Below are 85,125 nucleotides of genomic sequence, written 5' to 3' on the forward strand. Positions count from 1 at the left end.
ATGGCGCAATCATTGCCCACTGCTGGTCATCAAGCCAGAATTCTCCTGCCATGGTCCAAAACTCCCGCTGCAGAAGCGAGTGAATCACGGAGTGCCAGTATGATCAAGAGTCTGATTGGGTTTTGGCTCTAACGTTTGCTGCGCAATGCGTTACGAATAGCGGGCAGCTACAACGCCGTGGACTACAGATGAGCCTCTTCAACTGATGTCTCTTCTCCGACCCAAGCGAGATTTGCGCCCTGTTGTGCTTATGGGGGTGAGGTTGCAGGCGTCTTTAATGAAATACGACATATGCCGCATGGCATGGTGGTGAATTTCAGCTTCTTTTGACATCGGGTTGGGCATCTATACCAGCAGCCCCCCGTTCATATTTCGACGGTCCACTTATGTGACTACAGAGCCTAACCAGAAAAATGTGAAACGGTTTTCGGGGAAGCTGCGCGTCGAAATAAACAGTCAAAGCGCGCCGATCTGGTTTAAACAGATCGAAACGCGCTCTGGAGGAGGAATGAATCGGCTTTAAGCCTTCATTGTGCTGGCGCATCGTTTTCTTGCGGTTGCGAAGCTTGGGTGGGGGCGGGAGCAGGCTGTTGAGGTGCTGGAGCAGGTTCTTCTGCAAGGACCTCATTTGTCTTGGTTTTGATGTCTTCTGCCGTCTGTTGGCTAATTAGTCCTTGCGATGCGGCGAAACCGACAACGACTGCGATAATTGCACCGACGAGGGCGGCTTTGAGCTTCGGTGACATAGTTGGCTCTCCTGCCAGATGTAATTTATGTCCCATCCAATGCATCAATATCGATTATACTGTATACGCGCCAATTGTTTCAATATTTGCTTTATCTGTTTCTCACGCTGGTTTTCATCCTGGCGTTCCTGCACACCTGCGGCTGAAAAACAGTAAACCAAAGTGGAGGATGACAAATTTTGACCGTATGATAAAAATAATACAAAAACCATAATGGGAGGGGATAATGCTTGAGAAAAATGGCGTAGAAGCACCTCATATCTCGCCAATAGATTGGATCGAAAAGCTTCCGTTGCCGAAGTTTCTAATGCTTGCTGCGATCTGCGGTGGGGGCACCTATTTGATTCTCAGTCAGTTGATATGATTATTGGTGTTGAACCGTTTGGTTGGGAATGATTCCGAACCCTCGCGGTTGACTGAAAGAGAACAGCGGTCGTGTCGACCAAACGCGACGGTATAGAAAACGCAGCGATTTGTCGGTTTCTTCTTGCGGCCAACGAACTGGCAGGCAGGTTCTTGTCCTGTCTGATCGCTGCTCCACTGTTTCTTGGGCCCGCCTGGGCGACCTGACAGGCACTTCAACAATCTAGCTTGCCAATTAATTATCTGGAGGGTGCGCTTCATTAGCGCATTGTTTTTGTTCTATTTGCTCGTTGGTTCGGTAGCGCCGGGTATACCGGTATTTTGGACTGTATTCCGGTCCGTGTCGTAAGTCACAATTAAATAGACAACCACAAGGGCGACAATGATTGGCACGAGAAGGCACAGTGCTCTCAGCGCTGTTGTTGCCGAATGTTTGGCCCGGATGAGTGTACGAGTTCTCATGCCGATTACTATCTCACGGAAAAAGTTACAGGGATAGAAAGCGCCATATTAACAATATGCAATGTCCTCTTAACAAGTGTCATGCCCGTGAGCCCATTTCTCTTCACGAGAATATGAGGCCGCAGCTTGTGAGGATGGTCAATAATAGGCGGGATGTAGGGAGGGTTGGTTCTCCCAAATTCGCCTGTCAGGTGTGGGTAGGCTACAACGATGATATTCTAAGGGCTTTCTAATGATCGGATGCATGCCACCACTTATTCTCCTGATTTTAGGAGCAGGCGTCGGTGCATTAATCGGGGGGAGTTACGGCGCAATTTATGGCGGCCTTGTCGGTTTAGCGATTGGGCTCGCCGTGATGGTCGTCCTGATTTGGATTTTGGTGAAGGCTCGCAACCGATAAGCCTCAACGTTAGGACTACGGAAGCATCCGCTTGAGAACGTTATCCTTTTTGTAGAACTGGTGCCAGAGCGCCGCAAGTGCATGTAGGCCTGCTACGACCAGAATGGCATTCGCCAGAAAACCATGAACTTCCTTGACAGAACCAGCAAGTTCTCGGTCAGGGGTTATGAATTGCGGAATCTTGAATAGTCCGAAGAATGACAACTCATTCCCCCGTAATTCAGCAAGCCAGATACCGAGCACCGGAATCAACACTAGAAGAGCGTAAAGGAGGTGATGTGCAAACTTGGCAGCGGTCATTTCTAAGTGTGTCATCGAACTTGGGAGTGGCGGCACAGTTGACGTGGCTCTGGCTAATAGCCGCCAGATCACAAAGGCGAGCAGCGATAATCCCAATGAGAAGTGTAACCACCACACGGTCATCCGCTCCGGTGAACCTCGTGAATAGAAGTCTTCGCCGAACGTAATGAGATAAGCACACAAAACCAGGACAAAAACTGTCCAATGCAAAAACTTCTGAACAGGGGTGTATTCGGAGCGTGACATAGAATTTCTCCAACTTAGAATAATTCTATGTTTGCTTGAATTAAGGCAATCTTTTGTCTCGCAGTGAGCTAGGTGAAAGCCTGGAGAGATAAGCGCTTGGGCTTCCATGTCATGGCGATAACATTGCCGGACCTGATCGCGGGCATCCACCAATGTTGTTGCCTGCAATCTGACTACAGACAACCCGCAGGGCAATACCTGCCTGATGTCATTCAACTGGGCCCTGTACTGGACGAGCAACAATGGCGCTTCCATTGGCATTGCGCTCTACAACCTGACGACAGGCGTAAAGGTTGCCTCAGCCATATCTCCAATCGTTGCAGGTGGCGCTACATTTTCAGATTACATTACCGTGATCGACACTAGCGCCGTTAGCGGTAGCAACACCTATGAATTGCGGCGCGAAGGTGGAGTCGGAATTGCCACTGTCACGGGGTTTGCTGGCACCATTCGCTCCCTCGTCTGGAAGCGCTGAACATTATCAAAATCTAATCAAAAAAAAACGCGTTCACTGCGCGGGGAGGTAATTCATGGCTGTTTTGCCCGACTACGTAACCGGGACGATCACGCTCGCCAATGGATCCACGACCGTAACCGGTACGGGGACCATGTTCGCGACGGCGGCTTTTCGGGCTGGTGATACGCTCCAAATCCAAAACCTGACGGCGGTTATTGCCAGTGTCGATAGCAATACGCAGTTGACGCTCGCGGAACCGTGGACGGGTACGAGCCTAACGGACGTACCATATCGGGCGCGATATCTTCCCGACGGCGCCCGCGTTACTGCCCAGACGACGACGCTGATTGAATTGCTGGGCAATGGTGTCCTGTCTAATATCGCCAGCCTACCAGTCGAAGACGGCAAGTTGCTTGTTGGCAATACGGCGGGGCAGTATGAGCCGATAGATAAGGATGCGATTGGCATCCAAGACCCGAACGGCAACCTCGGCAAGCTGGCGGCGCTGACGCTGGTAGCGAACAAAATCCTGAATACCGACGATTCCGGCGATCTCACTCAATCGGATATTACAGCGGCTGTGCTTGTGCTGCTGAAATTGGCCGGAACCGCAGCGGCGAATAAGTTGCCGTATTTAGATAGCGCTACCACAGCCGGTCTCGCAGATTACACCGACGCAGCCCGTGCGTTGACAAATCTGTCAGGTACTGCGGCAGCGGATATGCTTCCATACCTGACCGGCGCAAGTGGTGCAGGCCTGACGGCACTAACGTCATTCGCACGGACAGTGCTTGCAGCAAACGACGGTTACTCAATGTGGCAATCGATGGGAGGCGCAACCGTCAATGGAACGTTCAAGCTTCCAGGTGGGTGGCTTCTGCAATTCACGCGAAGTTCATATGTCACTGATTCTGGAGGCTATGCCGCGGTGACTTGGCCCACATCATTCGGAAATACCGAATATCTATGTTGGTCATTTCTCGCTTCCAACAGCGTAGGGTCTCCGGTGTGGACTGTTTGGAATACGTCACAAGGTCTTAGCCAAGCGAATTTTTACTGTGAAAACCGCTCCACCAATCAATCATTCTCTGGTCAGGCCATCCTTCTGCAGAGCTTGGCAATAGGACGAGCACCATGACTATCTATGCCGCTTTCAAAAACGATGGCTCTGTTTCAGGTTTTTGGGACACTGACTTCATTTCTGACACTTCCGTTATTCCCGCTGATGCAATCGAAGTTTCTGACGAACAGCGTCGTGAATTTCTTGAGTTCCCATCCACTCGCCGATGGCATGAAGGTGCCATCATTGAATTTGTGTGCGTTCCGCCTCTACCAACGGTCGAAACCTATAGACAAGCGGTTCAATCCAAAATCGATGCAAAAGCTCACGATAGGCAATATGACAGTGGTGCAACTCTTGCCAGTTACGTCAACTCGACCATGCCGGAATGGGCAACAGAGGCACAGGCATTCATCGGGTGGCGAGATTGTGTTTGGGCATATGCGCTGAATGAATTGGACAAGGTTCAGCAAGGTTCAGCAAGGTCTAAGAGAGCATCCAAGTGTTGAAGATTTTGTCAGAGAGTTGCCGGAACTGGATTGGTCTTCACTGGGTCGATAGGACCATCAGTTTGCTGTGCACCATTTTGAAAGGGAAGCTTGATCTGTTTAGCTTTCCTTCGCCCGAAATCTGTGATCGGGCGCTCGAACGTTGTATAAGTAATTTGGCTGACAATAAGCGTGAACGCCAAACCAAGGCTAAGCACAGCAACGGCTTCAGCATCGCCAAGCGCTTCATTGGATCCATAAATGCGATAGAATAATTCATAAACAGCGAGGAAGCAGAAGACGTGTAGCAAGTATATCCCATACGACCGGGCGCCAACCCATGCGATGGGGCGCCAAAAAGTGTCGGCATGCTTGAAGAGGTACCCTTGTTTATAGGATGCAAACCAAACCAATACGCCGGACAGTATAGCGACGATACCGACCGAATAACGGCTATGCCCTCCCGCAACTAACCAGCAGATTAGGATTATGATTGCCGGTAACAGAGTTCTACGCAGGAAGGTGTTATTCATGAATTGAGGTCGAATTCGTGAAAGAACACCGTTGTCTTCGGCTACAGCAATAATCACACCCCATAGCATGGCGTCCAATCGCGTTACCCAGAATAACGACAACAACGGCCTATCGAGCGGGAATTGCACAACGATTAGTGCGACCGCAAGCCACCAGAACTTTCGCCGGAGAAATATGATTAGTAACGGAAGGGCGATATAGAACTGCTCTTCCAGCGAAAGCGACCAAAAATGCGTATTAGCGCCACAAAAGTCGCTTTGGTTCACGGAGCACCAGTATGCGCGCCAATTCGACATATAGATAAGCTGAAAGAAAGCGTCGGTTATATTGCCGATTGGGGTTTTCAGCACTCCCCTATCATTCCAGAATGCTGACAGTAATACAGCAATGAGAAGAGTGAGCCATGCCATCGGTATAAGTCGAAAGAAGCGACGGAACCAAAAGCGGATAAGCAAGTCTGCTTGTTCTCGACGAGGTTGGGTACGTAAATTGAGTATGGTTCTCGTTACAACATAGCCGGAGATGGCGAAGAAAATATCTACTCCCGCCCAGAAATGGAATTTCTGGATTACAGGTAGCCAATAAATTTCCCTCACCGGAGCAAGAAATGGGTAGTGGGCCAGCATCACCAAAATTACAGCAACACCGCGCAGCACTTCAATTTCTTGATTTTTTTGGTTGCTCAAGTTCGATGCCAGCCCCACAAATTCAGCTTGTCTGAATTACCTCAATTTTTCCAATAAATCAAAACAGGTTTAGCCGACGTGCGTTGAATTTACCGTCGAAATTTGCCTAATCTGGGATAACCTATACTCGTACTAGTTAATACGGACGAAAATCTATAAATGATGCGAATTGAATAAGCTTACTATTCGCCGAGGGGGGCAGGTGAGAAATCGATCAGTAGATGGTCTCCGAGGTCTGGCTGCCGTTAGCGTGATGTTTGCTCATTTTCTCACGGCATCTTCACCTTTTTTGCTAACCAGATACTACGGAGACTGGTTAGCATTCGGCACCCACGATTATTCAACGCACGACAAAATATTCAGCTTCCCATTAGTCTCAGTTTTCTACAATGGACTGTTCGCGGTGCAGATTTTTTTTGTGTTGTCTGGGTTTGTATTGGTAAATCCCATTGTCATAAAAGACAGGCGTCGTATCATCGCAAGACTAATATCGCGTCCGGTTCGACTAGGTCTCCCAATTCTAATTGTATCGCTAGTAAGCTACGTGATTTTTCTTCTGGGTGGCTATTTCAATATCCCTGCGGGTGAAGTATCGGGATCTCGGTGGCTTTCTACAAGCATTGGAACAACGATCCCTATCTCCCAAGGTATTCCTCTCGTTTTGTATGAAGGAATGATTTTTGGGAAGGGAGATATCGTACCACAATTATGGACATTACGCGTTGAGTTTTGGGGGTCTATGGCTCTTCTAGGCATCGCTGTACTGTCTGGCAGTAGATATGCGCTTGTTGGCATAACGGCTCTATTCGTGGGATGCCTAAGTCTGACTGGCACCGATTGGCAGTTCTTTGTGGCTTTCCCTCTGGGGGCCGCGTTAAGTTTCTCGCCGCTCTCGGGGCAGGTTGTAGCAGCATTCTTGTTTGGGATTGGCATCTTCCTTGGTGGCTTTCAAGATGGTCATTGGCTGTATAGTCTATTGCCTGCACCATTTGAGAATAATAGGGCATTTTACAGTTTGATCGGAGCAATATTGTTGGTTCAATCTGTTCGATCTGGATTTTTATCATCGTTTTTCAACACAAAGTTGGTGCAGTTCTTAGGTAGGATGTCGTTCGGTATATATTTGATACATTTTACGGTTATTTGCACAATATGGTCATGGCTGTATTTGCGTTATGTTGGTAATACATTCAACATTGTTATCATAACTGCATCCTGCGTATCTTTAACGCTATTCATTTCGTTCATTTTTGAAAAATGCTGCGACCGACCATCAATTGATTTAGGGAACTCCTTTGCGCGTTGGGTTGTGAGAAGTCGAGATATCAACAGTAATCCTCCGGAATTTGCGACTTAGCCGACCCATACCATGATGAAACGAGCCGCCCACCGAGGCGGCTTTTTCTTTGCCAATAAAAAAACCTCGGCAGAGGACGCTGCCGAGGTTACGCTAAGTTGAAGCGGGGGCTTCAACAGAACCCATTTATCATCTCACAAAGTAAGGAAAACACAATGGCACGACGCATCAACGCGGCGGGGCTTTCGCTCGTCAAACAGTGGGAAGGCCTGAAAACAACGGCTTACCGAGACGTGGCCGGGGTCCTAACTATCGGTTATGGCCATACGAGCGCCGCAGGAGCGCCAAAGGTCAGGCCGGGAATGTCAATAGGCGACAAGGAAGCCGAACGCATCCTGAAAGCCGATCTGGCGAAATTTGAGGCGAGGGTAGAGCGGTTCGTCAAGGTGCCGCTGACCGACAATCAATTCGCCACGCTCGTTTCGTTCGACTTCAACACCGGGGCGCTCGATAATTCCACATTGTTGAAGAAGCTGAACAAGGGTGACTATGCAGCCGTTCCGGTCGAATTCATGAAGTGGGTGAATGCTGGCGGAAAGAAGGTGCAAGGCCTTGTAAACCGTCGTGCTGCGGAAGCTGGTCTGTGGGCGAAGGGCGATTTTGTATCGTCCAACTATGTGCCAGCAGAGACAGCGGCCAATAAAACAGACGTGGCCACAATTGGCAGCGCCGGTGCTGCTGGTGCGGCGGCTACGGTTGGACCTGTCATCCCAGAAATTGTCAGCACGATCTCAAACCAGCAGGACGAATTGTCTAGCGGTCAGTGGGTACGTGTGGCGATTGCCGGTGTGATTGTCGCTCTTACCCTGTGGGGCGTCTGGCGGAAGACGCGCTCATGATCTGGGCGCTCATTCCCAAGTGGTTGAAATACTCTCTCGCTGCCCTTATGGCGGCGTTTTTGTTGGCGGCAGGTGGATACGCTGCCGGAACTATCAAAGAGCGTCAGCGGTCCGCAGTGGCGGCGGCAGTGGCTTCGGCCAAGGCAATCCAGAAAAGGGCGAGCATCGATGAAAAGATTATCGGTATGGATGCTGTTGTTCTCTGCAATGAGCTTGGCGGGGTGCCAGAGCAATGCAACGAATTGCGCCGGTTGGAAGCAGATCAGCGTTAAACCGGCGACGGCTGTCTATCTAGCAGGAAACGATACACCGGCGGGTCAGGGTACGCCACCATATAGCTGGATGAACTCTTGCTGGCCTTCTTCGGTCCGGAACATTGCTACACTGAACAGCGTGATATTGTGTCGAGCGCTGCTCCATAGTCGATAACCGCCAAGCCGCTCACGATCGTCCAGCATTTGAACGAGATTCGTTCGGTGCCATTCAGTCAAGAAAAGCACAACCTGAAACGGGTATTCCTTATTGATGAGCGTCTTTGGCGGCTCACCACGCGATCTCCCGCTCATTTCACGAACACCGTCGGCTTCCAGCCTCGGGTATAGCCATGGCTGACAGCCATGCCGGCTATAGCAATCTCTTTGACGAGAAAATCCCGATCCTTGAGAAGTGATTCTATCGCGGCCCGCACATCGCCCTTGTGATAGGCGAGAACCAATTCAATTTCGTCGTCGTATTCATTTCCCTGCGCAACCGCATTCATTGTTCTGCTCCAGCGAAGCAGACACACACGCCACCAAGCATGCCTGTGAGGTTATCGGGTCGCCTTCCGATGTTCCTAAAATGTTCTCATCTGAAATGGGAGTCAACAGAGAATCTTTGGGGAGTGAAATGATGTGGAAAGTGAGGTGAAATAAGGAACGAATTGCCACACCCACAAAAGTGTGGCGGAACACCGGGTGAACACGTTGCCACACCTTAAAAATAAGGTGTGTTAATTCAATACGTTACCGATGATTCTACGATCGATTGGAGGCCTCGCCCGGAATCGAACCGGGGTGCAAGGATTTGCAGTCCTCTGCGTAACCACTCCGCCACGAGGCCTTCCGTAGGGCGGATGCCAAATCAATTGGCAACGCCTTGGCCCGTTCCAATATTGATACAGACCGGTCTCGTCAAGCCGTTAGAGGCAAATGTAGGAAATTTCTACAAAGGTTTTTTCGTGCTTTGTAAATTCAATGCTGGTCGTCTCGATCTGGCGGCATCTGCGGGCGTGCCAGATTCCCTTTGGAGAAGGTATAACCGGTTTCGACGGCACTTAATCCGAATTTGTTTCGCAATTTGTCGATGGCATTTTCGGCGACAGCACGTTTGGTAGCCTGAGTGTCTACGAGATCGGGCGGGTCAGCGCGATCACTTGAAGAAAGATCGCTAACTCCAATTCCTAACAAGCGAAATCGCGTTCCATCTAATTCTTTTTCAAGTAGCTGCAATCCGTGGCGAAAGATTCTGTCTGCAAGCTGAGTCGGATCGGAAAGCTGACGATTGCGGGTACGTGATTTGAAATCGTGTGTCTTCAGTTTTAAAACGACAGTGCGTCCGGCTATCTCACCCGCTTTTAGTCGCCGCGAGACTTTTTCGGCGAGTGCGCGAAGAACAGGAACGAGATCGTTTGCTTCCGACAGGTCGCTATTGAAAGTTGTCTCGGCTGAAACACTTTTCATGTCCTGGTCCGGCTCTACCTTCCGGCTGTCCTGACCTCGGGAGAGACGGTAAAGGCGCTGACCCATGGTGCCGTAGGCTTTCATGAGCGCTCCTTCCTCCATCGTCTGGAGCTGGCCAATCGATCTGATTCCGTCACTTTCCAGTTTGGCGGCAAAAGCCTTGCCGACCCCCCAGATGGTGCTGACGGATCGGTCGCGCAGAAACGTCAGAGCTTCTGCTTCACCGATAACGGAAAACCCGCGGGGTTTTTCGATATCAGACGCAACCTTGGCCAAAAACTTGCAATAGGACAACCCGATCGAGGCGGAGATGCCTATTTCATCCTCTACGCGCTTGGCGAAATTTGCGAGAACGATTGCGGGCGGCGCCTTATGGAGTCGCTCCGTGCCGCTCAGATCCAGAAAAGCTTCATCGATGGAAAGAGGCTCAACCAGTGGGGTCAGGTCACGCATCATCTGCCGTACCTCGCGACCCACGCGAATATATTTCTCCATGTTTGGTTTGATGACAACGGCGTCGGGACATGCTTCCAGCGCCTTGAACATGGGCATGGCAGATCGTACGCCATGAATTCGGGCGAGATAGCAGGCCGTCGACACGACGCCGCGTTTTCCGCCGCCGATGATGAGCGGTTTGTCCCGCAGTTCTGGATTGTCCCGCTTTTCAACCGATGCATAAAAAGCGTCGCAATCAATATGTGCCAGTGAGAGCTTATACAGCTCCTTATGACGGAGAAGGCGAGGACTCCCACATGCATGGCATCGCCTGCCTGTGTCCGATTTCTGCGGCGCAAGGCAATCGCGGCATACACCTTTTTCCGAACTGTTGAGAGCAGTGGTGTCAGCCATGAGGACGACCCGATTGATGAACATAAAAGGAACATCCTTTTATAGCATCGAAAGGCTGAAGTGCCATGGGGATATGTGCCCCTGGTTGGTCTTACACTTGACATTGCCGGGAATATCACCAAGTTTAGCACTATGAACAACCGTTTTGCATCCATACTTCATCGGGTTTATCCGATCACGGGATAGCTACCCTCGAGTTCTGCCTAGCGCAGGGGAACTCCGGGGGACGGTACGCCGCTTGTCCAAAAGCGGATTTCAAATAAGCGCTTTCATCAAAATCAATCTGAACAGCTTCGTGCAGAAACAGCACGGAGATTTATTACCTTTCAACAGCAGTGAGCACTCGCCATGAGCGGAAAGAATCGCAAGAAGCCCAATATCGTTGTCAGCGAAATCGACTATGAGCGTCTGATGGGGCTGGCCACCAACGTTTCGGAACGTCTCGAGGAGATCGCCGAAGAGTTGATGGTCGAACTTGATCGCGCGAAAGTCGTTCCTGCGAAGCGGTTGCCACAGAACGTGATTCACATGGGGTCTACCGTGGAGTTTCGTTCCAATGATGGGCAGGAGCGCCGGGTGACGCTGGTATATCCGGGCGAAGCGGATATTGCGCAGGGCAAGATTTCGATTCTGACACCTATCGGCACTGCGCTGATCGGCCTTGCGCCCGGCCAGTCAATTTCCTGGACGGCACGTGATGGCAAGCAACACGAGTTGAACGTGTTGTCGGTATCGGACCAAGCCGAGGTTTCTGCGGCAAATCCTGCTGCTGAATAATTACCAAGAAGCCCGGTTCAGCCGGGCTTTTAAATTGCGGATTGAGGTCTTCGCTAAAGGTGCTGGTTCAGGCCGCCGGGCAAATATGACAGGGCTTTCTCGATCGTTGCCGGATCACGGCCGGCCTCTTCGCAAAAGCGCAGCAGCGTTGGCTCATGTGTCAGAAAAAACTGTAATATACCGGCCAGAAAGCCAGGTTCACGTGCTGCCTGCCGGATCGACGCAGCCTCGATGCCTGTCAGAGCGAGGAAGCGAGGCAGCAGGTCCTTGTCCTGCGCCAGCCATGCCAACGCTTCGATAGCGATCGCTTCCGCATCCGCTTGGCTCATCAGCGTTTTCATGTGGTTTCTCCGCTTTTTCTGTTGCTTCGTCGAATGTGTAACGGTCGCTCATTCGAGGAACAATGGAATTATTTGCCTTTCATCAATGAAATGAGGTTAAACTATCCGCAGTCTAAGAAGTGGGGACTTTCTGGCGGATAAGAAAATCGAGCAAATGCCGGGTTGCTGCAGGGAATAAGACCAAGGAATTTTCGATGCCGAAAAGCGTGATGATCGTCGAAGACAACGAACTCAATATGAAGTTGTTTCGCGATCTTATCGAAGCCAGCGGATATGAGACGATCCGGACGAGAAATGGGCTCGAGGCGCTCGACCTCGCGCGTGAACACCGGCCCGATCTGATTCTCATGGACATACAGCTTCCTGAAGTGTCAGGACTGGAAGTCACGAAATGGCTGAAGGACGATGACGAGTTGCGGCACATTCCGGTCATTGCGGTAACGGCATTTGCCATGAAGGGGGATGAGGAGCGCATTCGGCAAGGTGGCTGCGAAGCGTATATTTCCAAGCCGATATCGGTGCCCCGCTTTATAGAAACAATCAAATCCTATCTGGGCGACGCTTAGCGGAAATTAGGGCGAGGGGCATCATGACTGCACGAATTCTCGTCGTGGACGATGTGGATTCCAATGTAAAGCTCCTTGAGGCAAGGCTCCTCTCCGAATATTATGAGGTCGTGACGGCTTATAGCGGTCCTGAAGCCATCGAGCTTTGTCTAGGTGGGCAGATTGACGTTATCCTCCTCGACATATTGATGCCGGAGATGGACGGTTTTGAAGTATGCCGTCGCTTGAAGGATGATCCCCGTACATCCAATATTCCCGTTGTCATGGTGACATCGCTTGACAGCGCGGAGGACAAGATTCGCGGCCTTGAAGCAGGTGCTGACGACTTTCTGTCGAAGCCGGTCAGCGATCTTCAGTTATTGTCACGTGTGAAGAGTCTGGCGCGGCTGAAGCTAGTCTCTGACGAGCTTTTCCAGCGGACGGGCACTATTGCCGATACAGAGGTGGAAACGCTGCTGGCAAGCAAAATGGGGGGGGATTATGCTGACAAGGACGAGGTGGCGCGCATTCTCGTTGTCGATGAAGACGAGCTGGCAGCTGCGCGACTTCGTCTCATTCTTGGCGAGACCTATCGTGTCGATGTGGCCAGCGACGCCAACACGGCTTTGATCCGGGCTATAGATACGGATTACGACAGTATCGTCGTTTCAGCCAATTTTACTTATTACGATCCGCTTCGTCTATGTTCGCAGTTGCGAACCATAGAGCGCACCAGGCTGGTGCCGATCATTCTCGTCGTACAGGAAGATGAGGGAGCGCTCGTGGTGCGCGCGCTGGAGCTTGGCGTAAACGACTATCTGATGCGCCCGCTTGAGAAGCTGGAGCTGTTTGCGCGCTTGCGAACCCAGATCAAACGGAAGTGCTACAACGACCTTTTGCGACAAAGCCTCAACCGCACCATCACCATGGCGGTTACGGATAGCCTCACAGGGCTGCATAACCGCCGTTATCTCGATACGCATATGCCTGTCCTGCTGACCCGCGCCATGGCGCGCGAGCGGCCATTGTCCGTCATTATGCTCGACTTCGATCACTTCAAACGGATCAATGACCAATACGGGCACGATGCCGGTGACGATGTTCTTCGCGAGTTTGCGACGCGCCTGCGCAAGAACATCCGTGGGATGGATCTCATGTGTCGCTACGGCGGAGAGGAATTTGTCGTGGTGCTGCCAGACAGCGATGCAGCGGCCGCAAGGGCTGTTGCCGAGCGAATCCGGATTGCCGTGTCAGACACGCCATTTGCGGTCGCCAATGGCAAGTACAAGGTCAACCTGACCATCAGCATGGGGATTGCAGGGCTGAGACTGGTGGGGGATAGCGCCGACGCGCTTTTCTCCAGGACGGATGCTGCGCTTTATCAGGCGAAGAAATCTGGCCGTAACCGTATCGTCTCATCAGCCGCCTGAGGATTGAACGAAGCTTCGAAATAAAAAAAGCCGTCTCATGAGAGACGGCTTTTTATTTCAATCGTCTTGTCGATGACGACCCGAAACGAATTACTTGATCTTCGTTTCCTTGAACTCGACGTGCTTGCGCGCAATCGGGTCGTACTTGGTCTTTGTCATCTTTTCCGTCATCGTGCGGCTGTTCTTCTTCGTTACGTAGAAGAAGCCGGTGTCAGCGGTCGACAAAAGCTTGATCTTGATCGTCGTAGCCTTGGCCATATCGAATTACCTGCTCTGTATCTTTGCCGGAGCATGATCTTGCCGAAAACCGGTTCCCAATCTTCGGGATCATGCTCAATGGATGGAAACCTCCAGCGATTCCGGTAATCTCATCCGGCAGCGGAAATTTGGCGCGACACTACGTATTGGCGGCGAAAAGTCAAGCCCGCTTCTTCCGCAAAAGCAGTCTTCCCGCCGCAAACAGTGCATATGCGGCAAAAAACACGCCGAGTGTCATCGGGAATCCCTTCGGTCCCAGCATGTCCATGCCGACGCCAACGGCCTGCGGTCCCGCAAGCATGCCGATGGCATAGCAGAACACAAAGGCAGCATTGGCGGATGCCAGTTCGCGCCCGGTCAACTCAGAACCGAGATGCGCGAGGCCGATTGTGTAGAGCCCGGCCACAACGCCGCCCCAAAGGAACAGGATCGCCGCCATGAGATACCAGTGCAGCATGAGATAGGGCAGGGCGATCATACCGATCAGGCCCGTTGTGGCGCAGAAAAGCAGAAGTTTGCGGCGATCCGAAATACGATCACTGACAAGGCCTAGTGGAATTTGCATCAGCACATTGCCCAGACCTATCATTGTGAGCAGAAGTGCTGCGTCTGCTTCCGGATAACCGATACGCGCACCGAAGACTGGAAAGAGAGCAAAGCCACCGGTTTCCACAGCACCAAAAACAAAGACAGCCATGGTTGCGGTTGGAACGGCAAAGATGAAGGGCAGGAAGGGAACGTGTTCGCCCTCCTCGAAATCGGGGCTGTCGCGCCATGCGAATGCAACTGGTATGAGGGCGATCATGATAATGACGAAGCCGACATAGAATGGCAGTCCGCCCGTACTGCCGATCTTCGAGAACAGCCACGGTCCGAATGCAAAGCCTAGTGAAAGCGATGTGGAATAGATTCCGAGCACCAGCCCGCGCTTTTCAGGCGGTGCCGAGGCATTGATCCAGTATTCGGACAGAACGAAAAGCACGGTCAATGCAAAATGCAGGACGATGCGTAGCGCAAACCAAGCCCAGAGCGGTTGAAAGAAGTGGAAGCCGAGAAAGGCTCCGCTTCCGATGATAAGCATGAGGAAGATCGCCTTGACCACACCCAATCGTGCGGCGATGGGAGCAGCCAGCGGAGCGGCAACGATGGATGCCAATCCTGCGACGGCCGTATTGGCGCCGATCAGGCTCGCGGAATGACCACGACTTTCCAGCAGAACGCTTAGAAGCGGAATACCCAAGCCGATCGCTGCGCCAACCGCGCTGATCGTGGCTATGGCTGCAGCAAGTGAGCGCCAGTGCATCTGGCCCACTGCCGGCCCGCCGCCTGGTTCTTGCGGGACAAGATCGGCAGGTTGGATTTCTTTATTCATAGGTTTCAGATCACTTCGCGAACAAAGCGGCCATGCCGCTTGCAATATTGCACCACTGGCAAGGTGGAAGGCAGTTCAAGTTTGGTATCCGACAGAAGCACGCGGGCTTCTTTCAGGATGGCCTGAGTTATATGAGCGACGTCGAGTTTATCGATTTGATCGATGGAAACCCAGTCCAGATCCTCCAGTTCGCCACTGGGAACGAGTGATTGCCCGTCCAGCTCCGGTATATGATCGCGAAATGCGATAAAAAAGCGGGTATCGAACCGTCGAACATTGTCCGGCGGCGTTACCGCACGGGCAAAATAGCGCAGGCTGTTCAAGGCTGGCATCACGCCGTTGTCGAGGAAGGCTGACCAGTCGCGGTGTGTGGGTAAAGCGATTGGAGCCGAGGTAGCTTGCCCTATACGGAGGCCGGTCTCTTCAAAAGTTTCGCGAATAGCGCATAGGCCGAGAGCACGGGCGCGACGCAGCGATGCACGAGCCCCCATGCCTGCGAGCAGCTTGGCAACATCATTATTATTGAGTTCAGCCGCAGCAGCGATAGCGCCATCTACAGGGTCGGCACGACCGCCTGGAAAAACAAACTTGCCGGGCATGAACACAAGGCTGGCGTGGCGTCTGCCCATGAGAATTCGCGGCTCGCTGCCAGATCTGTCGACAAGCAACAGGGATGCGGCGTCGCGCGGTCGCAAAGCTTTCGCGGCTTTGACTGAAGAGGAGGGAGGCTGAACCATGGCGGTCATGGTGACCTTCAGGTCACGTCGCCATATTCGCCTTCGCCCTTACCCCCAAAACCATGCATGTAGAGCGCCCATTGTAGGCCAATGGTCGCACCTTTCATGGGTTGGAGAAGCAACAGCGACATAATCACCGTCAGCGGTCCCCATATCGCCATATGAGCCCAGAGTGGCAGATTGGTGGTTGCTTCCACGCCCATGAAAGCGCCTACAACCACGTGTCCCACGATCAAAATGGTGAGGTACGCAGGAAGATCGTCGGCGCGTTGTTCTGTGTAGTCTTCGCCACACACGGAACACTGCGCAACTGGTTTCACAAATGAACGAAAAAGCTTTCCTTCACCGCAATGCGGGCAACGTCCGCGAAAACCGCGCCACATCGCTTCCCCCAAAGGGCGTTTCGGGTGAACGGCCTTGGGGTTTTCGCCGCCGAAAACCTGCACATTTTGCGCAGAATTGGCCTCTAGCGTGCTCATCAGCGACCTCTTCTCTTCTGACGCGGAATACCCGCGGGTTTACCCCTTCGCCCACGCATCGTCCGGCTTGCCTTATGATGCGAGCGGGTCGCCATTGGCAGAGGATGCGGTTCCGAAACCATCTCAAAACGAAGCGCGCCCGCAACGGGGAGCGCTTCTACAAGCCGAACCGTCACTGTATCACCAAGCCGGAAGCCTTTACCGCTCCGTTCACCGGCAATCGCATGGTTCGCTTCGTCATATAAATAGTATTCATGACCTAAAGTTGAAATGGGTACCAGCCCATCCGCGCCATATGTCGCAAGGTTCACGAAAAGACCAGCCCGCGTTACGCCCGTAACGCGCCCTTCATATTCGTCTCCAAGATGTGCGGCGAGAAAATGTGCAATGAGACGGTCAACAGTTTCACGCTCGGCCAGCATGGCGCGACGTTCGGTCGAGGAGATGAGCGCGGAGATTTCTTCGAGATGCGCTTCCTCCTCTGTCGTTAATCCGTCACTTCCAAGGTTCAGGGCCTTGATCAGAGCGCGGTGAACGATGAGGTCGGCGTAACGGCGGATCGGCGAGGTGAAATGCGCATAACGGCTCAGATGCAAGCCGAAATGTCCGATATTATCAGGGTTATATTCCGCTTGGCTTTGTGTGCGCAGCACGACCTGATTGACCAGTTCTTGATGATCCGAGCCTTCAACGGCTTCAAGAATCCGGTTGAACTGAGCGGGCTGCAATTCCGCACCCTTGGCAAGGTTCAGATCAAGCGTGCGCAGGAACTCACGCAGGGTTTCCTGCTTGGCAAGCGCCGGTGCATCGTGAATGCGGAAAATCAACGGCTGGCGGCGCGCTTCCAATGTTTCTGCGGCAGCGACATTCGCCTGAATCATAAACTCTTCGATCAGCTTGTGCGCGTCGAGCCGTTCGGGAACGATAACCTTATCCACCTTGCCATCGGGCGTGAGCAGAATTTTCTTTTCCGGTAGGTCGAGTTCCAGCGGTTCGCGGGCATCGCGCCCCCGCTTCAGTACGGCATAGGCGTTCCACAGCGGTTTCAATATGCCATCGAGAATCGGCGCGGTCTTATCATCCGGCGCGCCATCGACGGCAGCCTGCGCTTGCGAATAGCTGAGTTTTGCCGCCGATTTCATCATGATGCGATGGAATTTGTGCGACTTCTTGCGCCCATCAGCCGCAAAAATCATACGAACGGCAAGAGCGGGACGATCTTCAAGTTCACGAAGCGAACAGAGATTGTTTGAAATCCGCTCGGGTAGCATTGGCACGACGCGGTCCGGGAAATAGACCGAGTTACCGCGCTTCTGTGCTTCGCGATCAAGCGCGGAATCTGGCCGAACATAGGCCGCAACGTCTGCGATAGCCACAATGACAATCTGGCCGCCCGGATTCTCGGAGTCCTTATCCGGTTCGGCGTAAACCGCATCATCATGATCCTTGGCATCAGCCGGATCGATGGTCAGGAGCGGAATATCGCGCCAGTCTTCCCTGCCGTCCATCGCCGCAGGCTGGGTGGCTTCTGCCTCGCTCAGCGCTTCCGCTGGAAAAACATGAGGAATCTCATGCTCGTGAATGGCAATCATCGACAGGGCTTTTTCGCTGTCGATAGACCCGACCACTTGTCGAACCTTGCCGCGTGGCAACCCCTGACGGCGCGAGGAAATCAGGTCGACTTCAACAAGATCGCCAGGTTCGGCATTTTTGAGCTGTGCCGGGTCAAGCTGCACTTCCGGCTGCTTTCGGTTTACCGGGTCAAGGCGCCATTCACCATTGCCAAGCTTGCGCACAATGCCGAGCACCGCATTTGTGCGGTGCTCGAGGCGCTTCATCACCCGGGCGGTATAATCCGGTCCGTCACGATCCTCACTGCGGAATATTTTTGCCAGAACGCGGTCACCCACGCCAACAGCCGGGCCGCCTTCGGAAGCCTTGTTCAACCGGGTGCGGCGGATCAGGACGACGGGAGGCTTGCCATAAGCGGCTTCATCCCACTCCGACGGACGTGCCAGTAAACCGCCATCCTCGTCGCGCCCGGTGATATCAAGCACGGTAACTGCTGGCAGCGCACCAGGACGAGACAACTTGCGGGCGCGTTTTTCGACCAGGCCCTCGTCGGAGAGCTCGCGCAGGAGGTCCTTCAGATAGACCCGGGCATCCCCCTTGATGTTGAATGCTTTTGCCAGCTCACGCTTGCCTGCCCGATCGGGGTTCTCCTCAATATATTTGAGAACCTCTTCGCGGGTCGGAAGGAACGCATTGGGATCGTTCCTTCCATCAGCGGATTTGGCTTTGGCTGCACGCCGTTCGGTCCGCGCGGATCGACCGGTATCGGATTTGGAAAAACGGCGTGCCAATTGCTACTCCTCTACCGCCTCAGCCTTGGATTTGGCTTTCGGCTTGGCTGTCGACTTGGCCTTTGCTGGCGCCTTTTTGGCCGCGGGCTTCTTTGCAGAGGCTTTCTTTTCAGTGCCGGCCGAAGCCTTGCGGGCAGGGGCTTTCTTGCTCTTGGAGGAACCAGCCTTTTCTGTAATCAGTTGCAGTGCTTCTTCCAACGTAACACTTGCCGGGTCCTTGCCCTTCGGCAAAGTGGCGTTGACCTTGCCCCAATTGACATAAGGTCCATAGCGACCGTCGCGAACAGTGATTGAACCGCCTTCGGGATGGTCGCCGAGTGTCGCCAATGCAGCCGGTGTGGAGCGGCCACGACCGCCGCCCTTCGACTGTTTGTCTGCCAGAACGGACACAGCGCGATTGAGACCGACGGAAAAGACTTCTTCGGCATTCTCCAGATTGGCGAATGTCCCATCATGGCTGACATAGGGCCCATAGCGACCGATGCCGGCGGAGATCATCTTGCCGGTTTCTGGATGCTGGCCGATGTCACGCGGCAGAGACAGAAGTGCAACGGCTTTCTCATGGTCGAGCGTATCGACGGTCCAGCCTTTCGGAAGGCTGGCGCGCTTTGCTTCCTTGCCCTCGCCGCGCTGGACATAAGGGCCGAAACGACCAGTCCGGGCGGTGATTTCCTCCCCGGTGAATGGGTCCTTGCCGAGAGATTTTGGCTCGTCCGCAGCTGCAGATTCGCCATTGGCGTCACCGCCGAGCTGGCGTGTATATTTGCATTCTGGATAGTTGGAGCAGCCGACGAATGCCCCGTATTTGCCAAGCTTCAACGACAGCATTCCTGTGCCGCAGGTCGGGCACGAACGCGGATCACTACCGTCTTCGCGTGCAGGGAATACCAGCGGTGCAAGTTCTTCGTTCAGCGCATCGAGAACATTGGTGACGCGCAATTCCTTGATGTCATCGACATTACCGGAGAAGTCGCGCCAGAAGTCGCGCAGAACATCCTTCCAGGAAAGCTTGCCATCCGAAATAAGATCGAGCTTTTCCTCAAGGTCTGCCGTGAAGTCATATTCCACATAGCGCTCGAAGAAGCTTTCGAGGAAGGCCGTGACCAGTCGACCCTTTGGTTCTGGAATAAGCTTGCGCTTGTCGATCGTGATATATTCGCGATCGCGCAAAGTGGCCAGCGTTGCAGCGTAGGTCGAAGGACGACCGATGCCGAGTTCTTCCATTTTTTTGATGAGCGAAGCTTCCGAATAGCGCGGCGGCGGTTCGGTCGAATGCTGGGTCGCATCGATCTTTTCGCGTGCCAGAGCTTCACCAGAACGAATTTCCGGCAGCTTTGCACTATCCTCGTCGTCGTCCTCTTCCTCGCGATGATCCATATAGGCGGCGAGGAATCCATCGAATTTCGTGACCGAACCGTTGGCACGCAGCATGGCGGAGCGCGAGCCGTTGATCGCCTCAATGTCGACGGTAGTGCGTTCAATATCGGCAGCCTGCATCTGGCTGGCGATGGCGCGTTTCCAGATCAACTCATAGAGTCGCGCCTGATCCTCATCGAGATAACGGCGCACATCCTTCGGGTGACGCGAGAAATCCGTCGGGCGGATGGCTTCGTGCGCTTCCTGTGCGTTCTTGGCCTTGCTGGAATAATAGCGTGGCTTTTCCGGCACATATTTTGCACCGAAGCTTTTGCCGATGGCGTCACGGGCTGCGTTGATTGCTTCCGGAGCGATCTGCACGCCGTCGGTACGCATATAGGTGATCAGACCGGCAGTTTCGCCGCCAATATCGACGCCTTCATAAAGCCGCTGTGCCACCTGCATGGTGCGCGAGGCAGAAAAACCGAGCTGGCCGGACGCTGCCTGCTGTAGAGTCGAGGTGGTGAATGGCGGTCCCGGATTGCGTTTGGTCGGCTTTGCCTCGACGGAAAGAGCTTTGAAGCTTGCACCTTCCAGCATGGTGCGAATGGCCGTTGCCTGTTCGCCATTCTTAATGTCGAGTTTGCCGAGCTTCTTGCCGTCAACAGCAGTGAGGCGGGCAGTGAAACTGTCATTGCGCGGTGTCTTCAACAGCGCCGCGATGTTCCAGTATTCCTCACGGATGAAGCGTTCGATCTCGGATTCGCGATCGGCGACGAGACGCAGGGCAACAGATTGTACACGACCTGCTGAGCGCGCGCCCGGCAGTTTGCGCCACAGAACAGGCGAGAGGGTGAAGCCTACGAGATAATCCAGTGCACGGCGCGCCAGATAAGCATCGACCAATGGTTCATCGATATCGCGTGGATTGGCGATAGCATAGAGAACAGCCTTTTTGGTGATGGCATTGAAAGCCACACGCTTGACCGTCTTGCCCTTGAGCGCCTTTTTCTGATTGAGCACTTCAAGCACATGCCACGAGATGGCTTCACCTTCGCGATCCGGGTCGGTTGCGAGAATGATGCCGTCGCTGTCTTTCAGCGCTTTGACAATATCGGCAAGACGTTTGGAGGAATTGCTATCCACCTCCCACGACATTGCAAAGTCTTCATCAGGGCGAACCGAGCCATCTTTAGCTGGCAGGTCTCGCACATGACCGAACGAGGCCAGAACCTTATAGTTCGAGCCCAGATACTTATTGATGGTTTTAGCCTTGGCAGGCGATTCGACAACGACGACGTTCATTTAAAGCAGCCCAGATTCGCGCCCCATGGAGACAAAATATCTCCTCTCCGCGAGAAATTCGTTGCCTTCACATGAACAGCAGGCAGCGTTTGGTCAAGAGCAGGACGACAAAAATAACGAAATACAACTTAAAATTGCTGTTAAGTTGAGTGAAACCAATAGTAGCATAGGGTGCAGGGAAATCAGTTATCTCGCGAGGAGATAGGTATGAACGATATGGCGAGTTTTCCAGAGACGGAAGACGGTGAGTGTGTGGAAACCGCGACTCGCTTCGAGACGGTAACATATATTGAGCAGATGCTCGAACAGCTTAGCATGATGGCGAAAAGTACGAATTATGTATTGCTGGCCTATATGATTGAGATGGCTCATGTGGAGGCCCGAGAAGCTCTTCAGAATGAGTCCGAGGCATAATTCGTTATTCCAGAGGGACCAAAGCGACCTGATTACCCGCAAATCGATGTAGCCGTCCGGCCAGATCCAGTTCCAGCAAAATCAGATGAACGGCCCCGGTATCCATACCTGTATGACGAACGAGCGCGTCGATGTCAGTCGGTACCGGACCGAGCGCATCGATAACGATGTCTCTTTGCTCGTCCGTTGCGATCGGTTGGAGTGATTCCGGTTCTTCCAACGCTGAAGACAAAAGATCGGGCTGTGCTAGTGTATCGGCCTGATAGGCGGTTGAGCCGGCCAGCGGCCTGAGTGCCTCGATGATGTCGTTCGCTTCTGTGACCAGTGTCGCACCTTGTTTCAGCAGCAGGTTTGTACCGCGTGCACGGGGATCAAGCGGAGAGCCTGGAACGGCAAACACGGTGCGTCCCATGTCTCCTGCCATACGCGCGCTGATAAGCGAGCCGGAACGCTCGGCTGCTTCAACAACGATCAGTCCTAGCGATAAGCCTGCAATAATCCGATTGCGGCGCGGAAAATCACGCGAGCGCGGCTCCGCGCCCATCGGCATTTCACTTATGAGCGCGCCGCCCTGTTCCGGTATCGCGCGATAGAGAGGAAGGTTTTCCGGCGGATAGGGACGGTCAAGTCCGCCTGCAAGTACTGCTACTGTGCCTGTTTTCAGGCTTGCGCGGTGTGCAGCGGCATCAATACCGCGCGCAAGCCCCGAAATAACAGCAAATCCGGCTTCGCCAAGATCGTGTGCCAGGCGTTCGGTAAACCGCGCGCCAATCACCGAAGCATTGCGCGAACCGACAATTGCAATGGGGGGCTTGCGGAAGACGGCTGCATTTCCCTTGATTGTAACCAGGGGGGGCGGAGCTTCACAGTTTCTGAGCTGCTGCGGATAATCCGGCTCGCCCATGCCGACAAGACGGGCACCGGCGCGCTCAATGGCTTCAAGCTCGCGCTCAGCGTCGTCCAAGGATGCAACACGGATCGGACGGGCACTGCCGCCTCTGATATTGAGATCAGGCAACATTTCTATGGCGCTTGAGGCTGAGCCGCAAAACAGAATCAGATCGCGAAACGTGACAGGGCCGATGTTGTCGGTCCGGATGAGGCGTAGCCAGTTGAGCCGCTGACGATCAGAGAGGCGAATTCCAGTTTTCGAATTCGCGCTTTCCTTCATCCCTTAGCTCCGATCTTGCTCTCGGTGCCGTTCAAGAGGCGCGAAATATTCGCCTTATGTTTGAAGATAACGATGACCGTCATGATCGCAAAGAGAATTGCGATTGCGGAATAGCCTCTCGAATAAAGCGCGATGGGAACAACGACGCTGGCGATAAGTGCTGCAAGGGAAGAATAACGCGTCAGGAGTGCTGTTACGATCCAGACGGCAGCGAAAACCAGCGCGCCGGGCCATGCAAGACCGATAAGAACGCCCAGATAGGTGGCAACGCCCTTGCCGCCCTTGAAACCGATCCATACTGGAAAGAGATGACCGATGAAGGCACCGAAACCAGCGCCAATGGCGGCATCCGGCCCGTAGCGTGAAGCGACGAGAACGGCGACAGTGCCTTTGAGCATGTCAAAAATCAGCGTTGCCGCAGCAAGCTTCTTGTTACCGGTGCGCAGCACATTCGTTGCGCCAATGTTGCCCGAGCCGATGGACCGGACATCACCCAACCCGGCGAACCTGGTCAGGATCAAACCAAACGGAATGGAGCCAAGAAAATAGCCGAAGATGAGCGCTCCCATGAGCGCCAAGCTAAGGAATCCCGCTTCGGCCATGAATGTCCCCTTGTTTCTTGATTCCGCCTACCCGGAATTTTCGGATGATTGTTCCGGGTTATGCGGTGTTTTTCAAGCCGAGTAAACGGTTTTGCCAGCCACTAAAGTGTGGACGACGCGACCTTGAAAGCGAGCACTTTCAAAGCAACTGTTCTTGGACAGCGAGTGCAGGTCTTCTTCGCGCACGATCCAGGGCTCATCCAGATCGACAATGGCGATATCTGCTCGGGCGCCCGGCTTGAGAGTGCCTGCATCAAGGCCAAAAATACGAGCTGGAGCTGTTGATAGCACTTCAACCAGACGCAGCAGCGGAATGCTGTCATTATGATAGAGACGAAGTGCGGCCCCCAGCAATGTTTCAAGGCCGATTGCGCCCGCTTCAGCATCCGAGAAAGGCAGGCGCTTGGTATCGACATCCTGCGGGTCGTGAGCGGAAACGATGATATCAATAGTGCCGTTTTTCACGGCCTCTACCATGGCAAGGCGATCCTGTTCGCTGCGCAAAGGCGGCGAAAGTCGGAAAAACGTGCGGAACTCTCCAATGTCGTTTTCATTGAGCGACAAATGGTTGATCGACACGCCTGCCGTTACCTTGGCACCAAGATCCTTCGAGCGACGCACGGCTTCCGCCGACATTTCGCAGGAAAGCTGTGCGGCATGATAGTTGCTGTTGGTTAGCGCTGCTAGACGCAGATCGCGTTCCAGCGGAATCACTTCCGCTTCACGCGGACTGCCGGAAAGACCAAGCCAGCTTGCAAACAGGCCTTCGTTCATCACGCCGGTGGCACCGAGATAAGGATCACGGGTTTCGCAGGCAATCACGGCATCGAAATCGCGGGCATAGGTCAGCGCGCGCCGCATGAGCTGCGTATTGGCGATTGTCTGCCTGCCTTCCGTGAAGGCGACCGCCCCGGCATCGCGCAGCAGACCGATTTCGGTCATTTCCTCGCCATGCAGACCTTTGGTGATCGCCGCAGCCGGGTGCACGTTGACGACCGCCGTATCACGCGCAGTGCGTTTGACAAATTCCACCAGAGCCACGTCATCGATCACAGGATCGGTATCGGGCATCATGATGATGGAAGTTACGCCGCCAGCGGCTGCCGCACGGCTTGCTGAAGCAATAGTTTCGCGATGTTCGGCGCCGGGCTCACCGACGAAGACGCGCGCATCCACGAGGCCAGGCAATACTGCCTTGCCATTCAGGTCGATAATTTGCGCACCTTCCGGAGCGCCCTGATTTCTGACGTCCGAACCGGCGGCAACAATCTTGCCATCTTGGATCAGCAAACTACCGGTTTCATCGAGACCGCGCGACGGATCGATGATGCGCGCGTTTTCAAACAGGATCGCGCTCATGCAGCTTCTCCGTTGCTGGGATTACGGCGCGGATCGAGCAGGGCTTCCATCACAGCCATGCGCACCGCAACCCCCATTTCCACCTGTTGCTGGATCACGCTCTGCGGCCCGTCGGCAACATCGGATGCGATCTCGACGCCACGGTTCATCGGACCGGGATGCATGACGAGTGCGTCAGGTTTGGCGACTTTGAGCTTTTCTTTATCGAGGCCATAGAAGCGGAAATATTCGCGCACCGAAGGCACGAAGGAACCGGCCATACGCTCGCGCTGAAGGCGCAGCATCATGACCACATCGGCATCTTTTAGGCCCTCTTCCATCGAATTGAAGACCTCGACGCTCATATCGGCCATGCCAGAAGGCAGAAGCGTGGACGGCGCGACGACGCGCACCCTTGCGCCAAGCGCGTTGAGAAGGAGAATGTTGGAGCGTGCCACGCGGGAATGCAGCACATCGCCGCAAATGGCGACGATAAGATTTTCAATCTGGCCTTTGGCGCGGCGGATGGTTAGCGCATCGAGAAGTGCCTGTGTGGGGTGTTCGTGCGCGCCGTCACCGGCGTTTACGACCGAACAGCCGACTTTCTGCGCGAGAAGGGCAGCAGCGCCTGCAGAAGCGTGACGGATAACCAATATATCCGGCTGCATGGCGTTCAGCGTCATCGCCGTATCGATGAGCGTTTCGCCTTTCTTGACCGACGAATTGCCGACCGACATATTCATGACGTCGGCGCCGAGCCGTTTTCCGGCCAGCTCGAACGACGATTGCGTTCGTGTCGATGCTTCGAAGAAGAGATTGATTTGCGTGCGACCGCGTAGCACGGACTTTTTCTTCTCGGGCTGTCTGGAAACAGCGATTTCCTGATCGGCAAGATCAAGAAGGCAGAGAATGTCCAGGGGCGAAAGCCCCTTGATGCCCAGCAGGTGGCGGTGAGGGAAAAGCGGAGGGACCGTTTGATTTATCATGGCAAGTCATCCGTATAGGACCACGAGGCAGGTCCCGCAACCGTCCTTATAATGGCTTCGGGCGATTCACCAAGAAAAACCTGTGTTGTTCTGACGACAAATTGCGTTCGAGATGGCAAAATTTTAGCAAATGCAATGCAAGAAACCTAAATTAAACTGAATCGCACAATACGGAACGAGCTTTTGAAAACGCACGACGTTACCAACCAGACGCCGCCCATGACGGGCAACAATGCCTATCTGGGCGATCCGCTCTTGATGCAGATTGCGGCGCGATTCCCGAAGGAACTGCATGCCGATCTGGAACAGACGGGCCGTTTTGTTTTGTCGGCTGAAGCACAGGACCTTGCACGTCTCGCCAATACCGAACTGCCGAAATTGCGCACGCATGACAGGCAGGGCAACCGTATCGACCTTGTCGAATATCATCCGGCCTATCATGCGCTGATGCGCCGTTCTATCGCGGCAGGCCTGCATTGCTCGATCTGGGAAGGCAATCCGCTTGAAAGCGGTCGCCGTCATCAGGCGCGTGCATCGCGCTTTTTCCTGACCGCACAGCTTGAGGCGGGGCATCTTTGTCCGCTTACCATGACAAGCGCGTCGCTCGCCGCACTTATGGCATCGCCGGAAATCTATAAGGAATGGTCGCCGGTCATCCTGTCGCGCAAGTACGATTTTTCGCAGAAACCGTCTTTTGCCAAGCAGGGCATTACGCTTGGCATGGGCATGACCGAAAAGCAGGGCGGAACCGATGTGCGCGCCAATACGACGCGCGCGACACGCAATGACGATGGCGCCTATGCCATCACCGGCCACAAGTGGTTCATGTCTGCGCCGATGTCGGATGCTTTTCTGACACTCGCGCAGGCGGAAGAAGGCCTTTCCTGTTTTCTGCTCCCGCGCCTCACATCAGAGGGAAGCGGGAACGGGTTCTTTTTCCAGCGCCTGAAAGACAAGCTTGGCAACAAGTCCAATGCTTCGTCGGAAGTTGAATTCGATGGTGCGGTCGGCCATCTGATCGGCAATCCGGGTGAGGGCGTCAAAACGATCATGGACATGGTCACGCTGACGCGGCTCGATTGCGCTGTCGCATCGGCCGGACTGATGCGTTCAGGCCTCGCCGAAGCCGTGCACCATAGCCGTCATCGTCAGGTATTCGGCAAGGCTCTTGTCGAGCAGCCATTGATGCAGCGCGTTCTTGCCGACATGGCGCTCGATGTTGCGGGTGCGACTGCACTTTCCATGCGGCTGGCACGTGCTTTCGATATGGCTGCAAGTGATCGTGCCGAGGCTGCTTTTGCCCGCTGCATGACGCCAGTGGTGAAATACTGGGTTTGCAAGATCGCACCTGCATTACTCTATGAAGCAATGGAGTGCCTTGGCGGTAACGGTTACATCGAAGAGGGCAATCTTGCGCGTGCCTATCGCGAAGCACCGGTCAATGCAATCTGGGAAGGTTCCGGCAATGTTATGGCGCTGGACGTGGCGCGTGTGCTTTCACGCGCGCCGGGGCTTTTTGATGAAGTGCTGGAGTGGATCGGCGGACAGCTTGGTCCGCGTGGGCAAGGGACGCTCGATGTGCTGCGCGCCGCATTGCAGTTAACTGAAACTGATCCGGGCGTTGCGCGCCTTCTGACCGAGCAACTGGCCTATGCTGCGGCAGCAGCAGAATTGCGCCAGCTTGGGGCTGACGATGTGGCCGATGCATTTATCGAGACCCGTCTTGGCGGTCAGTGGCGTTCGACCTATGGCATGCTGGATGCGCGCCATAATGCCGAACGGATTCTCGATCAGCTTTATCCGGCGTCGTAATCACCGGATGCCGACCGCCTGATGCTATGCAGGCGGTCGAGCGCGCCTTGAAGAATGAAGGATGCTGCAGCTGAATCGATACGTTCGGCCCGCTTGCCGCGTGAGACGTCCATGCCGATTAGCGCCCGTTCGGCAGCGACGGTCGACAGGCGTTCATCCCAGAAAACGAAGGGCAGGTCGGTCAGAGGCTGCATGGTGCGCACAAATGCCCGTGTAGCCTGAACGCGGGGACCGGAAGTTCCGTCCATATTCATAGGCAAACCGATGACGATAACGCCGACCTTGTCGGCGTCGAGCGCTTTCAGAAGCACCTGTGCGTCGATGGAAAACTTCACCCGTTTTATAACGGGGCGCGGATGCGCGAAGGAAAGACCGAGATCAGACACTGCAAGGCCGATGGTCTTGGTTCCCAGATCCAGTCCGGCAATCGTCTGCCCGGACTGAAGCAGCGCTGGAATTTCCTCGATTTCAACGACAGCCATTGGACCTCATGGGATTTTGAAGTGGTTTCATATTGCCTTCAACTTTATCGGCGTCATATCTGTTCGCAAACCGGAAATCGAGCCGGAAACAGAGATTGAGGAGAGACTTGATGAAACTTACCTGGCTTGGCCACGCCGCTTTCCGCGTTGAAACGGCAAAGGCTGTTATTCTCATCGATCCGTTTCTGAACGGAAATCCCGGTGCAAAGGGCATCGATTTCAAGGATGCGACCAAGGGCGTAACCCATATTGCGCTGACCCACGGCCATGGCGACCATGTGGGCGATACGGTAGCTATCGCCAGGGAACATGGCGCGACAGTCATCGCCAATGCCGACCTTTCAAGCTGGCTTGGCAGTCAGGGAGTGGAAAAGCTCGATCCTGGCAATACGGGTGGCACGGTGGCGCATGACGGGTTCACCGTTACTTTCGTCAATGCGCTCCACTCCTCGGCAATGCTCACGGAAAACGGTGTCTCGCAGGCGCTGGGCAATCCGAATGGTCTGGTATTCCATTTCGAAGATGCACCGACGCTCTATCATATGGGTGACACGGATATCTTCTCCGATATGGGGCTTATCAATGAGCTTCATCAGCCTGAAATTGGCATCGTTCCCATTGGTGACCGCTTCACGATGGGTGGCGCAGTCGCGGCTCTCGCCTGCCAGCGCTATTTCAACTTCAAAACCGTGCTGCCATGCCACTACGCCTCGTTTCCGATCATCGACCAGACGGCGGACAAGTTCGTGGCCGGAATGGCAGATCATCGCGAAACGAAGGTTCTCACTGATCCGGCTGGCACTGTTCATTCGTTCTGACTTTGGGTTTGAAGCGCAAGAAATGTTGCGCTTCAACAATCGCGCCGTTATAGCCGGTAGGAAAACTATTCAGGGTGGTGGTTCGCCGCCCGATCTAGTGCATGTTTCCCAAAAGTGGGTACCGGTTTTGGAGCAAAGACATGCGTAAAAACAAAAGATAGAGCATTTGCGGAGAACAGGATGTCCGTCGATATTTCTACTGTCAAGCGCGTCGCGCATCTGGCGCGCATTGCCGTCAGTGATGACGATGCAGAACGCATGACTGGTGAACTTAATGCTATTCTGGGCTTCGTCGAGCAACTGAATGAAGTCAATGTCGATGGTATCGAGCCTATGACTTCCGTTACGCCGATGGACATGCGCATGCGCCAGGACAAGGTAACGGATGGTGGCATTGCTGCTGCGGTGGTGGCAAATGCACCGGTTACGGAAGACAATTTCTTCGTCGTACCAAAGGTCGTGGAGTAAGGTGATGGCCATTCGGGTTTCAGGCGAGACCCCCTTGCAGGATGATGTGCGCGCACTGGTCGAGGGCCTGAATGCGCATCTTCTGCCGCTGTCACCGCTGGAATTCCAGTTCAAGATGACAGTTGAGCAGATGGCGGGGCCAGATACGACGGTTTTTGTGGCGCGCGATGAAGACGGCAAGGCTGTCGGCTGCGGTGCGTTGAAGATGCACGAAGATGGCGTCGGTGAGGTGAAGCGCATGTTCACCCTTCCAGAAGTGCGCGGAAAGCGTGTTGGTTCGGTTCTGGTGGGTGCGATTGTCGATCAGGCAAGGGCCAATGGCATTTCCCGCCTTGTACTCGAAACGGGTACGGGACCCGGTTTTGCTGGTGCATGGCGGCTTTATGAGAATTCAGGTTTTACGCGCTGCGGTGTGGTTCTGGACTATCCGGATTCCGAATACAGCGCCTTTTTTGAAAAGCGTCTCGTTGAGGCGCACTGACAGGATTTGACGATGAGCGAACTGACCGCACTGACCATTGCCGAGGCGCGCGACAAGCTGAAGGCCAAAGCCATCACCGCGACCGAACTCACCGACGCCTATCTTTCCGCTATCGATTCCGCGAATGACGCGATCAATGCATACGTGAAAGTGACTCACGATCAGGCGCGTTCGATGGCCAAGGCTTCGGATGAGCGTATTGCCAAGGGTGAAGCGGGTGCACTGGAAGGCATTCCGCTCGGCGTGAAGGATCTGTTTGCCACCAAGGGCGTGCATACGCAGGCCTGCTCCCACATTCTCGACGGCTTCAAGCCGGAATATGAATCGACCGTCACAGCTAATCTGTGGGCCGATGGTGCAGTTATGCTCGGCAAGCTCAACATGGATGAGTTCGCCATGGGCTCGTCCAATGAAACCTCCTATTACGGTTCGGTCAAGAATCCTTGGCGCGCCAATGGTTCTAACGCGGACCTGGTGCCGGGTGGTTCGTCGGGTGGTTCGGCTGCCGCTGTTGCCGCACAGCTTTGCGCTGGCGCCACCGCAACGGATACCGGCGGTTCGATCCGCCAGCCTGCAGCCTTCACCGGCACGGTTGGTATCAAGCCGACCTATGGCCGCGTTTCGCGCTGGGGCACGGTTGCCTTCGCTTCGTCGCTCGATCAGGCAGGGCCGATTGCTCGCGACGTGCGGGATGCGGCTATCCTGTTGAAATCCATGGCTTCACTTGATCTCAAGGATACGACATCGGTCGATCTGCCTATTCCAGATTATGAAGCTGCTATCGGCAAGTCGCTCAAGGGCATGAAGATTGGTATTCCGAAGGAATATCGCGTTGATGGTATGCCGGATGAGATTGAGGAGCTTTGGCAGAAGGGTATCCAGTATCTGAAGGATGCCGGTGCTGAGATTGTCGATATTTCGCTGCCACACACGAAATATGCGCTGCCTGCTTACTACATCGTGGCACCGGCGGAAGCTTCTTCAAACCTCGCCCGTTATGATGGCGTGCGTTACGGTCTGCGCGTACCCGGCAAGGACATTGCCGATATGTACGAACAGACCCGCGCAGCTGGCTTCGGCAAGGAAGTAAAGCGCCGTATCATGATCGGCACCTATGTTCTGTCGGCAGGCTACTACGATGCCTATTATCTGCGTGCGCAGAAAGTGCGTACGCTGATCAAGAAGGACTTTGAAGACGTATTCGCCAAGGGTGTACATGCGATCCTGACGCCAGCAACGCCTTCGGCTGCCTTTGGTCTTGCCGATGAGGATCTCGCCAACGATCCGGTCAAGATGTACCTCAACGACATCTTCACAGTAACGGTCAACATGGCCGGTCTTCCGGGCATTGCCGTGCCTGCGGGTATCAATGACAAAGGCTTGCCGCTCGGCCTTCAGTTGATCGGACGTCCATTCGAGGAAGAGACTTTGTTCCAGGCAGCTCACGCTATTGAACAGGCTGCCGGACGATTTACTCCGACAAAGTGGTGGTAAAAACCGACTTTCTTATTCGCCGGGGTTTCCCCGGCGAATTTGTTTCTATGTCCGCATTGGCGGTCAGGGCCTGGCGTATTGCGGCTCGTGATATTGAACTGAGCGCGGAAGGCCAAAAAGCGTTGGAAGCTAAGTTCCAGCGCGATCTCCAAGAGAATGCGGACGGTGTTTTGGCTGCTGAAAGGGCCGGGGCACTTGCAGGTTGGGGTGCCAGGGTGCCCCAAAGTAATTACATTTCCGATTTATGGGTTGATCCACCGTATCACGGGCAGGGAATTGGCAGGCAGCTTCTTGATGCCCTGATGGCGAAAATTCTGCTTGATGGTTTTGATGAAGCACTGATCGGCACGCATGCGGATAATCTGCCTGCGATCAATCTTTATAAAAAGGCTGGTTTTCAGATAGACTGGCAAGGGGACGAATGGTCGGAGAGTTTCGGAAGGACTGTCGAGAAAGTCAGAATGAGCGCCGATCTTTGAAGGCCAGTTCCGCGCAACCGTTGCCAAATGGTCTATCGCGCCTATTCTTCCTTGGAGTGGACAACATCAGGAGGAGGGCAAGCGATGTGGATCATGCTGACGGAAGTGAACGGCGAAAAGCTCGCCGTGAATTTCAATCACGTTCTTTCTTATAACGCTTATGGAACCGGCACGCGTATTGTGACACTGAGTACGGATCAGACCTTCTTTGTTAAAGAGTCGATTGAGGAGATTGAAGCCAAGCTCGGCATCGACGTGAAAGCCTGAAGCTTTCTTTTATCAGTGGGTTAAATAGTTTTATTGAAAAAGAAAATGAACGGCGTCGCGCTTGCGAACTGCCGTTCATCTGGTCTGCATTTTCAGGCACATTTCGTGGTTCGCTGAAAATGCTCTATCTTCTTGTGTTAACGCGCATCACGTGCCGAAAACCGGTTCTCACTTTTCGGGATGCGCTCTAGATATCCAGTTCTTCGACAAAAGCTGCACGGTCCTGAATGAAACGGAAACGGGCCTCTGGCTTGGTGCCCATCAATTCATCGACGGTGTTGCGGGTTTCATCGACATATTCTTCGTCCACCTGAACACGCAGAAGTGTGCGTTTCCTTGGGTCCATGGTCGTCTCTTTGAGCTGTTCGGCGCGCATTTCGCCAAGGCCTTTGAAACGACCGATTTCCACTTTGCCGCGCCCTGTGAATACGGTCCGCAGAAGCTCGTCCTTATGCGCTTCATCACGCGCATAAGCGACCTTTCCGCCTTGGCTCAAGCGGAAAAGCGGAGGAACGGCCAGATAAAGATGACCGTTGCGGATCAAATCGGGCATTTCCTGATAGAAAAATGTGATGAGCAGCGATGCGATATGTGCACCATCGACGTCAGCGTCGGTCATGACGATGACGCGATCATAGCGCAGGTCGTCTTCGCGATAGTTCTTGCGCGTACCACAACCGAGTGCCTGCACCAGATCGGCAATCTGCTGGTTTGCCGTCAGCTTTTCGCGTCCGGCACTAGCAACGTTCAAAATCTTGCCGCGCAATGGCAGAATGGCTTGATTAGCGCGGTTACGCGCCTGCTTGGCCGAACCACCTGCCGAGTCGCCTTCGACGATGAACAGTTCTGCACCGGCCGCCGCGTTCTGTGTGCAATCGGCAAGTTTGCCGGGCAGGCGCAGCTTGCGCGTCGCGCTTTTGCGGACTGTTTCCTTTTCCTGACGGCGGCGCAAGCGCTCGTCGGCGCGGTCGATCACCCAGTCCAGAAGGCGAGATGCTTCTTGCGGAGAGGCGGCAAGCCAATGGTCAAACGGATCGCGGATCGCATTCTCCACGATGCGCTGTGCTTCGACGGTGGCAAGCTTGTCCTTGGTCTGACCGACAAACTCCGGCTCGCGAATGAAAACCGACAGCATCCCTGCAGCCGACACCATCACGTCATCGGTGGTGATGATCGAAGCGCGCTTGTTGTTGGTCAGTTCCGCATAGGCTTTCAGCCCTCGCGTCAGGGCGATACGCAAACCTGCCTCATGCGTGCCGCCATCGCCGGTCGGGATAGTGTTACAATAGGAATGGACGAAACCATCCCCACCAAACCACGAAACTGCCCACTCGACAGCGCCGTGGCCACCCTGCTTTTCGGTCTTGCCTGCGAAAACCTCACGCGTGACCTGATGTTCCTTACCGAGCGATGCCTCAAGATAATCCTTCAAGCCGCCGGGGAAGTGAAACACGGCCTTCTCGGGTGTTTCCTTTTTGGGGTCGAGCAGGGCAGGATCGCAGTTCCAGCGGATTTCAACACCGCCGAACAGATAGGCCTTCGACCGTGCCATGCGATACAGACGGTGTGGATCGAGCTGTGCCGTCTTGCCAAAAATATCAGGGTCCGGATGGAAACGGACGCGAGTGCCGCGACGATTGTGCACTTCACCGAGCTCTTCCAGCCCGCCTTGCGGGATACCGCGTGAGAAGCGCTGGCGATAAAGACGGCGATTGCGTGCGACTTCCACTTCCAGCACGTCAGAAAGTGCATTCACCACCGAAACACCGACGCCGTGCAAGCCGCCTGATGTTTCATAAGCCTTACCGTCGAACTTGCCGCCTGCGTGCAGCTTGGTCATGATGACTTCGAGCGTGGACTTTCCGGGAACCTGCGGATGTTCATCCACCGGAATGCCGCGTCCATTGTCCGAAACCGTTACAAACCCATCGGCATCGAAGCTTACTTCGATGAAATTGGCATGCCCTGCGACAGCTTCGTCCATCGAGTTGTCGATAACTTCGGCGAAGAGATGATGCAGCGCCTTTTCGTCTGTGCCGCCGATATACATGCCGGGACGTAGGCGAACCGGCTCCAGACCTTCCAGAACGCGGATAGATGATGCGTTATAGTCGTCGCCTGCCGATGAAGCAGGTGGCGCCTTGGTCGTCACCGGCTTTGGAACAGAGAGCGACGGCGCTGCCACTGGCTGCGCAACAGGCTGTGGTGCTACAGGTTTTTCCCCCTGGCGTCCCTGTTCTTGTTCCCGTTCTCGGGCCCGGGCATTGTTGACCACTCTCGAGAAGAGATCGTTGCTATCGTCCATCTGTTCCGAAAAGCTCTCTATCTGAATTTCAGGAGGTCTGCGTCGAGCTCGCTCGCCATCGACCGGAAAATACTGTTCGCGAATCACCTAAATCATGCCATGTGCGCTCGCGAAAGGCGAACAAAGTTCGCTTTACGTTCCATTTTCGCACGGCTTTTTCAAAGGGGTTTGTTCAGAACCGAAATGATTTGCACCAGAAAGAAGGTGAAAGTCAAACAAGTGGGACATTTCCGATCAAATTGGATGGAAACGCTGCCACAGTTCGCATAGAGCGATGGCGGGGAATATTCAGAATACCGAGAGTTTGAAATGCAAAACAGCGCGACAAGTGGCATGGAAGCGCACGTAAAGGGCATGGCGATCATGGTGCTCTCGGTGCTTTTGCTACCGTTGATGGACGCCATTGGCAAATGGCTCGCCATGGTGGACAACATGCCTCCGGCCACTGTCACATTCATGCGTTTTTTCATTCAGTGCTGGCTGATGTTCTTTATTCTCCTCATTGTCGGTGGTTTCGCTGCACTGCGAACACAATATCTGGCGGGGAATCTCATCCGCGGCGCATTGATGGGGTTCGGTGGGCTCTGCTTCTTCACGGCGGTCAAATATATGCCGCTGGCCGATGCGATGGCCGTCTTCTTCGCCGAACCGCTTATTCTGACGCTCTTTTCGGCAGTTTTCCTCAAGGAAAAGGTGGGCTGGAGAAGGTTCAGCGCAGTCGGCATCGGTCTTATCGGCACGATGATCGTAATCCAGCCGAGTTTTGAGATCTTTGGTGCTGTTTCGCTTCTACCGCTGGCGACAGCCGTAACCTTCGCAATCTACCTGATCCTGAATCGCAAATACGGTGCCAAGGAAAGCCCGCTTGTCATGCAGTTCTATGCGGGTGTTGGTGGCTGGATGTTCGCCGGGGCCGCCATGATTTTCGGAACTGCTGCGGGGCTCGGTGACTTGAGTTTTGGTCTGCCGCACGGCATTCAGCCTTGGCTTCTTCTGCTGCTTCTGGGAACGATCGGAACCGTCAGCCATTTGATGGTCGTGCAGGCGTTCAAGTTGGCACCGGCATCAATGCTGGCCCCGTTCCAGTATCTGGAAATTGTCAATGCCGTTCTGGTTGGCTTGATCGTGTTCGGTGATTTCCCGACGCCATCGAAATGGTGCGGGATCGCGATTATCGTCGGGTCCGGGTTCTATGTTTTCATGCGCGAGCGCCGCGTGAAAGCCGACGCTGTGGCTTCAGACTGAGCTAGAGCGGTTCTAGTTAAAACGGAATCGTGGGACCGCTTTATCTCTTTATTTTACGCATTCCCCAACGCAAAACCGCTTCGCACTTTTGCTGGAAATGCCTATTTCAACTGACGGGGTCCGAAGACCGTCTCGAACGCTTTTCCTAAAGCGACGTCCATGTCGCCCATTGTTACCGGCAATCCGAGGTCTACAAGGCTGGTAACGCCATGTTCCGAAATTCCGCAAGGAACGATGCCCGCATAGTGGCCGAGATCTGGTTCGACATTGATGGCGATGCCATGAAAGCTTACCCAACGACGGAGGCGGATGCCAATAGCCGCGATCTTGTCTTCGCACATGCCGCCATTGGCAAGGCGTGGCTTTTCAGGCCGTGTAACCCATACGCCGACACGATCTTCGCGACGTTCGCCTTTGACGTTAAACTCGGCAAGGCTCTCGATGATCCATTGCTCAAGAGCTGTCACAAAAGCGCGCACGTCCTCACGGCGGCGCTTCAGGTCGAGCATTACATAGGCTACGCGCTGGCCTGGCCCGTGATAGGTATATTCCCCGCCGCGACCCGTGTTGAAGACAGGGAGACTGTTCGGGGTCAGGAGATCGACTGCATTGGCGCTCGTCCCCGCTGTGTAAAGCGAGGAATGCTCGACCAGCCACACGAGTTCATTGGCGGTGCCTTCCCGAATGGCCTGGACGCGCGCTTCCATGAAAGCGAGAGCCTCTTCATAATCCGTCAGCCCTTCGGCAACGACCCAATCGACGGGAGCCGCATCTGCAACGACAGGCAGGAAATAGGCTTCCAGCGCGTCGCGCTCACGCGGCTTTTGTGAAGCTGTCTCGAAAATGGGGGAAGCGGAGTTATTCGTCATGATGGCAGCATATGGCGGTTTTGCGGTGTAACCGCCAGATGTCAAAATGCCTCTCCGATCAATGAATCGCGAGCGGCACTTCCTTTTCACAGCGATTGCGTCCTGCCTGTTTGGCCCGATAAAGAGCACGGTCTGCGGCGTTGACGAGATGGCTATAGTCCGGATGACCGTTGAATGCAGCCACTCCGATGGACAGCGTGACCGTCTGACGTGCGCCATCCGGAAGATTCAATGGCTGATGCGCAATCTGTTTGCGCAGTTCTTCGCCAATTGCAAAAGCCTTGTTCTCGTCGGCCTCTACAAGAGCGACCAGAAATTCTTCGCCGCCGTAGCGGAACACGAAGTCGCTCGGGCGGCAAAACGACAGGATCGCTTCAGCCACCTGTTGGAGAACGGCATCGCCACTGCTATGCCCGTATGTATCGTTGATGTTCTTGAAGTGATCGATGTCGATCATCAGAACACTCAGATTCATAGCCTTCTGCGAGGCCATGCGTACCTCGCGGGTCAGGATCGAAGGCATGAAACGGCGATTGAGCGCGCGCGTCAATGGATCGCGTCCTGTCTCCATAGCTGCTGCCGTCTGAAACAGCTCGGACAGCAGGAATTTCACTTCACCGATCTTGGTCTGAAACAGTGCGAGCGAAGCGGGGAGTTCAGCCGGGTTATCTTTGCGAGCGTTGCTGATGGCAGCCAGCAGCACTTCATCGATATGGTCTACGTTCCGGCGGATGTTCTCCAACGTGCCGGAGTTGGAAAACATCAGATCAGCCTTGTGCTGCAACCACAGCCCGAAATCTGAGCTTGCGAGCGGGTGAAGCGGACTGTCGGAATTGCCATAAAGGTTGAAGAGAAGCGACTGGCTCCATTCCATAAGCGCTGCACGCTGTGATTCGCGCTCCAGCGGAAAGTCATGGCTTAGCGTGAAAGCCCGATAGGCTTCGTCGGTCTGGGCGCTTTCGCGTGCATCTTTCACAAAAGCCTGGCTCATGATTTCAATCGCGATGTCGATGGCATTGCTGACATGCACGATCAGGCGCGCCAAAGCCTCGCGTGATGTAACCTCCAGCTCCAGTTGACGAACGATTTCGTTTTTGAGCAGGCGCGCGCCCTGCATGACGACGTGGATCGGCACGTCGATACGGGCGTGAACTTCGCCAACCTTGCGCTGTTCGCGAATGAAAGCGTCAACATCGTCAGCGGTTCTCTGGAACATTTTCAGCAACCAGTCGCTCAGCGAATTATGCAGGCGTTCCTGCACCATTTTCTGGGACAGAAAAATCGCTGCGTCGCGGTTGCTCATAAGGCGGTCGTAAAACACGCCGACAAACTGTTCGCGATGACGGGCGATCAGATCACGGAGAATGATAGAATGTTCTTCAGGCAAGCTGCGGACCAGCTCAACCCATTCGGTCTGGGTTGCGCCCAGTCCGGTTTTCGACCCCCATGCAGTGTCGAGTTCAGAGGTCGAATAATCCATGTTCATGCTCCTTGCGATAGCCGCAAGGCTCCGCCCGCGACCGGTGCGGAACCGGTGCCGGATTGGCTTCGCGGATTGGAGATTCTGCGGTTTGCCCTTGCTAAGAAGGGACTATGTGCGAATTCAATTGGTTTCTAATACCCCGACTTTCTTAAAAATTCTCTCTGCAAAACGTCTAGTTACTCATTGGGGTAATTCGGGACGCTTTTTGTAAAATTGCGGTCGAGATTGATAGAGCGTCGTAAGATTAAGTGACTTTACGAAATGGCTGATTGGCCTACCTATCTGCGGGCAAGATTCCAATTCTGGCCAACTCTGGAAAGGAACCCGGAATGAGATTGACGTTACTTTCTGCGGCGCTCGCGCTTTTCGCAGTGACCGCTTCTGCTGAAGCGGGTACGCTCGTTGCTCCAGCAGTACCGGCTGTTGCCGTTGATGGCGTTGGCTCTGCCATTCAGGTCGATTATCGCTGCCGTCGCGGTATGGTCCGCACACCAAGCGGCCGCTGCGTTACTGATCGCCGTTGGCGGGATGATCGTCGCGGGTGGGACCGCCATTCACCACGCTACGAACGTGATCGCCGCTGGCGCCATGATCGCGACCATCGCCGTGATCGCGTTTATATCGAGCCGCGTCGTCGCGGCCCGCATAATTAAAAAAGAAAAAGAGCCGCGATTTCGCTGCTCTTTTTTATACCGGCTCGGTTCGTGTGCCGGAAAGACTATCAAGTTGCGGAAATACATCCGGCGTCATAGGGGCCAATACGTCAATCACCAGTCCGCTTGGCGCGAAGTTGATATCGCATTTGGCCCTGAGTTCGGCTGTGAGAACGGAATAGAGCAGTCTCTGGCCGAAGCCACGGCGGGTAGGGCGTTCGACCGCAGGTCCTCCGTCTTCAACCCAGCGCATATGGAATTTCCGCTCGCCCTGCCTTTCGACGACATCCCAGCTGAATTGGACTGTGCCGTTTTCGTTGGAAAGCGCACCGTATTTCACGGCATTCGTCGCGAGCTCGTACAAGCCAAGCGAAAGCGAAACCGTTACTCGGTCACTTACAACGAGTTCGGGGCCATGGGTTCGGATTCGATGGCCGAACGTGCTGTTGAAAGGGGCGAGGGCTGTTTCACAGATCTGGCTGATCGTTGTGCCTGTCCAGTCCTCCCGGAGCAGCATATCATGCGCCTGACTGAGCGCACGCAGCCGTTCGCTGAACAGCTCGTTGGCGGTTTGTGGATTAGTGGCATTGCGCAAGGTCTGGTTGGCGATCGATTGCACCATCGCCATCGAGTTCTTGAAGCGATGGGAAATTTCGCGGGTTACGAGTGCCTTGTCCGCTTCGGCTTTTTTACGTTCGGTGACGTCGATGACGATGCCCAGAAGCATAGGCGATTTGCCCGGCAACGCTTTTGCACGGGTTTCCACCCAGCGCACCTGACCCAGACGGTTGGTGATGCGATATTCCAGCCGGAAAGACTTGCCGGTCGTGAAAGACTCCTGTGACCGCTGGATTAGCGTTATCCGGTCTTCAAGCACCACCATGTCTATGATCTTGTCATAATTGACTGGCTCGTCCGGTGTCAGTCCAAATATGCGCCTATATTCCGCTGAACAGCTGATTTCACCGGTATGGTAATCCCGCGTCCAGAAGCCCACATTCGCTACTTCAACGATATATTGCAGCTGGTCGTTGCTACGCTGCTTTTCGATTGAAAGCGTTTCGCGTTCTTTTTCGAGTGCGACGAGTTTCCCGAGTTCCAGCGTCACATCGAGCTGCGAAGAAACGAAGTGATGAAGCTCACCTGCCTCGGTTTTGACCGGGGAGATATGAAGCCGATTCCAGAATGGTTCGCCTGACTTCTTATAGTTCAGAATATCAATATCGATTGACTGTTCCGATTCCAGCGCCGCGTGGATAGTCTCGATATGCTTCGGATCAGTGCCGGGGCCCTGAAGGAAGCGGCAATTCTTTCCGATGATTTCATCGGCATCATAGCCGGTCAGGTTCTGGAAAGCCTTGTTTGCAAAGACGATAGGATTGTCCGGCAGGCGGGGATTTGTGATGAGCATTGGCATGGGCGTCAGTTCAACTGCCGCCGTGAAAGGATTCGCTTCCTGGGAGAACGATGCTCCCAACACTTTTACGGACGGCTGTACTCTTGTCGCCAATGCAAACCCCACTCGCTTTAAACGCTTACAAGCTGCCCTACCTCACGCAAGTTATCCGATTGTCGCTTAATTTGCTAACAAAAATAATGGAATAGCCAGAACGAATTGTCACCGCTCACGTTAACCAGCAGTGGAAACATCTGCGTGTTGCAAGGTGAAAATAAGGTATGCACGTAATTTTACGGCAATATTCAGCGGGCATTCATAAACGGACAGCAATGATGGCATCATTGAAATGGAGAAGTACAGGGATGAACACCTTCAAAAAGATGATGGTCGGCCTTGTCGGTGCAAGCTTTCTGATCGGCGCATTGGTTCCGGTCTCAGCTGCACCTGTCATGCCAACCGCGCCTGCAGCAAGCAATGAAAATGTTCAGCAGGTTCGTGATGATCGCTGGCGTCGTGGGCCGGGACACGGGCATTGGGGTGGACACCGACCTGGGTATCGTCCGGGCTGGCAGGGTCGCCCTCACTACCGTCCGGGACCGGGCTACTGGAATGGCTATCGCGGTGACCGCTATTATCGCCATGGCTATCGCCGCCATAATGACGGATGGTGGTATCCGCTCGCAGCGTTCGGTGCTGGCGCAATCATTGGTGGTGCGATTGCCGCTCCGCCACCGCCACCTCCGCCAGTCTACCGTGCACCGGCTTACGGTTACAGCAACTCGCACGTTCAGTGGTGCTATAATCGTTATCGGTCCTATCGGGCGTCCGACAACACTTTCCAGCCGTATAACGGCCCACGTCAGCAGTGTTATTCGCCATACTGACAGTGGAAATCTGTTAAATTCAATGAAGCCGCCCTTTATGGGCGGCTTTGTTTTTGTGGACTAAGTCTATCAACTGCATCCATGAGTAATTGTCATCCATATCAGTGCATTCTAAAAGGCGAGCGGGTTCAGATTCCGGGGTGCATATGTTGAATCGCTTTCGGTCTTCCCATTTCATAACGAAGCGCTAGAGGAGACGGGATGCGCCAGATTTTACCCAAAGCATTGGCCGGTATAATTATACTCGGCATACTGAGCGTAGTACTTGGTTCCTGGTACACGGTTGACGAAGGTGAGCGCGGCGTTGTTTTGCGCTATGGTGCGGTTTCCGGGGTTGCACAACCGGGGCTGGGCTTCAAAATTCCGGTAATCGATTCGATTGTGCGAATCTCGGTGCAATCCAAGGCTGCGATCTACAACAGCATGGAAGCCTATAGCCGCGATCAGCAGCCTGCCACGATGAACTTGTCGGTCAACTATCGCATTCCGCCAGACCGCGTCGAAGAAGTCTACGCGACCTATGGCGGTGAAGAGGGCCTCTTGTCCCGCCTTGTCGAGCGGCGCGTTTTTGAGGAAAGCAAGACTGTTTTCGGCAAGTTCAATGCTGTTGAAGCTATTCAGGAGCGCAGCCGTCTCAATCAGGAAATCGCTGAGGCTATACAGAACAGCGTACGTGGTCCGGTTATCATCGATACGGTGCAGATCGAGAATATCGATTTTTCGGACTCCTATGAGCAATCCATCGAACAGCGCATGCTGGCCGAAGTTGAAGTGCAGCGTCTTCGTCAGAATGCGGAGCGCGAAAAGGTACAGGCTGAAATCACCGTGACACAGGCAAAGGCGCAAGCAGACGCGCGCCGTGCCGAAGCCCAGGCTCAGGCTGATGCGGTTCGTCTTCAGGCTGAGGCCGATGCGGAGGCGATCCGGATCAAGGGTGAGGCGGAAGCAACCGCCATCAAGGCGCGTGGCGATGCACTTCGTGACAATCCGGGTCTTGTCGCGTTGACGCAGGCAGAACGATGGGACGGCCAGTTGCCAAGCACAATGCTGCCGAATGGAGCGATTCCCATGCTGAACCTGAACAGTTCCCAGACACAGCAGAAATCACCCGATTACTGATCGGTGAAGCAAAGAACAGCGTGGTGCTAACCGTTTAATTTAAAGCGCATCCTGAAAGCCATTTCACAATTTTCGGGATGCGTTCCTATCCGCCACGCTGTTCATAACCTTCGACGTTTTCTCCATCCATCTTCTGACGCAAATGCTGCTTGAGCTTATCAAGCTTGTCTGTGTCCCATCCGGTCACGCCGGTGACCTCCAGCCACGCATCCACATAATGTTCCGGAGCATAGACATGCCCGTGTCCTATCGGTGTGGTGGTGCCAAACGCCATGTCGAGCGCCAGTTGCAGCATGGTGACAACTGGATACCATCGCAATTCCGGCGAAACGTCGGGCCCGCGCGGCGCCTGCATCCAGTCAGGCTGACGGTAGAATGACAGGCTGTCGAAGAAAGTGACCGGATCGCTGGCATATTGCAGATAAACCACACGCATCGGTCCCCAGCGCGTCCCGTTTCCTGGCGCTTCGCCATTCTGATTCATGAAACGCGCGAAGGAGCCGTCACGGAATACGGGCAGCCATTCAGGCGTTCCCGGATTCCTTCGCCTCGTCATGGCTTTCCAGTCGCGGCTCGGGAAAGGGGGGCCGCTCCACAAAGCGCCGTTGATCGGATCGTCGAGCATTTCGAAAAGCTCGGAGGAGACTTCCGAGTTCATTGCGCCGAGGCTCAATCCATAAAGATACAGCCGAGGACGCTGATTCTGCGGCAGTTCTTTCCAGTAGTTATAGACGGTGATGAACAGGGCTCGGGAAGCTTCTGCTCCGTATTCCGGTTGAAACAACAACGACAAGGGACTGGAAAGATAGGAATATTGCATGGCAATGCTGGCTACATCGCCATTGTGCAGAAACTCCAGTCCGTCTATGGCTGCGGGATCTACCCAGCCCGTACCGGTTGGAGTGATGACGACCAGCACAGAACGTTCAAAGCCATGCTGACGCTTTAATTCCTCAAGGGCCAGTTCGGCTCGTTGTTCAGGCGTATCGGCAACTTGCAGACCCGCATAGACCCGTATCGGATCGATGGCCTTTTCACCGGTCAAGGCGGCAATATCGGCAGCCTTGGGGCCTGAGGAAACGAACTCGCGTCCGGCCCGCCCCAGTTCGTTCCAATGCAAAAGCGAAGCGGCGCTGCCAGTCTCGTTCGATGCTGTCGGTTGCGGGCGATCCGGCTCGATCAAAGCGTCAAATTCGCGAAACGAACGATCAAGAACTTTGAAAGTGGATTGGATGAGCAGGCCGTTGGCGATGGTCCAGATGAGCACGACTGTGATCGTGACGCCCAGGACGTTGGCTAACCGCCGAGGCATGACGAGTTGCACTTTGGCGGAAACGAATTTCCCTAGTCGAATGAGAAGGCGAACCAGAATCAGCAGAACCAGAAATGTCAGCACAGCCAAAGCAGAGACGCTCATTGGATAGGCGCTCGGCACCGGCTCCATATCCATGACTGCACGAACTGAGTTCTGCCAGCCCGCGGCAAAATAAAGTGCTGCGATGGCCGCCGCGAGACAGATGACACCAACAATAAGATTGACCCGGCTGCGTAGCCGGTTTCGAGGTTCGGGCAATTCGAGATAGTGCCAGAGCCAGCGCCACAATACGCCGATGCCATAACCGGCTCCGAAGGCAACACCTCCCAGAATTCCCTGCATGACATAGGTTCGCGGGATGAGGCTCGGGGTGAGGGCTGCGGCGAAAAACAACGTTCCGAGCGCGATACCCACGCCGGACAAGGAACGTCGGAAATGAGAAAGTGCCTTGGTGGCCAGAGACATGAAACACCGCGCTGTTCTATTATCCTGATAAAACTAGCTGTAGCACGACCGGGCGGCAAGGTCCTGCCTTCGGGGAAAGCAAAAGCTGGATAGTCTTGTTTGTGCACATCGGGATTCGGAATCACCTAGCTATCAAGGAGTATTCAGCAGACCAACGAGCGTGAAAAACACCAGTTCCGCAACGCAACGCGGTTAGGCATGCCCAGACCTGTGATTTTTTTGAATTTATGTTGGAGAAACCTCATTTTATGGTGTTGACCAATCCGCAAGCCGCCCTTATGTTCCGCCGCACTTCCAGGGGCGATTTGCTCCTCTTGGGAGCGCGTAGCTCAGCCGGTAGAGCAACTGACTTTTAATCAGTAGGTCCAGGGTTCGAATCCCTGCGCGCTCACCAAAACCCATCACAAAGTGCCCCTATTTCAGTGTTTCATCGCGGCCTCATCTTTTACGCGGGGCAAATCTTGTTTTCGCCGTCTCGCTACAGCTTGTGTCGCCTTCCTGCCTATGGGCACAGTCTAGCTGTCAACTGGCTGGCCGTGGTGGCAATCCGGCGCGGGCGCGCATCTTTTCAAGCAGGCTGGCGGCAATCGGCTCATAGTTTTCATCAAAGTGATGACCGCCTGCCAGTTTCATGACTTCCATACCTTCCAGCCCGGCAGCAGTGCAGGCGGTATCTTCTTCTTCTTCGCCGTAAACACAAACCACCCGGTCAAGCGGAATGGTCGAAATAGCCGGAACAACATCCTTGTCGCCATCCATTCCAAGCCAGCCCTCAATGGATACCTGAAACGTCGTCGTTGTTTCGACACCGAGAAGCCCGATCATCTTCGTCCGGTCCTGTATGGCGGGATCGAGATATTTCCAAGCAAAGGGGAATGTATCGGCACCGAACGAGTAACCCAGTACTGCAACCGGCAATTTGTTCGTCGGGTCAGCCTTCTTGATCATGGCCGTCGTGTCATTGGCTATTTCTTCCGGCGTTCGCTCCGACCAAAAATAGCGCAGCGAATCGACGCCAATGACGTGAACGCCGTGAGCCTGCAGCCATTCACCGATCGATTTGTCGAGATCGCGCCAGCCACCATCGCCCGAATAGAAAACCGCAACCATTTCAGCTTTCCCACCTTTTGCGGGAAGGTCTACGATAGGCAGAGCTTCATTCTTGGCATCCTGATCCGCCATGGCAACGACATTGTCGACGGCCATTTTCAGACGTGCCGGAAACTCGGGCGCGGATTGGAGCACGGCGAAATTTTCCTGACGGGCCGTAACCGGATTGTTTGTTGGCGATCCGGCGGGGCTGATCACAAGGGCAGGGGCCGGAATGGCGGCATTGAAGCCATAGATGAAGCCACCGTCGGGAGTCTTGCTTGCATCGGCTTTCTCCGTGCACGAAGGCAGACGGGTCTTGGCCGGAACAGGATCAAGCGACACGGCACCAGCAATGGTCGCATCCGGTGAATCCGAGGCAGCCGCGTAGGCGATAGTGCCTCCCTGTCCGATACCTGTCAGGACAGGATGAAAATAGACGCCTAGATCAAGCCCGCGTAAGGCTTCCTTCGCGATGGCTTCGAAATCGGAGTCCAGATAATTGCACTCGCCGTCCTCCTTATCGAGCGCGGCGCGCCATGGGCCAAGCTCGACGGGCAGAACAATCATGTTCCGGGCAAGCATGGCGTCCATGAACTTTTTCTCGCGATCACCGATGCCGCCGTCATCGCTCAGCAGAATCGCAAGGCCGATGGGATCATTCTTCGGCATATAAACCGGAATATTGGACAGTCTTTCAGCGCTTGCATGGATAACCGGTTCGTCGGAATCTGTGATTTTCGTCCAGAGCCTTGCAATTTTACCGGTGTGCATCGCGCCGTAAACACCCGCCGCAGCCACCAGCACCAGCCCTAACACAGTAAAGAGAACGCGTTTTTTCGTCATTTGCGGATGAACTCCAATGGGCTGCCATTGATCAGGGTTGTGGCATCAAGAAGGGCGCGAGGGGTTTCGAGGCCACCAGGGCAAACCATGTAATGCGGGGTCCAGACTGGATCGAATTTTTCCTTGAAGGCTTTCAGTCCATCAAAGTGATAGAGGTCGGCTCCGCGCTTGTAGATGAAGGAACCGAAACGGTTCCAACGGGATGCCAGCCTGCTGCCACTCAGGCCGGAAAGCGGTGCGGCGCCAAGATTGAACCACTTGTAGCCTTCTTCCTTGCTGGCCATCAGCAGCTTTGCAAACAGCGCGTCCATCAGGAGTTTATGCACATTCGGCATATAGCGCATCAGGTCGACGGTGATTTCGTATTTGCCCGCGCCGCGCCACATATTGGCGAATGCCACGATTTCTCCGTCACTTTTCAGGACAGCGACATCGAAACGTTTCATATATTCGTCGTCGAAGTAACCCAGCGAAAAGCCCTTTTCGCTGCCCGACTTGAAATCGAGCCAGGCGTCGGAGATCTCGCGCAAACGAGGAATGAGCGGAGGCACGTCGGCTGCCGGTATGATTTCAAACGTCAGGCCGTCCTTGTCGATCTTGCGGTCGGCATAGCGGAATGGCTGGCGACGTGGCCCGTCGAGCGAGAAAGTGGTGAGGTCGACGCGTGCGACTTCACCAAGCTTCAGGGCGACCAGTCCCATATCCAGAAACAGCGGCAGGCTTTGCGGGCCGACGCCGTAGAATACGGTCCGTAAGGCAAGCTTGTCAGCCAGCGCGTGAAATGACCATGCAAGCTCCTTACCCGTCTGTTCGTTGCCAATGGGCTCCCCAAGTGCAATCAGGCTCCCACCGGATTGCGCATACATGATGAAGGCGCTGTTGTCCGGGGCGAGAAGGAATTGCTTGTCGCCGAGCAGCGCCAGAGCGGCATCCGTGTGCGGCCATTGAGCAACCAGATCGGGCACGGTATCGGGTATGGAATAATCCACCTTCCGCTTGCGGTGTCCAGCTCGGTTGATAAGCGAATAGAGGCCTGCTGCGGCGACCACGGCAAAGACAAGCACAGTCGCCCGCAAGAAGCGGGGCGCGTTGCCGTTCCAAGCGAAATCCCACCAGAGATCGTTGGAATATTCCACATGCCGGTAGACGAAAAAGCCAAGCCACGTGGAAACGAGGACGGTTGTACCGACAGTCGCAATCCAGTTCCAGCTCAAGTCGAACGGCCCGGAAATGGGTCGTCGATAGAATGAATCCCCGAACCCCCAGAGCGTGAAGGCGAAAATGCAGAGAATGGTTGCTTCTTCCCAGTCGAGACCCTTCACCAGAGAAAAGGCAGCGCCACTGAGGAGAAGGATTAAGGCGGCCACCCAGGCTCGCGCAAGCCGCTTCGACAGGCCACGCGCTACAATGAGCAGCGCGACGCCGACGAGGCTGGCAGCAAGATGCGACATCTCCATGAGAGATTCAGGAACGATGTCGGAGAGGACCTCCACGCGGTAGCGAAGGTCCGGTGTCGCACCGGAAATGAGAAGAATGATGCCGCCAAGAAAGATGATACTGGCAGAAAGACTCGGGATAAGCGGTTCCACCAGACGTTTGGCGAAGCGCGCTTGTTTGCCGAGCATATGGCGGCGGCGCATGATCTCCCATATGAGAATGCCTGCCGTCGCCACAACAAGCGGCATTACCGTATAGACAAGCCGATATGCGAGAAGGCCTGCAATAGCATCCGGTTTTCCGCCCAGGCCAAGGCCCGCAATGATCGTTGCCTCAAAAGCTCCGAGACCACCTGGAGCATGACTGGCGATACCCAGCACAATGGCGATCACATAAACCAGTGCGAATACTGCAAAGCTTGGCACTGCATCGGCAGGCATGAGAACATAAAGAGTAGCGGCTGCAGCGCCCACATCCACCAGTCCGGCAAATATCTGGGTCAGCGCGCCTTTGGAATTGGGCAGGCGCAGGCTGAACGAGCCTATCGTGAAGCTGCGCTGTTCATGCGACAGCCAGTAGATCAGCCAGCCGATACCGCCCAGAATGGCGATGCCAGCGACAATATCTATGCGGGAATCGATGGCGGAGAGCCATGGAACATCCTGCGGGTCGATGAGAAGTGCCGCACCGACCATGATAATCAGCGCGAACCAGATGGCGAACCACGATGTTCCAACGATCTTGCCGATATCGGCTAGACTGACGCCTTCCGCAGCATAGATGCGATAACGCAGAGCACCGCCGGTCAGGAGGGAAAAGCCGAGCGCGTTGGAGATGGCGTAACCGGCTGCACCGGCCACGGCGGCAATGCGGCGCGGTATCTGGTTGGGCGCAATCGTATCCACTGCCACAACGTCATAGAGAGCGACGGCTGCATAGCTGACCGCCGTGAAGAACACAGCCAGACCAAGCGTCATCCATGAAATGTTGTGAAAGGCGGCAAGCGTTTCCGTGCGAGACGTGTGCTGAAGCAGATTCTCCAGCACATAGATCGCCAGCAACGCAATCGCGATGCCCGCTACCGGAAACAGGAAATGTTGGTAGCGTTTGAACCAGCCCGAATGTCTTGTCGACGTCGCAGATGGTGTTGAAGGCACTTCATCATCAATAAGGCTCATAGGAACGTCGTCCGGTTGGAGCAATATATTATAAATCGCGCAATGATCTCGATTTAGGGCGAACTTGTGTTCGAGCGAGATGCCGCATTGAAAATATTCTAAGTAGAGCAGAAGTTGGTCTATATAAGCCTGCGGTTGGGCCAGACCGCAAGTGATTTGATAGATTGAAAGAGGTATTGGTGCTCGATATTTCATATATGACCGCAGCCGGAGCCGGTGCGTTGTCGTTTCTGTCTCCCTGCGTGCTTCCGCTGGTGCCGCCCTATCTGTGTTATATGGCGGGTGTGAGCGTTGAAGATTTTCGTGCAGAGAAGGCGACAACCGTCGCGGCAGCACCTTCTGCGCGCCGTTCCCTGGCATTTGCGGCAATTTGCTTCGTTCTTGGTTTCACGACGGTTTTCGTGGCGCTTGGTGCCGGAGCGTCTTCCATCGGCGCCTTCCTGCGCGCATGGCAGCAGGAGATCGCAATCGTCGCTGGTGTCGTCATCATTTTGATGGGACTGAATTTCCTTGGTATTCTGCGTCTGTCGTTCCTGTCCCGCGAAGCGCGGTTTCAGGCACGCAATGCCCCTGCATCGCCGCTTGGAGCCTATGTCATGGGGCTGGCATTCGCCTTTGGCTGGACGCCCTGCATCGGGCCTGTTCTTGGGCCGATCCTGACGCTTGCAGGCGGTAGCAGCACAGTTGGCGAGGGCGCGTTATTGTTGGCGACCTATTCGCTTGGCCTTGGCATTCCGTTTTTGATTGCTGCCCTTTTTTCCGGCGCATTCATGCGGTTTCTTTCGCGGTTCCGGGTGCATCTCGGCAAGGTGGAAAAAGCGATGGGCGCACTTCTTGTTGCGGCAGGCGTCTTGTTCCTGACTGGCGGAATGCAATCCTTCTCGTTCTGGCTGCTTGAGAATTTCCCGGCGCTTGGGCGGTTGGGCTAAAAATCGACAGCAGCCCGTAAGTTTTCATAGACGCTTTGATGTTAAGAGCGAAGATCATCTCAATTTTCTGGACGATACCATGACAGACCGTACCTGCCTTTCCATCGTACTTGCCGCTGGCGAAGGCACGCGCATGAAATCCAGCTTGCCCAAGGTGCTGCATCAGGTGGCAGGCTTGCCGCTGGTCTCTCACGTGGTCAAGGCAGTTCAGGGCACCGGCAAAAGTGACGTTGCGCTGGTCGTAGGGCGTGGTGCCGAGGATGTGCGGGCGGCAGTGGAAAAGAATGCAGGCCCGGTGTCGGCATTCGAGCAGAAGGAACGCCTGGGCACGGCGCATGCGGTTCTCGCCGCACGCGAAGCAATAGAACGCGGCTATGACGATCTGCTGATCGTTTTCGGTGACACGCCGCTGATCGAGGCGCAATCTCTGCAAAAGGCCCGTGAACGACTGTCCGATGGTGCCGATGTCGTTGTTATCGGTTTTCGCCCGGATAATCCGTACGGCTATGGTCGTCTGATCGAGGAAGGCGACCAACTTGTCGCCATCGTCGAGGAAAAAGAAGCAACCGAAGCGCAAAAGCAGATCGGTTTCTGCAATGGCGGGCTGATGGCCGTTCGCGGTCAACACGCTCTGGCGCTTCTGGATGCGGTGGGCAATGACAACGCCAAGGGTGAATATTACCTCACCGATATCGTCGCCATCGCTCATGGCAAGGGTATGAACGTGACGGCTATCGAAGTGCCGGTCGATAACGTAATCGGCATCAACAATCGTGTTGAACTGGCCGAAGCAGAAACCATCTGGCAGCAGCGCAAGCGCCGCGAGATGATGCTTGCAGGCGTGACGCTTATCGCTCCGGAAACGGTATTCTTTTCGCACGACACGCTGATCGAGGCGGATGTTATCGTTGAACCGAACGTCTTCTTCGGTCCTCATGTGCGTGTGTCGACAGGCGCCTTGATCCATTCGTTCTCGCATATGGAAGGTGCCGATGTTGGTCCGAAGGCGGAGATAGGACCGTTTGCGCGCCTGCGTCCCGGCGCAAATCTCGGTGAGAAGACCAAGGTCGGCAATTTCTGCGAAGTGAAGAATGCGACGGTGCACAAAGGCGCGAAGATCAATCACCTGACCTATATCGGCGACGCGACAGTCGGCGCATCAAGCAACATCGGTGCAGGCACGATCACCTGCAATTACGACGGTTATAACAAGTACAAAACGGTGATTGGCGAGAACGCATTCATCGGGTCGAACAGCTCGCTGGTTGCTCCGGTAGAAATTGGCGACAATGCCTATATCGCGTCGGGCAGCACGATTACTGACAATGTTCCCGCCGATGCGCTGGCTTTCGGTCGCGCACGCCAGGAAACGAAAGAGGGGCGGGCGAAGATCCTGCGAGAGAAGTACGCCGCCATCAAAGCGGCTAAAACCTCCACCAAATGAATCATCCAATTGTTTAAGCGAACGGCAATCCCCTGGGTTGCCGTTCTGCGTTAGAATCTTTAAACCGCGAAGCAACACGCCTGAACGTTGGATTTGGAGCAGCCTATGTGTGGAATTATCGGCATAATTGGAAATAACGAAGTCGCTCCGCTTCTTGTGGATGCACTGAAGCGGCTTGAATATCGCGGCTACGATTCTGCCGGTATTGCCACACTGCAGAACGGCAGGCTCGACCGCCGCCGTGCCGAAGGCAAGCTGGTCAATCTGGAAAAGCGCCTGGCCGGAGAGCCGCTTCCTGGCGTCATCGGTATCGGCCATACCCGCTGGGCTACGCACGGCAAGCCTGTGGAACGCAATGCGCATCCGCACATTACCGAGCGTCTCGCGGTCGTTCATAACGGCATCATCGAGAATTTCGCCGAACTTCGCACCATGCTTGAGGCGGAAGGCTACAAGTTCCAGACAGAAACCGATACCGAAGCTGTTGCCCATCTGGTGACCCGTGAGCTGGCAAAGGGCAAGTCCCCGGTTGAAGCCGTGCGCGACAGCCTGCCGATGCTGCATGGTGCCTTCGCACTCGCCTTCCTGTTCGAAGGGGACGAAGAACTGTTGATCGGTGCACGTCAGGGGCCGCCGCTCGCCGTCGGTTATGGCGAAGGAGAAATGTTCCTCGGTTCCGACGCCATCGCACTTTCGCCTTTCACGGATACCATTGCCTATCTCGAAGATGGCGATTGGGCCGTTCTGACGCGCAAGGGCGTGACGGTTTACGACGAAAACAACAGCGAAGTTGAGCGCCCGATTCAAAAGACGCAGACGGCAAACATGCTCGTTTCCAAAGGTAATCATCGTCACTTCATGCAGAAGGAGATGTTTGAGCAGCCGGAAGTGATTTCCCACACGCTTGCCAACTATCTCGACTTCACGACGGGTAAGGTGCGCCAGGAAGCGATTGGTATTGATTTCAGCAAAATTGACCGCCTGACGATTTCTGCTTGCGGCACGGCCTACTATGCGGCATCCGTTGGCAAATACTGGTTCGAGCAGATTGCGCGACTGCCGGTCGACAGCGATATCGCTTCCGAATTCCGCTATCGCGAAATGCCGCTCTCGAAGGATTCGCTGGCGATGTTCGTGTCGCAGTCAGGCGAAACGGCTGATACGCTGGCTTCGCTACGTTACTGCAAGTCGCAGGGATTGAAGATCGCCGCTGTCGTGAACGTCACCGGCTCAACCATTGCGCGTGAATCTGATGCCGTTTTCCCGACGCTTGCGGGCCCTGAAATCGGCGTTGCTTCCACCAAGGCCTTTACCTGCCAGCTGTCGGCCATGGCCTCACTGGTAATTGCAGCCGCGAAATCGCGTGGCGCAATCGATGACAAGCGGGAACAGGAATTGGTACGTCAGCTTTCCGAAGCGCCACGTTTCATCAACCAGGTTCTGAAGCTGGAAGACCAGATCGCTGCGGTCTGCCATGAACTGGCCAAGGTCAATCATGTGCTTTATCTCGGTCGCGGCACGTCCTTCCCGCTGGCGATGGAAGGTGCACTGAAGCTGAAGGAAATTTCCTATATCCACGCCGAAGGCTATGCTGCCGGTGAATTGAAGCACGGCCCGATTGCACTGATCGATGAAAGCATGCCGGTAATCGTCATTGCGCCGTCTGATCGTCTCTATGAGAAGACCGTTTCCAACATGCAGGAAGTCGCAGCGCGTGGCGGTCGCATCATTCTTATCACCGATAAGAAGGGCGCTGAAGCTGCAAGCATCGACACGATGGCAACCATTGTTCTGCCGGATGTGCCGGAATTCATTACGCCGCTGGTTTATGCGTTGCCGATCCAGATGCTGGCCTATCACACTGCAATCCTCATGGGGACGGATGTTGATCAGCCGCGCAATCTGGCAAAGTCGGTAACTGTCGAGTAAATTCAGCTTGTTATAGAAAGACCTTTATAAGTTAATAGAAATGGCGGCGGATTGCCGCCATTTTGCTATCCAGCTCTTAAGAGTCTGATCGCTTCGTCGCGCCCGAAAAGATAAAGCAGGACGCGCAACGCCTGTCCGCGCTCGGATTCCAGATCTGGGTCGCTTGTCAAAATATAGCGTGCATCCTTGCGAGCGATTTCCAGAAGATCGCCATGTGCCTCGATGGAGGCCAAACGGAAGCCCGGGGTGCCGGATTGCCGTGTGCCGAGCAATTCGCCTTCACCGCGCAGTTTCAAATCTTCTTCGGCGATGCGAAAACCGTCTTCCGTCTCGCGCATGACCCTCAGCCGGGCTTGTGCGATTTCTCCCAGCGGGCCTTTGTAAAGCAGCAGGCAGGTCGATGGTTTGTCGCCGCGACCCACGCGACCGCGTAGCTGGTGCAATTGCGACAGACCGAACCGTTCAGCATGCTCGATGACGATGATCGTGGCGTCGGGCACATCCACGCCGACTTCGATCACGGTAGTCGCGACGAGAACCCGTGTTTCGCCTTGTTTGAATGCTCGCATGGCCTCGTCTTTTTCAGCCCCGTTCATGCGGCCATGGATAAGGCCGATGCGCTCGCCGAAGGCGGGCTTGAGGCTTTCGAAACGTTCTTCCGCCGAAGTCAGTTCAACGACTTCGGATTCCTCCACGAGCGGGCAAATCCAGTAGATTTTTTGACCTTCTGCCACGGCCTTCCGGATGCGCTCGACAAGTTCGCCCATGCGTTCCATTGGCACAATGGCAGTCGTAATGGGCTGGCGTCCGGCAGGTTTCTCGGTCAGTTTCGACACGTCCATATCGCCGAAGGCTGTAAGCACGAGGGTCCGCGGTATTGGCGTGGCGGTCATAACCAGCATATCAGGTGCAGAACCCTTTGCGGTTAGCATCAGACGCTGATGCACGCCGAAGCGATGTTGTTCATCGATGATGACCAGAACGAGGTCGTGATATTCGACCTTTTCCTGAAAAAGAGCGTGCGTGCCGATGACGATATCGATCTCGCCGCTTTTCAATCCTTCGAGAACTGCGTTCCGGTCACGGCCCTTTTCGCGACCGGTCAGCAGCGCTGCTTTCAGTCCGGCCTTCTCCGCGAGTGGAGCGATGGTTGCAAAATGCTGGCGGGCGAGAACTTCCGTTGGGGCCATGAGTGCTGACTGACCGCCGGATTCAGCGGCGTGCGCCATGGACAGCAATCCAACGACCGTCTTGCCAGAGCCGACATCGCCCTGCAAAAGCCGCAACATGCGCTCAGGCGATTTGAGGTCTGTGATGATTTCGCGAACCGCCTGATCCTGCCCTTTGGTCAAGCGATAGGGCAGATGCCGCATGATCTCGGCAACGATGCGTCCGGTGCCCTCCAGGGGGCGACCGGAAAGCCTGCGTGTCTTGGCGCGCACGAGGGCGAGCGCCAGTTGCCCGGCCAGAAATTCGTCATATGCGAGCCTGCGTCGCGAAATGCTTTCAAGCGCGATGTCCGACGGATCTTCGGGCAGGTGAAGCGTGTTGAGCGATTGCTGAAAACTGGTGAAGCGCTCGCGCGCCAGCAAGGGTGGGTCGATCCATTCCGGCAGCGGAGGTACACGGCTCAAAGCTTCCTTGATAGCGCGTGCCAGTGTCTTGGGCGACAGGCCCGCAGTCAGCGGATAGACAGGTTCGACCATCGGCAGATTGGCCGCATCTTCCAGGCTTGCAATATAGTCCGGGTGGACCATGGAGGCCCGGCCGTTGAACCATTCCACCTTGCCTGACACGATGACTGTTTCGCCTTCGGGCAGCATTTTGTGCAGCCATGGCAATTGCGCATGGAAGAAGGTCAACGCGATTTCGCCGGTGTCGTCATGGGCGAAGACGCGATGCGGAACATTGCCACGTCCGGGTGGTGCGGGCTGATGCTGGTCGACAATGACTTCCAGCGTGACGATTGCACCTTCCTGCGCTAGGGCGATGCCGGGCCGATTGCGCCGGTCGATCACACTGTGCGGTGCCAGAAACAGCAGTTGCCCGACCTTGGGTTCTGCGCCTGGTATATCTGTGCCAAGCAGTTTTCCAAGCAGGGCGGCAACCTTCGGGCCAATGCCGGAAAGCGAACGAACGGAAGCAAAAAATGGATCGAGCATGGATGGGCGCATGGGCTTGAGCATTAACTGCTTCGCCTCACGGTGCAAGGGCAGTGCATAATCTTTCTGTGCTCTTTTTGTTCTTGTTGGATAAACGGGTTCCCGTTTGTCGCGCAGATGCTATATACCAGCAGCAATTTGAATGATTGGAGCTTACCGAGGATGACTGGCAGCACATTGGCGACGGAAAATCTGGACGTACGGCGCCGCAAGCTTCTGTTTCGCGCGTGGCATCGCGGTATGCGCGAGATGGATCTGATCCTCGGGCAATATGCGGATGAATATATTGTCGGCTTCACCGACCCGCAGCTCGATGAGTTCGAGCATATTCTTGAAGTGCTTGACCGCGATCTTCTCAAATGGGTGACGGGTGAAAGCCCGATCCCGGCAGATTACGACACGCCTCTGTTCCGCGATATTGTCGCTTTCCGCGACCGCATAGAATTCTGAGTTCAAGGTTCCCATGCCCGTTTTCAGCAAACTAGGTCTCAAGTCCTCCAGCGCGCTCGGGGCAAATCGTCATATCGTGATCGACGGCGTTGCCGACGGTTACGAGGCGTTCTGTCTCATTCGTCTGGCGGAAGAGATCGGCGAACGCGGGCCGATCATGTATATCGTGCGCGACGGGCAGCGCATTGCCGATCTGGAGCAAGTCTTGAATTTCGTGGCACCGGATATGCCGGTTCTGCATCTGCCTGCATGGGATTGCTTGCCCTATGACCGTGTGTCGCCCGGCGCAGACGCATCTGCACGCCGGCTGGCCGCACTCAGCGCGCTGTCCGAGCTGAAAAAGACGCCGCATCCGGCCATCATTCTCACCACAGCCAATGCCGTTCTGCAAAAGCTGCCGCCGGAAGCGGCTATTGCAGAACAGGTGATTTCGGCGCGTCCCGGCAACCAGCTGGATATGAACGATCTGGCATCCCGGCTGGAGCGTAACGGTTTCGAACGTGTTTCCACCGTGCGCGACATCGGCGAATTTGCTGTTCGTGGCGGCATTCTCGATCTTTATGCGCCGGGGGCGGAAGAGCCGCTGCGGCTTGATTTCTTTGGCGACACACTGGAATCAATCCGCGCTTTCGATCCGGCTTCGCAGCGCACCACGGGTACCCGCAAGGAGTTCGTGCTCCAGCCGATGAGCGAAATCACGCTTTCGCCGGACATGATCAGCCGTTTCCGCAAGAATTACGTCGCGATGTTCGGTGCGCCGCAGCGCGACGACGCGCTCTATCAGGCAATCAGCGAAGGTCGCCGTTTTGCGGGCATGGAACACTGGCTGCCGCTGTTCTATGACAAGCTCGATACTGTGTTCGACCATGTGGGCAATATGCCGGTGGTGTTCGACCATCTGGTGCATGAAGCGCTGACCGAGCGCCACACCATGGTTGTCGATCATTACGAGGCGCGGCTGAGACAGGCGGAAGGCAAGGAGCCGGGCAGCGATGCCGTGCCTTACAAGCCGGTCAAGCCGGAAGCGCTTTATCTCACACCGTCAGAGGTCGAGAAGCACGCCGAAGCCGGGGGCGTGCGCATCGACCTGACGCCATTCGGTGCGCCGGAGGTTACAGGGCGGACGATTGTTCATGCGGATGTGCATAAGGGCCGCAGCTTTGCCGAGGAGCGCGCCGCTACCGACGTGAACCTGTTCGAGGCGGTGGTGAAGCATATTGCAGAACTGCGTGCAGCGGGCAAGAAAGTGCTGGTTGCTGCCTGGACTGAAGGTTCTCTCGACCGTCTTTTGCAGGTCCTTGATGAACATGGGCTGGAAAAAATCGAGTCGGTTGACCGGCTTTCTACCGTCAAGGCGCTATCGCGCGACAAGGTAACGGCTGCTGTGCTGGCCGTCGAGAGCGGCTTCGATGCTGGCGATCTCGTCATTGTGGCCGAGCAGGATATTCTGGGTGACCGTCTTATCCGCCGTTCCAAGCGTCGCAAGCGCGATCAGGATTTCATCTCGGAAGTCGCCTCGCTAAACGCTGGCGATATTGTCGTCCATGTCGATCACGGTATCGGCCGCTTCATTGGCCTCAAGACCATTACCGCCGCTGGTGCTCCGCATGACTGTCTAGAAATCCATTATGCGGGTGATGACCGGCTGTTTCTGCCGGTTGAAAATATCGAGCTGCTCTCGCGTTATGGTTCGGAAGGCTCCGATGCGGTTCTCGACAAGCTTGGTGGCGGCGCATGGCAGATGCGCAAGGCTAAGCTCAAGAAACGCCTGCTTGAGATTGCCGGGCATCTGATCCAGATCGCTGCCGAACGGCAGATGCGCGGTGCGCCGGTGATGACGCCGCCGGACGGACTTTATGCCGAATTCTCCGCTCGTTTTCCCTATGATGAAACCGACGACCAGCTAACTGCTATCGAGTCCGTGGCGGATGATCTGGCTGCTGGCAAGCCGATGGATCGCCTGATCTGCGGCGATGTGGGCTTTGGCAAAACGGAAGTAGCGCTGCGTGCCGCCTTCATTGCTGCGATGAGCGGCGTTCAGGTGGCGGTCGTCGTGCCGACGACGCTTCTGTCACGCCAGCATTTCAAGACCTTCTCGAAGCGCTTCCATGGCCTGCCGATCAATCTGGCCCATGCCTCGCGTCTTGTCGGCACGAAGGAGCTTGCTGCTGCCAAGAAAGGGCTGGAAGAAGGGACCGTCGATATTGTCGTCGGCACGCATGCGCTGCTCGGCAACTCGATCAAGTTCAAGAATCTCGGCCTGCTCATCATCGATGAAGAGCAGCATTTCGGCGTCAAGCACAAGGAGCGGCTGAAGGAACTGAAGTCGGACGTGCATGTGCTGACATTGTCCGCCACGCCGATTCCGCGCACTTTGCAGCTTGCGCTGACCGGTGTGCGAGAACTCTCGCTCATCACCACGCCTCCTGTCGATCGTATGGCGGTGCGCACCTTTGTCTCGCCGTTCGATCCGCTCGTCATTCGCGAAACGCTTTTGCGCGAACGCTATCGCGGCGGCCAGAGTTTCTACGTCTGCCCGCGCATTTCCGATCTTGGCGAGATCGAAGAGTTCCTGAAAACGCATGTGCCCGAACTGAAAGTGGCCGTGGCCCATGGCCAGATGGCGCCGGGCGTGCTGGATGACATCATGAACGCCTTCTATGACGGCCAGTATGATGTACTTCTGTCTACGACCATCGTGGAATCCGGCCTCGATATTCCGACGGCCAACACGATGATCGTGCACCGCGCCGATATGTTCGGCCTGGCTCAGTTGTACCAGCTTCGCGGTCGGGTCGGCCGTTCCAAGCAACGCGCCTTTGCGCTGTTCACCCTTCCGGCGGGTAAGATGCTGACGCAGATGGCGGAACGTCGCCTCAAGGTTCTGCAGTCGCTCGACACGCTGGGCGCAGGCTTCCAGCTTGCCAGCCACGATATGGATATTCGCGGGGCAGGTAATCTGCTCGGCGAAGAGCAATCGGGCCATATCAAGGAAGTTGGATTCGAGCTTTATCAGCAGATGCTGGAAGAGGCGGTGGCCACGCTCAAGGGCACTGTCGAAGTTGAGGACAGCCAGTGGTCGCCGCAGATCGCGATCGGCACTGCCGTGATGATCCCCGAAGCCTATGTGCCCGACCTGCAACTGCGTCTTGGCCTTTATCGCCGTCTGGCTGATCTGGAAGAGCCGCAGGATATCGATGCCTTCGGTGCCGAACTCATCGACCGTTTCGGTCCGATGCCCGACGAAGTGCAGCATTTGCTCAAGATTGTTTATATCAAGGCGCTTTGCCGCCGCGCGAATGTCGAGAAGCTCGATGCCGGTCCGAAGGGCGTGGTCATCCAGTTCCGCAATGCGACCTTCAACAATCCTGTCGGGCTGGTGAAAATGATCGGCGAACAGGGCTCCATGGCCAAGATCAGGCCGGATCAGAGCATCGTCTTCATCCGCGACTGGCCGACACCGGAAAAGCGCCTCAACGGTTCTGCCGTCATCATGACGCAACTGGCGAAGATCGCGGTGGGGTGAAGATCATTTCACTCCGTGCGGGAGTGATCGCGCCCGCAATGCCCGCAATTGCGATGTGGAATTGGGCCGTATCCAACGATAAAGCCCTTTTTGCTCTGATAGACTGAAAGACCGCATTCCGGGCAATAAAAGCCGTACAACATCGCGAGTGCATGTCCGACGAAAAATGCAAAGCCTGCGATCAGACCAAGGGGCTCCGGTAACTGCTCAAACAGCGGCAGCCAATAAGAAATGGTAAAAATCAGAGCGACTATCCAGCATGTGAACAGCCATGATTTCAGATAGAGCGACATAACTCTAACTCGATTATTTCCAGCCAAAGTGCGAAGCGGTTTTGCGTAGGACAATGCGACAAAGCAAATAGTTAGAGCGGTTCCGACGATTCTGTTAAAACAGGAACCGCTCTAGCGATCTTCAGAAATCCCCGGCTCAAAGCCTTCTGCCGTCTGGCGGATGGCGTCAGCAAGGACATCTGCCGTCTGAGCGCCCATGACAGCATATTTCTGATCGATGATGAAACAAGGTACGCCGCGCACGCCAATGCGGCTGGCAGTATCGATCTCTTCACGAATCGTTGCCCTGTCGGCCTCGCTTTGCAGGAGACGGGCAACAACTGCGGCATCCATGCCGACACTTGCCGCCGCATCGACCAGCACTTCATGATCGCCGATATCCTGTCCCTGCTCGAAATAGAGCGAGAACAACATGCCGACCATCCGGTCCTGCGTATCGGGAGCAGCCTGTGCAGCCCAATGGATGACACGATGGGCGTCGAGAGTATTTGGCGCGCGGGCGATGGCGTCGAAATCGAAGACAATGCCGTTTTCCTCGCCAAGCTGCGTCAGTTGCTTGTGGATGTCATCGATCTTTCCGCCTGTGCCGAATTTCTCTCGCATATAGGTCCGGCGGTCCTTTCCCTGCGGAGGCAGGGTCGGATCGAGCTGGAAGGGGCGCCAGCGTACTTCCGCCTCCACATCCGGCACCATGGCAAGAGCCGCCTCGAGGCGCTTGCGCCCCAGAAAGCACCAAGGGCAGACGACGTCGGACACGACATCGATAGTTATCTTTCTGGTGGCCATGGCAGTGTCTCCATACGGGAACCAGAGGCGTCGCCTCCGGTTGAATGCTCATCATATATTGGGTGCATGTAGGGCGAATTACATCAACGTTAAAGCCCGATCATGGCTTTGCGCGCCACCAGGTGGGCAGTTGATAGCCATAGAGCGAAGTCTTCTTCGGGTGATCGATGCGATCCCAGCGCGCCACCCACTGATAGGGCAGGTGGTAGAGCGGAATGTAATAATCCCCGGAGATAAGCACGCGATCGAGCGCGCGGACCGCACTCACGAAATCGGCGCGGCTTCTGGCTGCCAGCAGCGCTTCAATCATCGCATCTACTGCCGGATCGGCAACACCTGGATAGTTGAAACTTCCCTGAACGTCACGCGAGGCTGCGCCCCAGCGCATCCATTGTTCGTTGCCGGGCGAAAGCGACCCGGTCAGCGCTCCGAGAATCATGTCGTAGTCGAATGTCTGGAGACGTTGTTGATACTGGGCGTCGTCCACAGTGCGTATTTCGATTGTGATGCCCAGTCGCGCGAGATTACGCTTATAGGCCAGTGCGACTTTTTCCTCGTCGGGCGAGCGCGTCATGATCTCGAATTTAAGCGGGTTGCCGGCGGGATCGACTGCGAGACCGTGTTCAAATTGGAAACCGGCCTCAGTCAGCAGATCATAGGCTTTCTTTGCTGGCGTGCGGTCATGACCGCTGCCGTCCGTTACGGGCGGGTGCCATGTACCGTTCATGACATCGTCGCGAACGGCTTCGGGGAATGGTTTCAGCAACTGCTTCTCGCGCTCATCGGCAGGCTTGCCGACGGAAGAAAGCTCCGATCCTTCCCAAAAACTCTGCGTGCGGCGGTATTGATCGGCGAAAAGGTTGCGGTTGGCCCATTCGAAATCGAACAGCAGCCCCAGAGCCTGCCGTACGCGACGGTCGGCGAAAATTGGGCGGCGTGTGTTGAACACGAAGCCAAACATGTTGGCAGGCGTGCCTTTTTCAAAGCTGTCCTTGATAACGCGGCCCTGTTTTACAGCCGGGAAGTCATAAAGCTTCTCCCATCGAGTAGGGTTTGCCTCGATGAAGACATCCAGCAGGCCCTTCTTGAAAGACTCGAACAGGGACGTCTCGTTTCTGTAATATTCAATCGTCAACGTATCGAAGTTGTTGAGGCCGCGCTGCGATGGCAGATCCTTGCCCCAATAGTCTGGATTACGCTTATAGATGATACGCTGGCCGGGCTGCACGCCGGAAACGAGATAAGGGCCGCTGCCGACAGGCGGCTTAAGGGATGAATTGCCGAAGGTTTCGCGATCAATGGCGTGCTTTGGCAGGACAGGCATCGACGAAGCGATCAGCATCGGAAATTCGCGATCCGACTTGTCGTTGAAGGTGAAGCGAACGGAGCGTTCCCCTGTCTTTTCGATCTTATCGATTCGACTCATACGGTTATTGTAGGGAGGGCGTCCCTTTTCCGTCAGGATGTCGTAGGTAAAGAGAACGTCGTCCACCGTCACCGGCTGGCCGTCGGACCATTTTGCCTTCGGGTTCAGGGTGAATTCGACCCATTTGCGATCTGGATCGACCGCAACCTTTTCAGCCAGCAGACCGTAAAGGGTAAAGGGTTCATCCCGCGACCGCTGCATGAGCGTTTCATAAGCCAGATTGCCGAGGTCAACATCCCCGAACAGGCCGCGCGCCGTCGTCCGCATGCTTTTCAGCACAAATGGGTTGAGACTGTCGAAAGTACCGTTAACGCCCATTGTGATGGCGCCGCCCTTTGGAGCGTCAGCGTTTGCGTAAGGAAAATGGGTGAAGTCAGCAGGCAGCGCCACATCTCCATGCATGGAGAGCGCATAGTCCGGCTGTGCTTCGGCTATCGCCTGCGCCGGCAGCACGCCGACGACAGCTCCGGTAAGGCTCGCAAGAACCACGTTGCGGAGAAAGGCAATCAATCCGTTCAACTTCAATCGTCCATTGTAAATAAGTTTGATGGTCGCCGCCGGAAGCGTCGATTCGGAACCGAAAACTAGCATGATCGTACATTAAGTGCGGAATTAGGGCGTGTCCGCCACGCGACAGTAAGGGCTAAAATAAAGATTTTGGCGGATTCCGGGCATGGAATGTCGAAACTCATCTGGATTCATACCCCTAGTCGTTGTAACACGGCTCCGGATTGGGGCCCGGAAGGGTCCGGATGGGGGCTAAAATCCCCAAGGTCACGCTGTTGCCGCATTTTCAAACCAGTGACGGTCTATCGCTGACTTATAATACAGAACGGGAACTATAGATCAGAGCGTTGAAAGGAACCTGTTGATCATGTCCAGCACTAAGACAATCGCTGCCGCATCTGCCATTGCTGGCGCGTTCGCCCTGCTTGCCTCCGCGACGATGTCCGCATCGGCGCAGCAGCCGCCACAGGGCTGGTTCAAGGTTTGCTCGAAGCAGGAAGACAATGACATCTGCAACACGCAGAACATCGTCACCGCGGATTCCGGCCAGCTCCTGACTGCCGTCAACCTCATCGAGATTAAAGGCAAGATCAACCGCAAGATCTTCCAGGTGACTGTTCCTATTGGTCGTCTGATTCCTGCCGGTGTCGGCCTCCAGATCGACAACAACAAGCCGGTCAAGCTTGAATACGGCATCTGCTTCCCGGATCGCTGCATCGCCGAAGCTCCACTGACGGACGATCTTATCAATGCGCTCAAGAAGGGCGGCAAGCTGACCCTGACTTCGGTCAACTATCAGAACAAGCCGAACCCGATTCCGGTTGCACTCACCGGCTTCTCCGGCGCCCTGACCGGTCCGGCTCTCAAGCAGTCGGAACTGGAAGAACGCCAGAAGGAACTTCAGGACGCCGTCCAGAAGCGCCAGAAGGATTTTGAAGCCAAGATGAAGGCTGAACAGGACAAGGCAAAGGGCGCAGCTAACTAAGCTGCTGTCTGTCCGGTATGTTATGAAAAAGGGGCGCTTCAAGCGCCCCTTTTGTTTTGAACCATGACTTGAGACGAAACTTCTATCCTAGTTCGAATGCTGTGATTTTACGCGATAAGAACCGTTGTCCTGTCGATCAAACATCTCCTCGATCTGAGGATGGCGCAAAGGCTCGCCGCTTAGATCAGGCACCAGGTTCTGCTCCGATACATAGGCGACATATTCGGATTCCGCGTTTTCCGCGAGCAGATGGTAAAAAGGCTGGTCGCGATGCGGGCGCGCTTCCTCTGGAATGGACTCGTACCATTCCTCAGTATTCGCAAACTCGGGGTCCACGTCGAAGATAACCCCGCGGAACGGGAACAACCGGTGCCTGACGACCTGACCGATCTGAAATTTCGCGTGCTTTATCTGTGTCATACCCATGCAACACTATGTAGTTCACCGCGTGACAAATTAAAGTCGGCGGCAACCGGCAATTCTGTCTGTTCGATGTCTCGGATGATCTGAAAACGATCTTAGCTGGAGCGCTTTCCGTCGCTTCGTTGTGGAAGGCTCGGCAGTTTTGGTAGAAAATGTGAGAAACCGCTGCCGGGACGAAGCCCCTCACGCATGAAGAACGCGCGCAGTGGCGCAAAAGAGCGAAGCATTTCCAATCCGACTCCACGCACGATCTGGGCTGGAAGCATGCCGGAGAGAAGCGAACGATTGAGCGCATCGACCGAGCCGGTGCGGGCCAGAATATCCGGACGTCTGGCGCGGTCATAGGCGCGGATGACTCGATCTGAACCCGGATCGACTGGATCGCTTTCAATAGCCTTGACCAGCGTTTCGACATCGCGCGAGCCCAGATTGAGGCCTTGTGCGCCAATCGGTGGAAACACATGCGCGGCTTCACCGATCAGAATCGTGCGCTTGGCCGCAAAGACATGGGGCACGAGGCCGGAAAGGGGCCAGGCCTGCGGCTTGATTTCGAGCTTAATCTTGCCCAGCATGGACTGCATCATGTCTTCGATGCGCTGAGCGAGCGTCGTTTCATCAAGCGCGAGAAGCGCTTCGGCGCGACCCGGATTGACCACCCAGACGAGGCTTGAGCGCTTGCCTTTCAACGGCACTTGAGTGAAAGGGCCTTCTTCGGTGTGGAATTCCGTCGAAATATTCTCGTGGTCGACACTATGCGAGAAGGAAAGCACAACGGCTGTCTGCGGATAGCTCCAGCGGCGTATGCGGATGCCTGCCGCTTCGCGAGCCATGGAATTGCGCCCATCGGCTGCCACGACCAGCCGCGTATGCAACGTGTCACCACCCGAAAGAGTGATGGTCACGTGGTCGCCATTGTGGCGATATTCGATGACGGAGGCATTGATGCGTTGGACATTCGGATTGCGGGAAACGGCCCCAGCCAGTTTCTCGTTCAAAACGGCATTGGGGATATTGTAGCCGAACGCGGTCTCGTCGATTTCACCCGCGCGGAAGGTCACGGTTGGGCTTCTCACGAGCCGTCGCGTCGCGTCGACAATGCGCATGGAAGCGAGGGGGGCTGCTTCCGGCTCGATATCCGACCAGACGCCCAGTCCCTCCAGTAATCTGATGGCAGGCATCATGAGTGCGGTGGTGCGGCGGTCGCTCTTGTCTGTCTCCGGTCCCAGCAACACGGTGCGATAGCCTTTTGTGCCAAGCGCCAGCGCTGCCATCATTCCGGCAGGCCCGCTGCCGCTGATGACAATATCAGTGAGAGGCTTGTTCACAACAAGATCGTTCATCGTGTTTTATCCCTGGTCCGACAGCGCAGACCTCGTGACCGTTCGCTATGCATGTCGCATCCATCGATGATTCCAGACGGATGCGTTTGAGCTGCACTTAAACCGAATTGCAGGCAAAAGACCATTCTTCCGTGGGATTATGGCGGATTTGCCTCACGCCTTACTTGCTCTTTTGTGCTTATTCAGGGAAAGCTGCTGCAAGATCATGGCTTTTCCTGGGGGAGAAGCTATTCAACGATCTTGAGAGTTGGGGACGTCAGTTTGTTTGGTGTACGCGCTCCCCGTTTGATGAAATGTACTCGCTGCCTTAGAGCGCCGTGCGTCCTTGCGGACGCACAATGGACGCTCTAACTTGTTGAATTAATGCATCGTGCTTTTCAAAAATCGGAATCGATTTTTGAAAAGCACGATGCGGGGAATGTCTTGGGCGGGATATGCGCGGCGACAAACTGAAATGGCGGACGGCGTGAAAACCAAACTGACCGGAAAACTCAAAGCCAAGAAAGTCACCGCGCCGCAAGCCAAGGCGTTTTCGGTTCATCTTCTGACGGCATCGGGTTCGTTTCTGGCGTTCCTTTCCATAGTGGCGGCCAGTGACGGGCGCTATACGGCCATGTGGTGGTGGCTGGGACTGGCGCTTTTCGTCGATGGTATCGACGGCCCCATCGCACGCAAGCTCGAAGTCAAATATGTTCTGCCAAACTGGTCTGGCGAACTTCTCGACAACATCATCGATTACGTTACCTATGTTCTGATACCAGCCTTCGCGCTATATCAGAGCGGATTCATGGGGACGTATCTGTCATTCATTTCCGGCGCGATCATCGTGGTTTCGAGCGCGATTTATTATGCCGACACCGGCATGAAGACGAAGGAGAACTTCTTCAAGGGCTTCCCGGTCGTCTGGAACATGGTGGTCTTTACGCTTTTCATAGTCAGGCCGGGAGAGTGGGTCGCCTTTGCAACGGTTGTCGTGTCGGCAATCCTGTCGTTCCTGCCGATCAACTTCCTGCATCCGGTGCGCGTTGTGCGCCTGCGACCACTTAACCTGACGGTTTTCCTGCTCTGGTGTGCCTTTGGTGCGGCTGCGCTCTATTATACTCTGGACGCGCCGTTGTGGGTCCGCGTCGGCATATCCGTGACGGGCCTCTACATCTACTTCATCGGCGCTGTCATGCAGTTTTTCCCGGGATTGGGACGAACTGCCACCGTCGTCGCGGCTGAGAAAGCCGCTGCCGCAAAGAAGAGTGGAGAAGCATGATGATCAATGCCATTCGCGTCCATCAGACCGGTGGGCCGGAAGTCATGAAGTATGAACAGATCGAGATAGGCGAACCCGGTCCGGGCGAGGCGAAAGTGCACCATGAAGCCGTCGGTCTGAACTTTATCGACGTCTATTTTCGCACCGGGCTTTACAAGGCGGCCCAGATGCCGTTTACGCCCGGCAATGAAGGTGCGGGCACGGTCATTGCGGTTGGTCCAGGCGTTGGGGATGTTCGTGTCGGCGACCGCGTTGCTTATGTGGCAACGCCGGGCTCCTATGCAGACGAGCGCATTCTCCCAGCCGACCGGCTGGTCAAGGTTCCAGACAATGTTGACCTGAAAACCGCCGCCTCCATGATGTTGAAGGGCATGACGGCGCAATATCTTCTGCGGCGTACGTTCAAGGTGGAACCGGGGCAGACGATCCTGTTTCACGCGGCTGCTGGCGGTGTGGGCTTGATTGCCGGACAATGGGCGAAGCACCTTGGCGCCAAGGTCATCGGTACGGCGGGATCGGAAGAAAAGATCGCGCTGGCCAGAAAGCATGGCTACGACCATGTCATCAACTACCGTACCGAGAACTTTGCCGAAAAGGTGAAGGAACTGACCGACGGAGCGGGGGTTGACGTCGTCTATGATTCCGTTGGGCGCGATACCTATATGGGCTCGCTCGACGTGCTGAAGCCGCTTGGCATGTTTGCCTGCTTCGGGCAATCGTCTGGCGTCATTCCGCCGTTCGATCTTGGCATTCTGGCGCAGAAGGGTTCGCTGTTCGCCACACGTCCAACGCTATTCAATTACATCGCCAAGCGGGCGGACCTCGAAAAGACGGCAGCAGAGCTTTTCGATGTGGTCGGAAGCGGAGCCGTCAAGATCGAGATCAACCAGACCTATGCGCTCAAGGATGCGAGCAAGGCGCATGAGGATCTGGAAGCCCGCAAAACGACAGGAACTACCATTCTGCTTCCATAATAAGGCCCAGGATTGCAGCGGTGTGCATATGTCCACCGCTGCTTGCTTTTAGGCTTTTCAAGAGCAGACTTGCTGGATAAGGTCTCACAAAAATACAATTGGGGAACAATGACAGCGCCTTTAACCGACCGGCCTCTTCTGGATGTCCGCCGGCTCACGAAAGTATTTGGTCAGCTGCGGGCCTGCGATGGTGTCGATCTCACCATCGGGGAAGGCGAAATTCACGCGCTTCTGGGTGAAAACGGCGCTGGAAAATCCACCTTTGTGAAAATGCTGTTCGGCGCATTGCAACCTCTTGAAGGCGAAATTGTCTGGAAGGGGAAGCCGGTCACCATAGACGAACCCGGTGTCGCAAGAAAACTTGGCATCGGCATGGTTTTTCAGCATTTTTCGCTGTTCGACTCGCTTACCGCCGCTGAAAATATAGCCCTGTCGCTCGACCGTTCGCTGCCGCTTTCAGACGTTGCAAAGCGTGCGCATGAGGTTGGCAAGATTTACGGACTTCCGGTTGATCCGCAAGCCCATGTTGGCGATCTGTCGGTTGGCGAACGCCAGCGTATCGAAATTGTGCGCTGCCTTCTTCAGAAGCCGGATCTTATCATTCTGGATGAGCCGACTTCGGTGCTGACGCCGCAGGAAGCCGACAAGCTGTTTGAAACGCTGGAGCGCCTGAAAGCCGAAGGCAAGTCGATCCTCTATATCAGCCATCGTCTGGAGGAAGTGAAGCGCCTTTGTGACCGCGCAACCGTGTTACGGCATGGCAAGGTCGTTGCGCATTGCGATCCACGCAAGGAGACTGCCGCGTCGCTTGCCCGTATGATGGTCGGTAATGATATCAATATCGTGGCACGCAGCCCTGTTGTGGCAGTAAATGCCGGTAAAGATGCGCTTTTTGAAATCAGGTCACTGTCGCAACCGCCACGTGGACCATTTTCGACGGCATTGAGGGATATTTCCCTATCGGTCGCCGCTGGCGAGGTCGTTGGCATTGCCGGTGTTGCAGGCAACGGGCAGGGTGAATTCTTTGAAGCCGTTTCCGGAGAGGTGCTGCAGTCAAATCCATCGAGTGTCCGTATTCGCGGAAGGGATGCAGGCAAGGCCGGTATCAGTGAAAGGCGCATGATGGGCGCGGCCTTCGTGCCGGAGGAGCGGTTTGGTCACGGTGCCGTTCCGACCATGACGCTGACCGACAACCTGTTCTTGTCTCGATACAAGACCGATGCAAAAATGTTTCTGCGAGGCGGCAAGATGAAGCTGATCGCAGAGAGTGCTCTTCGGTCGGCCGCAAGACGCATTATTGAACGGATGGATGTGCGCAAGAGCGCTGAAAATCCGCCTGCCTCTGCCCTTTCCGGCGGAAACCTGCAGAAATTCATCATCGGGCGTGAGCTTGATCGCTCACCATCGGTCATGGTTGTGAACCAACCGACATGGGGCGTCGATGCCGGTGCCGCAGCACATATCCGGCAGGCGCTTGTCGATCTTGCGCGTTCCGGTTCCGCAGTTCTCGTCATCAGCCAGGATCTTGATGAGCTTCTTGAAATCAGTGACCGCATTGCCGTGATGAATCATGGCCAGCTTTCCGATCCTCTGCCGATTGCCGATGTAACGCTGGAAAAGATCGGCCTTCTGATGGGCGGTATCTCCGGAAAGGCGGGAGCTGCATGATGCGGATCGAACTCGTCAAACGCCCGCAGCCGTCGAGACTTTTCAGTGCCTTGTCACCATTGCTTGCACTGTCGCTGACACTGATCTTCGGCGGACTTGCCTTTGCGCTGATGGGCAAAGACCCATTGCATGCGCTTTACGTCTTCTTTGTCGAACCGTTATTCGACATCTGGTCATGGCATGAATTGCTCGTGAAGGCCGCACCGCTGATCCTGATCGCGGTGGGTCTCTGCGTCTGTTTTCTATCCAACAACTGGAATATCGGTGCCGAGGGACAGTTTATCGCCGGTGCTATAGCGGGATCGGTCCTGCCCGTCATGTTTCCCGACCTGCAGTCATGGGTGGTTCTGCCGTTGATGATGCTGATGGGGATGGCGGGTGGCGCGGCTTATGCATCCATTCCGGCATTGCTGAAAGTGCGCTTCAATACCAATGAAATCCTGACCAGCCTCATGCTTGTCTATGTCGCGCAGCTATTCCTCGACTGGCTGGTGCGCGGGCCTTGGCGCAACCCGGAAGGATATAATTTCCCGGAAACCCGTCAGTTCAGCGATAGCGCCATTCTGCCGGAAATCTGGAGTGCATCCGGTCGCGCGCATTGGGGCTTTATTTTCGCGCTCGTTGCAGCGGTTTTCGTCTGGTTTCTGCTCAAGCACACGCTGAAGGGCTTTGAGGTCAAGGTTATCGGCCAAAGCCCGAGGGCAGGGCGTTTTGCGGGTTTCAGTGCAGGCAAGATGGTGTTCTTCGTCTTTGCGGTTTCCGGTGCTCTTGCCGGTCTCGCGGGCATCGCGGAAACCTCCGGTGCCATTGGCCAGCTTCGTCCGGTCATATCTCCGGGCTACGGTTTTACGGCGATCATTGTCGCGTTTCTGGGGCGCCTCAATCCGCTGGGAGCAATAGCAGCCGGTCTGGTGCTGGCACTTTCCTATCTTGGCGGCGAAGCTGCACAGGTTGCTATCGGCATCTCCGAAAAATCTGCGCGCGTGTTTCAGGGCATGATCCTGTTCTTCGTTCTCGCTTGCGATACACTCATCCTTTATCGCATTCGCTTCATATCCGGACGCCAAGCGGGAAGGGCCTGATCTCATGGATTTGACGCAGGCTATTCTTCTCACGATTGCAACGGCGGCGACGCCGCTCCTGATCGCCGCCATCGGCGAGCTTGTCGTGGAACGCTCCGGCGTGCTCAATCTCGGTGTAGAAGGCATGATGCTGATGGGGGCCGTGTCCGGCTTCGCCATTGCACAAATGACCGGCTCGGCCTGGCTGGGCTTGTTTGCCGCTGTTCTGGTCGGTGCGCTTTTCTCCGCCGTTTTTGGCTTTCTGACGCTCATACTCGTCACCAATCAGGTGGCAACCGGGCTGGCACTGACGATCCTTGGCGTTGGAGCATCGGCCTTGCTCGGCGAAAGCTTTGTCGGGCTTCCCGGCGTCCGGCTTGAAGCAATCCATATTCCCTATCTCACCGATCTGCCGCTTGTCGGGCGGTTCCTCTTCGGTCAGGACCCGATCTTCTATATGTCTATCCTGCTGGTTGTCGGTGTGGCATGGTTTCTGTTCCGCACGCGAGCGGGGCTTACATTGCGCGCCATCGGCGACAGCCATGGCTCGGCCCATGCACTCGGCGTGCATGTGGTGCGCACGCGCTATCTGGCGGTTCTGTTCGGCGGTGCTTGCGCCGGTCTTGCAGGCGCGCAATTGTCGCTCGTCTATGTGCCGCAATGGGTGGAGAACATGACAGCCGGGCGCGGCTGGATCGCTCTTGCCCTTGTCGTTTTTGCTTCGTGGCGACCATGGCGCGTATTGATCGGTGCTTACTTGTTCGGCGCGGTGACCATCGGCCAGCTTCACGCGCAGGCCCTTGGCTTTGGCTTGCCGTCGCAGTTTCTGTCTGCGCTGCCTTATCTTGCGACGATTGTGGTGCTGGTCATCATCTCGCGCAACAAGCGCCTGACGATGATGAATACGCCGGCTTCGCTCGGCAAGCCGTTTGTTCCTGACCGATAGAATGAACGGCTGAGGGGTAGGCGTAAACCGTCCCAAGGGTTTTCGTTTTGGTTAGTGGGTAAAACAAGGAGTGCAGGGAACATGAAAAAGACGCTTATGGCCATGGCCACTGCGGCCAGCTTTATGCTTGGCGGCGCAGCGCATGCAGAAGATAAACTCAAGATCGGTTTCATCTATATCGGACCTCCGGGCGATTTCGGCTGGACCTATCAGCACGATCAGGCCCGCAAGGAGCTTGTCGAGGCGCTTGGCGACAAGATCGAAACCACATTTCTGGAAAGTGTTCCGGAAGGTGCCGATGCCGAACGTTCCATCGAACGTCTGGCACGTGCTGGCAACAAGCTGATCTTCACGACGTCGTTCGGCTATATGGACCCGACCCTCAAGGTCGCCAAGAAGTTTCCGGACGTGAAGTTCGAACACGCAACCGGCTACAAGACCGCCGACAACATGTCCGCCTACAATGCACGCTTCTACGAGGGCCGTTATGTGCAGGGCGTGATCGCTGCCAAGATGTCGACAAAGGGCGTTGCCGGTTACATCGCATCCGTGCCGGTTCCTGAAGTCGTGCAGGGCATCAACGCATTCATGCTCGGCGCGCAGTCGGTCAACCCGGACTTCAAGGTCAAGGTGATCTGGGCCAACTCCTGGTTCGATCCGGGCAAGGAAGCCGATGCGGCCAAGGCTCTGATCGATCAGGGCGTGGACATCATCACCCAGCATACCGATTCTACTGCTGCCATTCAGGTGGCTCATGATCGCGGGATCAAGGCTTTTGGTCAGGCTTCGGACATGATCAAGTTCGCGCCTGACACGCAGCTCACCGCTGTCGTGGACGAATGGGGCCCGTATTATATCGATCGCGCCAAGGCTGTTCTCGACGGTACGTGGAAAAGCCAGAACATCTGGTGGGGTATGAAGGAAGGCCTCGTGAAGATGGCGCCTTATACCAATATGCCTGACGACGTGAAGAAACTGGCCGAGGAAACCGAAGCCAAGATCAAGTCGGGCGAACTGAAGCCTTTCACTGGCCCGATCAAGAAGCAGGACGGCTCCGTCTGGCTGAAAGAAGGCGAACAGGCTGACGACAAGACCCTGCTGGGCCTCAATTTCTACGTCGCTGGCGTGGACGACAAGCTACCACAGTAAGTTTCTCCAGACTGAAACAGAAAAGGGCGCTCAAAGCGCCCTTTTTATTTTCTTACAATGGATTGAATTCACCTCTTAAAGCGATAGCTTAAGTCCCTCGTGACTATCCGTGAAGCCAAGCGACTGATAGAAACGCAGCGCGTCGGAGCGCGATTTATCCGTCGCCAACTGTACGAGACCGCAGCCGCGCTCACGGCACCGCTCGATTGCCCACCCGATCATCTGGCGGCCTATTCCACCGCCACGAATGTGGCTTGCAATCCGCACGCTTTCGATCTGTCCTCGCCACATGCCCATTCGCGACAGGCCGGGTATGAAGCTGATCTGCATGCAGCCGATGATCTCGCCATCATGTTCAACGACAGCCAGAAGCTGATTGGGATCGGCATCAATCGCTGCAAAGGCGTTGCGGTAGGAATCCCTCAAAGGGAGACTCGCATCTTCGCGCTGCGCACCCAATGCATCATCGGCGAGCATGGAGACAATTGCCGCCACGTCAGTCGCGGCGGCTTTTCTGATCGCTATGGCAGCTTCCGCCGCCATCAGACCGCCATGCCATGCAGATCGTAAGCGTCGCTCGCTTCGATCTTCACCGTCACGATGTCGCCGACGCGAAGCGGACGGCGTGACTGGATGTGAACGCTGCCGTCGATTTCCGGAGCGTCGTAGCGCGTACGGCCCTTGGCAATCGTGCCGTTTGCTTCATCGATAATGACAGGCAGGCGCTTCCCGACCTTCTTCTTGAGGAGATTGGTCGAAATCTGCTGCTGCTTGGCCATGAAACGATGCCAGCGCGCTTCCTTGATTTCTTCCGGGACCTGCTCAAGGCCGAGATCATTAGCCTTCGCGCCCTTCACCGGTTCATATTTGAAGCAGCCGGCGCGCTCAATCTTGGCTTCGTCGAGCCAGTCTAGAAGCATCTGGAAATCTTCTTCCGTTTCGCCGGGATAGCCGACGATAAAGGTGGAACGCACGGCCAGATCCGGGCAGGTCTCACGCCAGGCCTGAATGCGGCGCGAGGTCTTTTCCTGATGTGCCGGACGGCGCATGTTCTTCAGAACCGCCGGTGAGGCGTGCTGGAAAGGAATATCCAGATAAGGCAGTATCTTGCCTTCCGCCATCAGCGGAATGACTTCATCGACATGCGGGTAGGGGTATACATAGTGCATACGCACCCACACGCCCATGTCGCCCAGTTCGCGCGAGAGATCGAGGAACTTGGTGCGAACCGTGCGGTCCTGCCACATGGCTTCCTGATATTTGATGTCGAGGCCGTAGGCGCTCGTATCCTGCGAGATGACGAGGATTTCCTTCACGCCTGCATTGACCAGCTTTTCCGCTTCACGCAGCACCTGATCGATCGGGCGCGATACCAGATCGCCGCGTAGTGCTGGAATGATGCAGAAGGAACAGCGGTTTGAACAGCCTTCGGAAATTTTCAGATAGGCATAGTGGCGCGGGGTGAGCTTTACGCCCTGCGGCGGCACCAGATCAACGAAGGGATCGTGCGCGGGAGGGGCGGCTTCGTGCACCGCGCTCATCACGCTTTCATAGGCCTGCGGACCGGTGATGGCCAGCACGTTCGGATGGCGCTCACGAATGACATCGGGTTCTGCGCCGAGGCAGCCGGTTACGATGACCTTCCCGTTCTCATTGAGAGCAAGGCCGATGGCATCCAGCGATTCATCACGTGCGGAATCAAGAAAACCGCAGGTATTGACGATGACCAGATCGGCACCGTCATGCTTGCGGGAGATTTCATAGCCCTCGGAGCGAAGGCTGGTGATGATACGTTCGGAATCGACAAGCGCCTTCGGGCAGCCAAGAGAAACAAAACTGACGCGCGGTGCGCTCATTGGAAGAACCTTGCAAATATCGGAAATTGGGCGCGCAATATCACGATAAAGGGGCAACGGTAAAGTTGAGATGATAAAAAAAAGCCGGAGCACAAGGCCCCGGCTTCTGTTTACTTGGTGAGTTTGGCTTACTCAGCCTGATCGGCCGGAGCCGCGTTGAGCTGGCCATAACGTTCTTCGCCGATCTTGGCGAGGAGGTCGAGCTGGGTTTCGAGGAAGTCGATATGACCTTCCTCATCCGCCAGAAGCTCATCGAAAAGCTGCTTGGAAACATAGTCACCGAGTTCGTCGCAGATTTCGCGGGACTTCTTGTAGGAAGCGCGTGCGTCGTATTCGCCTGCAAGGTCGGCTTCCAGAACTTCCTTGACGTTCTGGCCGATGCGCAGCGGAGCCACGGTCTGCAGGTTCGGGTGACCTTCGAGGAAGATAATGCGATCAATCAGCTTGTCTGCGTGATGCATTTCTTCGATGGATTCTTCACGTTCCTTCTTGGCAAGACGCGTGAAGCCCCAGTCGTTGAGGAGGCGGTAGTGAAGCCAGTACTGGTTTACAGCGCCAAGCTCGAGGAACAATGCCTCGTTAAGCCGCTCGATGACCTTTGGTTCGCCTTTCATTCCATGAACTCCCGAATTTGTCGCGTAGAGAACGTACACGATCCATGAACTGGACCACGTTTTCGTCCATTTGGTTGTGACGAAGATGATACTCTTCAGTCACCCTTATGATCGTTTCCACGACGTTTGGGAAGCAGCCACAGCAACGGCCGCTCTTGGACATGACATTATAGACGGTACCGGGAACGATAAGTTGCCAGCAATCCTGATCGAGAAGCTCGATAACAACAGCTTCAATGTCTTTATCGGTAATAACGTTGCAGCTACAGACTAGCATGAGAAACTATCCCCCATGCCTGCAAAGCAGAAATCGGACGCCAAAAGCATCAAATGGAGAGACTTTACCGGCTCACTGTGTATTTCTACTATGTCGCTGACCCGAAAAACGGGCAGCTTTATTTCACTTGTGGCGCAAGGCCGAACTGAACCGGTCAATGGTTCCTCCAACTGCAAGGGTTAAAGGCCCGAACATTAAAGGCATTACTTAAGTGGTGTTTATAAAACCCACCAAATTAAGTCAGGTTATGGCCGGTTGGGCTCTGTTCTGTCAATTTTTATGTTTTTGAAATGTTCTAAAAATCAACAAGTTAGAATCATTCTAAATATGAGTTAACTACCCATCTTTAAACGATAATTGCCATTTTATTATAGCCATGGCAGCGTTCCAATGGCGCCGCCATGATATTATGCGCTATTTCGCCGCACCTTGTGGATAGGCGTTTCTTCCGAGCGTCACGAACCGAGAACGGAACTGAAGCCTTCAAACTGCGGTGGTCCGAGATAGAGCGGCTTGTTGTCTCCGGCATTGCGATGCGCATCGCGAAACTGTTCGGACTTGGTCCAGGCGACGAAATCATCGCGATTGCGCCAGACCGTGTGCGAGGCATAAAGCGTGTAGCCTTCCTCTTCGTTGGTCGCGCCGCGCAGGAGGTGGAAGCTTTCGAAGCCGGGAAGTTCGGACAATTTGGAGTCTCGGTTTTTCCACACTGTTTCGAAATCGGTTTCGCTGCCGACGCGAACCTTGAAGCGATTCATGGCTATGAACATTGCTGATCCTTTTCCATCCGGTTTGGGATTGGCTACTTTATATAACTTTTGGCGAGTGCAGCGGTAGGGGCTGCACCCGCCGCGTCACATCTCGGGATCAGAAGGCCGCCGCGGTCAGGTTGGTCGGTCTTCGAAGATGCGACGATCGTGAATGAGAGGCGAGCGCGCCTCTCAAAGTTTTAGAACTGGAACTGTGTGGAGACGAGGAATGTGCGTCCGCGACCAGAACCATAGGTGCTGAGAGCAGGGGTGTATTCCTTGTCGGTGATGTTCAGCACCTGAAGCGAAAGATCGACCGTGTCGGTAAACTTGTACTTCGCGAAGACGTCGACCAGCGTGTAGGGATCGCTGTTATCTCCGTCGAGCGTCTTTCCGCTGGAAACATGCTGGACGCGCAGACCGCTTTCGAGCTTGCGTTCAAAGAAGCGCGCACCGGCTGTAACCGTTACAACGTCTTCGGGCAGATATTGATTTGCACCCATGCCGGCTGTCTGTTCAGGCAATTCAGAGGTGGAATGCGTGTAAGCAATGCCACCGAAGGCGAAGCCGGCATCATAACGCGCGTCAAGTTCGAAGCCCTTGACGGTGGAAGTGCCGTCTACATTGATGAACTGGCTGTAGTCGGATGCAGCCGTTATGTAGTCCTCAACGCGCATCGTGTAGTAATTGGCCTTGAGGCGCAGACCATCTTCGGCGGTCAGGATGCCATCGCGGGCGATATTGATACCGAATTCCCAGCCGCGCTGCTTTTCAGGGCGAAGATTGGGGTTGCCGTGCATCATGCCCGTTCCGGCATGCGCCACGCCACCGAGGAATGTTTCCTGCAGGCTCGGCGAACGCATGGAATGCGCATAGGTGATGTAAGGCTGCAGCCAGTCGGTCAGGTTATAGGCAACGGTGACCTTGGGGCTGAATTCACCATCGCTGTTAGAGATCGAGCTGTCTTCGCTTTCGAGCTTGAAATAATCGTAACGCAGGCCGGTAACGACTTGCAGGGCCTGATAATTCCAGGTCGCTTCCGAGAAAACCGCGCCGCGATTGGATGTGGCATCCGTCGGATTGACGCCCGTTTGGGTGCCGCCAGCGGTATCGCGGTTGATTTCAAAACCGTTCTTCCACGCGACCGCCACTTCGCCAAAGGTGAAGCGTGACGTATTCGAGGCTGTCATGCCGGTGGTTTCGGTCGAAACCTGCCGTCCCACGAAGCTGCCATTACCGTCTTCCCAGTTCTGCAATGTGCTGTTGTGGTAGAGGTTGACGTCGAGGCCGATGAGATCGTTGTCCGACGGATTGTAGTTATACTGTGCGAAGAACGTGCGGTTCTGCAGGAACATATCGTAGATCGTATAGGTCCCCGGACGGTAGCCGTTCGCATATGTTCCGTAGTGGTTGTTGTAAAGCACACCGCCGAGCGTCAGCTTCTGGTCTTCACCAAGGCCGAACTCAGCCTTGAACAGGCCGGAAGTCAGTTCCTCACCGGTCTTCTCGACGGTCGCGCCGTCGCCGTTCTTGTAATCGTTGGAATCGTGACGGCTGATGGCCGCAACAATGCCGATGGAATTGACGCGGGCAGCACCTGCCAGCATTTCGGAGAAGCCGGTTCCATTGCTACCCCAGGAAGCGCGGCCGAGGACGCCCTTGTCCTTGCCATCCAGAATGACATCATCAACGCCGAGCGTGCGGAAATTGACGCTGCCGGCAAGGCCGGTTCCGCCTTCGGTTGTCACGGCGCCGCGCGCCACATCGATTTCTGACAGCAGATTCGGGTCGATATAGGCATAGCCCTGCGCATCGTGCGCGGTGTTGCGATAGTTCTGCGGTACGCCGTCGATCATCATGTTGACGCGACCGGAGCCTTCGAAACCACGGATATTGACCGCGACGCCCGGATTGGAAGCGTTTTGCAGGGTGAACACGCCTGCCGTGCCACGCAACACGTCATCGAGCTTCGTGCCACCGAAACGATTGATCTCTTCGCGGTCGACCCTACCTACCGGTGCCGCCACGGACGTTGGCGCCTGCGCGTCGGTCGCCCGGCGAATGGTGATTGTCTTCAACGCAACGCCAGCTTCTTCTTCAGAGGCTTTCTGTTCCTGCGCAAAGGCTTGTGACGTCATCGCCACCAGAATGACAGCAAGCCCCGTGCTCGCCAGAATTGATCGTTTGTGAACCCCACCAGTCGCCCGCATTTCCAATGTTTCCTTCATGACCCAGACGCGCTTCGTCGACCCGACGGGTGACGAAGAAACTAAAAAATTCAATTGTTTATGACTTCCCCCTCAAGAGAAGGCCGCGTGCTGGCTGGGAAGACGGTTTCTTCCGGGCTTGCGCTGAAAAAAGCGAGATTTAAACTTGACTCGATTATTCCAGTAATGCAGTGATTAATAAACATGACTGTTGATGTCAACAAAACAAATTTGCTGTCATCACCGTGTGGAAAGTCGATGCTGAGGCGAGAAAATGAACAGGCGAATCCATATCGACATGCAAGTGCGGTTACCGCGCGGACCCGTTTCCGACAGAACTGCAAATCGCATTCCTGAAAGCCAGCTCAGCGGCGATTCAACCGGGTCTGTCCCGGCTCAGATAAAACCTCGCTTCGGCGAGAGTGCACTTGAGCCGCAACTGAAAACCTATGGCAGTCGCGAACTCTTCGACGGCTCCCGGGAAGTGGGCATAGAGCACGGCGGCTCGCTCTATCGCCTCAAGATCACCCGCCAAGGCAAGCTCATCCTAAACAAGTAGGCAACCATCAGATGACGACTCAATCCAAGCCCTCCCCAGAGCAGATTCTCAAGGCACGGGCTGATAATCCGAAAATGCGTGAACGCGATTTTGCGCAGAGCCTCGGTATATCAGAAGCCGATTTCGTAGCAGCGCATTGCGGACAAGATGCAACGGCACCGATTTCGGCGCGGCGTGTTCGCGCCGATGTCGAAACGCTGTTGAATCGGATTGGGGCCGTCGGCGAAATCATGGCGCTGACGCGCAATGAGAGTGTTGTCCATGAGAAGATCGGGCCTTTTGAAAAGACGATCTGGGGGCCGCATGCTTCGCTGGCACTCGGCAAGGAGATCGATCTTCGTATTTTCCCGAAGCATTGGGTTCACGGTTTCGCGGTTTCCAAGCAGGATGGCGAAGCAACGCGCCGCAGCCTGCAGTTCTTCGACGCCACGGGCGAGGCGGTCTTCAAGATTCATCTGCGTCCGGCTTCCAATGTTGAAGCCTACGAAGCGCTCGTCAGCGATCTGCTGCTGGACGATCAGTCTCCAGTCATTGAAACCAGCGCGCTTGCGCCAAAGGGGCCGAAGGCCGACATATCGCTTCTCGATATCGACGCATTCCGTGAACGTTGGGGCTCTCTCACCGATGTGCACCAGTTCGTTGGCCTGTTGAAGGATTTCGGCGTGGATCGCCATCAGGCCGTGCATCTTGCCGGTCATGATTTTGCCTGGCGTGTCGATACGTCGTCGGTCGAGGCTATGATGAACCATGCGGTGCAGGAAAAGCTGCCGATCATGTGCTTTGTCGGCAGCCGTGGTTGCATTCAGATTCATACGGGTCCGATCCTCGAGATCAAGATGATGGGCCCGTGGCTTAACGTGCTGGACCCGACGTTCCATATGCACCTGCGCGTCGATCACATTGCCGACGTCTGGGTGGTGCGCAAGCCTACGAAGGATGGTCATGTGACATCGCTGGAAGCCTATGATGCCAATGGCGAACTGATTGTTCAGTTCTTCGGCGAGCGCCATGAAGGCGAAGCGGAACTGGCCGACTGGCGCATGATCGCGGAAAATCTTCCGCGTCTGCCGCAGTCGTCTGCTGCATGAGGTGACGGCGATGTCGTTCATTTCCTCGCGCTTCAGGCGCGGAGCTGCTTTGGCTGCCATGGCATTATCGCTGGCGGCCGGTGGTGCTGCACGTGCCGAGACTGTCGATCATTTCGGCGACACGTCGCGCATTGTTTCCGTCGGCGGCTCGCTGACGGAAATAGTCTACGCTCTCGGTGCGGAAAAATTGCTCGCCGCGCGTGACCAGACGAGTATCTATCCCGATGCCGTAAAGAAGTTGCCGGATATCGGCTATATGCGCCAGCTTGCGCCCGAAGGCGTGCTCTCGGTCAATCCGACCGGCATTCTACTCCTTGAGGGCAGCGGGCCGCAGGACACGCTGGATGTTTTGAAAAAAGCATCTGTGCCGATGATCGTCGTGCCGGAAACTTATACCGGCGAAAGCGTTGTCAAGAAAATCGAGATCGTGGGCAAAGCTCTCGGTCTGGAAGACAAGGCCAAGACGCTTGCTGCCGAAGTCTCGCGCGATATAGAAGTGGCTGAAAAGGCCGCGTCCAGCCACAGTTCACGCAAGCGTGTTCTATTCGTATTGTCAGCTCCCGGCGGGCGTATGATGGCATCGGGTACAGGTACGGCGGCTAACGGCATGATCGAGCTTGCCGGTGGCGAAAACGTCATAACCGAGTATCACGGATATAAGCAGCTCACCGACGAAGCTATCGAGAAAGCCGCGCCCGACATGATTCTGATGATGGATACGGGTTCGGACGGGATGACGCCGGAATCACTGTTGAAAAATCCCGTTATCGCCGCAACGCCGGCGGGCCGCGACAAGAATGTCGTGTCGATGGAAGCAGCCTATCTGTTGGGATTTGGGCCGCGAACCGGCGCTGCCATTCGTGACCTGTCAGCAAAACTCTACGGCGCTTCCTCAGCGCAATAACATGATCGGGCTTGCACGTTTGAAGGACATGCAAGCCTGATTGCAAGGAATATTCGAAATGACCAGCCAAGGTCGCGTAGCGCGCGAACAGCGCTTTGCAGCGCGTCATTCAGATAATGAATCCGAACGTGATGTTACGGGGGACCGCGCGGCTCGTGCGCGGCTCACCATCATATTGCTCGCCGTTGCTTTATGCATTGCGGCACTGTTCAGCCTGACAGCAGGCGCTTCGGATGCGTCCGTGCTTTCGGTTCTGCGCGCTCTGACCTCCTCCGGCGCAGCCGAAGGCGCGGATGCATTTCGTCGCGATCATCTGATCATCATGGAGATCCGCCTGCCGCGTATCGTCATGGGCATGTTGATCGGGGCTGGGCTCGCCGTTTCGGGGGCTGTGATGCAGGGCCTGTTTCGCAATCCGCTGGCTGATCCGGCGCTTGTCGGCGTGTCAGCCGGCGCCGGCCTTGGCGCGGTGTCGATGATCGTTCTGGGTGGCACTTTTCTCGCGCCCGTTATTGCGATCCTCGGTGTCTATGCGTTGCCTCTGGCCGCATTTCTGGGCGGCCTTGCCAGCACTTTGCTGCTCTATCGTGTTGCGACGCGTCGCGGGCGCACTTCTGTTGCAACCATGCTGCTTGCCGGTATTGCACTTGGTGCCCTCGCAGGCGCTGCCACCGGTGCGCTCATCTACCTGGCCGATGACCGGCAGTTGCGGGACCTGACATTCTGGGGTCTCGGTTCGCTTGCTGGTTCTACCTGGGCAAAGATTGGCGCTGCGGGGCCGGTCATCGCTATCATTCTGGTGGTTTCACCTTTGCTCGCGCGCGGTCTCAATGCACTGGCTTTGGGCGAGGCTGCTGCCGGTCACCTCGGCATACAGGTGCAGCGCATCAAGAACATCGCCATCGTCACGGTGGCTGCTGCTACCGGCGCAACGGTGGCCGTTGCAGGCGGGATCGGCTTTATCGGCATTGTTGTGCCGCATATGTTGCGCCTCAGCATCGGGCCGGACCATCGTTATCTCCTGCCAGCGTCGGCTCTGTTGGGCGCCACGCTTCTGCTTCTGGCGGATGCGGTAAGCCGCACGATTGTGGCCCCGGCAGAATTGCCGATCGGCATCATCACCGCGCTTTTCGGCGCGCCGTTCTTCCTCTGGATATTGCTGCGCCAGCGCGGCCTGCTTGATCTGTGAGGCTATCATGATTGAAACAAAGGCATTGGGCGTAAGCCTGTCGGGCAAGACCATCATCAGTGACATCGCCTTTTCGGCTAAGCCGGGCGAGGTGACCGCCATCGTGGGGCCGAATGGTTCCGGCAAGACCACGCTGTTGCGCGCACTTTCCGGCGACATCGCTTACAAAGGAACCGCCTATCTGGATGGCCGGTCCTTCGCTGAAATCAAGCCGTGGCAGATGGCGGCGCGCCGGGCAGTGCTTCCGCAGGCAAGCGCCTTGTCGTTTCCTTTCATGGTTCGCGAGATCGTAAAGATCGGGCTTACCGGCGGCTATAGCGGCGTTTCTCGTGATGAAGAAAAGCGCTTACCCGATCTCGCCCTGCAAAGGGTTGATCTCGCTGGCTTCGGTGGTCGGCTTTATCAGGAACTTTCCGGCGGAGAACAGCAGCGGGTACAGCTTGCCCGCGTTCTTTGCCAGGTCTGGAAACCGGTCGTGGACGGCAAGCCGCGGTATCTCTTTCTGGATGAGCCGATTTCGAGCCTCGATATCCGACACCAGATCGTCGTGATGGAGATTGCGAAGGATTTCGCGGCGGCAGGCGGCGGGGTGATCGCTATCCTGCATGATCTAAACCTGACTGCCATGTTCGCCGACCGTATTGCAGTCATGAACAGGGGCAAGCTCGATGTGATCGGCACACCGCGCGAAGCACTGACCGACGAACGGCTCGAACGTGTCTATGAATGTACGTTGCGGGTAGGCGTTCCGCCGGAAAAGGGTGTCCCTTTCGTATTGCCGCAGTCTGCCTATCGCTCTGCCGCTGAATAAAAAAGGTCCGGCATCAAGCCGGACCTTTTCATTTCAAACTTTGTGTTGAACCGTCAGCTCGCGACGCGCTCTTCTTCCATTTCATCGAGACCAAGCAGGTGCCGCACATTCGGGCGCGCCTTGACGAGGTCTGCAATGCTGTACTTCATCAGTACGCCGAAGAATGCATTGAGCGCTTCGCGCAACGCGGAATTCAGCGCGCAACTGTCGACCAGCGGGCATTCGGTAGCGTCATTTTCAAAGCACTCGGCCATGGCGAAGTTTTCTTCGGTTACACGCACAACATCGAACAGCGAAATGTCCTGTGCCGCACGTCCAAGGCGCACGCCGCCATTGCGGCCACGTACCGTTTCCACCAGCCCATGCTCGACGAGCGGTTGAAGAATCTTGAACAAAAACAGTTCAGAAACGCCGTAGGCGCGCGCAATTTCCGGAATGCGGCCGAGCTTGCCGTCGTTGGCGGCGCAGTACATGAGCATACGAACGGCATAATTCGTCTGGCGGGTAAGACGCATCACTGTTCCTTTCAGCACGTCTCGGAGCGATTACATGCCTCGATGCCGAGGACGCGATGCTCCAATCCTTGAGTTCGCAATTCCAAACCAAAGACGGTTTATCCCTGTTTTGGAACTGCTCCAAAATTCTGGTCTTCTCGCATTTGCGATCCGAAAAGGTTCAAGGCTCGATCGGATCATGCGTGAAAGCGGGTATCTGTTTCTTAACCCACTTTAGAATCATTCTTAAAATATATGAAGTCTTTTCTCACCTTTAAAGGGAAAAGTTGTTACCCGTATCAATTAACTGCGAGTTTCTCCCAGGCCCGCTGCAAAAAACCATTTCGGCCTACTGACAGACGTCTATCCACTCGGCACTGACCAATTCAGCCATTTTGTGCGGAGCGATGCGCACGGCGCTATTGGTAGCTCCGGCTGCGGGTACGACTTCCTCGAAGCTCTTCAGCGATATATCGCAGTAAACGGGCAGGGCGCTGGGAAGACCGAACGGACATACGCCTCCGACCGGGTGGCTGGTTTCAGCGAGAACGGTTTCAGCATCCAGCATGCGTGGCTTGGTTCCGAACTGATCCTTGAACTTGCGATTATCGATACGCGCATCGCCACGAGTGACGATGAGAATGGTCTGGTCCTTGGCCGAAAACGAAAGCGTCTTGGCAATCTGTCCCGGTTCCACACCATGCGCTTCTGCGGCGAGAACAACGGTGGCTGTGCTCGTCGGCAATTCGATCACTTCGATTTCCGGCGCTTTGGCCGCAAAAAATGCCTTTACGGAATCCAGACTCATAGCTTCCCATCTTCTTATTTTGATTATTATACTCATGTTTAAGTCGCAATAAGGCAAAGGACAAGTCCGGTCGCTTCCTTGCGGCGTTTTGACAATGAATTTCTATCAGATCGAAGTCTCGATCTGCAACAATGCAGAAAGACGATGGGCGGAAGGCAGGCGAGGTGGAGGACTCATAACACGGCAGCCTTTGGCCGCGTGTTATGAGCAGGTTTTGAGGCTGGCTTCAGAGATCAACCGGACGGCCTGAGGCTTCTTCCTCCAGGGTTACCGCCACATCGGCATTGGCAGAAAGCCTCACCTTGTCGCCTTCGACGTCGGCAACAAAACCGAGTTCGATATAATGATGATGGTCGCTGTGCAGGCCGGAATTATCGGTCTTTTTCAGCTTGATGCGGTTACCTTCAATGTGGTCGACTGTGCCAACATGCACGCCATCGGCGCCGATGACTTCCATGTCTTCCTGGATTTTGTGTTGCATGGGGATTCCTCCATGTTGAATCCTGCCGATATGGCAATCTGCGATAGGGACTGCGTGAAAGAACTTAGCGCGCAATCAACCGCTGGCCATGGCTGCAACATTGAAAGTTGAAGTGTTGAGGCTGGATTGAGTTCTTGTGGGCGGGATCTGTGACTGTTTTCTGTCTCTCATGTTCAGAATGCTGGCAAATGGAACAGTGCACGTTGACGCCACAAGAAAAACTGCTAAGAAGTCACTCGCTGAGCGATTGGGCGCAAATCGATAGCTTGCTTCGGTTTGCAGCTTTTCCGGATTTGAGAAAAGCATAATAAATCAATCGCCTGGAGGGGTGGCCGAGCGGTTTAAGGCACCGGTCTTGAAAACCGGCGTGCAGGAGACTGTACCGTGGGTTCGAATCCCACCCTCTCCGCCATTTCATTGAATTTTATGATTTTTACTGCAGTTATGGACGCAAGGCACTGATGCGCTGGCTGCGCCTTTGCACCGGCATTTCTTACTTCCTCTCAGTATTCTTTTCGCCTTTAGCGATAATGGGAATTTCCCGCCATTGCGATCCTGAATCGGTTTGTGAACCATGCACCCGCAGAAAGACCTGCCGTGGATAGACTATGATAGGCATTGGCCCCGGCCAAATATATAACGTTGGATTTAGTGAATCTTGTGCATGCAGCTCCTAAACAGTTCACAATGTTCCATTGGTATTAATTCCAATAAATATCATGAACATTATCACTATGACGACTGCAAATAATGCAAGAGATTGAATAACAGAGAAAGTGTCAATTTCCATATTCATTAATCCTAAAATATAATATAAATAAATCATATCACATTTGTGAGTATTGATCCAGGAAATGATTCGTTTCGTTAAAATGAGATCAAATGTGATTAATATTCTTAATCAACATCTTTAAAAATAATGGAGTAAATAGGTTATATTACCTTCAGGATTTGATCCGAGATTGACAATGTTTTCAAAGGCAACCGTGTCAATCGTATTTCCTGTATGTTGGTCGCCCGCACAGGCATTGCTTGCTTCCCCCATAAAGCGCACGTAAGAACCACCTAACATTATCGGACTATACCTAAGGGCAGCACCTCGAACTCTGTGAACTATGCGGAGATGATGCGCTAGGGTCCAGACTCAATTGATCCACCATGTGACGATGGCGGCGATGTAGCAGGTTGCTGCGAAGTTAATCATGAGCTTGTCATATCGTGTCGCGACACGCCTCCAGTCCTTGAGGCGGCAGAAGGTG

79 protein-coding genes, 3 tRNA genes and 1 pseudogene are annotated in these 85,125 nt (G+C 55.1%); 41 read left to right on the forward strand and 42 right to left on the reverse strand.

Annotated features, from left to right (window positions below):
* Positions 1-527: 527 nt before the first annotated feature.
* Positions 528-746 carry a hypothetical protein gene (locus tag F9K91_RS18400; protein WP_151678400.1) on the reverse strand — a complete coding sequence of 73 codons (219 nt, stop codon included), beginning with the start codon at positions 744-746 and terminating at the stop codon, positions 528-530.
* Positions 747-972: 226 nt separating this feature from the next.
* On the opposite strand from F9K91_RS18400, the gene F9K91_RS26020 reads away from it, so the two are divergent.
* Positions 973-1,110 carry a hypothetical protein gene (locus F9K91_RS26020; RefSeq protein WP_167522230.1) on the forward strand — a complete coding sequence of 46 codons (138 nt, stop codon included), beginning with the start codon at positions 973-975 and terminating at the stop codon, positions 1,108-1,110.
* An 876-nt stretch (positions 1,111-1,986) separates the two neighbouring features.
* On the opposite strand, the gene F9K91_RS18405 is transcribed toward F9K91_RS26020, so the two are convergent.
* A complete protein-coding gene (locus F9K91_RS18405; RefSeq protein WP_151554626.1) occupies positions 1,987-2,517 on the reverse strand; it encodes a cytochrome b in 531 nt (176 codons plus the stop codon).
* Between the two features lie 205 nt (positions 2,518-2,722).
* Here F9K91_RS18405 and F9K91_RS18410 point away from each other — a divergent pair, with 205 nt between their 5' ends.
* Genes F9K91_RS18410 through F9K91_RS18420 form a run of 3 tightly spaced genes read left to right on the forward strand, consistent with a single transcriptional unit; the run spans position 2,723 to position 4,543 of the window.
* On the forward strand, positions 2,723-2,992 hold the full coding sequence (locus tag F9K91_RS18410) for a hypothetical protein (protein WP_151678401.1): 270 nt from the start codon (positions 2,723-2,725) through the stop codon (positions 2,990-2,992).
* A gap of 55 nt (positions 2,993-3,047) precedes the next feature.
* Entirely contained in the window at positions 3,048-4,112 is a 1,065-nt protein-coding gene (locus F9K91_RS18415; protein ID WP_151678402.1) for a hypothetical protein, read from the forward strand.
* Positions 4,109-4,543 (forward strand): hypothetical protein, encoded by a 435-nt coding sequence (locus F9K91_RS18420; protein ID WP_151678403.1) that lies wholly within the window; start codon positions 4,109-4,111, stop codon positions 4,541-4,543. The genes F9K91_RS18415 and F9K91_RS18420 overlap by 4 nt, the downstream gene beginning before the upstream one ends.
* Before the next feature lie 8 nt (positions 4,544-4,551).
* Here the strand turns inward: F9K91_RS18420 and F9K91_RS18425 are convergent, their stop codons facing one another.
* Positions 4,552-5,742, reverse strand: coding sequence for an acyltransferase family protein (locus F9K91_RS18425; RefSeq protein WP_151678404.1), 1,191 nt, complete (start codon positions 5,740-5,742; stop codon positions 4,552-4,554).
* 169 nt (positions 5,743-5,911) lie between these two features.
* Here F9K91_RS18425 and F9K91_RS18430 point away from each other — a divergent pair, with 169 nt between their 5' ends.
* The 3 genes from F9K91_RS18430 to F9K91_RS18440 all read left to right on the forward strand — a co-directional run bounded on the left by F9K91_RS18430 (position 5,912) and on the right by F9K91_RS18440 (position 8,210).
* Positions 5,912-7,099: an acyltransferase family protein gene (locus F9K91_RS18430; RefSeq protein ID WP_151678405.1), complete on the forward strand. Its 1,188-nt coding sequence runs from the start codon at positions 5,912-5,914 to the stop codon at positions 7,097-7,099.
* A gap of 155 nt (positions 7,100-7,254) precedes the next feature.
* Positions 7,255-7,938: a lysozyme gene (locus F9K91_RS18435; RefSeq protein WP_151678406.1), complete on the forward strand. Its 684-nt coding sequence runs from the start codon at positions 7,255-7,257 to the stop codon at positions 7,936-7,938.
* On the forward strand, positions 7,935-8,210 hold the full coding sequence (locus F9K91_RS18440) for a hypothetical protein (RefSeq protein ID WP_151678407.1): 276 nt from the start codon (positions 7,935-7,937) through the stop codon (positions 8,208-8,210). The genes F9K91_RS18435 and F9K91_RS18440 overlap by 4 nt, the downstream gene beginning before the upstream one ends.
* Positions 8,211-8,255: 45 nt before the next feature.
* On the opposite strand, the gene F9K91_RS18445 is transcribed toward F9K91_RS18440, so the two are convergent.
* The 4 genes from F9K91_RS18445 to F9K91_RS18460 form a co-directional block, all read right to left on the reverse strand.
* Positions 8,256-8,504 (reverse strand): hypothetical protein, encoded by a 249-nt coding sequence (locus tag F9K91_RS18445; protein ID WP_151678408.1) that lies wholly within the window; start codon positions 8,502-8,504, stop codon positions 8,256-8,258.
* Positions 8,501-8,698 (reverse strand): CUE domain-containing protein, encoded by a 198-nt coding sequence (locus tag F9K91_RS18450; RefSeq protein ID WP_151678409.1) that lies wholly within the window; start codon positions 8,696-8,698, stop codon positions 8,501-8,503. The genes F9K91_RS18445 and F9K91_RS18450 overlap by 4 nt, the downstream gene beginning before the upstream one ends.
* 267 nt (positions 8,699-8,965) lie before the next feature.
* A tRNA-Cys gene (locus F9K91_RS18455) sits at positions 8,966-9,039 on the reverse strand.
* Between the two features lie 131 nt (positions 9,040-9,170).
* Positions 9,171-10,508 (reverse strand): DNA polymerase IV, encoded by a 1,338-nt coding sequence (locus tag F9K91_RS18460; RefSeq protein WP_151678436.1) that lies wholly within the window; start codon positions 10,506-10,508, stop codon positions 9,171-9,173.
* A 348-nt stretch (positions 10,509-10,856) separates the two neighbouring features.
* Here F9K91_RS18460 and rnk point away from each other — a divergent pair, with 348 nt between their 5' ends.
* Positions 10,857-11,285, forward strand: a complete 429-nt coding sequence (gene rnk, locus F9K91_RS18465; RefSeq protein WP_061345769.1) for a nucleoside diphosphate kinase regulator — start codon at positions 10,857-10,859, stop codon at positions 11,283-11,285.
* 53 nt (positions 11,286-11,338) lie between these two features.
* Here rnk and F9K91_RS18470 read toward each other — a convergent pair whose 3' ends face one another.
* The gene (locus F9K91_RS18470; RefSeq protein ID WP_151554628.1) at positions 11,339-11,626 is read right to left on the reverse strand and encodes a DUF3572 domain-containing protein; all 288 of its coding nucleotides are present in this window, start codon (positions 11,624-11,626) and stop codon (positions 11,339-11,341) included.
* Between the two features lie 194 nt (positions 11,627-11,820).
* Between F9K91_RS18470 and F9K91_RS18475 the strand changes: the two genes are divergently transcribed.
* Positions 11,821-12,192, forward strand: coding sequence for a response regulator (locus F9K91_RS18475; protein WP_010658876.1), 372 nt, complete (start codon positions 11,821-11,823; stop codon positions 12,190-12,192).
* Between the two features lie 23 nt (positions 12,193-12,215).
* Positions 12,216-13,601: a PleD family two-component system response regulator gene (locus F9K91_RS18480; RefSeq protein WP_151678410.1), complete on the forward strand. Its 1,386-nt coding sequence runs from the start codon at positions 12,216-12,218 to the stop codon at positions 13,599-13,601.
* A 90-nt stretch (positions 13,602-13,691) separates the two neighbouring features.
* Here F9K91_RS18480 and rpmG read toward each other — a convergent pair whose 3' ends face one another.
* The 6 genes from rpmG to topA form a co-directional block, all read right to left on the reverse strand.
* Entirely contained in the window at positions 13,692-13,859 is a 168-nt protein-coding gene (gene rpmG, locus F9K91_RS18485; RefSeq protein ID WP_002966024.1) for a 50S ribosomal protein L33, read from the reverse strand.
* A 160-nt stretch (positions 13,860-14,019) separates the two neighbouring features.
* The gene (locus F9K91_RS18490) at positions 14,020-15,162 is read right to left on the reverse strand and encodes an MFS transporter (protein WP_061345772.1); all 1,143 of its coding nucleotides are present in this window, start codon (positions 15,160-15,162) and stop codon (positions 14,020-14,022) included.
* A gap of 74 nt (positions 15,163-15,236) precedes the next feature.
* Positions 15,237-15,977, reverse strand: coding sequence for an NUDIX hydrolase (locus F9K91_RS18495; RefSeq protein WP_151554630.1), 741 nt, complete (start codon positions 15,975-15,977; stop codon positions 15,237-15,239).
* An 8-nt stretch (positions 15,978-15,985) separates the two neighbouring features.
* Positions 15,986-16,447 carry a DUF983 domain-containing protein gene (locus tag F9K91_RS18500; RefSeq protein WP_151554631.1) on the reverse strand — a complete coding sequence of 154 codons (462 nt, stop codon included), beginning with the start codon at positions 16,445-16,447 and terminating at the stop codon, positions 15,986-15,988.
* The gene (rnr, locus tag F9K91_RS18505) at positions 16,447-18,810 is read right to left on the reverse strand and encodes a ribonuclease R (RefSeq protein ID WP_151678411.1); all 2,364 of its coding nucleotides are present in this window, start codon (positions 18,808-18,810) and stop codon (positions 16,447-16,449) included. Before rnr ends, F9K91_RS18500 begins: the two co-directional genes overlap by 1 nt.
* Positions 18,811-18,813: 3 nt before the next feature.
* Positions 18,814-21,471, reverse strand: a complete 2,658-nt coding sequence (gene topA / locus F9K91_RS18510; protein ID WP_151678412.1) for a type I DNA topoisomerase — start codon at positions 21,469-21,471, stop codon at positions 18,814-18,816.
* Between the two features lie 207 nt (positions 21,472-21,678).
* On the opposite strand from topA, the gene F9K91_RS18515 reads away from it, so the two are divergent.
* A complete protein-coding gene (locus F9K91_RS18515) occupies positions 21,679-21,885 on the forward strand; it encodes a hypothetical protein (RefSeq protein WP_151678413.1) in 207 nt (68 codons plus the stop codon).
* A gap of 4 nt (positions 21,886-21,889) precedes the next feature.
* Here the strand turns inward: F9K91_RS18515 and dprA are convergent, their stop codons facing one another.
* From dprA to F9K91_RS18535, 4 genes are all read right to left on the reverse strand, one after another.
* Positions 21,890-23,056: a DNA-processing protein DprA gene (gene dprA, locus F9K91_RS18520; RefSeq protein WP_151678414.1), complete on the reverse strand. Its 1,167-nt coding sequence runs from the start codon at positions 23,054-23,056 to the stop codon at positions 21,890-21,892.
* The gene (gene plsY, locus F9K91_RS18525; RefSeq protein WP_151554636.1) at positions 23,053-23,658 is read right to left on the reverse strand and encodes a glycerol-3-phosphate 1-O-acyltransferase PlsY; all 606 of its coding nucleotides are present in this window, start codon (positions 23,656-23,658) and stop codon (positions 23,053-23,055) included. The genes dprA and plsY overlap by 4 nt, the downstream gene beginning before the upstream one ends.
* 72 nt (positions 23,659-23,730) lie before the next feature.
* Positions 23,731-25,017 carry a dihydroorotase gene (locus F9K91_RS18530; protein WP_151678415.1) on the reverse strand — a complete coding sequence of 429 codons (1,287 nt, stop codon included), beginning with the start codon at positions 25,015-25,017 and terminating at the stop codon, positions 23,731-23,733.
* Positions 25,014-25,982, reverse strand: coding sequence for an aspartate carbamoyltransferase catalytic subunit (locus F9K91_RS18535; protein WP_061345759.1), 969 nt, complete (start codon positions 25,980-25,982; stop codon positions 25,014-25,016). The genes F9K91_RS18530 and F9K91_RS18535 overlap by 4 nt, the downstream gene beginning before the upstream one ends.
* A 183-nt stretch (positions 25,983-26,165) precedes the next feature.
* On the opposite strand from F9K91_RS18535, the gene F9K91_RS18540 reads away from it, so the two are divergent.
* On the forward strand, positions 26,166-27,794 hold the full coding sequence (locus tag F9K91_RS18540; RefSeq protein WP_151678416.1) for an acyl-CoA dehydrogenase family protein: 1,629 nt from the start codon (positions 26,166-26,168) through the stop codon (positions 27,792-27,794).
* Here the strand turns inward: F9K91_RS18540 and ruvX are convergent.
* Positions 27,779-28,276 carry a Holliday junction resolvase RuvX gene (ruvX, locus tag F9K91_RS18545; protein WP_151678417.1) on the reverse strand — a complete coding sequence of 166 codons (498 nt, stop codon included), beginning with the start codon at positions 28,274-28,276 and terminating at the stop codon, positions 27,779-27,781. The two genes, F9K91_RS18540 and ruvX, sit on opposite strands and share 16 nt — an antisense overlap.
* Before the next feature lie 110 nt (positions 28,277-28,386).
* On the opposite strand from ruvX, the gene F9K91_RS18550 reads away from it, so the two are divergent.
* The 6 genes from F9K91_RS18550 (at position 28,387) to F9K91_RS18575 (ending at position 32,283) form a co-directional block, all read left to right on the forward strand.
* Complete coding sequence (locus F9K91_RS18550; protein WP_151678418.1) at positions 28,387-29,094, forward strand: metal-dependent hydrolase; 708 nt, start codon at positions 28,387-28,389, stop codon at positions 29,092-29,094.
* Positions 29,095-29,274: 180 nt separating this feature from the next.
* Positions 29,275-29,562 (forward strand): Asp-tRNA(Asn)/Glu-tRNA(Gln) amidotransferase subunit GatC, encoded by a 288-nt coding sequence (gene gatC / locus F9K91_RS18555; protein ID WP_061345755.1) that lies wholly within the window; start codon positions 29,275-29,277, stop codon positions 29,560-29,562.
* A 4-nt stretch (positions 29,563-29,566) separates the two neighbouring features.
* Positions 29,567-30,043: a GNAT family N-acetyltransferase gene (locus tag F9K91_RS18560; protein WP_151678419.1), complete on the forward strand. Its 477-nt coding sequence runs from the start codon at positions 29,567-29,569 to the stop codon at positions 30,041-30,043.
* A 12-nt stretch (positions 30,044-30,055) separates the two neighbouring features.
* Positions 30,056-31,537, forward strand: coding sequence for an Asp-tRNA(Asn)/Glu-tRNA(Gln) amidotransferase subunit GatA (gatA, locus tag F9K91_RS18565; RefSeq protein WP_151554643.1), 1,482 nt, complete (start codon positions 30,056-30,058; stop codon positions 31,535-31,537).
* Positions 31,531-32,016, forward strand: coding sequence for a GNAT family N-acetyltransferase (locus F9K91_RS18570; protein WP_235913249.1), 486 nt, complete (start codon positions 31,531-31,533; stop codon positions 32,014-32,016). The genes gatA and F9K91_RS18570 overlap by 7 nt, the downstream gene beginning before the upstream one ends.
* An 84-nt stretch (positions 32,017-32,100) precedes the next feature.
* Positions 32,101-32,283: a flagellar FlbD family protein gene (locus tag F9K91_RS18575; RefSeq protein ID WP_010658857.1), complete on the forward strand. Its 183-nt coding sequence runs from the start codon at positions 32,101-32,103 to the stop codon at positions 32,281-32,283.
* Between the two features lie 187 nt (positions 32,284-32,470).
* On the opposite strand, the gene parE is transcribed toward F9K91_RS18575, so the two are convergent.
* Positions 32,471-34,588, reverse strand: coding sequence for a DNA topoisomerase IV subunit B (gene parE / locus F9K91_RS18580; protein WP_061345751.1), 2,118 nt, complete (start codon positions 34,586-34,588; stop codon positions 32,471-32,473).
* A gap of 309 nt (positions 34,589-34,897) precedes the next feature.
* Between parE and F9K91_RS18585 the strand changes: the two genes are divergently transcribed.
* The gene (locus F9K91_RS18585; protein ID WP_151652520.1) at positions 34,898-35,833 is read left to right on the forward strand and encodes a DMT family transporter; all 936 of its coding nucleotides are present in this window, start codon (positions 34,898-34,900) and stop codon (positions 35,831-35,833) included.
* Between the two features lie 101 nt (positions 35,834-35,934).
* Here F9K91_RS18585 and lipB read toward each other — a convergent pair whose 3' ends face one another.
* Together lipB and F9K91_RS18595 are read right to left on the reverse strand one after the other, a co-directional pair.
* Complete coding sequence (gene lipB / locus F9K91_RS18590; RefSeq protein WP_151678421.1) at positions 35,935-36,702, reverse strand: lipoyl(octanoyl) transferase LipB; 768 nt, start codon at positions 36,700-36,702, stop codon at positions 35,935-35,937.
* Between the two features lie 58 nt (positions 36,703-36,760).
* Positions 36,761-38,182: a GGDEF domain-containing protein gene (locus tag F9K91_RS18595; RefSeq protein ID WP_151554647.1), complete on the reverse strand. Its 1,422-nt coding sequence runs from the start codon at positions 38,180-38,182 to the stop codon at positions 36,761-36,763.
* 332 nt (positions 38,183-38,514) lie between these two features.
* Here F9K91_RS18595 and F9K91_RS18600 point away from each other — a divergent pair, with 332 nt between their 5' ends.
* Complete coding sequence (locus F9K91_RS18600; protein WP_151652522.1) at positions 38,515-38,838, forward strand: hypothetical protein; 324 nt, start codon at positions 38,515-38,517, stop codon at positions 38,836-38,838.
* A 34-nt stretch (positions 38,839-38,872) separates the two neighbouring features.
* Here F9K91_RS18600 and F9K91_RS18605 read toward each other — a convergent pair whose 3' ends face one another.
* Positions 38,873-40,315 (reverse strand): HWE histidine kinase domain-containing protein, encoded by a 1,443-nt coding sequence (locus F9K91_RS18605; RefSeq protein WP_268891689.1) that lies wholly within the window; start codon positions 40,313-40,315, stop codon positions 38,873-38,875.
* Positions 40,316-40,599: 284 nt separating this feature from the next.
* On the opposite strand from F9K91_RS18605, the gene F9K91_RS18615 reads away from it, so the two are divergent.
* Both F9K91_RS18615 and F9K91_RS18620 read left to right on the forward strand, forming a co-directional pair.
* Positions 40,600-41,121 carry a BA14K family protein gene (locus F9K91_RS18615; protein ID WP_151554650.1) on the forward strand — a complete coding sequence of 174 codons (522 nt, stop codon included), beginning with the start codon at positions 40,600-40,602 and terminating at the stop codon, positions 41,119-41,121.
* A gap of 201 nt (positions 41,122-41,322) precedes the next feature.
* Positions 41,323-42,240 carry a prohibitin family protein gene (locus F9K91_RS18620; protein ID WP_061345746.1) on the forward strand — a complete coding sequence of 306 codons (918 nt, stop codon included), beginning with the start codon at positions 41,323-41,325 and terminating at the stop codon, positions 42,238-42,240.
* 85 nt (positions 42,241-42,325) lie between these two features.
* On the opposite strand, the gene F9K91_RS18625 is transcribed toward F9K91_RS18620, so the two are convergent.
* Positions 42,326-44,020: an alpha/beta hydrolase gene (locus F9K91_RS18625; protein WP_151678423.1), complete on the reverse strand. Its 1,695-nt coding sequence runs from the start codon at positions 44,018-44,020 to the stop codon at positions 42,326-42,328.
* 318 nt (positions 44,021-44,338) lie between these two features.
* Between F9K91_RS18625 and F9K91_RS18630 the strand changes: the two genes are divergently transcribed.
* Positions 44,339-44,414, forward strand: a tRNA-Lys gene (locus F9K91_RS18630).
* 128 nt (positions 44,415-44,542) lie between these two features.
* On the opposite strand, the gene F9K91_RS18635 is transcribed toward F9K91_RS18630, so the two are convergent.
* Together F9K91_RS18635 and mprF are read right to left on the reverse strand one after the other, a co-directional pair.
* Complete coding sequence (locus tag F9K91_RS18635; RefSeq protein WP_208852702.1) at positions 44,543-45,955, reverse strand: AcvB/VirJ family lysyl-phosphatidylglycerol hydrolase; 1,413 nt, start codon at positions 45,953-45,955, stop codon at positions 44,543-44,545.
* Positions 45,952-48,570: a bifunctional lysylphosphatidylglycerol flippase/synthetase MprF gene (gene mprF / locus F9K91_RS18640; protein WP_208852703.1), complete on the reverse strand. Its 2,619-nt coding sequence runs from the start codon at positions 48,568-48,570 to the stop codon at positions 45,952-45,954. Before mprF ends, F9K91_RS18635 begins: the two co-directional genes overlap by 4 nt.
* Before the next feature lie 197 nt (positions 48,571-48,767).
* On the opposite strand from mprF, the gene F9K91_RS18645 reads away from it, so the two are divergent.
* The 3 genes from F9K91_RS18645 (at position 48,768) to glmS (ending at position 52,872) form a co-directional block, all read left to right on the forward strand.
* A complete protein-coding gene (locus tag F9K91_RS18645; protein ID WP_282188611.1) occupies positions 48,768-49,499 on the forward strand; it encodes a cytochrome c biogenesis CcdA family protein in 732 nt (243 codons plus the stop codon).
* Between the two features lie 79 nt (positions 49,500-49,578).
* Positions 49,579-50,943: a bifunctional UDP-N-acetylglucosamine diphosphorylase/glucosamine-1-phosphate N-acetyltransferase GlmU gene (gene glmU, locus F9K91_RS18650; RefSeq protein ID WP_151678425.1), complete on the forward strand. Its 1,365-nt coding sequence runs from the start codon at positions 49,579-49,581 to the stop codon at positions 50,941-50,943.
* Between the two features lie 105 nt (positions 50,944-51,048).
* Entirely contained in the window at positions 51,049-52,872 is a 1,824-nt protein-coding gene (gene glmS, locus F9K91_RS18655) for a glutamine--fructose-6-phosphate transaminase (isomerizing) (protein WP_151557928.1), read from the forward strand.
* Positions 52,873-52,937: 65 nt separating this feature from the next.
* Here glmS and recG read toward each other — a convergent pair whose 3' ends face one another.
* Complete coding sequence (gene recG, locus F9K91_RS18660) at positions 52,938-55,058, reverse strand: ATP-dependent DNA helicase RecG (RefSeq protein ID WP_208852704.1); 2,121 nt, start codon at positions 55,056-55,058, stop codon at positions 52,938-52,940.
* Positions 55,059-55,196: 138 nt separating this feature from the next.
* Between recG and F9K91_RS18665 the strand changes: the two genes are divergently transcribed.
* Both F9K91_RS18665 and mfd read left to right on the forward strand, forming a co-directional pair.
* Positions 55,197-55,484 carry an FAD assembly factor SdhE gene (locus F9K91_RS18665; RefSeq protein ID WP_061345376.1) on the forward strand — a complete coding sequence of 96 codons (288 nt, stop codon included), beginning with the start codon at positions 55,197-55,199 and terminating at the stop codon, positions 55,482-55,484.
* A 13-nt stretch (positions 55,485-55,497) separates the two neighbouring features.
* Positions 55,498-59,010 carry a transcription-repair coupling factor gene (gene mfd / locus F9K91_RS18670; protein WP_151678426.1) on the forward strand — a complete coding sequence of 1,171 codons (3,513 nt, stop codon included), beginning with the start codon at positions 55,498-55,500 and terminating at the stop codon, positions 59,008-59,010.
* A gap of 8 nt (positions 59,011-59,018) precedes the next feature.
* Here the strand turns inward: mfd and F9K91_RS18675 are convergent, their stop codons facing one another.
* The 3 genes from F9K91_RS18675 to F9K91_RS18685 form a co-directional block, all read right to left on the reverse strand.
* The gene (locus F9K91_RS18675; protein ID WP_151557922.1) at positions 59,019-59,303 is read right to left on the reverse strand and encodes an LIM domain-containing protein; all 285 of its coding nucleotides are present in this window, start codon (positions 59,301-59,303) and stop codon (positions 59,019-59,021) included.
* A 111-nt stretch (positions 59,304-59,414) separates the two neighbouring features.
* Positions 59,415-60,089, reverse strand: a complete 675-nt coding sequence (locus F9K91_RS18680; protein ID WP_061345373.1) for a DsbA family oxidoreductase — start codon at positions 60,087-60,089, stop codon at positions 59,415-59,417.
* Positions 60,090-60,189: 100 nt separating this feature from the next.
* Positions 60,190-62,040 (reverse strand): extracellular solute-binding protein, encoded by a 1,851-nt coding sequence (locus tag F9K91_RS18685; RefSeq protein ID WP_151678427.1) that lies wholly within the window; start codon positions 62,038-62,040, stop codon positions 60,190-60,192.
* Positions 62,041-62,389: 349 nt separating this feature from the next.
* Here F9K91_RS18685 and F9K91_RS18690 point away from each other — a divergent pair, with 349 nt between their 5' ends.
* A complete protein-coding gene (locus tag F9K91_RS18690) occupies positions 62,390-63,007 on the forward strand; it encodes an invasion associated locus B family protein (RefSeq protein WP_151678428.1) in 618 nt (205 codons plus the stop codon).
* Between the two features lie 87 nt (positions 63,008-63,094).
* Here F9K91_RS18690 and hspQ read toward each other — a convergent pair whose 3' ends face one another.
* Positions 63,095-63,433: a heat shock protein HspQ gene (gene hspQ, locus F9K91_RS18695; RefSeq protein ID WP_061345372.1), complete on the reverse strand. Its 339-nt coding sequence runs from the start codon at positions 63,431-63,433 to the stop codon at positions 63,095-63,097.
* 92 nt (positions 63,434-63,525) lie between these two features.
* Positions 63,526-64,770 (reverse strand): UbiH/UbiF family hydroxylase, encoded by a 1,245-nt coding sequence (locus F9K91_RS18700; RefSeq protein WP_151678429.1) that lies wholly within the window; start codon positions 64,768-64,770, stop codon positions 63,526-63,528.
* A 454-nt stretch (positions 64,771-65,224) separates the two neighbouring features.
* Here F9K91_RS18700 and pcsA point away from each other — a divergent pair, with 454 nt between their 5' ends.
* From pcsA to F9K91_RS18730, 6 genes are all read left to right on the forward strand, one after another.
* Positions 65,225-66,031: a phosphatidylcholine synthase gene (pcsA, locus tag F9K91_RS18705; protein WP_151678439.1), complete on the forward strand. Its 807-nt coding sequence runs from the start codon at positions 65,225-65,227 to the stop codon at positions 66,029-66,031.
* The gene (locus F9K91_RS18710) at positions 66,031-67,005 is read left to right on the forward strand and encodes a quinone oxidoreductase family protein (RefSeq protein WP_151678440.1); all 975 of its coding nucleotides are present in this window, start codon (positions 66,031-66,033) and stop codon (positions 67,003-67,005) included. Before pcsA ends, F9K91_RS18710 begins: the two co-directional genes overlap by 1 nt.
* 108 nt (positions 67,006-67,113) lie before the next feature.
* Positions 67,114-68,673 carry an ABC transporter ATP-binding protein gene (locus F9K91_RS18715; protein ID WP_151678430.1) on the forward strand — a complete coding sequence of 520 codons (1,560 nt, stop codon included), beginning with the start codon at positions 67,114-67,116 and terminating at the stop codon, positions 68,671-68,673.
* Positions 68,673-69,755 (forward strand): ABC transporter permease, encoded by a 1,083-nt coding sequence (locus F9K91_RS18720; protein ID WP_151652556.1) that lies wholly within the window; start codon positions 68,673-68,675, stop codon positions 69,753-69,755. The genes F9K91_RS18715 and F9K91_RS18720 overlap by 1 nt, the downstream gene beginning before the upstream one ends.
* Before the next feature lie 4 nt (positions 69,756-69,759).
* Positions 69,760-70,680, forward strand: a complete 921-nt coding sequence (locus F9K91_RS18725) for an ABC transporter permease (protein ID WP_061345367.1) — start codon at positions 69,760-69,762, stop codon at positions 70,678-70,680.
* An 81-nt stretch (positions 70,681-70,761) separates the two neighbouring features.
* Complete coding sequence (locus tag F9K91_RS18730; protein ID WP_061345366.1) at positions 70,762-71,829, forward strand: BMP family ABC transporter substrate-binding protein; 1,068 nt, start codon at positions 70,762-70,764, stop codon at positions 71,827-71,829.
* 75 nt (positions 71,830-71,904) lie between these two features.
* Here F9K91_RS18730 and F9K91_RS18735 read toward each other — a convergent pair whose 3' ends face one another.
* The 6 genes from F9K91_RS18735 to F9K91_RS18760 all read right to left on the reverse strand — a co-directional run bounded on the left by F9K91_RS18735 (position 71,905) and on the right by F9K91_RS18760 (position 77,607).
* Positions 71,905-72,372, reverse strand: a complete 468-nt coding sequence (locus F9K91_RS18735) for a GNAT family N-acetyltransferase (RefSeq protein ID WP_151652529.1) — start codon at positions 72,370-72,372, stop codon at positions 71,905-71,907.
* Positions 72,372-73,685, reverse strand: coding sequence for a 30S ribosomal protein S12 methylthiotransferase RimO (rimO, locus tag F9K91_RS18740; protein WP_151557910.1), 1,314 nt, complete (start codon positions 73,683-73,685; stop codon positions 72,372-72,374). Before rimO ends, F9K91_RS18735 begins: the two co-directional genes overlap by 1 nt.
* Before the next feature lie 128 nt (positions 73,686-73,813).
* The gene (gene bfr, locus F9K91_RS18745) at positions 73,814-74,299 is read right to left on the reverse strand and encodes a bacterioferritin (RefSeq protein WP_010658824.1); all 486 of its coding nucleotides are present in this window, start codon (positions 74,297-74,299) and stop codon (positions 73,814-73,816) included.
* A complete protein-coding gene (locus F9K91_RS18750; RefSeq protein WP_151557908.1) occupies positions 74,265-74,576 on the reverse strand; it encodes a (2Fe-2S)-binding protein in 312 nt (103 codons plus the stop codon). The genes bfr and F9K91_RS18750 overlap by 35 nt, the downstream gene beginning before the upstream one ends.
* A 455-nt stretch (positions 74,577-75,031) precedes the next feature.
* Positions 75,032-75,346: an antibiotic biosynthesis monooxygenase family protein gene (locus F9K91_RS18755; protein WP_151557906.1), complete on the reverse strand. Its 315-nt coding sequence runs from the start codon at positions 75,344-75,346 to the stop codon at positions 75,032-75,034.
* 179 nt (positions 75,347-75,525) lie between these two features.
* Positions 75,526-77,607, reverse strand: coding sequence for a TonB-dependent receptor domain-containing protein (locus F9K91_RS18760; RefSeq protein WP_235913259.1), 2,082 nt, complete (start codon positions 77,605-77,607; stop codon positions 75,526-75,528).
* Between the two features lie 223 nt (positions 77,608-77,830).
* Here F9K91_RS18760 and hemP point away from each other — a divergent pair, with 223 nt between their 5' ends.
* From hemP to F9K91_RS18785, 5 genes are read left to right on the forward strand one after another with little or no spacing between them, the layout of a single operon-like run.
* Complete coding sequence (gene hemP / locus F9K91_RS18765; RefSeq protein ID WP_328593080.1) at positions 77,831-78,091, forward strand: hemin uptake protein HemP; 261 nt, start codon at positions 77,831-77,833, stop codon at positions 78,089-78,091.
* Between the two features lie 11 nt (positions 78,092-78,102).
* A complete protein-coding gene (locus F9K91_RS18770) occupies positions 78,103-79,179 on the forward strand; it encodes a hemin-degrading factor (protein WP_151678431.1) in 1,077 nt (358 codons plus the stop codon).
* A 10-nt stretch (positions 79,180-79,189) separates the two neighbouring features.
* Entirely contained in the window at positions 79,190-80,083 is an 894-nt protein-coding gene (locus F9K91_RS18775; protein ID WP_151678432.1) for a heme/hemin ABC transporter substrate-binding protein, read from the forward strand.
* 58 nt (positions 80,084-80,141) lie between these two features.
* A complete protein-coding gene (locus F9K91_RS18780; protein ID WP_151678433.1) occupies positions 80,142-81,272 on the forward strand; it encodes a FecCD family ABC transporter permease in 1,131 nt (376 codons plus the stop codon).
* 7 nt (positions 81,273-81,279) lie between these two features.
* On the forward strand, positions 81,280-82,083 hold the full coding sequence (locus tag F9K91_RS18785; protein WP_151678434.1) for a heme ABC transporter ATP-binding protein: 804 nt from the start codon (positions 81,280-81,282) through the stop codon (positions 82,081-82,083).
* A gap of 53 nt (positions 82,084-82,136) precedes the next feature.
* Here the strand turns inward: F9K91_RS18785 and rirA are convergent, their stop codons facing one another.
* The 3 genes from rirA to F9K91_RS18800 all read right to left on the reverse strand — a co-directional run bounded on the left by rirA (position 82,137) and on the right by F9K91_RS18800 (position 83,866).
* The gene (gene rirA, locus F9K91_RS18790; protein ID WP_151678435.1) at positions 82,137-82,598 is read right to left on the reverse strand and encodes an iron-responsive transcriptional regulator RirA; all 462 of its coding nucleotides are present in this window, start codon (positions 82,596-82,598) and stop codon (positions 82,137-82,139) included.
* 328 nt (positions 82,599-82,926) lie between these two features.
* Positions 82,927-83,385 (reverse strand): YbaK/EbsC family protein, encoded by a 459-nt coding sequence (locus tag F9K91_RS18795; protein WP_151557896.1) that lies wholly within the window; start codon positions 83,383-83,385, stop codon positions 82,927-82,929.
* A 226-nt stretch (positions 83,386-83,611) separates the two neighbouring features.
* Positions 83,612-83,866 (reverse strand): DUF2171 domain-containing protein, encoded by a 255-nt coding sequence (locus F9K91_RS18800; protein ID WP_151557894.1) that lies wholly within the window; start codon positions 83,864-83,866, stop codon positions 83,612-83,614.
* Positions 83,867-84,188: 322 nt separating this feature from the next.
* Here F9K91_RS18800 and F9K91_RS18805 point away from each other — a divergent pair.
* A tRNA-Ser gene (locus F9K91_RS18805) sits at positions 84,189-84,278 on the forward strand.
* Positions 84,279-85,010: 732 nt separating this feature from the next.
* Here the strand turns inward: F9K91_RS18805 and F9K91_RS18810 are convergent.
* Positions 85,011-85,125, reverse strand: a pseudogene (locus tag F9K91_RS18810) (IS5/IS1182 family transposase); the annotation flags it as partial.

This window comes from Brucella tritici, from assembly GCF_008932295.1.
Lineage (GTDB): Bacteria > Pseudomonadota > Alphaproteobacteria > Rhizobiales > Rhizobiaceae > Brucella > Brucella tritici.

What these genes read in the sequence shown, in the direction of transcription:
- F9K91_RS18475 (WP_010658876.1), top strand. Translation starts at nt 11,821, where the DNA reads ATGCCGAAAAGCGTGATGATCGTCGAAGACAACGAACTCAATATGAAG.
- F9K91_RS18585 (WP_151652520.1), top strand. Translation starts at nt 34,898, where the DNA reads ATGCAAAACAGCGCGACAAGTGGCATGGAAGCGCACGTAAAGGGCATG.
- glmU (WP_151678425.1), top strand. Translation starts at nt 49,579, where the DNA reads ATGACAGACCGTACCTGCCTTTCCATCGTACTTGCCGCTGGCGAAGGC.
- dprA (WP_151678414.1), bottom strand. Translation starts at nt 23,056, where the DNA reads ATGAAGGAAAGCGCGAATTCGAAAACTGGAATTCGCCTCTCTGATCGT.
- F9K91_RS18730 (WP_061345366.1), top strand. Translation starts at nt 70,762, where the DNA reads ATGAAAAAGACGCTTATGGCCATGGCCACTGCGGCCAGCTTTATGCTT.
- F9K91_RS18680 (WP_061345373.1), bottom strand. Translation starts at nt 60,089, where the DNA reads ATGGCCACCAGAAAGATAACTATCGATGTCGTGTCCGACGTCGTCTGC.
- F9K91_RS18480 (WP_151678410.1), top strand. Translation starts at nt 12,216, where the DNA reads ATGACTGCACGAATTCTCGTCGTGGACGATGTGGATTCCAATGTAAAG.
- parE (WP_061345751.1), bottom strand. Translation starts at nt 34,588, where the DNA reads ATGGACGATAGCAACGATCTCTTCTCGAGAGTGGTCAACAATGCCCGG.
- F9K91_RS18785 (WP_151678434.1), top strand. Translation starts at nt 81,280, where the DNA reads ATGATTGAAACAAAGGCATTGGGCGTAAGCCTGTCGGGCAAGACCATC.
- glmS (WP_151557928.1), top strand. Translation starts at nt 51,049, where the DNA reads ATGTGTGGAATTATCGGCATAATTGGAAATAACGAAGTCGCTCCGCTT.
- F9K91_RS18450 (WP_151678409.1), bottom strand. Translation starts at nt 8,698, where the DNA reads ATGAATGCGGTTGCGCAGGGAAATGAATACGACGACGAAATTGAATTG.
- F9K91_RS18715 (WP_151678430.1), top strand. Translation starts at nt 67,114, where the DNA reads ATGACAGCGCCTTTAACCGACCGGCCTCTTCTGGATGTCCGCCGGCTC.
- gatC (WP_061345755.1), top strand. Translation starts at nt 29,275, where the DNA reads ATGTCCGTCGATATTTCTACTGTCAAGCGCGTCGCGCATCTGGCGCGC.
- F9K91_RS18700 (WP_151678429.1), bottom strand. Translation starts at nt 64,770, where the DNA reads ATGAACGATCTTGTTGTGAACAAGCCTCTCACTGATATTGTCATCAGC.
- F9K91_RS18615 (WP_151554650.1), top strand. Translation starts at nt 40,600, where the DNA reads ATGAACACCTTCAAAAAGATGATGGTCGGCCTTGTCGGTGCAAGCTTT.
- F9K91_RS18405 (WP_151554626.1), bottom strand. Translation starts at nt 2,517, where the DNA reads ATGTCACGCTCCGAATACACCCCTGTTCAGAAGTTTTTGCATTGGACA.
- pcsA (WP_151678439.1), top strand. Translation starts at nt 65,225, where the DNA reads ATGGCGGACGGCGTGAAAACCAAACTGACCGGAAAACTCAAAGCCAAG.
- rnk (WP_061345769.1), top strand. Translation starts at nt 10,857, where the DNA reads ATGAGCGGAAAGAATCGCAAGAAGCCCAATATCGTTGTCAGCGAAATC.
- topA (WP_151678412.1), bottom strand. Translation starts at nt 21,471, where the DNA reads ATGAACGTCGTCGTTGTCGAATCGCCTGCCAAGGCTAAAACCATCAAT.
- F9K91_RS18420 (WP_151678403.1), top strand. Translation starts at nt 4,109, where the DNA reads ATGACTATCTATGCCGCTTTCAAAAACGATGGCTCTGTTTCAGGTTTT.
- F9K91_RS18550 (WP_151678418.1), top strand. Translation starts at nt 28,387, where the DNA reads ATGAAACTTACCTGGCTTGGCCACGCCGCTTTCCGCGTTGAAACGGCA.
- F9K91_RS18470 (WP_151554628.1), bottom strand. Translation starts at nt 11,626, where the DNA reads ATGAAAACGCTGATGAGCCAAGCGGATGCGGAAGCGATCGCTATCGAA.
- mprF (WP_208852703.1), bottom strand. Translation starts at nt 48,570, where the DNA reads ATGAGCCTTATTGATGATGAAGTGCCTTCAACACCATCTGCGACGTCG.
- F9K91_RS18770 (WP_151678431.1), top strand. Translation starts at nt 78,103, where the DNA reads ATGACGACTCAATCCAAGCCCTCCCCAGAGCAGATTCTCAAGGCACGG.
- F9K91_RS18410 (WP_151678401.1), top strand. Translation starts at nt 2,723, where the DNA reads ATGTCATTCAACTGGGCCCTGTACTGGACGAGCAACAATGGCGCTTCC.
- F9K91_RS18750 (WP_151557908.1), bottom strand. Translation starts at nt 74,576, where the DNA reads ATGCTAGTCTGTAGCTGCAACGTTATTACCGATAAAGACATTGAAGCT.
- F9K91_RS18725 (WP_061345367.1), top strand. Translation starts at nt 69,760, where the DNA reads ATGGATTTGACGCAGGCTATTCTTCTCACGATTGCAACGGCGGCGACG.
- F9K91_RS18625 (WP_151678423.1), bottom strand. Translation starts at nt 44,020, where the DNA reads ATGTCTCTGGCCACCAAGGCACTTTCTCATTTCCGACGTTCCTTGTCC.
- hspQ (WP_061345372.1), bottom strand. Translation starts at nt 63,433, where the DNA reads ATGGGTATGACACAGATAAAGCACGCGAAATTTCAGATCGGTCAGGTC.
- F9K91_RS18415 (WP_151678402.1), top strand. Translation starts at nt 3,048, where the DNA reads ATGGCTGTTTTGCCCGACTACGTAACCGGGACGATCACGCTCGCCAAT.
- rpmG (WP_002966024.1), bottom strand. Translation starts at nt 13,859, where the DNA reads ATGGCCAAGGCTACGACGATCAAGATCAAGCTTTTGTCGACCGCTGAC.
- F9K91_RS18500 (WP_151554631.1), bottom strand. Translation starts at nt 16,447, where the DNA reads ATGAGCACGCTAGAGGCCAATTCTGCGCAAAATGTGCAGGTTTTCGGC.
- F9K91_RS26020 (WP_167522230.1), top strand. Translation starts at nt 973, where the DNA reads ATGCTTGAGAAAAATGGCGTAGAAGCACCTCATATCTCGCCAATAGAT.
- F9K91_RS18775 (WP_151678432.1), top strand. Translation starts at nt 79,190, where the DNA reads ATGTCGTTCATTTCCTCGCGCTTCAGGCGCGGAGCTGCTTTGGCTGCC.
- F9K91_RS18460 (WP_151678436.1), bottom strand. Translation starts at nt 10,508, where the DNA reads ATGGCTGACACCACTGCTCTCAACAGTTCGGAAAAAGGTGTATGCCGC.
- F9K91_RS18435 (WP_151678406.1), top strand. Translation starts at nt 7,255, where the DNA reads ATGGCACGACGCATCAACGCGGCGGGGCTTTCGCTCGTCAAACAGTGG.
- F9K91_RS18665 (WP_061345376.1), top strand. Translation starts at nt 55,197, where the DNA reads ATGACTGGCAGCACATTGGCGACGGAAAATCTGGACGTACGGCGCCGC.
- recG (WP_208852704.1), bottom strand. Translation starts at nt 55,058, where the DNA reads ATGCTCAAGCCCATGCGCCCATCCATGCTCGATCCATTTTTTGCTTCC.
- lipB (WP_151678421.1), bottom strand. Translation starts at nt 36,702, where the DNA reads ATGACGAATAACTCCGCTTCCCCCATTTTCGAGACAGCTTCACAAAAG.
- F9K91_RS18800 (WP_151557894.1), bottom strand. Translation starts at nt 83,866, where the DNA reads ATGCAACACAAAATCCAGGAAGACATGGAAGTCATCGGCGCCGATGGC.
- F9K91_RS18645 (WP_282188611.1), top strand. Translation starts at nt 48,768, where the DNA reads ATGACCGCAGCCGGAGCCGGTGCGTTGTCGTTTCTGTCTCCCTGCGTG.
- F9K91_RS18490 (WP_061345772.1), bottom strand. Translation starts at nt 15,162, where the DNA reads ATGCACTGGCGCTCACTTGCTGCAGCCATAGCCACGATCAGCGCGGTT.
- mfd (WP_151678426.1), top strand. Translation starts at nt 55,498, where the DNA reads ATGCCCGTTTTCAGCAAACTAGGTCTCAAGTCCTCCAGCGCGCTCGGG.
- hemP (WP_328593080.1), top strand. Translation starts at nt 77,831, where the DNA reads ATGCAAGTGCGGTTACCGCGCGGACCCGTTTCCGACAGAACTGCAAAT.
- F9K91_RS18530 (WP_151678415.1), bottom strand. Translation starts at nt 25,017, where the DNA reads ATGAGCGCGATCCTGTTTGAAAACGCGCGCATCATCGATCCGTCGCGC.
- F9K91_RS18690 (WP_151678428.1), top strand. Translation starts at nt 62,390, where the DNA reads ATGTCCAGCACTAAGACAATCGCTGCCGCATCTGCCATTGCTGGCGCG.
- F9K91_RS18675 (WP_151557922.1), bottom strand. Translation starts at nt 59,303, where the DNA reads ATGTCGCTCTATCTGAAATCATGGCTGTTCACATGCTGGATAGTCGCT.
- F9K91_RS18735 (WP_151652529.1), bottom strand. Translation starts at nt 72,372, where the DNA reads ATGGCGGCGGAAGCTGCCATAGCGATCAGAAAAGCCGCCGCGACTGAC.
- F9K91_RS18600 (WP_151652522.1), top strand. Translation starts at nt 38,515, where the DNA reads ATGAGATTGACGTTACTTTCTGCGGCGCTCGCGCTTTTCGCAGTGACC.
- gatA (WP_151554643.1), top strand. Translation starts at nt 30,056, where the DNA reads ATGAGCGAACTGACCGCACTGACCATTGCCGAGGCGCGCGACAAGCTG.
- F9K91_RS18575 (WP_010658857.1), top strand. Translation starts at nt 32,101, where the DNA reads ATGTGGATCATGCTGACGGAAGTGAACGGCGAAAAGCTCGCCGTGAAT.
- bfr (WP_010658824.1), bottom strand. Translation starts at nt 74,299, where the DNA reads ATGAAAGGCGAACCAAAGGTCATCGAGCGGCTTAACGAGGCATTGTTC.
- F9K91_RS18440 (WP_151678407.1), top strand. Translation starts at nt 7,935, where the DNA reads ATGATCTGGGCGCTCATTCCCAAGTGGTTGAAATACTCTCTCGCTGCC.
- F9K91_RS18495 (WP_151554630.1), bottom strand. Translation starts at nt 15,977, where the DNA reads ATGACCGCCATGGTTCAGCCTCCCTCCTCTTCAGTCAAAGCCGCGAAA.
- F9K91_RS18720 (WP_151652556.1), top strand. Translation starts at nt 68,673, where the DNA reads ATGCGGATCGAACTCGTCAAACGCCCGCAGCCGTCGAGACTTTTCAGT.
- F9K91_RS18560 (WP_151678419.1), top strand. Translation starts at nt 29,567, where the DNA reads ATGGCCATTCGGGTTTCAGGCGAGACCCCCTTGCAGGATGATGTGCGC.
- F9K91_RS18710 (WP_151678440.1), top strand. Translation starts at nt 66,031, where the DNA reads ATGATCAATGCCATTCGCGTCCATCAGACCGGTGGGCCGGAAGTCATG.
- F9K91_RS18755 (WP_151557906.1), bottom strand. Translation starts at nt 75,346, where the DNA reads ATGTTCATAGCCATGAATCGCTTCAAGGTTCGCGTCGGCAGCGAAACC.
- F9K91_RS18445 (WP_151678408.1), bottom strand. Translation starts at nt 8,504, where the DNA reads ATGAGCGGGAGATCGCGTGGTGAGCCGCCAAAGACGCTCATCAATAAG.
- ruvX (WP_151678417.1), bottom strand. Translation starts at nt 28,276, where the DNA reads ATGGCTGTCGTTGAAATCGAGGAAATTCCAGCGCTGCTTCAGTCCGGG.
- F9K91_RS18515 (WP_151678413.1), top strand. Translation starts at nt 21,679, where the DNA reads ATGAACGATATGGCGAGTTTTCCAGAGACGGAAGACGGTGAGTGTGTG.
- F9K91_RS18595 (WP_151554647.1), bottom strand. Translation starts at nt 38,182, where the DNA reads ATGGATTATTCGACCTCTGAACTCGACACTGCATGGGGGTCGAAAACC.
- F9K91_RS18535 (WP_061345759.1), bottom strand. Translation starts at nt 25,982, where the DNA reads ATGATAAATCAAACGGTCCCTCCGCTTTTCCCTCACCGCCACCTGCTG.
- F9K91_RS18795 (WP_151557896.1), bottom strand. Translation starts at nt 83,385, where the DNA reads ATGAGTCTGGATTCCGTAAAGGCATTTTTTGCGGCCAAAGCGCCGGAA.
- rimO (WP_151557910.1), bottom strand. Translation starts at nt 73,685, where the DNA reads ATGAGCGCACCGCGCGTCAGTTTTGTTTCTCTTGGCTGCCCGAAGGCG.
- rirA (WP_151678435.1), bottom strand. Translation starts at nt 82,598, where the DNA reads ATGCGTCTTACCCGCCAGACGAATTATGCCGTTCGTATGCTCATGTAC.
- F9K91_RS18635 (WP_208852702.1), bottom strand. Translation starts at nt 45,955, where the DNA reads ATGACGAAAAAACGCGTTCTCTTTACTGTGTTAGGGCTGGTGCTGGTG.
- plsY (WP_151554636.1), bottom strand. Translation starts at nt 23,658, where the DNA reads ATGGCCGAAGCGGGATTCCTTAGCTTGGCGCTCATGGGAGCGCTCATC.
- F9K91_RS18620 (WP_061345746.1), top strand. Translation starts at nt 41,323, where the DNA reads ATGCGCCAGATTTTACCCAAAGCATTGGCCGGTATAATTATACTCGGC.
- F9K91_RS18780 (WP_151678433.1), top strand. Translation starts at nt 80,142, where the DNA reads ATGACCAGCCAAGGTCGCGTAGCGCGCGAACAGCGCTTTGCAGCGCGT.
- F9K91_RS18400 (WP_151678400.1), bottom strand. Translation starts at nt 746, where the DNA reads ATGTCACCGAAGCTCAAAGCCGCCCTCGTCGGTGCAATTATCGCAGTC.